This is a genomic window from Haloechinothrix aidingensis, assembly GCF_013450155.1.
Classification (GTDB): Bacteria; Actinomycetota; Actinomycetes; order Mycobacteriales; family Pseudonocardiaceae; genus Haloechinothrix; species Haloechinothrix aidingensis.
On the sequence record NZ_JACCKD010000001.1, the window covers coordinates 1 to 115,343 of the forward strand.

Sequence of the window (115,343 nt, forward strand, 5' to 3'; positions counted from 1 at the left end):
ACTGCACGTGATACCGCCGCTCCGCGAACCGCTCCACCAGCTTCGCCGCCCCCTTCGCCACCGGCCGCAACGGCCGCGGCAACCACGGCTTCAACGTCATCGCCGCCGCCGTGTCCTCATGCACATCCCACACCACCGGCGGCAAACCCCGCAGCCCGGCCACCCCCACCACCAGCTCCGGATCATGCAACAACACGATATCCGCCCCCGGAGCATGCCGCGCCACAGCCGCACGCACCCCCCGCAACGCACCCAACCGCCGACGCCCCACCGCACGCGGCACCGACACCCCCGACAACCCCGCAACCCCCGACGGCAACGACACCCCGAAATGCTCGAACGGAGCAATATACGTGACCTCGTGGCCCGCCTCCAACAACGCAGGAATCTGCCGATACCGAATCCGCGCATCCCGCGGGTTGTGGACGACCGTGACCACCACGACGTGCACCGGAAGGCCTCCTAGGAGTTCTCGTCGAGATAGGCCTGGACGACGGTCTCCGCATCGCCATCCATGCGGATCACCCCTTCGTCCACCCAGATCGCCCGGTTACACGTCCGCGCGATCTGCTTCATGCTGTGGCTGACGAGGAACACGGTTCCGGCCTCCTTGCGCAGCTCCTGGATGCGCTGCTCGCTCTTCTGCCGGAAGTCCCTGTCGCCGGTGGCCAGGGCCTCGTCGACGATCAGCACGTCGTGGCTCTTGGCTGCGGCGATCGCGAATCGCAGGCGTGCGCCCATACCGGTGGAGTAGGTGCGCATCGGCATCTTGATGGACTCTTCCAGCCCCGAGAACTCCACGATGTCGTCGTGGCGTTCCCTGGCCTCCTCGCGGCTCATCCCCATCGCAAGGCATCCCAGCTCGACGTTGCGCTCCCCGGAAAGCCCGCTCATCAGCGCGGCATTGACGCCGAGGAAGGACGGCTGCCCAAGGGCGTACACGGCGCCCTGGCTGGCCGGAAGCAGTCCCGCGATGGCCCGCATCAGAGTGCTCTTGCCGGAGCCGTTCCGGCCGACCACGCCGATCGCGTCGCCCTCGTAGGCCGTGAACGAGATCCCGCGGATGGCGTGCACTTCCTTGACCGAGGGGCGCTGCTGGCGGAGCAGGAGGCGTTTGAGCGCGGTCGCCGAGGTGCCCTTGTCCTTGCCGTTGGCCGCCCCGATGACCCGGTAGACGACGTGCAGGTCGTCTACGATGACGGTGGGCTGGCCGGCCGCGGCGCCCGCAGCGGCCTCGTTGAGCTCAGCCACGTCCGTACACCTCCTCCTTGCGCCAGAAGAAGAGGAACCCACCAACCAGGAACAGCACGGCCCACCCCGTCGCAGCCTCCCACACGTTCAGGCCGAGCGGCAGGTTCAGCGGTTCGTGGCTCTCGATCAGCACCGTGCGGTACAGGTCGAGGAAAACGGCTCCCGGGTTGAGCTTGATGATCGGGAACAGGATCGCTTGCAACCAGTCCGGCTCGATCCGCTCGCCGAAGTACTTGATGTTGTAGAACACCCCGGAGCTGTAGAACCAGATCCGGGTCAGCACCGGCAGCAGCTGGTTGATGTCCTGGCTCACCGCCCCGATGCGCGCCATGACCAGGCTGATCCCGATGTTGAACAGCATGTGCAGCCCGACGACCGGGACGATGAGGAGCCAGCTCCACATGATCGTGTCGCCGGTCCCCTTGATGATCCCGGTCAGCGGGATGATCAGGAACAGCGCGCACATCGAGATCATGATCTGGCGCAGCTCGACGAACACCGAGGACAGCGGCAGCATCGCGCGGGGAAAGTGCAGCGCCCGCACCAGCGCCAGGTTGTCGCCGATGGCCTTCGCGCCGTTGTTCAGCGAGCGCTGCATGAACGTGAACGCGAACACCCCGGTGACCAGGTATGCCGGGAAGTTCGCGATCCCGCGGTCGAGCTGCAGCAGGACACCGAACAGGATGAAGTACACACCAGCGTTCAGCAGCGGGGTGACGATCTGCCATAGCTGGCCGAGCCGGGACGCGGAGTACTGCGCCGTGGCTCGCGCCGAGGAGTAGGCACGGATGAAGTCCCGCCGCTGCCACAGCTGCTGGAGGTAGCCGAGCAGGCTGGGCCGCGCCGTGGTGCGGGCGAGCCCGTACCGCGCGGCGAGCTCGGCCGGGTCCGGCTCACCCGGCTGCTCACCTGTTGTCGAACTGGGCATACCTGCTCCACGAGAACCGTTCACTCGCGATGTCACCGGCTCGGCCCGGCCTCTCGCCCGGCTTGCTCATAGTCCGCACCTTACGGGGTGGATTGACAAGGTGTGTGCCCGCCCGATGCTCGTCATGTCACGTCACACACCTCGTAGTAGCGGCGCGCGATGCGCACCCGTTCATCCCGGTACCCGGCACTGGCGCCGCTGATCATGTGCTCGACGGGGTCACCCGCACGGAGCAATTCACCGTCCAGCCTGTCGGACAGCACCAGCGGCGGTGGCATGCCACCGGCCCGATCGGGATCCACGTCACTCTGCTCGACCAGTCGCACCGGCATGGGTCGCGCCGGACCGGAGCCCGGCCCGCGCCGCAGCACGGTGCGTGCCAGGGCCGTACCGCGCGGCCCGAGACCGCGCATCGCTGCCGTCCGCGCCCGGACCTCCCACTCGCGAGCCCGCGAGCGCGGGTTCGCGTGGCCCCCGATCGGCTCACCACCGAGCAGCTCGTCGAGATGCCCGGCAGCCGCGGCACCCCCGCCGGGCCTGCCGAGCCCGGCACACGCCGCGGCGAGGTCGGCGCGCACCGTGCCGTCCCGCAGCCGCCGCACCTGCGCGCGCACCCCGTCGAGGTCGCCCTCCTCGGCGTGCAGCGCCATCCCGGCGCCGGCCAGCCACCGCGCGCGTGCTGCCTGGTCGTCGGTCCGCGCGGACCGGTTGGGCACGAGCAGGGTCGGCACCCCGGCATAGAGCAGCTCGTGCACCGAGTTGTAGCCGGCGGCCGACACGGCCACATCCACGGCGCCGAGGTACTTCGCCAGCGGGTACACCCCGGACAGCTCGACACACCGCGAGCTGTCGCCCAGCGCGAGGCCCTCCCCGCTGAGCGCGCTCCTGGTGACGACGACCTGCCACTCGGGGTCCTCCAGCACCGCGCGCACCGCGGCGGATCCGGGGGCGACCACGTCGTTGATCACCCCGCCTGCCAGCGTCACCAGCGCGGTCGGCCGCTCGGGGTCGACACCGAGGCGGCGGGCTGCTTCCTCCCGCGGCACCGGGTCGACATGCTCCAGCAGCGACACCGGCGGCAGCCGGACGGCGTCGCCCGCGGTCGCGGTCGGCCCGGTATCCCCGGCCGAGGCGATGTCGCCCGGCTCCAGCACCCGGTCGAACAGCGCGGCCGAGCGCAACGGGGCGGTGCGCACCCCCTGCCGCCAGAACCCCCTGCGCATCCAGACGAACGCCACATCGGGCAGGTCGAGGCGCGCGCGCAGCAACCCGAGGTACGGCACGACACCATCGAAGACCACAGCCGACGCCCCGGTCTCGGCCACGAACGCGCGTAGCCGGTCGGCGAGGTAGTCGTGCCACCGCACCTCGGGCATCCAGCCGCGTTCCCTGCTCGGGCAGTACTCACCGCGGAAGTCGTAACGGCCGAGCACGCCCGCCGCGGCGGACAGCGAGAAGAACACCGGCGCGCTCTCGGTGCGCATCGCCAGCGCGACACACAGCTGCCTGGTCAGGTGCCCCATCCCGGTGCCGTTGCTGGTGGCCAGCACGACCCGGTCGCTCGGGCGCTCAGCACCCACCGCGAACTCGCTCCTCCGCGCTACAGACGGGCGACGTCACCGTGCTCAACCTTGCCCCTCGTATCGAAAAGCAGCCTCGCCTTCCCCGCGATATCGGCGAGGTCGTACTCGCTGTGCGGCTGCAGCAGCACCGAGATGTCCGCGAAGGCGAGCTCCGCGTCGACATCCTCGGCCCTGCGCACCGTCGTACCGTTCACCGACCACTCCGGCACGTACGGGTCGTGGAACACGACGTCGGCGCCCCACTCCACGAGATGCCGGGCCACGTGCACGGCAGGCGACTCGCGCTGGTCGTGCACGTCGGGCTTGTAGGTCACGCCGAGCAGCAGCACCGTTGAGCCGCGCAGCGGCTTGCTGTGCTCGTTGAGCAGGTCCTGGATACGCCGCACGACATAACCGGGCATGCTCTGGTTGATCTCCTGGGCGAGCTCGACGAACCGGAACGAGTAGCCGAGCGTGCGCACCTTGTACGACAGGTAGTTCGGGTCGATCGGGATGCAGTGCCCGCCGACCCCGGGGCCGGGGTAGAAGGCCTGGAACCCGAACGGCTTCGTCGCCGCGCACCGGATGACGTCCCAGATATCCACCCCGAGCTCCTGGCAGAACTTCGCCATCTCGTTGACCAGGGCGATGTTGATGTGCCGGTAGGTGTTCTCCAGCAGCTTCGCCATCTCGGCCTCGCGGGTGCCGCGCGCGGTCACGACCGTGTCCACGAACTCGCGGTAGAAGCCGGCGCAGCGCTCGGCGCAGGCCCCGGTGTGCCCGCCGACGACCTTCGGGGTGTTCTTCAGCCCGTAGGTGGGGTTGCCCGGGTCGATCCGCTCCGGGGAGAAGGCGAGGTTGAAGTCGCTGCCCGCGCGCAGCCCGCGCCGTTCGAGGATCGGGCGCACGACCTCGTCGGTGGTGCCCGGGTAGGTGGTCGACTCCAGCACGACCAGCGTGCCGGGTCGCAGATGCTCGGCCATGGACCGCATCGCGGACTCGACCGCGCCGAGGTCGGGCCCGCCGTCGTCGGCCAGCGGCGTGGGCACGCACACCACGACCGTGCCGGCCTCGCCCAGTACGGCCGGCTCGGTCGTGGCCCGGAAGCCCTTGGCGACCGCGCTCGCGATGTCGGCGTCCGTGATGCCGTCGATGTGCGAGCGGCCCGCATTGAGCGCGTCGACCGTACCGGCGTCGGAGTCCAGGCCGGTGACGGTGTAGCCGGCGTCGACAGCGCCCATCACCAACGGCAGGCCGACATAGCCGAGACCGATGACGACAACGTCTGTGGATGGCGTGGAAGGCACGGCCGGATACTACCGGTGCCCCGGCGAGCGACGTAGGCGCCAGGGGATGTCTCGCACCGCGCCGTTACTCTGGCGTGTCGTGACCGACCCGGACCGACCCCGCGTGATCCTCGCGACCAGCAACGGCACCGGCATGGGACACCTGGCCCGTGCCGCGGCGACCGCGCTGGCCTGCGAAGAGGTGGAACCGATCGTCTTCTCGCTGTCCCAGGCCCTGCCGCTGGTCGGGCGCTTCGGGATCCGGGGCGAATACTGCCCCGGCCGCTGGCGTACCGGGATGGCCGACTCCCCGTGGCAGCACTACCTCGCCGCGCGGATCCAGGCGCTGGTGACCGAGACCGGCGCCCGCGCGTTCGCCTTCGACGGCGCATGGCCGTACGCGGGCGTGCAGGTCGCGCGGGCGCGCCTGCCGCACGTGGCGTTCACCTGGATGCGCCGGGGGATGTGGCAACCGGGCGTCAACCGCGCAGCGCTGGACCAGCGTTCCCTCTTCGACCACGTGCTGGAGCCGGGCGAGCTGGCGCACCCGGCGGACAGGGGGGCGACGAGGGACCTCGGCGACGCGACCCGCGTGAGCCCGATAACGCTGCTGGAACAGGTCGACAGGCTGCCGAGGGAGGACGCCGCCCGCCGGCTCGGGCTCGACCCGGACATGCCGACCGCGCTGGTCACGCTGCGATCCACCGACCCGGGATCGCCCGGAGCGCGGGCCGAGGCCGACGCCGCAGGCGCGGCCGTGCGCGCGGTACTGGCCGATCCCGGCTGGCAGGTCGCGGTGACCAGCACCACCATCTCGCCAGGGGAACTCGGCGTGCGCAGCGACAGGCTGACCACGCTGCGCGGGGTGTTCCCGCTGGCCCGCTACCTCGCGGCCTTCGATGCCGCCGTGGTCGAGGCGGGCTACAACTCCTTCCACGAGGTGCTGCTCGCGGGGCTGCCCGCGGTGATCGTGCCGACCCGCGCCGCCGTCACCGACGACCAGACGGGCCGGGCACGCTGGGCCGCCGAGGAGGGGTTCGCGCTGCACGCCCGCGAGGACGATCCCGGCCAGGTCTCGGCACGGACCGGGGAGCTGCTGCGGCCCGGCACCCGCGAGCGGCTGGCCGCGCGGTGCGCCGAGCTGCCCGCGCCGCGCGGGGCCGCGGAGACCGCGGCGGCCGTCGCCGGGCTCGCGGGCGCGTTCACCCGGCACCGGCCCGGCTTCGGTGAGCGGGCGCGCACCGCGCGCCTGCACCTGCGGCCCGCGGTGACGCGCGCGGCCTCGGTGCTGCCGGGACGGCTCGGTACCCGGCTGGCAGGAACCCGGCCGGAGGCGCCTGCGCTCACCGAGGACCTCGACCGGATCGACACGGATATCGAGCACGTCCTGCCCGGCACCTCCGCCAGGTACCGCAGCGCCCGCCGGCGCATCGTGGCTCGCTTCTACCGCGACGGCGCCTGAGCCACCCCGCTGTGTGGTGGGAGCCCAAGGTGACATCCGGCTCCTTCTAAGAACCCGATGTCACCTTGGGCTCCCACCCGGGTTGGGTCCGTGGCCGGGCGCGGCGGGGCGGGCGGCAGAATGGCGGCGTGGACAGTGACCCGGCGCAGCTCCACCCGGCGCGGGTGGAGCAAGCACAGCGGGATCCGGTTGAGCGGGATCCGTCGCCGCACGACCAGGCGCGGGTGCGGGTGTGCGGCAGCATCGGGCACGCCGCCGACGACCGGGTCGCGGCCATGTCGGCGCTGCTCGGCGACCCGCCTACGGTGCTTGACCGCGCGACCGCAGCTCTGCGCGGTACGGCCACCGCCCGCTGGACGTCGACCGGGGCCGAGGCGGCCTCGTGGTCGCCCACTCCGCTGCCGGAGAAGCTGCCTGCCGACGCGCGGCACATCGCCGAGCAGCACGACGCGTTCTCCCTGGTCGTCCCCGACTCCGGTGACCCGTACCTGCACGCCGGTATCTCCGGGGCCGCACCGGTGTACGTGGACACGGCGGGCGAGACCACCGGTGGTGCACCCGGCACCTACCTGTGCTCGCACGTCGAACCGCTCGCCCGCACGCGACGCGGGCCGCTGCGCCCCGACTGGGACGCCTGGGCCCAGGTCCTCGCCATGGGAGGCCCGCTCGAGGGGCGCACACCGTTCGCCGGGATACGGCGCCTGCCGCCCTACGCTCGGCTGACGGCCACCGCAGGCGGCGCGTGCGAGATCACCACTACCGGCTGGCCGTGGCCCGAGGTCACCAGCAGCTCCGCGGCCTCCCTCGACACCGTCCGGGACGCCCTGACCGCCTCGGTCGGCGCGCTCGGTGAACGCGCGCGGTTCGCACCGCTGCTCAGCGGCGGCTGGGACTCGCGGATCCTGACGGCGCTGGCCGCGCGAACCGAAGGCACGGGCCTGACGGCGTGGACGACGTCCTCCGACACCGGCACGGTGCTCGAGGAGCTGGTCTCCGCCAAGGTCGCAGGGACGCTGGGCATCGAGCACGCCATCGTGCCCGCGCGCCGCGACCGCTTCTCGCACGACCTCGCGTACTTCACCGGGGCAGTGGAGCACCAGACCTCCTTCCACGTGTGGCTCGTCCCGCTGGCCACCGCCCTCGCGGGCAACGGCGCCACGGTTCTCGACGGGCTGGGCGGTGGCGTGTTCGTCGGCGGGGCCTTCCCCGACTCCGGAAGCGACCTGCCGGTGCTCGACAGGCGGTTCACCCGGATGGCCAAGTACCTGGACGCGGTCGGCGACGTGTTGCACCCGAACGTCGCCGGGCAGGTCGCCGAACGCACCAGGGCGAGCTTCGACACCGTCGCCGAGCCGCTCGCCGAGCACCCCTACGGCAACACGTTCACCGCCTACCTGACCCGCACCCTGCCCGGTATCAGCCTCTCGCCGTTCGGGCTGCTCTCCCGGGGCAACCCGGTCGCCACCCCGTTCCTGGACGACTCGGTGGTGCGTGCCGCGCTCGCGATACCGCACGCCGAGCACGCGGAAGGCGCCCTCTACGCGCCGCTGCTCCGCCCGCTGGCACCGGAGCTGGCCGAGCTGCCGACCGCCGCGGAGATCCCGCAGGCCCGCCGGCACCACCGCAGGCGTGTGGCCTCACCGGAAGCCGCCGAACGGTTCCGTGAGCTGCTGACCCGCGAGCCGGTGCGTGGCCTGCTCGCCCCCGGCTTCGCCGCGGCGGGCACCGAGACGTGGCGCCGCATGCTCGGCCGCACCAACCAGCAGCACCTGATCAGGAGCCTGGCCACGATGTCGTTGTGGTTCGAGCGGCACGAGGACCTGCTCGGCGACCTTTCGCCCGACGAGCTGCGCGAGCCGGTGACATGACGATGCAGCTGTGGCTACGCCCCGCCCACCACTACACCCGGCTGCGGATCGGCGCGCTCGGTCCGGTCCCCGGTCCGGTCGGCGAGCTGGTCGACCGCGACCTGCTCGCCGAGCACGGGCAGGCAGGCTGCGAGGCAGACGACCCCGGAGTGGACCTGGTCCTGGTCCCCGGCGCGGGCGGAGGGGGACCGGCACGGCTGTCCGGCGCCGTGCTTGACGCGCTGATCCGCTGCGAGCGGCACACGGTACCGACGGTGCTGGTCGCCACCGCGCACACGGACCTGGACACGCCCGTCGCCGCGGTGTGCCGCGACGTCGCGGGCACGGACACCGAGGTGCTCGGTGACGCGCGGCGCCGGTTCGGGTACGACAGGGTGCATCACCTGCCGGAGCCTGCCGGGCAGGGGCGCGCGCGGCACCGGCGCAGGTACCTCCCGCTGCTGAAGACGCTGGCGCGCGGTGTCGGCCTGTTCACGCCACGCTCCCCGCTGACGTCCCTGCGCACCAGGCTCGGGCTGTCTGGCAGGATGCGCCACCGTTGCGGCACCGCCCGGTAGCGGCCCCACACACGCTCCCACGACGCAGGAAGGTTTCGATGGCACGCACGTCCGCGGCGTTCGACATCCTCATGGTCACCGACTGCCGCTTCCCGGGCGGCAACTCCTCGAGCGTCGTCGAGGAGATCCACGCCCAGCACCGCGCGGGCTACCGCACCGGCATCCTGCACGTACCCTCGCCGATCCTGCGCGCCGCGCGGCCGTTCGCCGACAAGATCCGCGACGTCCTCGACGGTGGCCTCGCCGAGCTGGTGGTCGGCGTCGATGAGGTGCACGCGAAGCTGCTGCTCGCGCGCCATCCGAGCGTGTTCACCGAGCTTCCGGACGGGCTGCCCGAGGTGCACGCCGACGAGGTCGTGCTCGCGGTGAACCAGGTGCCCGCGGACGAGCGTGGCCTGCAGCCCTACTACGACGTCCCGCACGTGCAACACCAGATCGAGCGGCTGGTCGGCAAGGGAGCGACCTGGGCACCGATCGGCCCCCGCACCCGCGACGCGCTCGCCGAGCACCGCGACGCCGTCCCGATGCTGCCCTGGGACTGGGAGAATGTCATCGACGTCGACCAGTGGCGGGTGCCCCGGCACGGGTTCGTCTCCGACCGTCCCGTACTCGGCAGGCACAGCAGGGGGCACTGGTCGAAGTGGCCCGAGGAGCCCGCTGAGATCCTCGCGGCCTACCCGGAGGATCCACACTACGACGTGCGCATCCTCGGTGGGGTGGACATCCCGGTCGAGCGGGTCGGGTACCTGCCGGACAACTGGGTCGACTACCCGTTCAACTCGATGCCCGCGCACGAGTTCCTCGCCTCCGTCGACTTCTTCGTCTACTTCCACCACAGCGGCCTTGTCGAGGCGTTCGGCAGGGTGGTGCTCGAGGCGCTGTCCGCGGGCGCCGTGGCGATCGTGCCGCCGTACCTGGAGCCGCTGTTCGGCGACACGTGCCTGTACGGCTCGCCGCACGACGTGCGGGGCTACGTCGACCAGCTCTACGGCGACTGGGAGTCCTTCGCCGAACGCTCCCGCGCAGGGGTCGAGCTCGCCCAACGGCGGTTCAGCTACGACACGCACGTCCGGCGCGTGGCCGAGCTGATCGGGCAGCCCGAGGCGTCGCGAGCCGGGCAGACCGGCGAACCCGCGTCCCCGTCCGAGTCCGCCACCGGGCCGGCCACCGAGCACGCCGCCGGGCCGGCCGCCGGGTCGGCCGCCGGGCGCCCGCTCGTGGTGGACCTGACCCGGCACGGCGGTCCCGAAGGGCTCCTGACCGGTGTCCTCCGGGCCGCGGCGGGGCCGTCGGGGACGTGCGTGGCTGCCGTGCCGGGAGCGCGCTCACACGACGTCGGCCAGGCAGCTGTGGAGACGTTCCCGAGGGTGCTCGACGAGCTGGACGACCGGGAGCGCTCGCGCTACCTCACCGCCCGGGTAACCGGCCTGGTGCACGCACACCGGCCGACCAGCATCGTGCTGCTCACCGACGGCAACCTCGGCGTGCGGGACGTGCTCACCGCGACCGGCAGGCCGAACCTCGACGCGGTACACGTGCACCCAGGCGACCGGGACGGGACCCCGGAGGGCGAACTGGCCTCCGCTATCGCCGCCGGGCTCCCGGGCGGCTGGGTGGCCACCCCGCCGCCCGGGCGGCCGTCCGGCGGCGGCTCACCCGCACCGCGGCCGGTGACCCAGCGGCTGCTCGACCGGCTGCCCGTGTCGTGGCACCTGCACACCCGCGCGCGGCGCAAGATGCGCACGCTGCGCCGGGAACACCTCGACCGGCTCATGGACACCGCCGAGGACGTCGGGGTGGTGCTGTTCGAGGCCGAGGACGCCGAGCTGAGCCTGCCGGTACCGGCACGGGTCACCCACCCGGTACCGCAACGGCTGCCCGTGGCACTGGTCGTCGTGCCGGGCGCGGACCTCGACCCCGAGCCCAACATCCGTGCCCTGCTGGCGCGCCAGCAGATCACCAGCGGTTTCCGGCTCGCCCTACTGGCGCCACCCCGCTGGGAAGCCGAGGCCGCCAGGCACGGTCTCGCCATCGAGACACTGGTGGACGAACGGAGCTGGACCGCGCTGCACGGCACGGGGTGGCCCGCCTACCTGCGGCAGCGGGTGCACGAGGCGAGCCTGGCGTTCCAGCCGCACACGGTGGCGTTCGCGGAGTCGCCGATCGGTGGGCCGGGTGGCTCGGAAAGCGTGCTCGAGGTGCTGGAGGCCGCGCGCGTACGCAGGCGCATGGAAACCCGCCAGCGCCGGCCTCGATAGGCTGGCACCAGGCGGCGGGACGCGCGCGAGGTGCGCCGCGGACGGTATCGGCCCGCCGAGCACGAGGCGGTCCCACCGGCGAGCGAGGCGATGAGGGAAGGAGACGACGATGACGGGGGTTCGGGCGCGGCTCGCGTGGTCGCGGGCCAAGGCGGGCGCCGTCCTCCGGCGGGTCCGCAGGCTGCCGAGGCGCGCGCGGCACAAGGTCCGTGACGCGCGCCTGAAGTGGTCGGCGATTCGTAAGCTCGCCAAGCGGGAGCGCGAGTGGGAGGTTCCGCTGCGCATGCGGCGGCCGCGCTGGTGGCTACGCGGCTTCCTGTCCCGCAGCGTCGTCCTCTACGACCTTGACCGGCGCGGCGCCGGGGAGTACATCTCCGACCTGCAGCGCGTGTTCCGGCTGAAGCGGATGGTGCACCCGCTGCTGCAGGACGTGATCAACAACAAGCTCACCACTCACCTGCTGCTCGGCACCCTCGACGTGCGCTCGGCCAAGCTGCTCGGGGTGTTCTGGCGCGGCGCCGTACACGCCTTCCCGACCGAGGGCCGCGAGCCCATCGACCAGTACCTCAGCGGCCTCGAGGTGGGGCAACCGGTGTTCTTCAAGGTGCTGGCAGGCGCCGAGGGCAAGAACCTGTTCAAGGTGCAGCGCAGCGAGCCGGACGGCTGGGCGGTCAACGGGGAGGTGCTCGACCTGGACGCCGCCTCCCGCGTGCTGAAGGCGCAGGGGCACCCGATGGTCGTCGAGGAGGGCCTCGAGCAACACCCCAAGATCAACGAGTTGTTCCCCGACTCGGTCAACACCATCCGCGTGCTCACCATGCTGGACGTGCGGACCCAGCAGCCGTTCATCGTGATGGCGGTGCAGCGTATCGGCACGCGGCGGTCACGCCATGTGGACAACTGGAGCAGGGGTGGGCTCAGCGCGCGCATCGACGTCGCCACGGGACAGCTCGGGCAGGCCTCCCGGCTGCCGGGGGGCACCGAGCTCGAGTGGTTCGACACCCACCCCGACACGGGCGCGCCGATCCGTGGCGCCGAGGTGCCGTACTGGCCCGAGATCCGGGACATGGTCCTGCACTCGGCCCGCATCCTGTCGTTCATGGAGTACGTCGGGTGGGACATCGTCGTCACACCGGACGGGCCGGTGGTCCTGGAAGCCAACATCAACACCGGTATGAACGTGCTGCAGGTTCACCAGCCGCTGCTCTCCGACGCCCGGGCACGTGCCTACTACGTCGAGCGCGGTGTGGCGCCCGAGGCGTCCGATACCGTCCAGCCCGTCACCGATGAACCGGTGTAGCCGGTTACCCGGCGAGCGCGTGACCGAAGCGCGCGGCCGTCGTTGACACGAATGGTGTCGGATGGGGCCCGTGCCTGTTCGCGGCCCGGCGGGGCCGAGTGACCACGGTGAATAGCCCGACCGATGCATACGGCCAGCGCATCGGCGGGTGACCCGGGCGGCACCTGGGTCACACGAGCTAGCCTGGACACCAGTGGCAGTACGGACAAGCGATTGGAGCGCCGCGTGGTGATGTCGCCGTTGCTCGGCGTGCTGGGCGGTATGGGGCCCGCGGCGGCCAACAGCTTCCTGGCCTCCCTTGTGGAGCACACGCCTGCCGGTCGCGACCAGGATCACATCGCCACGATCGTCTACTCCGACCCCGAGACGCCGGACCGCTCGGACGCCATCCTCGCGGGCGGGCCGAGCCCGGTCCCCGCGATGCGGCGCGGCATCGAGTTCCTCGACCGCTCCGGATGCGACCTGATCGCCATTCCCTGCAACACCGCACACCAGTGGTTCGACGAGCTCGCCGCCGCGGGCTCCACGCCGATCCTGCACATCGTCGACGCCGTGCTCACCCGCATCACGCACGACGCGCCGCAGGCCGGTGCGGTCGGGATCCTCGCGACCGACGGGACCATCCACTCCGGCATCTACCAGCGGCGCCTGGCAGCGAGCGGGCACTCCGTACTGGACCTGACCGACCTCGGAGCGGACAACCCGGTCATGGCCGGCATCCGGGCGGTGAAGGCAGGCGAGCTCGATCACGCGCGCGCGTACCTGACCAAGGCGGCGGAGATGTTGGTCACACGGGGTGCTCAGGGGCTGGTGTTCGGGTGCACCGACGTCGCCGCGGCATTAGGGGCCACTGTGGACGGTGTCGATGTGCCCGTTTGGGACTCTTCTGAGGCATTGGCGATCGCCTGCATTGACCGAATTCGCCCCGACCGCCCTGATCAGGCCCTTACAGCTGGTGAGGAGGCCCGCGAGAACCGGTAACGGGGTCTCTAGAATGTGCTGCCGCGTGCACCCGCGACCGGAGGTGAACGGCCCGGACCCGGGCCGCTCGACATCGCGAGCGTGGCTGAGCACGCACAGTACCCGGAGAGAGGAACCGCATGGAGGACCCAGGGCGAGCGCTCACCGTGACTCGCGTACAGGCGACCGCCTTCCAGGCGCGAGCCGGCGGTAAGAAGTCAAACGCGCTCAACCACCTGGTGAAGCTCACCGCGACGACAGGCGACGGCAGGCAGGTCACCGGGGTCGGCGAGGGCCAGCTGCGTACCGCTGCCACCGGCGACCGCAGCGAGGCCTCCTGGGAGTTCCTCGAGGAGTGCCTGCGCCGCCTGCACGGCCGCGGGATCAGCGCCGCTGACCCCGCCACCGCGGCGGACGCCGTGCGCAGGCAGATGAGCGAGTTCCACACGCTCGCCGAGGAGCACCGCACGGAAGGCAAGATCGACCTGGCCGTGCCGTACCGCGGCACCCTGCTCGGCCTCGAGGTGGCACTGCTGGACCTCACAGCCCGTGCGCTGGAGATCCCGCTCGCCGAGCTGCTCGGCACCCGCCGCTCCTCGATAGCCGCACACCCGACAGGCGTACCCGCGCAGGAGAGCACCAAGGCGCTGCGCGGGCGCCTGCAGGAGCAGGACACCGCCTTCCCGGTGACTCACCTCAGCGGCCTCGGCACGGTGCAGGAGAACCTCGACCTGCTCACCACGGCCGCCGAGACGAACCGCTCCGACGAGGTCGGCGCGGCGGGCCAGGCGTTGTGGATCAACCTCCAGGGGGCCCTCGACACCAAGGACGCGTCCGCGTTCGTCAAGGCGGTCGCACGGTTGTCGAAGGCCGGCACGCTGCCACGGGAGATCTTCATCGAGCAGCCGGTCGCCATCCGGGACCGCTACTACCTACCGCTGCTGCAGCGCACGGCCGACAAGGCCGCAGGGATACTCCCCAGGTCCGGAAGCGACATCCACATCGTGTCCGACCAGGGAGCCTGGAACGTGCGCACGGCAGGGCGCCGCGCGCGGCTGGTCGCCCGGCTCGGCCGGTTCGGCGGGCTGCGCCCCCCACGGGCCGCGCACATCAAACCCGCGCAGGCAGGCGGGCTCGTCGCCAGCATCGAGATGTCCGAGCGGGTACACAAGTCCTCGCCGCAGGCCCGGATCTACCTGGGCGCCTTCGGCGCCGCCACCGACGTCACCGCTGCCACACTGCGCCACCTCGGGATGGCCATGCCCCATGTGGACGCCCTGGTCGATGCGACGCTGGCATCCGAGCCCACCCTCGAGGCGCCGACCGAGCCGGGCCTCGGAGTGAACGTCCCGTACAGCGATCTCGTCGGCGACGCGCTGAACACCTTCAGCATCCCGGAACCGACCGTGGCCACGCACGAGGGCAAGTCACCGAACGTCTACCCCGAGGTCACCTACCTCCAGCCACTCGGTTCGAACGGCACGAAGGGGCACCTGCTGGAGCGGGAAGCCCTGATGCTGGGGCTGTCCACCGTGCGTTACAACAAGGGAGCCTTCGTCGCCAGCGACGGGACGCGGGAACCGTTGAGCTTCAAGTGGAGCCGGTCGCCGCTGTCCAGTGCGGTCTCGCTGGCGCTGTGTACCCACAAGGAAGCGACGCGGCTGCGGCTGCGGCGCGCCGGGGTGCCGGTGCCGAAGGGCAACACGTTCGCCGAGGGCGACTTCGACGGCGCGCGGGAGTTCGTGCGGCGCATCGGTTACCCGGTAGTGGTCAAACCCGCCATGGGCGTGCGGGGCATCGGTGTCGTCGCCGACATCCGCGACGACGAGGCACTCGAGCAGGCCTTCCACCAGCTCTCCGCGAGCACGCTCGGCAACAGCGACTTCATCGTCGAGCAGCACGTCCCCGGCCGCGACTACCGCATCGTGGTGATCGGGGACGAGGTGATCGGCGCGATCCTGCGCGAGCCCGGCTCGGTAACCGGGGACGGGGAGAGCACCGTGGCCGAGCTGATGATCGCGAAGAATGTCGCGCGGCGCGGCAACCCGCACCTGTGGGGGCGCCCCATCAAGTACGACGAAACCGCACGTTTCCTGCTGGACCGCGCCGGGATGAGCCTGCACTCCGTGCCGGAGAAGGACCAGAAGGTCCTGCTGTCCGGCTCGTGCAGCCTGTCCCAGGGTGGCGACTCGATCGACGTACTCGACGAGATGCACCCGTCGATCAAGGAAGCGTGCGTCCGCGCCGTCAAAGCCGTACCCGGGCTCGCGTTCTGCGGTGTCGACTTCCTCCTGGAGGACCACACCAAGCCTCTCGAGGAGCAGCACTCCGGTATCTGCGAGCTCAACGCGCACGCGGCGATCGGGAACTGCGAGTATCCGCTGTACGGCGAGGGGCGCGAGGTGGCGCGCACCCTGATCAACGAGTGCGTCTCCCGGTACGACCTCGCCACGACCCAGCGACAGGACTCGTTGGCGTTACGGATGCTCGTCCGCGGGCGTGTCACCAACGTCGGGTACCGGGCCTGGCTGCAACGCCACGCGCAGCAGTTCGGCCTGACCGGCTGGGTCCGCAACGTTCACGAGCGCATGGTCGAGATCGTCGCCGAGGGCGACGCGGAGCCCGTCACGGCCCTTGCCGCGCTCGCGGTGCTGGGGCCGCGAGCGGCCGTGCCCACCGACGTGACCACCACGCATATCGAACCGCCCCGCCTCGAGGGCTTCGAGAGCGTCTCCGAGGCCCCGAAGGAGATCACTCATGTCCGCTGACATCGCGACGACCGGGCCCGCCGCGGTGGCTCCCGAGCTACGAGACGGGTACGAAGTCCACCAGGCGGCGCTGCGCCGCGGCCTGAACGTGATCCAGTTCCCCCGCCAGGTCATGATGGCCGGCCTGCCGGACGGCGCCGGGACCGCCGGTGGAGCACAGCCGCAGGAGCTGTCCTTCGCGCACGGGGTCCCGCAGACCTCGACACTGTCCGCGGTGACCTACGCCCAGGACAAGCGGATGCGGCGCGCGCTGCTGACGAACGCGGGGCTGCCGATCCCGAAAGGCGGCGCCTACTCGGTCGGCAAGGGCATGGAGTTCGCCAAGCGGCTGATCGAGCGGATCGGCTACCCCGTGGTGGTCAAGCCCGCGATCGGCGACAACACCATCGAGACCCGCACCGGCCTGCGCGACGAGGACGAGCTGGCGAGCGCCATCGACTACCTGCGGATCCCCACCACATCCCGCCCCACCTACACCCGTGCCGCGTTCGCGCTCACGTTGCTCAGTGAGCCGGAGGAGCTGGACGGGCGAGTGATGATGCCGTCCAGCTACCGGTTCCTGCTCGAGAAGCACGTCTCAGGGGAGTACCTGCGCTTCCTCGTGCTCGGTGACGAGGTGTGCTCGGTGGTGCACTGCCCGGGCGGGCCGTGGGCAGGCGCGGAACGGCAGCATCGCGACGTGACCGGCGAGACCCACACCGGCCTGACCGAGCTCGCCCGGCAGGCCGTGCGCGCCGTCCCCGGCCTGGCCGTGGCTGCGGTCGATATCGTCACCGAGGATCACACCGCCGATGCCGAGGCGCAGGACCCGCGGATCGTCGAGGTCTCCGAACGGCCATGGCTGGCGACCCAGGCAGGAGTCTCCGCGCGGCTGAGCCAGGACCTCGGGGACGCCATCCTGCGCTCCCACGCCGCCGAGCTGGATCTCGGCCTCGGCGAGCAGCACGACGAGGTCGCCGTGGACCTGCACTTGGAGGGCGTCACGGAGCCCGCCAAGGCGATCGCCGTCGTCGCCGAGACAGGCAGGAACAGCGGGCTGACCGGCCACGTGAGCGTGACCGACCCCGTCGAGGGCATCGCCGACGGCGTCGTGCAGGGCAGGCCGGACGCGATCGCCTGGCTCACCGAGAACCTGCTCGACGCCCGCATCGAAGGCGGCTACCGCGCCGCGCTCGTCGAGGAGCGCTCCCGCCCCGTCGAGCGGATGGACCCGCTGGCGGTACGCGACTGAGATGGTGAGCGGCTCCGGCCGCTCGGCAGGCTCGATCACCGCCTCGGCGAGCCCGGCCGTGGCACGCTCCGACCGGTGAGAGCCACCGGCGCGTCGAGACCCGATTGCCTGTTCGCGCTCCGCTCCCTTCGCACGTCGCGTAGTCTCTGGTTGCCGTCGCGCACGAGAGACGGTGCCGGTCGGCCGGCCGAATCGTTAACGGTCCGGCGCGGTCAAGGGTGGACCGGCCGGAGAACACGGCGCCCTCAACGGCACGGGCACGGCCGTCGTGGCGGCTGACGCGCTCTCCCACGGCATCCCCGGTCTCCACCGCGCCGGAGTCGACCTGCTCCTTCCTCGCGGGCCCGGCGAGCGGGACATCACGGTCCTGGAAGTCAACGCCGCACCCATGGTGACCATGCAACACTGGCCGTGGTCGGGCAGGCCGCGGAACGTCGCCGGGGCACTCGTCGGCGCGATTCTTCCCGACAACACCGACGCCTGATCACACGTGATGCCGCGTACGGCCACGCCGGACGGCACGTAGTCCACGCCATCCGATCCGGGACATCCACACCGCCGAACGACCGCCGAGCACGCTCCTCAGCTCGGGCTGGTCCGGCCCGCCGCCGCGACCGTTCCCGGCGCTACCCGAGCCCTCAGCATCCGCCCCATCGGCGGGACGGAGTCGCAACCATGATCGTTATTCCGACGACTCTACCTTTTCTCAACGAAATCGTGATATCCGAAATACCGATATTCAGTGAATACTTCGGACATTTGTCGGATACGCTGCCCGGATAGAACCGACCGGATATCCGGACGACCAACTGGGGCACCGATCAGGCAGCAGCCTGCCGCAGCCGAACCACCGACACGGCACGGAACACACATGAATCAGTTCACCGTCGTCTTCACAGGCGACACCAGTCTCGGCGACTGGTACGTGCAGCGCGCCGAACCAGACATCCAGCGACGGCTGCGCGAGCAGCCCTTGTCCTTCTTCGCCGAGGTCGAACCGCTCGTGACGGGCAAGGACCTGTTCATCACCAACTTCGAGAGCGTGCTGGCCGACGACCCGACGAGCCCGCTGGAGGGCCAGAAGAACTACCTGGGGTGGGACTCACCCGACCGCTCCGTCGACGTCCTCCAGCGAATCGGGGTCGATGCGGTAAGCCTCGCGAACAACCACACCATGGACTTCGGCCGTGAGATCCTCGCCGACACCGCGACCAAGCTGACCGACGCGGGCATTCACGCGTTCGGCGCGGGTAAGGGCACGAGCAAGGCGGCGGAACCGCTGGTGCGCCGCGTACGGATCGGCGACCACGAAAAGAACCTGTACGTGCTGGGGGCTCTGAAGAACTCTGCGGTGATGCGCGAGCAGTACAAGTTCTTCGCCACCGAGACCGAGTGGGGCCTGCACCCACTCGCCACCCGCGCCATCGCCCGCCAGATCGCCGAGCTACGCGCCGACGATCCCGACGCACTGATCATCCTGTACCCGCACTGGGGCCAGAACTACCAGTGGGCCTCCGACCTGATGTGGCGCACGTCCGAACGGTTCCGGAAGGCGGGCGCGGATCTGATCATCGGGCACGGCGCGCACATGCTCCAGGAGCTCAGCCTGAGCAAGCACGGCTCGACCGTGTTCTCCCTCGGCAACTTCGTCTTCAACTCGCGCGGCCGGTACACCTCCCTGAACGCGCCGCCGTACAGCCTGGTCAGCAGGCTCGGTCTCGGCGTAAGTGCCGGGCGCTGGCATGCGGCGTTGCGGCTCTACCCGATCGTGACCGACAACGTCGACACCGCGTACCGTTCCCGCCCTGTCACCCGGGACGAGGCTCATGCCGTTTTCCGCACACTCGCGGCACGTTCGGCAGAACCCTCGACCTTCGGGCGTTCCTACTCGCTGGAGAAGGACGGCCGCGGCTGGCACATCCTGCAGACACGACCGATCAGTGCTCGTTACGACTCCGCGGCCCGACCGAGCCGTCGAGGGCAGTGGCGTGGCAAGAGGCTGCTGGCGACACCGCTCGACCACTACCCGGACGCGGGCGCGGATCAGGCGACGCAGGGCGACGCCGCGACCGCTACATCCGATTCCAGGGCCGAGCCCGCGCAGTTTCCGCCCGGATCGAAGCGCTACGGCCCGGGGAGCACGCATGAGTGCCTGGCCAACGCACTCGAAGCCCGCGGAGTGCCCTACAGCGCAGGTAAGGCGACGATCCGCGACAGGTCACAGCCCGCCCTACGGTTCACGATCAACGACATTCCCTATGTCAGCAGCGGCGCCGTCATCTTTCACACCCGCGACGACGGCACCGTGGTGTCCATCGACCAGGGCTCGGCTCGCGTGGTCAAGCGCAAGGACCTCCTCGCGAGCATCCTTGATGCCCGATCGTTCTCGGTGCCGCGCGGTTCGACGTTCGGTTCCACACGCGACCGCGACGCCATGCTCTACTTCGATGCACTGAGCACAACGTTCCGGCACGGCTTCTGCGTCAAGCCCGTGGACGGCAACCTCGGGCGCGAGGTATACACCGGTATCACGACGCGCGCGGCGTTCGAGCATGCGTTCGGCGCGGTCGCCGCGGAACACGACGAGGTCCTCGTACAGGAAGAGCTACCAGGCGAGGTCTACCGCTTCCTCTGCGTCGGCGGGCATGTAACGGCGATCCGTACCGGCCTTCCCATGAACGTGCGGGGCGACGGTGAGCGGACCATCACGCAGCTGGTCGAGGACAAGAACAACGCGCGCCGCGAGAACCCCATTCACCAGTACTACCCCCTCGAGATCGGCCGGCCCCAGCGCGAGGAACTCGACCGGCAGGGCAGGACACCGGAATCGATCCCCGCCGCGGGCGAGACGGTGTACCTGGCACAGACGTCGAACCTGCACCGGGGAGCGGACATGGTGGACCGCACCGACGATGTCCACCCGAGTTACAAGGACGAAGTCGCGCGGGCGGTCTCGTCCATACCCGGCATGCACATCTGCGGGGCCGACGTGATCATCCAGGATCACCGCGTGCCCGCCGAACCCGGCAATCACGGCATCATCGAGCTGAACACCGGGCCAGGCGTCGGCGGCCATCACTACCCGTGGTCCGGGCAGCCGCGTGACGCGGCGGGAGATATCGTCGACTACCTGCTCACGCTGAAACCCGCCGACCTCGACCGTTGAACACGGACGCCGTCCCACGCGACCCGAGTCTGCGACACGCCGGGGAAACAACGGGGCGACATCGAACGTGTGTTCTATAGTGGGGGTGTGTCGGAGCGCGTGGCGATCGAGCCTGGGCCTGCCGCCGGGTGGTGGCAGGCCGATCGTGCCGCGCTGATGAGCGCGTTGGTCCAGCGGGAGCGGGCGATCCGGCGGTCGCGGGCCGAGCAGGACGCGATCCTGGCCGAGATCACCTCGCGGGGGGTGTCGGCCGAGTTCGGTTATCCCACCGGTGAGGCGTTGCTGCGCGACACCGTCCGCGTGGATCGGGGTGAGGCGCGCAAGCGGCTGGCGCGGGCTGTGGCGTGTTATCCCACCCGGGCAGGCACCGTGGATGTGCCCGCGACGGCCCCGGCCGCGGGGCGGGCGCACCGGGCTGGGGAGATCGACGGGGAGCATGTCGAGGCGATCGCGGGGGCGTTGGGTGAGCTGCCGGGGGAGGTGCCGGTCGTCGAGCGTGAGGAGGGGGAGCGGATCCTGGTGGAGCTGGCGCAGCGTTCCACCCCGGCGGTGGTGCGGCGGGCGGGGCGGCACCTGGTGGCGCGGCTGGACCCGGACGGGCAGCGGCCCCGGGATGACGAGCCGGCCCGCCCACGGCGCGAGTTGCTGCTGGGGTGGCGTCGCGACGGGCGGCTCGGCTTCTCCGGGGTGCTGGACCGCGAGACCGGCCAGCAGCTGCAGACTGCGTTGAGCCCGCTGGCCAAACCCCAACCGGCCGCCGACGGCCAGCGCGACCAGCGCAGCACCGGCCAGCGCCACGGGGACGCGTTCGCCGAGATGATCGACCTGGTACTCGACGAGGGGAAACTGCCCATCGAGGGCGGCGAGAAACCCCGCGTGATCCTCACCCTCCCGCTGGCCGAGCTACGCGACGCGACCACCACGACCACGGAGGCCAATGCCGGCACGACCGGGGCGTTGCTCAACCACGACATGCCGGTCACCGGCGAGCAAGCCCGCCGGATCGCCTGCGACGCCGGGATACTCCCGGCCGTACTCGGCACCCGCGGCGAAGTGCTCGACCTCGGACGCGAACAACGACTCGTCTCCACCGCCCAACGCCGCGCCCTGACCCTGCGCGACGGCGGGTGTGTTTTTCCGGGATGTGATCGGCCGCACCGCTGGTGCCACGCCCACCACATCCAGCACTGGGCCGACGGCGGCACGACCGACCTCGCCAACCTCGCTCTGCTCTGCGGCGAACACCACCGGCTCATCCACCACAGCGACTGGCAGATCCACCCCGGACCCCACGGCAGGCCCTACTGCACCCCACCCGCCTGGCTCGCACGAGCATCCCACCACGACCTACCCCCACCCCCAACACACGCAGTAGCCTGAACCAGCTGTGCGACGATAACCGCACAGCTGAAAGTACCCCGGTTCCGTGCCTGTCGCCGGCCTCGCGGATACGACGCGTCCATGCACTGGCGTGGGTCAGCGGTGCTGAGCAGCGCGGAGGAACGCAACGATGAGCGAGCTGGACAGCTTCGAAACACTGATCTCCGCCGCGCTTTCGCGGCTGCCTGCCCTGGATGCCGGCACGTACCGTTTCAAGCGATCCGGCAAAGGGCGCCGGTCCTTGGACGCCGCGCTGCTCGCCGATGCCGCGCGGGAGCGTGGGCTTCCGGTGCTCGCGCTGACCGAGGAACTACAGGTCATCGGCAACAGCACGGCCGCGCTCGGTTTCTTTCAGAACATGTGCCAGACACTCACCTCACTGGACCGCAAGGTCAGCAACGACAAGGAACTGACCAAGCGGCTCCTGCGGAGCGCAGGGCTCCCGGTTGCCAGGGGCGAGGTCGTGAGCTCGCGTGACGGTGCGATCGAGGCGATGCGCCGCATCGGTCAGCCGGTGGTGATCAAGCCATTGACCGGGTCCGGCGGTAAGGGCATCACGGTCGGTGTGCGCGAGGAGGACGAGGTGTCCATAGCGATGCGCAGCGCACCCGTACGGACCCGGCGATTCCTCGTCGAGGAGAGCATCCCCTCCATCGACCTGCGGATCATGGTCGTCGCGGGCCGAACCGTCGCAGCGATGTTGCGCGTACCCGCACATGTGACCGGCGACGGGCAGTCCAGCATCGGCGAGCTGGTGGACCGGAAGAACGAGCTGCGCCACGCGAACCCCTACCTGCGGCGTTCGCCCGTGGTCATCGATGAGGCCGCTACCCGCAGGCTCGCCGCCCTCGGGCTCACCCCGGACAGCGTGCCCGAGCACGGCAGGCGCGTGCTCCTGCACTACAAGGCCAACCTCTCCGCAGGAGGGGACAGCGTCGCCGTCACCGACCAGGTGCACCCCGGCATCACCGACCTCGCCGAACGCGCCGCGGCCTGCTTCCCCAGCGCGCATCACAGCGGCGTCGACATCCTCGCGCAACGCTTCGACGCGCCACCCGAGGAACAGAACTGCATCATCTGTGAGGTCAACTGCAACAACGACATGCCCATGCACGAGTTCCCGCTGTTCGGTACGCCGGTGCCTACCGGGGAGCTGGAGATCGACGGCTACTTCGGTGCCGGCCGCACTCACCTCCCGCTGGGGCGAACCGGCCCGGCCGGAGACAACCGGACCCCGCCCGATAGCCGCGTGCTGCGCGGCTGGCGGAAGCTGCGCCGTGCCGCGCCCGCGCGGATGCCGAATGCCGGTCGACTGGCTACCGAGCTCGCTACCAACCGTCTCCCGACGGAGGGCACCTGCGACGCGGAATCGCCAAGGGCACTCGATCGCCGGTACCTGGCGGACGCGCTCAGCGTGCACGGAGCAGACGGGGTCCGGTTCCACACGACCTTGGTGCACGCCGAGCTCGAAGGCCGGGACGTCGTGCTCGAACGCAGCGGGCGGTCCGTGTACACCGCACGCCTGTCCAGGCAGCGGGACGCGCTGGAGCGGTTACTCGAGCACGCGGCCGTTCCGTTCTGCCGCCGCACGACCGTCAACGCCGGCGCCGCGTCGGCTGCCCGCGACTTCGTCGAGAAGCACGCAGGGCCGTGGAACATCTACGCAGCCGAACCAGGGTGCTCGCTCCGTGGAGCCTTCCGGCTCGGCCGGGCGAGCAGCGTCGAGCGGGCGCGGCGCCGACTCACCGACACGGCAACCGACCTGGTCATCGAGCAAGCTTCCGAATCACACGCCTGGCGCCTGCTGGTGGTGAACGGCCGCGTCCGCTCCTGCCTCGCGCTGTACCCGGCCACCGTCACCGGCGACGGGGTCATGACAGTCTCCGAGCTGGTCGAGCAGGCCGCTGCCGTGCGCCGCGCGCACCCCTACCTGCGCCACCGCCCGCTGCCCGAGGACGTACCCGGCGACGCCTGCCTCGCGCGGCACGGCCTCGACGGCGACTCGGTCGTGCCGCACGGTGAACGGCTCACCCTCAACCACGGCACCCTCATCCGTGCCGGTGCCGACACCGTCGGGTACACCGGGCAGGTCGAGTCCGAGCTCGAGCGGCGGGCCCGCGAGGTCGTCTCGCTCATCGGCGACCCACCACTGAGCACCGTGACGTTCGCGCGGCGCACGCTGCACGGCGACCGCGCGTGGGCGGTGACCGACATCGACACCGACCCGATCCTCGTGCAGTTCACCCAACCCGCTGCCGGAGACGTTCCCACCGTGTTCGACGAGGTGGCCGAGATGCTGCTTACCGGACCGCGCCGCGTACTGGATTCCCGGCCCGCGGACGGGGACACCGGGCAGGACAGCCGGACCGGACACGCCCGGGAGTCACACGGTAGTCCGATCGCGTAACTCCCGCGCTCCGGTGAGCGACGGCTGACCCGCCGGGCACGCCAGCCGGTCGACGCTACCGGTCACTGGGCCGTGCCGGTGGCCTTCGCGAACGCCGAGAAGTCCTTTCCGGTCAGCACATCCTCGATGATGCGTCCCTCGGCACGCACCCAGCCTTCCGCGAAGGCACGATCCCACTCGGCGTTGAGCTGCTCGAAACCGCCCGGGCGGGGAGTGAACTCCCCGAATACCAGCTCATCCTCCCCGCGCAGCATGTCGATGCGCATGAACGGCACCGGAATGCGGCGGCTGATCTCGCGCACCAACTCACACTGCTCGGGGGTGGCCCCGCGCGCCTCCGGGAGGGGCTCGTCCGGTATACCGACGTCCGTCCGCTCGCCGGCGCCTGTCCAGAACTGGACGGCCTGCGTGCCTCCCGGCAGGCGCCGGGACTCCCGGACCAGCAGGACCTCGCCGTAGCAGGCATAGAACTTCACGTCGGTGGCCAGCCGGTGGCTGGCGCCGTCCTCGAGGACCAGCTCCTCGACCATCCACCGGTCCGGGAGCCTGCGCCTGGCCCCCGGAGCCATCAACTTGCCTGCGTGCGCCGCCATCTCCGCCCAGGAAGACAGCTCCTTGCCGTCGAAAAGGTGACGGATGCGGTCGGGCGCGAACACCGCGTAGGCCCCCCGGGAACCGGTTCCCCGCACCGGCTTGATCACCACCGGGTGCGCCTGTTCGATCTCGGCGAACCGGTAGGTCTTCCTGTCGGATGCCGGTCGGCGTACGCCGAGCTCATCCACGAAAGCGTAGGCGTTGGTCTTGTTGTCCAGCAGCCATGCCGGCCGGAACGCACCGAGCCGCCGCGCCTCGGACTGCTCGAACATCAGCGCCGTGAACGACAGGCTCGAGCGCAACGACAGGTCGTTGTTCTCCAGCTCGCGCGCCATCAGATGCGTCATGTGGCGCGGCTCGGCGATGTCGAGCAGCTCCTGCACCTTCTTGCGATAGGCGGCATCGGCCTCCCGCATCGCGTTCCGGTGCAGCGTCCGCTTCAGGGTCGCGTGGATCGAGGCATCGACCGACTCCTTGTCGGCCCGCAAGGACTCGATATCGACCTCGTCCCACACCGCGCCCCATCCTTCGGCGGCACGCTCGGTCGCGGAGTCGAAGCTCCGCACCCGGTAGGGCCGGACGCTCTCGGGCAGCAGTCGCGCACCGAGCCCCGGTGCGGACTGCCCGGCGATGACGTTGCTGCCCCGCTCCCGGTACATCACCACCGGGTCGGTGATGCGCGCTTCTGCCCGCACCGGCGGGGACGCGGTCAGGTAGTCCAGCCTCGGCAGTGCCCTGGCGAGGTTGTGCAGCGCCCACACCGTGACGTCGCTCGCGCCGAGCAGGCCGCCCATGGCGAGCCGCACGTCACGATCGGCCTCCACCGCCATACGAGCGAGCTCGAGCCCCGCAAGCAGGCCGCCAACCTTCGCGGGCATGATGTTCAGCGCGCGGCAGCCGCCAAGCTCGTTCAGCCGCCGCAGGTCGGCGGGGCAGCGGATACCTTCGTCCGGCATGATCCGGAGGTCGAGCCCACTGCCACGACATGCCTCGTCCGCTTGCCGCTGCAGTCGCGGCAGCACCGTGACCTGGTCCGGCGGCACCATCCCTTCCAGCACCACCGAGGCCGGAACGGTACCGGCCCGCATGCGTGTCACCACACCGTCGACGAACGAGGCGGCCTCGTCGACGCCGAAGGCCGTAGTGAAGTCCATCCAGATGGGTTTGTCGTCGCCCACCGACCGGTTGGCCCGTGCCGCGGTCTCCAGCCGGTCCCAGTCCGCACCGGCCGAGCCCGCTCCGTTCACCCGCGTCGTGGGGTACTTGTCCTGCTTGGCCACCCTCTTGGCGATCTCGTCGAGCGTCACGTTCGACGAGATCGCCGAGGCGCTGACACCGAGCTCGTCCCGCTGTTTCCCGAGCAGCTCCGCGATCTGCAGTCCCAATGCCCGGGACACCGCGTCCAACAGCGCGACCTCGATCCCCAGCAGAGTGCCACGGAACGGCAGCTCGCCGTTGTCGACAGTGCCGTACTCAGCGGCAAGGACGGCGAGCTCGGCCATCACCTCGCGCACAGCGGAGACCGCGGACTCCCGGTCGTGAAAGGACAGCGCTCGCGAGTGCACGCGTGCACCTGCCGAGCGCAGGAAGCTCCACGCGGCGTTGCCTTGCCTGTCGCCATCGCCGGTCAGCGCGTGCCGCGGTTGGCACTCACCGATACCGGTGAACTCCCGCGCACCCTGGCCCAGCGTGACCGTGACCAGGAAGTTGTTACCCGAGCTCGTTGAGCGCCCGCCGGTGCTCGACGGGCGCTGGAACGGCATGCGGTAGTGCTGCGCCTCGACACGTACCAGGCGGAGCTCATGCGGCTCACCGCCCACCGCTACGCCGTTCCGTCGACTCTGCAACACGCGAAGGAGGCCCATTTCTGAAATGATAGTAGAGTCGCGTGAAATCATGGTTGCCCACTCGGGGAAGTGGCGCATTCATTACCTGTTGTTTAACCATTCTCTGCACGCAATTTAATTCCCCGCAGCGTCGCCTCGATGTTCGACTGGTTGCTGGCGGCCCTGTCCTCTACACCGTTGATCACATCCAGCACACGGCCCAGCCACCGCGGGCGCCGGTCCCACGTGCTCTCCACCAGCTTGCACCCCTGACCACTCGGTTCGATGTCGTACTGCCACCGCGCCGCCTTCACCGGCCCGGCCGTCACCTCGAACGCGAACCGCTTACCACGATCCGCGTCGGTGATACGCGCGACCGTCATCCAACGCTGCCAACCTTTCCGGTTTCGCCCGACAAATCGGGCGCCGACCTCGGAACGGGTCATGCCACCCAGCCAGCGATAGCCTTCGTACTCCGCGGCACATTCGGCGAGCACGCCGGGGTCGCTGATTATCTCGTACACGCGTTCGGCGGGAGCGTCGATCTGGGTCTCCGCGGTCGCGTCGGGCCGTACGTCCGTCATCCTCGTCCTCCACCTCGTCGGTCACCGGCGTCGTTGCGCACGTCCCGGGGACGGTCCCCGATACCCGGAGACCATCGGTACGCGAATTCCGCGTTCAGGCTAGCCGGTCCCTACCGGCCGGTCACAACTCGCCGGGCGGCTTCTCACTGGCGGCGCAGGGCGCGCGTGATGCCGGCGGCCACCGTGGTGGCCAGCACCCATCCGGACGCGGTGAAGCCGGTAGCCACCCACTTGTCGACGCCACCCATGTGCCAGCGACCCTTGTTGCCGAAGTCGACGATCGGAACGAGCAGATCCACCGTGTGCAGCACCGGGTTCCACTCCAGCCCCGTGTCGTCGACGTTGACCACGCACCGCGGGCCGTTGACCTGGAAGCGTTCCGGGTGGTTCACACAGTCGTCCGTGCCGAGGCCGAACCAGAGGCTGCCGGCCACCAGCAACGCGAGCAGCCACCCCAGCGCCCGCATCGGGCGGTAGCCGTAGCCGACCATCGCCCGTTGCATCCAGCTCCACAACCGGACCCCTGGGCCGAGCATGCGGGACCCCCTGGCCAGTGCCTCGTACCGGTACTGCTCCTTGCGTATCGAGACGGTCGTGGCATGTTCCTCGTTACCGCTGGTCCGCAACATGTTCGCCAGCTGGTCGTACGGTCCGGGGCGATATCCCTGCATCGCGTCGCGCAGCCACCGGATCCGCCGCTCGACCTCGGCGTCGTCTTCCAGATCGATCGGGTTGCGCAGCGCGTCGTAGCGGAACTCCTCGAGCTCGACCCCGCGCGTGGCTTGCCACAGTTGCGAGTTGTCGTCCAGCGTCCCGCAGCCGGTCCTGCGCAGCACCACGCGGCCGTCCGGCGGTTCGTGCGGTGCCATCAGCAGCTCTTCGGCCACGAGGTCGGAGGCGTCCAGCGCGGTCCCGCCCGCGCGAGGTCCACGCCCGTCGCCGCGACTGTGCCTCTCGGGAAGCGAGCGCAGCCGTGCGCCGTCGATGCTGACGCGACGGGTCACGACCGCCCCGTCCAGGTTGACACCCCCCTCTGCGAGGACGTTCGCCGACTCCGACCGGGACAGCACCAGGTCCCGCCCGACGCGGGCGGTTCGCATATCCAGCGAGTAGCTGCGGAACGTCCGCTGGGCAGGCTGGGTGAGCTGGGTGCCGGCCAGCTCCACGTTGTCCCCCACCTGCACGGCCTGCAGCTGGACCGTGCCGGCGATCACGCTATCGCTGAGGTTGATGTTGCCCGATACCTGGGTACGCGGGGCCGCAAGGACGTCCCTTCCGGGATGATGCAGGCCCACATTCGTGGCCAGCACGTTCCCGCCGACGCGAAGGTCACCGAGCCGCAGCTGCCCTTCCGCGATCAGCCCGCCGGCCTGGATGTCCCCGCTGATATCGCTGCCGTCCAGGTGGAGAGCGCGGTCGTAGTACGGCGGTGCCTCGCCACGCCGCACCGCGATCCTGCCGCGGGCGAGGTGCAGCGAGCCGCCCACAACGGCATTGACCATGCGCACCGTGCCGTTGCTGACGAACCCGTCGCCGCACTCGATGTTGCCGTCCACCCGCAAGCGATCGGCGGCGATCGCCGGTCGCGGGTCGATCTCGGGATCACCCGAGCTCATCGCACCGGACCAGCTGTCCACCGCGACCGGGCTCTCCGGGTTGATCGTGATCCACGCGCCCCGCAGCAGGACGTCCCCGTGCACGTGGGCGTGCGACAGGAAGACCGAGCCGCGCGCGGTGAACGCGCGCGACGGTGCACTGCGCGCGGAATGGGGGAGGGACTCACACACCAGCAACCCGCCGACGACGGCGCCGCTGGCGTTGAGCGCGACGCCCCGGCCGTTGTCCAGCCGCGCCTCGGCGAGGTTGACGTTGCCGCCTGTGCGCAGTCCCGGTGCCCATACCTCGCCCGTTGTCGTCATGCGGTATGCCAGCAGCGCCCCGTTGATCCGGATGCGGTCGGCGTGCAGCGCGTACCCCGCGGCGTCCTCGATGACGCTGCCTGCCAGCACGACGGAGCCGTCGACGACCGCATCGGTGAGGTTGACCGCCGCCCTGCGACCACGGCCCCCATCGAGCACCGCGGTGGATGTCCCGGTACCCGCGCTGTCGGTGCTGCCCCGCTCGGACCGCACCGTGCTGTTGATCAGCCGCACATCGTTCTTGCTGTGCAGGTTCCGCGCACGCAGGCCCGGCAGCCAGCAACTGTTGAACATCAGCCCCAGCAGCCCGGCCTCCCGCACGTCGGGGGGATTCTCGAAGCGGCAGTTGGTGAACCGCAGCAAGTAGTCCAGCTCCGCGCCCCGCAGGTCGAGCGTGCCGGTGATGTAGCAACCCTCGCGCTGGAAGATCGGCGCGTTGGCACGCTGCCCCTTCCTGCGCAGGATCCCGCCGGTCTTCGGGTCGATCAGTGCTTCGACGAGCTCGGCCGCGTCGACCTCGAAGCGCGGGTCGGGACCCGCGAAGGGGTCGTAGCTGTCGGGACCGCCCCCGGTTTCGTCCGCCGGATCACCGGCGACGTCGTCACTCGACATGCCTGCTCGCCTCCCCATCGCGGCCGTCGACTCCTCGCGGCCTGCCACGGCGTACCACCGTCACCGACCGCTGTCACGAGTAACCGACGATCCCACCGGCACGCCGGTTCCACGTCAACCGCATGTTCCACCGATCGGCGCAGCCCCCAGCCGGAGCGGGTGGAGCCGAATGTCACGTTCGGCTCCTTAGAAGGAACCGAGGTCACCTTCGGCTCCCATGCCGGTGGCGTGTGCCCGGCTACTCGCCGGAATGGGTCGGGTTCAGCACCCTGGCGAGGAAGGTGCGGGTGCGCTCGTGGTGCGGATCGGCGATCACCTGGCTCGGCGGGCCTTGCTCGACGAGCACCCCCTCGTCCATGAACAGCACACGGTCGGCGACCTCACGGGCGAACTGCATCTCGTGAGTGACCACGAGCATGGTCATACCTTCCTCGGCCAGCTGCCGCATCGCGCCGAGCACATCCCCGACCAGCTCCGGGTCCAGCGCCGACGTGGGCTCGTCGAACAGCATCACCTCGGGGTTCATCGACAGTGCCCTGGCGATCGCGACCCGCTGCTGCTGCCCGCCGGACAGCTGCGGTGGGTAGGAGCTCGCCTTCTCCGCTACCCCGACCTTGGCAAGGTTCTCCCTGGCGACACGCTCGGCCTCACTCTTGGATCTGCGCAGCACGCGGCGCTGAGCGATCGTCACATTGTCCATTACGGACAGATGACCGAACAGGTTGAACTGCTGGAACACCATCCCGATCATGCGGCGTGCCGCGTCGATGTCCACGTCCCTGTGGGTCAGCTCCACACCGGAGACGTGCACGCTGCCCGCCGTCGGCACCTCCAGCATGTTCACACAACGCAACAAAGTGGACTTGCCGGAACCGGACGGCCCGATCACACAGACGACCTCGCCTGCCTCGACCGTGACGTCGATACCGGAAAGCACCTCGAGCTCACCGAACGATTTGGACAGTCCCCGGATCTCGACTATCCGGCCCGATCCGTCGCCTGCGGCACTCACCGGCGCTCCTTTGCCTGTCGAGCTTCGAGACGGCGCACTGCGTAGCCGAGCGGCACAGTGATCACCAGGTACGTTGCCCCCGCCAGCAGCAGCGGCGTCGACGTGGCGAACTCGATCGACACGTCGCGTCCGAGCTTGGTCAGCTCGGTCGTGGCCGCCGTCAGCCCCAGCGCGAAGACCAGTGACGAGTCCTTGAACAGCAGGATCAGCTCGTTGGTCAGCGGCGGGATCACGATGCGGATGGCCTGCGGGACGACGATCGTGACCATCGCGCGGGAGTAGGACATGCCGAGCGACCGTGCGGCCTCCATCTGCCCGCGCGGCACAGCCTGGATACCCGCGCGGAACGTCTCGGCGAGGTACGCGGCGGCCACCAGGCCGAGCGCGAGAGCCACGGTTCCGTAGATCCCGAACGGCAACGAGAAGCCAGGGAAGGCGATGGGCAGGCCGAAGCCGATCAGGATGAACACGAGCAGCGCGGGCAGGCCACGGAACACCTCGATGAACACCAGTGCCACGATTCGGTTCGGAACCGCCGACGACAGCCGCATCAGCGCGACGACAAGCCCCAGCGCGAAACCGAAAACGTAGCCGGTGATCGTGAAGATCACCGTGTTCTTCATCGCCACGGTGATCAGCTCGGGGAACATCGACGCTGCCGAGGTACCGTCGAAGAAGCCGCGCTGCACCCGCTCCCAGTCCGCGACAAGGACCAGTGTGAGCGCCACCGCGACGAACAGCGTGTACTGCACGGCCTGGCTGATCTGGCGACGACGGCGCGGGCTGAAGCGCGCACTCCCGGGAAGTCCGGTGCCACGCGGCTCGGTCACGGTGGCGGGATCGTTCATACCGACCATGCCGGAACCGTCCTCATGAGTGGGGCCATTCACGTCAACCAATCACCTTCGTCACGCCCGTCCACCTGGCAGCGGTCAGCGAGCACGGACCGCCGATCCGACCACGGGACGTTACACGCCACCGGGTGCGTCCCGGACGGCCCTTCGTCCGCAGCGGAGGCGGGTAACCCACCGTGTCGCCGTCATCTCGGGCTGTTCACCGGGCATGCCGCACGCGCGGCGCGTGCGGCATGCTCACCGGCGGTCCCCGGACGGCTCGTGATCGGCTCTCCGGGACCTTACTCCGTGGGCGGCGCGCCGAACCACTTCTCGAAGATCTCGGCGTAGGTACCGTCCTCGCGCGCTTCAGCAAGCACCTCGTTGATCACCGAGACCAGCTCCGGGTTGCCGTCCTTCTGGACACCGAAGCCGTACTGGGCTTCCAGGTCGATGACCTCGGCCAGTTCGTACTCCTCGGCGACGTCCGGGTTCTCCAACCAGGTGTTCTCCACGACCGGCAGGTCCTGCAGCGCCACGTCGATCGTGCCCGCCTGCAGTGCCTGCAGCTGGGCGCCGGAGTTGGGGAACTCGGCAGGCTCGAAGCCCTCCTCCTCGGCGTGGTTCAGGCTCGTCGTACCGGCCTGCACACCCAGTGACAGGTCCTGCTCGCGCACGTCGTCGAGGCTCTCCACCCCGGAGCCCTGCTCGACCATGAGCCCGAGGATCTCGTCGAAGTAGGGGTCGGAGAAGTCCAGGTTCTCCTCGCGCTCGGGCAGGATCGTCATGGCGGCGGCACCGACGTCGCACTGGCCCGCGTTGAGCGCCGTGCCACTCTGGATCACATCGAACTCGATGTCGACGATCTCCTGCTCGACGCCGAGTTCCTCGGCCACGAGGTCCATCAGGTCGACGTCGAAGCCGACGACTTCACCGTCCTCGGTGAACTGGAACGGCTCGTAGGGCAGGTTGGTGCACACCGTCAGCTTTCCGGGGTTGACGAGGTCGACCTCCTCGGCGGCCGCGTCGGCGTCATCGGCCTCGTCCGTGTCCGATCCGTTGTCCCCGCACGCGGCCACGGTGAGGGTCAGCGCGAACGCGGGAACGAAAGCAAGCTTTCTGAGCTTGGGGTGACGTGCCACGGCAGTACTCCTCAACGATGTCTGTCAGGTTCGGTAGTCAGGATCTTTTCACCCGCACCCGCCGCGGAGAAGGATCGTTTCCCAGTCGCAATGTCAGGGGTGCTCCAGAGGTCGAGGCCCCCGGATGACCTCGATTCCTGGGCGGGAGCCGGGTGTTGCACCGGGCTTTTCACCCCTGGGCGTGCGCGTGCAGCAGGTGGGCGACGGCCAGGGTGACGCGCTCGGCCTGCTCGAGGTGCAGCCACTCGTCGGGCACGTGCGCGTTCGAGTCCGGCCCGAGTGCCCCGGTAACCAGGAACTGTGCTCGCGGGTAGCGCTTGCCCAGCATCCCCATGAACGGGATCGACCCACCGAGCCCGACACCCAGCCACGGCGCGCCGAAGATCGACTCGCTGACCCGGTCCAGCCCCTTGTCGAGCCACCCTGCCGGTGCGGGGGAGTCCCAGCCGTCCGCGTGCTCGGCTCCGGACACCTCGACCGGTGCCGAGTACGGCACGTCCGTGGTCACCGCCCGCTCGATCGCGGCGAGCGCGGCACCGGAGTCCACCGTGGGCGGCAGCCGGAAGCTCAGCGCGAGGGTGGTCGCCGCGCGCAGGACATTGCCCGCATCGGCGGGGGCGGGCAGACCGTCGGCGCCGATCACCGACAGCGTGGGACGCCATGTGGTGTTCAGCAGCCGCTCGACCTCGTCGTCCGCGACCAGCCGCGTGCCGGGCGCGAGCGGGAACCCGCCACCCCCGCCGCCGGGAGCTGTCTCGACGACCCGTTCGGCCTCCCTCCTGCGATGCTCCGGGATCTCGGCGTTGAGCTCCGGAACCACGATCTCGCCCGTACTCGCCTGCTCGACACGCTCCAGCAGCGCACGGGCCACCCGGAACGAGTCGGGCACGGCCCCGCTTGCCAACCCGGAATGCTGCCCGGACTCCAGCACCCGGACGGTCATCGTGAGCTGGGCGAGGCCGCGCAGGCTCGTGGTCAGCCACAGCCGTTCGTAGTCACTGCCCCCCGCGTCGAGGCAGACCACGAACCGCACATCGCCGAGCCTGTCGCCGAGATGGTCCAGGTAAGCGGGCAGGTCAGGACTGCCGGACTCCTCGCCGGTCTCCAGCAGCACCACCGCCCGGCCGTGTTCGCCCCCGGCGTGCCGTACTGCCTCCAGCGCGGTCAGCGCCGCGTAGCCGGCGTAGCCGTCGTCCGCGGCGCCTCTCCCGTAGAGACGGCCGTCGCGCAACACCGGAGTCCACGGGTCGAGCCCTTCGGACCACTGCCCGCCGGGTGGCTGCTTGTCCAGGTGCCCGTACAGCAGCACCGTGCCGGCGCGTTCCGCCTCGGCGCTTGTCGCGGGAACGTCCAGCAGCAGGAGCGGGGTCCGGCCGGGCAGCTCGACGATGTCCGCGGTGGCGCCTGGCAGGTCGCGTGTGGCGAACCACTCGCGCACGTGCTCGACGGCGACCCGCAGGTGACCGTTGCGCGCCCACTCGCCGTCGAAGGCCGGCGACAGCGCGGGGATCCGGATCAGGTCGGACAGGCTGGCGACGATGTTGCCGTCCCACACCTGACGTACATGTGATGCGAGTTCGTCGTGTTTCACGGAGCCGATCCTGCCACGAACAGTGCGTGTGAGTCAGATCACAGACTTCACCACCTTGTATCCGGGCCCGGTCCCGCCCCGGCGGGTCCGGGCCACCTGCCCGCGCGAGTGTGGACCGTCCCGCGCCGACCGTGAACAGGGATGTTCGCTCCGTACGGAACTCGATGGGCCGAAGGTGCAAGGGCCGACCCTCGGCACACCCACCATCGGCACTCCGAATAGTTTGCGCAGCTCAGCACGGCTTGCCGGCAACGAATCCATGTCAAGTACTGCCCGCGCGGCGGCGCCTCGTGCCAGGATGTGAGCACAACAACCGAATACCGCCTCGCCGGCCACTTCGCGGTGACCGGCACGGCGGCACGTCAGCGTCGACGACCCGTCGACAACCTCCCTGTCACGCTCCAGACCCGGAGCCGGGGGAGGCTCGAGACACAGTCACAACACCCGCCACAAGTGGGTGTGCGACCGGTGGCAAAGGAGATCATGCATGTCGTCCCCCGAGACGTGGACGCACCCGGAGCCAGGGGCGGTCCCTGCCGCCACAGCGGCTCAACCGACCCCCGAACAGGTGATCGCGGGCTTGCGTGCAACCACAGAAGGTGGCACCGAACTCACACAGCTACTCACGCCGGAAGGTGAACGAGTAGCCTCACCCATTTTCGATGGCTTCGTATCCGACATCGGTGCGGAGCAACTCCGCGGCCTGTACCGCGACATGGTTCTGGTGCGCAGAGCCGACAGGGAAGGCAACGCGCTGCAACGTCAGGGGCAGCTCGGCATCTGGGTACCGCTGCTCGGCCAGGAAGCCGCCCAGATCGGGTCGGGACGCGCACTGCGGCCCACCGACATGGCGTTCCCCAGCTACCGGGAGCACGGCGTCGCATGGGCGCGCGGCGTCGACCTGAAGGACATCCTCGGCATCTTCCGCTGCACGGACCAGGGCAGCTGGGACTTCCAGGGCAGCAGGCTGCACCCGTACACCATCGTCATCGGCAACCAGGTCGTCAACGCCGTCGGCTATGCCATGGGGCAGAAGTTCGACGGCAAGGTCGGCAACGCCTCCGACGAGGGCAAGGCAGCCGACTCCGACGAGGCGACCATCACCTACTTCGGGGACGGCGCCACGAGCCAGGGCGACGTGCACGAAGGCTTCGTCTGGTCATCCGTGTACGACGCCCCCGTCGTGTTCTTCTGCCAGAACAACCAGTGGGCCATCTCCGAGCCGACCGAGCGGCAGTCGCGCTTGCCGCTCTACCAGCGCGCACGCGGTTACGGGTTCCCCGGTGTGCGCGTGGACGGCAACGACGTGCTCGCCTGCCTCGCGGTGACGCGGTGGGCACTGCACACCTGTCGCAACGGCAACGGTCCCGTACTCATCGAGGCGTTCACCTACCGTATGGGCGCGCACACCACCTCGGACGACCCGACGCGCTACCGGTTGTCCGAGGAGCTGGAGGTCTGGCGGCTGAAGGACCCGATCGAGCGGGTGCGCGCGCATCTGACCCGCACCGACGGCGCTGATCAGGAGTTCTTCGACGCCGTCGACGCCGAGGCCGACGAGTTCGCGGCCGAGCTGCGGGACTTCTGCGTGAACATGCCGGACCCGCCACCGGAGAGGATCTTCTCCAACGTCTACGCCGACCCGTCGCCCGCGCTGGACGCGCAACGCGACAGCTACCTCTCCTACCTGGCCGGTTTCGAGAGCACGGCAGGTGAAGGGTGATGACGGCAACCATGTCACGCAACGCTGAGCAAACGAGTCAGGGCACGCAGACCCTGACGATCGCCAAGGGCCTCAACCTCGGGCTGCGCGCCGCGATGGAGGCCGACAACAAGGTCATCCTGCTCGGAGAGGACATCGGACGGCTGGGCGGGGTCTTCCGCATCACCGACAGCCTGCAGAAGGACTTCGGCGAGGAACGGGTGCTGGACACCCCGCTGTCCGAGTCCGGGATCATCGGCGCGGCCATCGGGCTGGCCGTCCGGGGCTACCGGCCGGTGTGCGAGATCCAGTTCGACGGTTTCATCTTCCCCGGCTTCGACCAGATCATCAGCCAGCTGGCCAAGCTGCACTACCGTTCCGAGGGCCGGATCCCGGTCCCGGTCGTCGTGCGCGTGCCGTACGGGGGCGGTATCGGTGCGGTCGAGCATCACTCGGAGTCGCCCGAGTCGCTGTTCTGCCATATCGCCGGACTGAAGGTCGTGTCCTGCTCGAACGCCACCGATGCCTACTGGATGATGCAGCAGGCGATCGCCTCGGACGACCCGGTGCTGTTCTTCGAGCCGAAGCGGCGGTACTGGGAGAAGGCGGACGTGGACATGACCGCCGAGCCCGCGCCGTTGATGGCCTCCCGGCTCGTCCGTCGCGGGGACCAGGACACGGCGAACAGGGCCACGCTGGTCAGCTACGGGCCACAGATGCGCACCTGCCTGGACGCGGCGACGGCGGCCGCGGAGGACGGCGTCTCGCTGGACGTCATCGACCTGCGTAGCCTGTCGCCGCTGAACCTCGAGCCGGTGTTCGAGTCGGTGCGCCGCACCGGCAGGCTGGTCATGGTCACCGAAGCGCCGTCCGAGTCCTCGATCAGTTCCGAGGTCGCTGCGCGCGTGCAGCAGGAGTGCTTCTACTCGCTGGAGGCGCCCGTACACCGCGTCACCGGCTTCGACACGCCCTACCCACCGGCCAAGCTCGAGGAGTATTACCTCCCCGATCTCGACCGTGTGCTGTACGCCGTTGATCAGACGCTCGCGTATTGAGGGAGTAGGGAATGTCCGAACTGAAGAGCTTCCCCCTTCCCGACGCGGGCGAGGGGCTGACCGAAGCGGAAATCCTCAACTGGCATGTCGGGCCGGGCGACGAGGTAGACGTCAACCAGATCATCGTGGAGATCGAGACGGCCAAGGCCGCTGTGGAGCTGCCGTGCCCGTGGGCGGGGGTGGTGACCGAGCTGCTGGCCGAACCGGGCCAGACCGTCGAGGTCGGCACCCCGATCCTGACCATCGATGTGGACCCGAACGGGGCCGCACCACCGTCGGGCGAGCAGGCCGCCGCCGAGGCGGCCCAGCCCACGCCCGCGGGAGGCACCGCGGCGAGCACGAACGGCCGCTCGTCCACCGGTTCCGGCGGGTCCGGCGGTGACGAGTCGGTCGCCACGCTCGTGGGGTACGGCCCGTCCAAACCCTCCGAGGTCAAACGTCGCCGCCGCACGGACTCCCCGGGCGCGCTGAATGACGCTGTCAGTCCCTCCAGTGGAGGGAACGCGTCGTTCAGCTCAACCACGGAGTACGTGCCGCTGGCGAAACCGCCGGTGCGCAAGCTCGCCAAGGAGCTCGGGGTGGACCTGCGGGCCGTCACCGGCCACGGGACCGGTGGGGTGATCACCCGCGAGGACGTGCACCGGGCAGCAGCCGCACCCGTCAACGGCACGACACCGGCGACGGCTCCTGCCGCCGGGGACGAGTCCACCGCGGCCGCCGGGCCAGCCCCGGCACCCTCCGACGCGCGTGAGCACCGGGTTCCGGTACGCGGCGTGCGCAAGGCGACGGCGCAGGCGATGGTGTCCTCGGCGTTCACGGCACCGCACGTCACCGAGTTCCTGACGGTGGACGTCACGCCGATGATGGAGCTACGGGACCGGCTCAAGAACCAGCCCGCCTACTCGGGCGTGCGGCTGACACCGCTCGCCTTCGCCGCCAAGGCCATGTGCATGGCAGCCAAGCGCACACCGGAGGCGAACGCGTCCTGGGACGAGGAGAACGAGGAGATCGTCTACAAGGACTACATCCACCTCGGGGTGGCCGCCGCGACCCAGCGAGGGTTGGTCGTGCCGAAGGTGCGCGACGCCGACGCGATGAACCTCGCCGAGCTCGCCGCGGCCATCGACGACCTCACCAACGCGGCACGCGCGGGTACGACACCGCCTGCGGACATGGTCAACGGGACGATCACGCTCACCAACGTCGGAGTGTTCGGAGTGGACACCGGGACGCCGATCATCAACCCCGGGGAGTCGGCGATCCTGGCGTTCGGGGCGATCCGCGACACCCCGTGGGTGGTGGACGGTCAGGTCGTGCCGCGCAAGGTATGCCAGCTCGCGCTGAGTTTCGACCACCGGCTGGTGGACGGCCAGCAGGGCTCGCGGTTCCTCGCCGACGTCGGTGCGCTGCTGTCCGACCCGGCGGTCGCGATGACGTTCTGACACCCCGTGCCGCGGGTCCGTGCGGTGCGGTTTCACGGCCGCACGGACCCGCGGCATCGCAAGATCAACTCTTGACCCCTTGCCCGGCCCTTCCTATGATCTTCTGGGTATAACTGGGAGGGTCCGTGTCCGGATACGAAGCCGAGACCGAGTCGATCCGCGCGTCCGCCGAGGCCGCGCACGCTGCCGCCGACCGAGTTGCCGACGAGGATGCCGCCGACACCGTAGCCGAGCTCGGTTCCGCCATGCCGGGTTCGGCCTCCGCCGAGGCCGCGTCGTCGCTGGCGGAACAGTGGCGCACCGAGTTCTCCGCATGGGTCGGGCACATGCGGACCTACGGTGACAACCTGCGGGACAGCGCGGAAACCTACGAGTCGAGCGAGGAAGCCGCCGCGCGCGCGTTCGGCGATGTTCCGCTCGGCGACGCGAGGCCGATCTGATGGTCTCCTGGGCCGATGTCAAGAAGTGGGATCCCACCGCGGTCGGCAGGGTGGCCGACAGGCTGAAGAGGCATCGCGACGCGCTCGTGGGGCTGGAGCAGGAGGCCGAAGACGCCGCCCCTCCCGGCGACTGGGTCGGTCAGGCGTCGCGAGCCGCCCGGAACGAGCTGAGCGAGCACGTCACGCGCCTAGAGGAGATCGTCGCCGAGCTGTCCGCTGCCTTCACCGGCACCGCCGACGCGGAGGCGGCCCTCGAGGACACCAAGCGCGCGATCGGCGATGCGGAAGGACTCGCGGAGCGGCACGAGTTCGGCATCAGCGACACCGGCGAGGTGGTGTCGCTCCGCGAGTCATCGGCAAGCGACTCCTTCGCCGTACTCGAGCACCGCAGCATGATCCAGGCCGATCTCGTCGAGCAGGTCAGCCGGATCCTGAGCTCCGCGACGGAGCTCGACAACAGCCTGGCTGACACCCTGCACAGGGCCGCTGCCGACGGGATCGAGGCCGAGGGTGGCTCGCTGTCCGAGATCGCCGAGTCCGGAGCGGAACAAGCGGGCCCAGGGCCACACGAGGAGCTGCTCGAGCAGTACAACGTGGCGCCCGACCCGGATGGCATGACCATGTTCCCTCCTGAATGGATGGACTGGATTCCCGGTGTCAGCTCGATGGAGATGACGGCCACCGAAGCGGAGATCCTCGATAACCTGATGGTTCATGAAGGTGCGTACGGTGTCTACGAGGCATACGAGATCTACCAGGAGGCCTTGCACCAGGGAGAGCAGGTCTTCGACGGCGAGGGGATAACGGATGGGCACAGCGACGCGTTCCGGCACGCCTACTGGAACGCGCAGCTGACCCAACGCTTCGGCGAGGAGTGGACCGCGGAGTACACCATCGCTCACGAAGGGGTGCCTGACGGGCACCCGACCCCCGTGGCCATGGACCTGCACAACAACGAGGTCGGCAGGCGCATCGCCGTGGAGAATCCCGACGCGAGCCAGGAGGAGTTGCGGGAGCTGCTGGAGCAGGCCGTGCGGGACGGCGAGATGGTCGTCATCGACAGCAACGATCGCCTGCAATACAGCGATCAGGTCGAGATGGGGAACACGCGGCCAACCAACCCGGACAACGACTGGCCGACGGACAACCCCCAGCGGGACGAGCACACCCGGCCTCCCGAGCCGGAGGCATACCCGGAGCACCGATACTGATGACCCTTCGAGCCGTGCTCTCCGCCTGCGTGCTCGCACTGACCGTCGCCTTAGGAGGCTGTGGAGTGTCCGGAAGCGTGTCCGTGGAACACGACAAGGGGCTCCGCGAGGAGCTCACCACCCTGCGCGACCGCGGTGAGTCGAAGCCCTTCAACGAGGTCGTGCCCGGGGACTGGGACCAGGCACACCTGGTGATCGGCCCGAAGTCCGGGGAACGGATCCGCGAGATGACCGACCTCGACGTCGAGCTGCGCGGGGACGGCACGTTCCAGGGCAGCTTCACGCAGGACGGCAACCTCATCATCCTCACCAGAGACGGCGAGGTCGTCCGCATGATCAGCACAGGCCAGTCCCGCGTCTTCGGCGAGGGCACCGTCTCCTCCTCGGCGATCCTGCACGGCAACCCCGACTCCCCGCAGATCAGGGTCGCCAACCGGTAGGCCCGGTCACGAGCAGCGACCCGCACCACAGCCGGGCCACGAGCGTTCCTGGTGACGTACGCGTTCCGGACATACCCGGGTAGCGGGGAACGCAGCGCGCCGGAAGTACGTTGGTCACAATATGGCTGTCGTACTGCTGCTCTACCTCATCGCCGAGATCGCCGCGATCTGGGCTGTCGCCTCCACTGTCGGCGCGCTCTGGACCGTCCTGCTGCTGCTCGGCGGCGCCTTCGTTGGCTCCTGGCTGGCCCGCAGGGAGGGAGGCAAGGTAGCCAGGGAGCTGTTCACCGCGACCCGGGAGGGCCGGTCGGGTCACCGCGAGATCACCGACGGGATGCTCGTGGCCCTCGGCGGACTGCTCATCCTGCTGCCCGGCTTCCTCACCGACATCGCGGGCTTCCTGGTCATGCTGCCGCCCGCCCGCGGCTACCTGCGGAAACAGTGGCTGCGCAAGATGGAGCGCGCAGGTTCCGCGTCGACGTTCCGGTACCGGCACCGCACCGTCGTCGACGGGGAGGTGGTCGACGAGAGCTGGGACGACAACGAGGGCCCCGGCCCCGACGGCCCCAGGACCATCAACCCCTAGCGCCTGCCGGCTTGGGGATATCGAAGTAACCGCTGAACATCGCCGCCAGCGAGTAGTCGCCCTTGACCTTGACGCGGCCGGTGATGAACATCGGTGCCACGGCAGCACTTCCGGTAGCCATGCGGATGAAGTCGAACGCGGACAGGGTCAGCGTCGTATCCGGTAGCCGCCCGAGGTCCTCCCCTGAGACACAGACACCGTCCTCGATCACGGTCTGGTACCGGGCGAACTCCTCGTCGTCGGTGCCATCGGTGAACCGCCACGAGACGACGAGGCTGACGTTCCTCGCCTTGTGCTCGATCAGATGGTCCGACATCCGGCTGAGTATCTCCTCGATGAAGAACGTCCGCAGCACGGGATCGTCGACGATCACCTTGAGCTGATCCTTGGACGCATCGGCCACGAGCGTGACGAACGTGTCCGTGTTGATCGAGCTCAGCTCCACACCCGAGCCGGTCTCCCCGAGCATGTACAGGGTCCGGATCAGCTGCCCGAACTGCTCCGCGCTCAGCTTGTTCAGGTCGATGGCGCCGGCGAGCGAGTCCAACGCCCCGCCCTCGGCAACCCGCGCCCGGGGACCACGTTGTGCGAACGCCGGCACGCGCATTCGGCGGAGCCACGCCATCCGCGAGAACCTGGAAGCCACGGCAACCGATGCTAGCAAAGAACCTACCGATGAGTAGGGTTGTGACGCCATCGGCTTCCGGGCGGGGACGAGGTCGGTACCGGCGGCCGCTCGATGACTACCCTGTGGCGCGCCGCCACCGCGGCCGCGCTACCTACTGGCGCGTAAACTTACTGGCAAGTAGATTCTGCCGTGGAACCATGCACGGTGTCCCACCAGGAGGTGTGCGTGAGCCGGAGTACCCAGCAGCCGAGAGCACGGCGGCTTCCTCGCGACGTCCGGGAGCGTCAGATCCTGGACGCCGCTGTCCAGGTCTTCTCCCAGCACGGCTTCCACGCGGCGTCGATGGACGAGGTCGCGGACGTCGCAGGGGTCTCGAAGCCGATGGTCTACACCTACCTCGGCTCGAAGGAGGACCTGTTCTCCGAGTGCATCCGGCGGGAGGCCAAACGGCTTATCGACGCGGTCACCGAGGGAGTCTCCACCGACGACGAGCTGGCTCCCGACATGCTGCTGTGGCTGGGGCTGCGGTCGTTCTTCCGGTACGTCGGGGGCAACCGCGACTCCTGGACGGTGCTGCACCGGCAGGCACTGTCCGTCGGCGGCACGTTCGCCGACGAGATCTCCGAGATGCGCACCCGCTCGATCGACCTGGTGGCCTCCGTGGTCGTGTCCACGGGAACCAAGCAGGGGATCGGCGAGCAGGCGGAGAAGTCGGGGGCGGGCCTGGCAGCCGCACTCGTCGGCGCCGCCGAGTCACTGGCCGACTGGTGGATCGATCACCCCGACGTCGAGGAAGGCACCCTCGCGTCGTGGCTGATGAACCTGGTCTGGCTCGGGTTCGGCGACCTCGTGCAGGGCGCCGTGTGGCGCCCCCGGTGAGCGGTGGCCGGGCCACCCGCCGGTGACCCGACCGTCACGCTCAGGACAGTGTGCTGATCGTGCCGTCCATATGCGGCTTGGGCTTGCGGGAGTTCCACAACTCGAACGCGTAGCCGTCCTCGGTCGTCCACGTGGTGAACGCGGCCTTGCCCGGCAGGAGCAGCGGTTGCTTGAAGCCGACCGACACCGTGTAGGCGGCGGGCAGCTTGCCCTCGAACGCGGAGAGGGCGTGCGCCTTGGTCCACATGCCGTGCGCGATGGCCTTCGGGAAGCCGAAGAGCTTGGCCGTTGCCGCGTACAGGTGGATCGGGTTGTGGTCGCCGGAGACCTCCGCGTAGCGCCGCCCGATGTCGCCGGGGACACGCCACACCGCGGTCGGCGTCGGTGCGGCGAGCTGCTCCCGCTTGCCGCCCGAACCGCTGCCGCCACCCCTGCGCAGGTAGGTACTGATGTCGGTCCAGACCGGCTCGTCCTGCCCCTCGACCACGGCCTCACTGATCACGTCGAACTGCTTGCCCTTCTCGTGCGGGCGCAGGCCGCTGACCCGCACCCGCACCGAGAACCGTTCGGTGACCAGCAGCGGTCGACGCTGCGTGATGGTGTTCGCGACGTGCACCAGCCCCGGCAACGGGAACGGGAAGCTCGGTTCGGCCATGAGCTTGACCTGCAACGGGAACGCCAGCACATGCAGGTATGTCGCGGGAAGCTCGTCGGACAGCCGGAACCCGCACACCTCGTTGTAGGCCGCGAGATGATCCGGGTCGACCTGCACACCGGAGCGCACCAGCTGCTCGTCGGGCAGCTCCGTTGCGCGCTGCCCCCCGGGCAGCAACCCGGACACCAGCGCCTTCGGGTACAGCGCGGCGAGGTTCGGCGTGGAGTCGAGTTCGGTGACAGCCATCGTTCTCCCCTCACGCACCGATCATGGCCTGGCCGCACACGCGGACCACGTTGCCGTTGACGGCGGCCGAGGCCGGGTTGGCGTACCAGGCGATCGTCTCGGCCACGTCGACCGGCAGGCCACCCTGCGCGAGGGTGGACAGCCTGCGCGCGGGCTCGCGGATCGTGACCGGGATCGCCGCGGTCATCCGCGTCTCGATGAAGCCGGGGGCCACCGCGTTGAACGTCGCTCCCCGCTCGGCGACCGCGGGCGCGGTGCCCTCCACCATGCCGATCACGGCGGCCTTGCTCGTCCCGTAGTTCGTCTGGCCGAGGTTGCCCGCGATCCCCGCGATCGAGGACACGCCGATGAAGCGGGCATTGTCCCGCAGCACGCTGGACTCCAGAAGGGCGTCGTTGATCGCCAGCTGCGAGTCGATGTTCACCGAGATCACCGAGTCCCAGCGCGCGGAGTCCATGTTGGCGAGCTTCTTGTCCCTGGTGATCCCCGCGTTGTGGACGACGATGTCCAGGCCGTCGTGCCGCTCGGCGAAGTACTCGACCAGCTTGGCCGGGGTGTCCTCGGCGGTGACGTCGAGCTGCAGCGCCGAGCCACCCACCGCGTTCGCCACGGCCGACAGGTCCGCGCCCTGCGCCGGGACGTCCACGGCGACCACGTGCGCACCGTCCCTCGCGAGCACCTCGGCGATCGACGCGCCGATCCCGCGCGAGGCTCCCGTCACCAGCGCGACCTTGCCGTCCAGGGGCTTGTCCCAGTCGGCGGGCGTAGTGCCCGTGGCACCGCCTGCTCCCGCGGTTCCGACCCGGATGACCTGGCCGTCCACGAACGCCGACTTCGCAGACAGCACGAACCGCAAGGTCGACTCGGTGGCCCCCTCACTGCCGGGTGCCACATAGACCAGCTGTGCGGTAGCCCCGTTGCGAAGCTCCTTGGCAACCGAACGGGTGAAACCTTCCAGGCCCCGCTGCGCGACGCGCTCCCGCGTGGACTTCGCCTGCTCGGGCGGCGTACCCAGCACCACGACCCGGCCACAGGTCCCGACCTGCTTGATCGTGGACTGGAAGAACGAGTGCAGCTCACGGAGCTGTTTCGGGTCGCTGATCCCGGTCGCGTCGAAGACGAGCGCGCTGTAGGAGGAACCGGCCGTCGCCGACGTGGCGATCTCGACCCCTGCGCCGCGCAGCTGCTCGGTCACCGTCTTCTCCAGCCGCCCACCGGGCGCGGCACCGACCAGCGCGGGGCCCTCCAGCAGCGGCTGGCCCGGCTGGTACCTGCGCAGCGGGGTCGGGCTAGGCAGGCCGAGCTTTCCGACGACGAACTTCCCTACCGGGGAGTTGGTGAACTGCTGATACCTGTCGGCCATACCTGCTTCCTCCTGGGATCTCGAGTACGTTCGGTGCCCTACTGCACGACGAAGTGGGACTCACCGCACAGCCTAACCTACTCGCGGGTAGGTTAGTATCGCACCAGGAGATGCACCAGATACTAGGTCGTTCGTCACGGCCACGCCCTCCGCACGGCCGGAACGATCACCAGGTGAGCGTACGGGAGGACACGATGGCCACATCCAACAAGTCAGCAGCGAGCTCGTCCGGCACGAGCGGCCGGAAGGCGGCACAGCGACCCACGGTCCGCCGCGTCGCCATCATCGGCGGGAACCGCATCCCCTTCGCGCGTTCCAACGGCCCCTACGCGCGGGCATCGAACCAGGACATGCTGACCAGCGCACTGGACGGCCTCGTCAGCCGGTTCAGCCTCCAGGGTGAGCGCATCGGCGAGTTCGCCGCGGGTGCCGTGCTCAAGCACTCGCGGGACTTCAACCTCGCAAGGGAGGTCGTGCTCGGCAGCAAGCTCGCCCCCGAGAGCCCGGCCTCCGACGTGCAGATGGCCTGCGGAACCGGCCTGCAGTCGATCATCAACGTCGCGAACAAGATCGCCCTCGGCCAGATGGACTCCGCCATCGCCGGTGGTGTGGACACCACCAGCGACGCCCCGCTCGCGCTCAACGACGACCTGCGCAAGATCCTGGTGCAGCTCAACGCCGCGAAGTCCAACGCGGAGCGGCTCAAGCTCGTCGGCAAGCTGCGCCCCGGCCAGATCGTGCCCGAGATGCCGCGCAACGCCGAGCCCCGGACCGGGCTGTCCATGGGCGAACACGCCGCGCGCACCGCCGAAGCCTGGGGACTGACGAGGGAGGAGCAGGACGAGCTCGCCGCGACCAGCCATCAGCGCCTGGCCGCCGCGTACGACCGTGGCTTCTACGACGACCTGGTGACGCCGTTCCAGCGGCTGACCCGTGACCAGAACCTGCGCGCCGACTCGACCGCGGAGAAGCTGGCCAAGCTCAAGCCCGTGTTCGGCGGCGAGAACGGCACGATGACCGCGGCGAACTCCACCCCGCTGTCCGACGGGGCGTCGGTCGTGCTGCTGGCCACCGAGGAGTGGGCCAAGGCGCGCAAGCTTCCCGTGCTCGGCTACCTGACCTTCACCCAGACCGCGGCCGTCGACTACGTGCACGGGGACGAGGGTCTGCTCATGGCACCCGCCTACGCCGTCCCCCGCATGCTCGAGCGTGCGGAGCTGAGCCTGCAGGACTTCGACTACTACGAGGTCCACGAGGCGTTCGCCTCGCAGGTGCTGTGCACGCTCAAGGCTTGGGAGGACGCCGGGTTCGCCAAGGAACGGCTCGGCCTCGACGCGCCGCTCGGCTCGATCGACAGGGACAAGCTCAACGTCAACGGTGGCTCGCTCGCCGCAGGGCACCCGTTTGCCGCGACCGGTGCGCGCATCGTGGCCACGCTCGCCAAGCAGCTTGCCGAGAAGGGCTCCGGCCGGGGACTGATCTCGATCTGCGCCGCGGGCGGGCAGGGCGTCACCGCCATCGTCGAGAAGTAATCCTCACCACACCACAACCGGCCGCCGCGGCCCGGATCCACGCCTGTTCCAGGCGATGGATGGCCGTGGCGGCCGGTTCGCCGTCGGGAAAACCGCACGACAGTGTCGGTGCTTGTCCCTAGCATGAACATGAGTGAAGTGGCGCTGGAACCGCGCCGCTCGATCTGGAGGGACAATGACACCGCCACACAATCCTGTTGCGGTGCGCGCTGAACAACTCACGAAGTCGTTCGGGGGGACGCGCGCGCTGGACGGTATCGACCTGGAAATTCCCGCGGGACAGGTGCTCGGCCTGCTCGGCCCGAACGGGGCAGGCAAGACGACCACGGTCCGCATCCTGACCACGCTGCTCAAGCCGGACTCCGGGTACGCAGAGGTCGCTGGGCACGACGTACGGGAAAACCCCCAAGGCGTGCGGCAGTCGATCGGGGTGTCCGGCCAGTACGCCGCGGTGGACGAGAACCTCACCGGTTTCGAGAACCTGTACATGGTCGGCCGGCTGTACGGAATGGGCCGCAAGGCCGCGCGGGAACGCGCGAGGGAGCTGCTGGCACGCTTCCATCTCACCGAGGACGGCGACCGGCCGTCCAAGGGATATTCCGGTGGTATGCGGCGCAGGCTCGACCTCGCTGGCGCACTGGTCGCCCGCCCGTCGGTGGTGGTCCTGGACGAGCCGACAACCGGTCTCGACCCGCGTGGCCGGATGGAGACCTGGGATGTGGTCTCCGGCCTGGTCGCAGACGGCACGACCGTCCTGCTGACCACCCAGTACCTGGAGGAGGCCGACTACCTCGCGGACACCATCGTGGTGATCGACAAGGGCAAGGTGATCGCGCGCGGCACGGCCGACGAGCTCAAGGCGCGGGTCGGCGGCGTGCGACTCGAGCTGGTGGTCACCGACACCGCAGAGCTGTCCGCGGCCGCGGACGTGCTGCGCGAGGTGGGTGCGGGCGAGCCGAGTACCGACCCGCGGACGTGCAAGGTGGACGTGCTCGTCGACACCGGCCCCAAGGCACTGATCGAGTCGCTGCGCAGGCTGGACGCCCAGAGCATCACCCCGGTCGACGTGGGGCTGCACCGGCCGACGCTCGATGACGTGTTCCTCGCCCTTACCGGGCACGCGGCCGAGGAGGTGCAGGCATGAACGCCGCTGTGAAGGTGCTTTCCGACGGGGGCGTGGTCACGTGGCGCAACCTCATGAACGTCCGGCGCAACCCGGAGTGGCTCATGGGGGCCACGCTGATGCCGATCATGTTCGTGCTGATGTTCGCGTACGTCTTCGGCGAGTCGATCGGGACGGCGCTCGCCGGTCCCGGCGAGGCCGACGCCGGGGCCGCCTACCGCGAGTTCCTGATCGCCGGGATCTTCGCCCAGACCGTGGCGTTCAACTCCTCGTACACGGTGATCGGGTTCGCGAGCGACCTGCAGAAGGGCATCATCGACCGGTTCCGGTCCCTGCCGATGTCCCGGCTGTCGGTGATCCTCGGCCGCACCACGGCCGACCAGGCGTTGAGCCTGATCGTGCTGGTGGTGATGACGGCTGCAGGGTTGCTGGTCGGGTGGCGGATCAACAGCTCGTTCGGCGAGGCGGCCCTCGCGTACCTGGTGATCCTGTTCTTCGCGTTCGCGATGTCGTGGATCGGCGCCTACATCGGGCTGATCGCGCGCAGTGTGGAGGTCGCCAACAGCGCGGGTCTGATGTGGATGTTCCCGCTGACGTTCGTGTCCTCTGCCTTCGTCCCGCAGCAGACGCTGCCGGGGGTGCTGGGCACGATCGCGGACTGGAACCCCTTCACGGCCGTGGTCAACACCGCGCGCGAGCTGTTCGGCAACACCCACGGCCCTGCGCTGACGGGCTGGCCCGCGGAGAACGCCGCGCTGTACGCGGTGCTCAGCTGCCTCGCGATCATCGTGATCTTCGCGCCGCTGTCCGCGGCGCAGTACCGGAAGGTCGCCGCGCGGTAGCGGAATCGTAGTCCCGCGGTCGAGCACCGACCGTGCCATCCGACCTCGACTCGGGAACGCACGTCACGGCCGGTGCCGCACCGCTGCCCGAGCGGGGCGAGGCGGCATTCCCCTCGCCCCGCTCTTCCACTGTCTTGCCGCGTATATAACTATCTCTAGACAGAACTAGAAATCACTAGCGCCTGCAGCGCTCGATGCGGGTGCTCGCGCACCGCTTCTTCATGGACGCGTCATGCACCGGAACGCGCCGCGCCGCGGGCGAACGGCGAGTCTCGAACTCTCTCACGCTGTATAGATTCGACACTATACAGCTGCATATTTCGCTCGACGGCGCGCTCCGCGGGGGAGCCGAAGGTGGCCTCGGTTCCATAGAAGGAGCCAAGTGTCACCTTCGGCTCCGACGGGCGCGAGGAAGACGATTGACCTTGACGTAACGTCAAGATCTAACCTCGTTGGTACCGGCATGACCAGGGGGTCCGGATGAACGGCACGGCACCGAGCGAATGGTCCATCCAGGAAGTGGCACGGCTCGCGGGCACCACGAGCCGCACGCTGCGGCACTACGACGCGGTCGGACTGCTCGCACCGAGCCGCATCGGCGCGAACGGGTACCGCTACTACGACCAGGACCGCATCGTGCGACTGCAGCGCATCCTGCTGCTGCGCGAGTTGGGTCTCGGTCTGCCCGCCATCGCCGAGGTCCTGGACGGCCAGCAGGACACGGTGAGTGCGCTGCGTGCCCACCTGCACTGGCTGGAGCAGGAACGTGACCGGATCGGCCGCCAGATCGAGTCGGTACGGACCACTCTTCGGAAGACGGAACGAGGTGAACGAGTAATGGCAGCCGAAGCACTCGACGGGTTCGACCACACGCATTACCGCGACGAGGTGATCGGCCGGTGGGGTCGCCAGGCTTGGGACCGGGGCGACCAGTGGTGGCGCTCGCTGAGCGAGTCCGACAAGCAGGACTTCCAGCAGCGGCAGCAGGACATCGCGGCGGACTTCGCGGCCGCCAACCAGGCAGGCGAGGACCCGGCGGGGGAGCGGGCGCAGGCCATCGCCCGGCGCCACTACGAATGGGTCCGCCAGGGCTGGCAGGGCACCGACCCCACGGCGGAGCAATTCACCGGGCTCGGCGAGATGTACGTGGCCGACTCCCGGTTCGCCGAACACTACGACCGGCACGGCACGGGCACCGCGACGTTCATCCGCGATGCCATGGCGGTCTACGCCGAGCGACACCTGCGCTAGCGGGGGAGCCGAAGGTGACCTCGGTGCCATAGAAGGAGCCAGGTGTCACCTTCGGCTCCAAACCCCCGCGCGCCATCGCGGTGAAATATTGGGTTCAGGCTAGAAACGCCGATACGGTTCCAGACATGGATCCTGTGCGGAACCCGTTCGCTCCCGGTGCCGGTCAGCGCCCGCCCGAGCTGGCAGGCAGGCAGCGGGAGCTCAAGGCCTTCGAGGTCGTTCTCGAGCGGGTGGCCAAGGGGCGCCCGGAACGCAGCCTGGTCCTGATCGGGCTACGCGGGGTCGGCAAGACCGTCCTACTCAGCGAGTTGCGCTCGATGGCCATGCGGCGCGGGTGGGGGACGGGCAAGGTCGAGGCGCGCCCCGACGCCGACCTGCGCAGGCCGCTGTCCGCCGCCCTGCACCGGGCGATCCGCGACCTGGCCGTACGGCACCGCGCGCCGGAACGTATCGACGAGGTACTCGGCGTGCTCAAGGCGTTCGCCCTGCGCGCCAACCGGTCGGACGCGCGCATGCGCGACCGCTGGCAACCCGGCATCGACGTTCCCCCTGCCCAGGGGCGGGCCGACTCCGGCGACATCGAGATCGACCTCGTGGAGCTGCTCAGCGACGTCGCGGAGCTGGGCGCCGATGTCGGCACGGGGGTGGCCGTGCTCGTCGACGAGATGCAGGACCTGGCCCCGGGGGACGTTTCCGCGCTGTGCGCGGCCTGCCACGAGCTCTCCCAGTCCGGCGCGCCGCTTGTCGTGGTCGGCGCGGGGCTGCCGCACGTACCGACCGTGCTGTCGGCGTCGAAGTCCTACTCCGAACGGCTGTTCCGGTACACCCGCATCGACCGCCTCGACAGGGACGACGCCGACCTCGCCGTGCTCGCGCCCATCGAACGGGAGGAAGCAGGCATCCGGGAGGACGCCCTGGACACCCTGTTCGACATGTCGGGCGGGTACCCGTACTTCGTGCAGGCCTACGGTAAGGCCGCGTGGGACGCCGCACCGGCCGACCCGATCACCGTGGAGGACGTCCGGGTAGCGGCCCCGGAGGCCGAGGCGGAGCTGGCCGTGGGGTTCTTCGGCTCCCGCTACGAGCGCGCCACGCCCGCCGAGCGTGAGTACCTCCGCGCGATGGCCGAGCTGACCGAGGGGCGGGACGAGCCGGCCAGCAGCGCCGACGTGGCCATCTACCTGGGGCGCAAGCCGTCCTCACTCTCCCCGGCGAGGGACAGCCTGATGAAGAAGGGGCTGGTCTACTCCGCCGAGCGCGGCCATATCGCCTTCACGGTGCCGCACTTCGGCCATTACCTGCGCACCCGGGCCGAGGAGTAGCGGCACGGCGATCACCACGATACTGTGATATACCGAATATTATCCGGATCACATCGATATCGACCGACGATTCATCAGTCCGTGCCCAATATCACCGGACAAAGGGTGGAACCTCTGCGTTGAAGGCCGGATAATAGTGGGTGTCGGAACACAACACAACTGCATACAAGGGGGCAGTAGCCGATGAATCTCGCAGCCCAGCTACGCGCGCGTCGCGCACGCAAGCGCACCCAGCGGGCCGCCGACCGGTCGATCAACTTCGCCGCGACAGCCACGGTGCGCCAGGAGCTCCTCGCGGCCGCCGAGTCACGACCCCGGCACAGGCAGCACAATAGAGTGATCTAGATCACATAATCCGCACCGTGTAACGCGGGAGCGACCGGTGTCGATATTCAGGATAACCCCGTGGTGCTGGCGGACCCCCGACCTGGCAGCGTCACGGGGTTTCCCATGTCTCGGGGAGGCTTCGGACAGCCCGCCCCGAACAACACGGCGACCCGAGTTGCCCGCCGGGGCCGTGCCGATGCGTAAAGTGACCACCTGACCGCGCGCAGTTGATCACCTTCGCATCGAGGAACCCATGCCCCGACGCAGCCCTGCCGTCCTGATCTCGCTCGGCGCCGCGGGCGCCCTCCTCGCGGGCACATTCCCCGCCGTGGCCACGCCCGCCGGCTCGGACACCGGCGGGCCGCCGGTCCCGCAGCGCTACACGGCCCAGGCACTCGACTGGCGCCCCTGCTCCGAGGAGGACCTGCCGGAAGCGCGCCAGGAGACGAGGGACCTGCTGGAGTGCGCCGAGTACACCGCGCCACGGGACTGGACGTCACCCGCCGATGGTGACGACGTCACCATCGCCGTCAGCAGGCTCCCGTCCCCCGGCGGCGGCGCGGAGCGGTCGGTGCTGACCAACCCGGGTGGCCCTGGCGGGCCGGGTCGCGCGTTCCCGGCACGTTTCGCCGACCGGGACACGCTGCGCGCCGAGTACGACGTGATCGGGTTCGACCCGCGGGGTACCGGCATGAGCACGAACATCACCTGTGACGGCGCCACGTCCGAGCTGGACCCGCTCGACCCGAGGGACCGCAGCCCGGCCAACATCGACCGGATCCTGCAGGCGACCGAGGACGCGGCCGAGGCGTGCCAGCGGCACTCCGGCGAGCTCGGCCCGCTGGTCAACACCGAGCAGACGGTCCACGACATCGACCTCCTCCGCGAGCTGCTGCGGCGGGACCGGATCAGCTGGATCGGGTACTCCGCGGGCACCTGGCTCGGGGCCCACTACACCGAAGCGTTCCCGGAACGCGCCGACCGGTTCGTCCTGGACTCCAGCGTGGAGTTCACCGCAGGCTGGCAGGAGTCCTTCCAGCGGCAGCCGCGCGGCTTCGAGCGGCGCTGGCGGCAGGACTTCCTGCCGTGGATCGCCGAACACCACGACGTGTACGGTTACGGCCGCTCCGCGGAGGAGGCAAGGACGATCTACGAGCGCGTACGCGCCCGGCTCCAGGACGAACCCGTCGAGATCGACGGCACCACGGTGGGACCGGCCAAGTTCGACGAGCGCATCATCGGGTCGATGTACGGCAAGAGCGCCTTCCCCGGGCTCGCCGAGTTCCTCACCGCGACACGCACGCTGACCGGAGAGCAGGCAGGGCCCGGCGAACGCGCGGAGGCGCGCCGCACGCTCGCCTCCGTACGCATCCCCAACCCGCCACGCGGCCCGCGCCCGCTCACGGTGCACCCAGAGACCTCGCCGGACGGAGACAACGCGGCGAACCCTGGAGAGTACGACGACGCCGCCACCGCGAGTTTCTGGAGCATCCCGTGCAACGAGACGGACTGGGAAGGCGACCCCGACAGCGTGCGGCAGGAGTCCGCGCGGCTCGGTGAGCAGTACCCGCTACTCGGCTGGGGATGGCTGAGCCAGCCATGCATCTACTGGGACGGCGAGCCCGTTGACCTGCCCACCCCGACCGGCGAGGGAGTCCCACCGGTGTTGATGGTGCAGTCCACAACCGACCCGGCCACCCCGATCGAGGGCGCGCGCCGCGCGCACCGCGCCTTCGAGGGTTCCGCCATGCTCACCGTGGTCGACGAGGGTGACCACGGGCTCTACGCGAGCGGCAACCGGTGTGTGGACCGCATTGTGGAGGACTACCTCGTCCACGACGCCACCCCGCAGGACTCGGTCTGCAAGGGGACCCCGCTACCGGAACCCGGCGCGGCACGGTAACCACCCGGCACCACGCCACGACCTGCGAGGGAAGGGAACATGACGCACGTCACCGGACGCGCGTCACTCATCATCCCAACAGAGTAGTGACTCCACACCTTGTGCACAGAATTATCCACAAGGAGTGGACAACTCGGTCCGCGTTACCCACAGCACCCCGTACCACCGCTCGCCGGGCCCGGTGCGCGGTGCACGGGGTCAGGCACACGTGTGGGCCCGAGGAAGTATCCCCGGGCCCACACGTGCATCGGACGGCTCAGCCGAGGCGCTGCTTCAGCGCCTCCAGCTCGTCCCGCAACGACGTCGGCAGCCGGTCGCCGATCTTGTCGAACCATTCCTCGATCAGCGGGATCTCCGCGCGCCACTCGTCCCGGTCGACCTCGAGGCAGGCCTCGATATCCTCGATCGGGTCGTCCAGGCCGGAGAGGTCGAGCTGATCGGCGCTGGGCACCCAACCGATCGGCGTCTCGGTCGCGGCCGCCTTACCCTCGATCCGCTCGATGATCCACTTCAGCACGCGGGAGTTCTCGCCGAAGCCCGGCCACAGGATCCGCCGGTCCGAACCGCGACGGAACCAGTTGACGTAGAAGATCTTCGGCAGCTTCGTCGCGTCGGCACTCTTGCCGGTGTCGATCCAGTGCTGGAAGTAGTCCCCGGCGTTGTACCCGATGAACGGCAGCATGGCCATCGGGTCACGCCGCACCTCACCGACCTTGCCGGCAGCGGCCGCGGTCTTCTCGCTGGACAGCGTGGCACCGAGGAACGTGCCGTGCTGCCAGTCCCGCGCCTCGTTGACCAGCGGCACCGTGGTGGCGCGGCGACCACCGAACAGGATCGCCGAGATCGGCACACCGTTGGGGTCGTCCCACTCGGGAGCCAGGATGGGGCACTGCGACATCGGCGTGCAGTACCGCGAGTTCGGGTGGGCGGCAGGCTCCTCGGAGTCCGGGGTCCAGTCCTGCTTCTTCCACGAGGTGGCGTGGGAGGGCGTGTTCTCCATCTCCTCCCACCACACGTCGCCGTCGTCGGTCAGCGCGACGTTGGTGAAGACCGAGTTGCCCTTCTCGATCGTGCGCATCGCGTTCGGGTTGGTCTTCCAGTTGGTACCCGGCGCGACACCGAAGAAACCCGCCTCCGGGTTGACGGCGTACAGGCGGCCGTCCGAGCCGAACCGCATCCACGCGATGTCGTCGCCGAGCGTCTCCACCCGCCAGCCCGGGATAGTGGACTCGAGCATCGCCAGGTTCGTCTTGCCACACGCCGAGGGGAACGCCGCGGCGACGTAGTAGACCTTGTCCTCCGGCGAGATCAGCTTGAGGATCAGCATGTGCTCGGCGAGCCAGCCCTCGTCGCGCCCGATCACCGAAGCGATACGCAGCGAGAAGCACTTCTTGCCGAGCAGCGCGTTACCACCGTAGCCGGAGCCGAAGCTCCAGATCAGGCGCTCCTCGGGGAAGTGCGTGATGTACTTCGTGTCGTTGCACGGCCATGGCACGTCGGCCTGCCCTGGCTCGAGCGGCGCACCAAGGGAGTGCAACGCGCGGACGAAGCCACGCTCGCTGCCGTCGTCGGCATAGAACTTCTCCAGGGCCGCCGACCCCATGCGCGTCATGATGCGCATCGACGCGACCACGTACTCCGAGTCGGTGAGCTCGATGCCGAGCTTGGGGTTGTCGTCGCTGAGCGGGCCCATGCAGAACGGGATCACGTACATGGTCCGGCCGCGCATCGAGCCCCTGTAGAGCTCGGTCATCGTCGCCTTCATCTGATCCGGGTGCATCCAGTTGTTCGTCGGCCCGGCATCAGCCTCGGACTGCGAACAGATGAAGGTGCGCTCCTCGACACGCGCCACATCGCTTGGGTCGGACGCGGCCCAGTAGGAGTTCGGCTTGCCCTCCAGCGGGACGAACGTGCCGGCGTCGACAAGCTTCTTGTTGATTCGCTCCGACTCCTCGTCCGAGCCGTCGATCCACACCACGCGATCAGGCGTGGTGAGCTCCGCGACCTCACGCACCCACTCCAGCACCTGGCTGTGTGTCGTGGGAGCGCTGTCCAGTCCCGGGATGGCTACAGCAGTCATCTCGTTCAATCTCCTGACTCCGACGCGATAAGCCCGCCCCAGAACGTCACTGTCCTGGCGCGGGCTTCCTTGCCGGCGACCGAATAACTTCGCACCCCCGTCGAAGGTCGGGTAACCGCGACGGGGTGCTCGATTGCGGGATCCTTCGAGACTAGCCGGATTAAGCGCCGATGGCTGGGGGGTGTCCTGTCGGTTCTCTCACAAGAACGATAAGGGAATCGATTCAGATTGCTCCAACCCGCTGAACGGGCGACGCCGCACAGGGCGGTGAGTTGTGCGCAATCACACCCTTGCGGGCGCGGTGAGAATCGCTACCGGGTGATCCACTGCCCGGTTGCGGGGTCGACGGTCGTCATGCCGCTCGCCCCGGAGCCTGCCGCCTCGCCGGCGGCGGGCGAGGCGGCAGGCTCGGCTGAGCCGCTCGCCGTGCCGGGAGCCTGCGACTCGCCGACCTCGATCCACTGGCCGTCGCCGGTGTGCTCGAGCACCGTCGACGACCCGTCCGGCGCCACGACCACCGCCACATCGGCCTGCCCGTCGCCGGTCGAGTCGGTGAAGTAGTACGCCGTGCCGTCCGCTTCCTCCACAACAGCGGTGTCCGGCTCGCCGTCGTGGTCGGTGTCCACCGTCGCAGGCCCGACCTCGATCCGGCCGTCCGGAAACTCCGCGGTCATCGGGCCGTCCGTCCCGGTCTGCGTCTCGTCCGCGGCGGGTCCCTGCGTGCCGGGATCCACCGCGACCCACTCCCCGGAGGACTCGTCGTAGGCCGCGACCGAGACGGTGCGGCCCTGGCTGTCGAGCTCCACGTACTCGTCGGCCGAACCGGAGCCGTCGGTGTCGACGAACGCCCGGGCACCGTCCTCCTCACGGACGAGCACCGTGTCGTACTCCCCGTCCCCGCTGGAGTCGAGGTTCATCTCGGCGGTGTATTCCTCACCGTCCACGGTGACCGTCATGTCCTCCGAGGTCGCGACCTCGTCGGTGCCGCCGGACTCGTCGATGTACATCGCCTGGTCCCCCTTCGCAGATACTCGTCGGAATGTAGCCGGCGCCGGTGGGCGCGGTCCGATCCTTGGACTCACCGTAAGCCGCCACGGTTCCCCGGCCAAGACCGCGTTCGTGCGTTCCGCACCGGCCCTGACCTGCTCCTTCCCGGCCCGCTCACGAGACCGAGCCGAGCAGTTTCCTCGCCCGCTGCTGCCCGTCGGTCACCGCCTTGAGCTGCCTGGACACCTCGCCGAGACGCCTGGAACGCTCCTGCGCGCTGAGTTTCAACGCCTTGTCCACCTCGACCAGCTCCGCGTCGATGGCCTCGATACGCTTGCCGAGAGCGTCGTCCAGCGCCAGCGACAGCTGCTGCTCGGCGTCGATGATCTGCTCGGAGACCAGCTGGTCGAGCATCGCCCGCGCTTCCGCGATCGACTCGGTCAGCCACTGCTTCATGTGCTGCTTGTCCGCGGCGTGCCTGCGCGTGCGAGCCATCCACCATCCGGCGCCGAGGCCGACCGCGATGGTCGCGGGCAGCACGACGGGGTTGAACAGCGCCATCCCGGCCAGCGGCGCCGCGGCGATCTTGCCGGCGCCGAAACCGCCCGACACCCCCATGAACACCAGCAGCTTGTCCTCCGCGGTCGGCGGGCGCTTGTCCGGGGGACGGACGACCACCTGTGGCTGGGTGCCCTTGGCGAACTGGGACCGCACGACGCGCAGCTCGTCCTGCGCGAACAGGTCCGCGAGGACCGTCTCGGTGACCTCGTTCAGCCGCCGCCCCAGCAGCTCGGAGAGCTTGCCGGACAGCACCTGGAGGGCGGCGTCCACCTCCTGCGGCAGGGCTGCCAGCGCGTCCCGGTCGGAGGCGTCGACCTGCTGGCGGAACCAGGACTGCACGTCGCGGGTCTGGCGGCTGACCTCGTGGCTGCACTCCAGCCTGGCGCGCTGGATCTCACTACGCAGCGTGACCTGCCAGCCCTTCGTCGACGACCGACGCTGGGCGCCCAGCTCATCGCGACGCTCCCGCAACGACTGCGCCTCGTCCTCCCCGGAGGACAGCGAGCGATGCGTCCCCTCGAGCACGCTTTCCTGCTCGTCCAGCGCCGTCAACGCCGCCCGCAACGCGTTGGCCTCGGCCAGCACGTCCGCGCGGCCGACCACCAGGCGCTGCACGGCCTCCTGCAGTCCCGCGATGCCGGACTGCTCCCGCAGCACCCGCGCGGCCTTCTCGTTCGGTGCCGACGCGGCCCTGGCGAACATCAGCGCCGACACCGCGTGGAACTCGGCCCCGGCGAACCGGGGCGCGTGCCTGCGCAGCAGCTCCCTGTTGTCCTCGAGTACCTGCCGCCAGCCGCGGAAGGAGTCGGTCTTCGACAGCACGAACAGGACCGTCTCGACGTTGTCGGCCATACGCGTCAGGAAGTCGAGCTCGGTCGAGGTGAACGGGGCGGAAGCGTCCACGACGTACAGCAGGGCCGTCGCCGCGGACGCGGCACGCATCGCGCGCTCGCCGTGCATGGAGTTCAGCCCGCCCACACCGGGCGTGTCCACCAGCGTCAACCGCTCCAGCAGCGGGCACGGCCCCGCGACCTCGACGTATTCGGGGGGAAGTTGCCCTGCCGGCAGCTCGTGCGCGGCGGACGTCCAGCTGACCAGCTCGTCGAGCTCGATGGGCACCTCCGGATGGCTGCCGGGGTAGCACGCCCGCGCCTGCCAGGACTCGGCGTGGTCGAAGCGCAGGTACGTCGCCGTGGCCGGCTCGGCGTCGACCGGCGACAGGTCCGGCTCTGCCAGCAGGGCGTTCACCAGGGAGCTCTTCCCGCGCTTGGTCTCTCCGACCACGACGACCGAGGGCTTTCCCGCGGCGTTCCTCGCGGTGTCGGCCACCCAGCGGGCCGCGTCGGTGTCGAGCTCCGTGAGCACCTCGAGCAGACCGTCCCTGGCCTGCGCGAGCCGGCTCGACAGGTCCGGCTCGGTGAAGAACGGGGCCGTCACCGCGCCGCGCTCCCATCGACGGTGTACACCGTCACGACCGGGACGCGCAGCACCGTCTCCCCGTCCACGAAGCCCGCGACCTCCGTCTCCGCGATCACCCCGTCGAGCGTGCCATCCACCGTAGACACGGTGCCGCCCGCCTCGTGGACGCTGGGGTCGAACCGCGCACCGTCCGGCCGCACCGCGGTGACCCCCACCTCGGCCAGCCCCTCCTCGAGCCGCCCGGCCACGCCGCCACTGCGGGCCCGGTCGATCGCGTAGAGACACAGCTCGATCAGCGCACGCCGATCATCCTCGAGTTGCCGCATGTCCCTCTCCGACGGAGCGGCCGCCCGGTCGGTTCCGCCTGCTCGCCCGACCGGCTCGGCATGCCCTGTGGACGCGGGCACCCGCGTCCGCCTCCGGAACGACGGCGCCATCCCGGCCATCACCCGCCCTGCGTACCGCTGCCACGCAGCTGCTGCCAGATCAGAAAGTACGTCCGGTGCACGACGTGCGCGACCCGGCTCTGCGCGGGCGTGGCACCGAACGAGGCGAAGGACCGCCACCAACCGGCGCGTTCGAGGGCGTGCTCGGTCAGGTCCGCGGCCCCCGCGCCCGGCATGCCCAGCCGCTCGCCGGTGTCGGCGTTGCTACCGACCCGCAGGATCTCGTCGGTGAGGTCCTGCGGCATCTCCACGGCACCCGATACGACCAGTGTCAACGCCTCCAGCATGCGCAGCTGGTGTGCCTCCGGCCTGGCGAGCAGCACCTCGATGGCGTCGTGCACCCTGGACCGCTCGACAGGGTCGTTCGAGGAGTCGGCAAGCGCGGTCACCGAGGCCAGCGCGGCGGCGGCCTTGATGCCGTCCGCGCGCGCCGCGAACACCGTGTCCAGCCGGGACCGCACCGGCTCCAGCCCGGAGGCGTCCAGGACGATCCTGCGCAACGCGCCCGCGGTGATGTCCGGCTGCCCGCGGATGGCGTCCACGCACCGCCGGATGCCGTAAAGGTCCAGCCGCTCGAGCAGCCGGGCGCGCGTGCCTGCGGGAACGTCGCACTCCCAGGTGGTGAAGATGTCGGCCGACATCATCATCGTCTCGAGGTCCTCATCGGCCAGGGCGGCCAGCCGGCGCAGCGACTCGGCGTCGGCCGAGGTGAAGCCGCCCGACTCGGCCGACTCGGCGAGCAGCCCGACCACCGGCAGCACGTCGGCCACCCGCGGGCGTAGCGCGGTCGCCTGCCGCTCGGCAAGCAACGAGGCGGCCTTCCACACGTCGCCACCCGCGCCGTCCACCGAGTCGGGCACGACGGTGTCGGCCTTGTTCAGCACCGCGATCGCGTTCACCGGACCGGCTTCGGCGCTCGCGGTCGCCGCGGTGAACGCGGCCAGCGCCTCGTGGTCGTCGGCGCGCACGTGCTGCGTGACCACGTAGAGCACCGCCTCCGCGCCCGCCACGGCGTTACGCGAGGTCTCGTCGAGCTCGCCCATGCCCGAACCGGCGCCGTCCTCGCCAGCACCGTCGCTGCCCGCATTGCCACCCAGGTCGCCGCCCCCGAGCAGCTCCTCGGTGCGCCGCGCCGAGGCGGCGTCCAGCGACCCCAGCCCCGGCGTATCGATGACCGTCATGCCCTGCAAGACCGCATTGGTGAGGTAGACCTCCACATGCGAGACCGTGTCGAGCTCCACGCCGAGTGACTCCGGGATCATCCCGTCCGGGGAGAACGGCAGGACCTGCGTGGAGCCGTCGGTACGGACCACCTCGACGCGGTCCACGGTGCCGTACCGGAAACGGGTCACCAGGCGTGTGCACTCACCGACTGCCGTCGGCGCGACCCTGCGCCCGATCAACGCGTTCACCAGCGTCGACTTCCCGGACTTGATCCGGCCAGCCACCGCGACCTGCAAGGGCGAGGCCAGCCTGCGCGACACCTCGTCGAAACCAGCCGCGGTGCGTGCACCGACCTGCGGCCGCAACCGCCTGCAGAGGTCGGAAACCGACGCCGACAACGGCCCGGCCAGACGTGCCTGCTCGGTCACGGCCGTCAACGCCCCCATTCCCAACGCTTCGTACCCGTGCCCGCGCCCGCGAGCTCGCCGGCACGCGCTCGCTCATCCGGAGAGCATCCTGCCACGCACGCGCACGACACGCCGGATCCTCCCCTTGGCCAGTCACATGCCGGGCTCGTCACCCCACACACGTGACCGGACACCGGACGTCACCGGCAGCAGGCGGTCACGGGTCGCCGTGGTCCCACGGGGTGACGCGGCGGACGGGGCACCCGGCCTAGTGTTCGGGTCATGCGTCGGTTCAGTCTGTGGATGCGCGCGCATCCGATGGCCGGGGACAGCGCCGTGGCACTGCTGATCGCCGTGCTCGACATCGGCATCTACCTCAACAACCCGGAACGCGCCACGTGGTACGTGACGCTGCCCGTGGTGCTCGCCACGGTGCTGCCGATCGTGTTCCGCCGTCGCTACCCCGTCGCCGTCGCCTACGTCGTGCTCGTCACCGGGGCGGTGCACGCCGCGCTGGAGCTACCTCTCGCGGCGTTCGTCACCTCCGGCATCGCGGTCTACACGCTGGTGGTCTACGTCGGAAGGCGGCACGCGGCGTTCTACACAGCCGTCCTCTCGGCAGCGACCGTCGTGCAGATCCTCGTGCAGGTCGAGCGCGACCGGTGGATGCTCAGTATCGGGTTCTCCATCGGGGTGTACGTATTCAGCTGGCTGCTCGGGGAGTTCCTCGGTGCGCGCCGGGCCTACCAGGCGGAGCTGGAGGCGCGCCTGGAGCTGCTCGAGTCGGAGCGCGAGCACCTCGCCAGGCTCGCGGTAGCCGACGAACGGGGCCGGATCGCTCGCGAGCTGCACGACATCGTCGCGCACTCGGTCAGCGTGATCGTGGTGCACGCGGACGGAGCGCGTTGCACGATCGACTCCGATCCGGCGGCTGCCTGCCGCGCGATGGACACGATCTCCGAGACCGGCCGATCGGCGCTGACCGAGCTGCGCAGGCTCGTCGATGTGCTGCGCAACCCCGACTCCGAAACCGAGCCGTTGCAACCGCAGCTCGGGGTGGACGCGCTGACGGACCTGGTCGACCGGGTACGCGCCTCCGGCCTGGACGTGCGCGTGGAACGTGCCGACGACCTGGACGACCTGGATGCCGGCCTCGCGCTCGGGGTGCACCGGGTGGTGCAGGAGGCACTGACCAATGTGCTCAAGCACGCCCGCACGAGCGCTCGCACGTACGTGTCGGTCGAACGCGACACCGCCGCCGTGCATGTCACCGTTACCGACGACGGCGCGGGCAAGGCCAACCCTGTGGGGGCCGCCCAGCCCGCACCGGCAGGTGGGAACGGGATCATCGGCATGCGCGAGCGCGTGCACGTGTTCGGTGGCACCCTCTCCGTAGGGCCGCGGCTCGGCGGCGGGTGGTGCGTCCACGCGACGTTCCCCACGGCACGGGCCGGGACCGGCACCGGCGGCCCGCAACCGGACAGCTCGACCCCGACCGGGAAGGTCCGTTCATGAGGAAGGACGCGCGCCCCGACCACCCCTCCCATGGGCGCCCGATCCCGCGGACGGGCCTCACCCGAGCTGGGGATATCACTCCGGACGGAGACAGGGGGACTCGTGATTCGCGTACTGCTCGTCGATGACCAGGAACTGATGCGTGCCGGGTTCCACATGGTGCTCGGGGCCGCCGAGGACATCGAGGTGGCAGGCGAGGCGGGCGACGGGGACACCGCGGTACGGCTCACGACCGAGCTCGACCCGGATGTCGTGCTGATGGACATCCGGATGCCCGGGCTGAACGGGGTGGAGGCCACCCGGCGGATCGTGGCGTCACACCCGGCGCGGGTGCTCGTGATGACCACCTTCGACCTCGACGAGTACGTCTACTCCGCACTCAAGGCCGGGGCGAGCGGGTTCCTCCTCAAAGACACCGCCCCCGGCGACCTGATCTCCGCGTTGCGCTCGGTGGCCACCGGCGATGCGGTGGTGTCACCGAGCATCACCCGCAGGTTGCTGGACCGGTTCGCGGACTCGGCCGACCAGCCTCAGGACGACTCGGCGCTGGACGTGCTCACCGACCGCGAACGCGAGGTGCTCGCGCTGGTGGCGCGGGGCCTGTCCAACACCGAGATCGCCGGGCAGCTGTACCTGTCCGAGGCCACCGTCAAGACGCATGTCGGCAGGCTGCTTGCCAAACTGGATCTCCGCGACAGGGTGCAGGCCGTCGTGTTGGCCTACGACACCGGTCTTGCACGGCCCGGCGGGGCTCCCAGCAGGCCGTCCTGATCCCACCCGCCGCCCTGGCTGCCCACGCTGGCCCCGTCCCGTAGCCACCCCTGGACGCGAATCAGGGTCGGAATCAGGGCGATCACGGATCGTCTACGCCGCACGAAGCGACGAGACTACGACCTGGGTCGGCCACGAAATCAACCTCGGGACCGACGCGCGCGACCCCGGTGACGGGGCATGCTCGAAGAGACAACGGGGGACCGGCCGCCACCAGCACGGGGCCGGGCCGGGAATCGACCGGCACTACGGAGAGGGAGATACCACCATGATCGAGGCGAGAGGCCTCACCAAGCGTTACGGCGAGACCACAGCCGTCGACGACTTGTCGTTCGCCGCGGAGCCGGGGGTGGTGACAGGGTTCCTCGGCCCCAACGGTGCGGGCAAGTCGACCACCATGCGGATGATCCTCGGGCTCGACCGGCCCACGAGCGGTTCGGTCACCGTGAGCGGGAAGCGCTACCACGAGCTGCGCCACCCGCTGCGCACCGTGGGCGCCCTGATCGACGCTCGCTGGGTCCACCCCAACCGCTCCGCCCGATCACACCTGCGGTGGATGGCCAAGTCCAACGACATCCCGCAGCGGCGTGTCGACGAGGTGCTGGAGACCGTCGGGTTGACCTCGGTGGCGAACAAGAAGGCCGGGGGATTCTCGCTCGGCATGTCGCAGCGGCTGGGTATCGCGGGGGCGCTGCTCGGCGACCCGGAGATCCTGATGTTCGACGAGCCGGTCAACGGCCTGGACCCGGAGGGCATCCTCTGGATCCGCCGGTTCATGCACCGGCTCGCCGACGAAGGCCGCACGGTGTTCGTCTCCAGCCACCTGCTCTCCGAGATGGCGCTGACCGCCCAGGATCTCGTCGTCATCGGCAAGGGGGAGCTGATCGCGCAATGCAGCACGGCAGATTTCGTCTCCCGTGCCACCGAGGACGCGGTGAAGGTGCGCAGCCCGCAACTCGCCGAGTTCCGGCCGGTGCTGGCCGACGCGGGCGCGTCGGTACGCGGCGAGGACGGCGCGGTCCTTGTCTCCGGACTGGACAGCGACGCCATCGGTGACCTCGCCGCGCGGCACCAGGTCGTACTGCATGAGCTCAGTCCCCAGCAGGGCTCGCTGGAGCAGGCCTTCATGCAGATCACCGGCGACTCCGTGGAGTACGCCAGCGACTTCGACGACCGTGCCCCCGCGACAACCGAGCTGGCAGGCACCGCTTCCTGAGCACCCGACGGATAGAGACGAAGGCACAACGATGACTCTGCTCGCAGTTGAACGCATCAAGCTGTTCACCACCCGGTCACCGTGGTGGGGCACCCTGATCGCCCTGGCGATCGCGATCGGGTTCGCCGCGCTGACCACGGCCACCGCCGACGAAGGGTTCGTCAGCGTCGGCTCCACCCAGTTCGGCCAGTTCTTCGCCCTGACGGTCGTGATGGTGCTGGCCGCGCTGGCCATCACCACCGAGTACCGCTTCGGCACCATCCGGACCACGTTCCAGGCGATCCCGAACCGCGTGTCGGCGTTACTGGCCAAGACGACCGTGGTGTCCTCGCTGGCACTGGCGATCGGGCTGCTCGCCGCGTTCGGCGCCCTCGGTATCTCCGCCCTGATCGCCCCGGACGCCAACCTCGCGCTGACAAGCGCCGCCGACTGGCGGCAGGTCGCGGGCAACGGCCTCGTCTACGCACTCGCCGCGGTGCTCGCGCTCGCCGTGGGTATCCTGCTCCGGCACAGCGCCGCAGCGATCGCGATCCTGCTCATCTACACCGCGGTGATCGAGTCGCTGACCCCGATCATTCCCGAGATCGGGTCGACCATCCACGAGTGGATGCCGTTCAACGTCGTGGAGAAGTTCCTCAGCGGTGACGGGGGCACGCGGGCGGTCGCCGAGGCGGGGCCACCGCTGTCCACGTCGACGCTGAGCCCGTGGCTCGCGCTCGCCTACTTCGCGGCGATCGCTTTCGGCATGCTCGCCGTCGCGCTCGTGGTCGCGCATCGGCGCGACGCCTGAGCCACACGAGCCGGGTCGTGCGTCGCTCGGGGAACGCACGACCCGTCGGGGGAAAGGGCCGGACCGGTCAGGGAGATCCGGGGCGCGAAGCGCCGCGGTACGGGGTAGCTTCCCTGCCGGTCCGGCCCTCTTCGTTCCCCGGGTGCGGTCGTCACCGGTAGCTCCCCGTCACCTCGCGTGCCACACGTCCCGCCCGGGGTGATCGCCACCACCTGGGTAAAGTCGAAGTCGCCAGCCGAGCACCCAGCCCTACCGGAGACCCGACTCATCGTGAGCAGCCAACACCCCACCTCACCCGACGAGTGGTCCGGTGCGCAGCGACCCCGCCGAAACGTGGTCAGCTACGTGCACAGGGGCGGCCGCATGACCGTCGGCCAGCAGAAGGCCTGGGAACGCGGCTGGGGCCGGTACGGCCGCGACATCGCCGGACTACCGCCCGGGCAGCTGGACATCGGCGCGTGGTTCGGCAGGCAGGCCCCCGTCGTGCTGGAGATCGGTTCCGGGATGGGCGAGACCACGGCCGAGCTCGCCTACAACGCTCCCGACCTCAACCACCTCGCCGTGGAGGTCTACGCGGCTGGTCTCGGTCAGTTGCTGCTGCGCGCCGAGAAGCTGGAGCTGGACAACCTGCGGCTGCTGCGCGGCGACGCCGTCGTGCTGTTGCGCGAGCACCTCGCGCCGGAGTCGTTGCACCAGGTCCGCATCTTCTACCCCGACCCGTGGCCGAAGAAGCGGCACCACAAGCGCAGGCTCATCCAACCGGAGTTCGTGTCCTTGCTGGCCTCCAGGATCGAGAAGGGCGGCACCCTGCACCTGGCCACCGACTGGCAGGACTACGCCGAGCAGATGCGCGAGGTGTGCGCGGCCGAGCCGCTGCTGTACAACCCGCATGCGCGGCAGCCGGGTGGCTGGGCGCCGCGGCCGGTGTGGCGACCGGTCACGAAGTTCGAGTCGCGCGCGGAGAGCGAGGGACGCGTCTCCCGTGACCTCATCCTGGAGCGCGTGTGAACGTGGCACGATCGGGCCCATGTCACGTCGAATCCACGCGCCGATCGTCCTGCCGTGCGGCGACCCTTTCACCGTGCTACGTGACGCCACGGTGGATGTGGACGCCACCGGCACCATCACCTACTGCGGACCGCGGGCCGGCGCGCCGGAGCGGCACGACGCGGCCGTCTCCGAGCTCACCGGGATCCTGCTGCCCGGGCTGATCAACGCGCACGCGCACAGCCCGATGACCCTGCTGCGCGGCATGGGGGGCGACCTGCCCCTGATGCGCTGGCTGCACGAGGTGGTCTTCCCGGCCGAGGCCGCGCTCACCCCGGACGACGTACACGCGGGCATGCTGCTCGGTTCCGTCGAGATGCTCCGCCACGGCGTGACCACCAGTACCGAGATGTACTACCAGGGCGAGCGGGTCGCCGATGCCGTGCTGCGTACCGGAGGCCGGCTGGTGCTGACCGGACCCGTGATCGACCTGCCCGGGCTGAGCTGGCGCGCAGCCGTCAAGCACATCGACGACTGGATCGACACCGACGGCCGGATCTTCGGTCCCGGGCAGCGCATCGAACTCGGTTACGGGCCGCACTCGGCGTACATGCTGCCCGCCGACGCGCTGGAGGTGATCGCGGAGTCCGCACGCGCCCGCGAAGCGCTCGTGCACATCCACGCCGCCGAGACCGCGGGCGAGGACACCGAGCTGCGCGAGCGGTACGGCTCGGTACCGCGGTTGCTCGACGAGGTCGGCGTGCTGTCCGGGCGGGCGCTGCTGGCGCACGCGGTGCATGTCGACGCCACCGATATCGCGCTGCTGGCGCGCAGCGGCGCCAGCGTGGCGCACTGTCCCGGCTCGAACGCCAAGCTCGCCTCCGGAATCGCCCCGCTGAACGAGCTGCTCGCCGCGGGTGTTCCCGTCGGCCTTGGCACAGACGGCCCGGCCAGTAACGACGACCTGGACCTGTTGCACGAGGTGCAGCTGACCGCGATGCTGGCGCGGCTGAGCACCGGCGACTCCACCGCCGTGTCCGCGGAGCAGGCCCTGCTGCTGGCCACCCGCGACGGGGCAGCCGCCCTCGGCCGCACCGACATCGGCACGATCGAGCCGGGGCGGTGGGGCGACCTGGTGCACATCGACCTGGATGATCCCGCGTTCGTCGCGGGCGCGGACGCCCCGGACGAGCAGCTGGTCGCGAACCTGGTGTGGGGTGCGGGCTCCCGGCGCGTCACCGACGTCTGGGTCGCCGGGGAACACGTCGTCACCGAGGGCGAGTCGACACGTGTCGACCGTGGCCAGGCGCAGGCGGACGTGCGCGCGACCGCGGGGCGCCTGCGCGGGTGAGGAGGATCAGCCCGGGCGGACGGTGATCTCCGTGACATGCGCGTCCGCGGTCGCCGTGACCGCGTGGCGCACCGCACCGGCCACCGACTCCGGGCGGAGGAACTGCTCGGGCTCGTAGCGGCGGCCCTCGCCCGCGACGATGGCTTCCTGCATCGGCGTGGCGGTACGTCCCGGGTACACCGACGTGACCCGCAGCCCGGCAGGCTCTTCCTCGCCGCGCAACGAGTCGGCGAACCCGCGCAAGGCGAACTTGCTCGCCGCGTACGGACCCCAGCCCGGTCGCGCGTTGTGTCCGGCGCCCGAGTTGATCAGCACGACGTGCCCGCGCGCCTCGCGTAGCGCAGGCAGTAGCTGCCTGGTCAGCTCCGCGACCGCGGCGACGTTGACCTCGAAGTTGGCACGCCAGTCGGCCATGCTCGCCTGCTCCACCGTGCCCAGCGTGGCGATGCCCGCGGAGTGCACCAGCACGTCCAGTTCGGTGACGCCGTGCACAGCCTCGGCGATCCTGTCCGGGTCGGTCAGGTCGACCTGCCAGGGTGTCGCCGCGGGCAACGAGGAGGCCAGGGCGTCGAGGGAACGCTTGTTCCGCCCGCCGAGCAGCAGGTGGTGGGTAGGTGCCAGCGCGTGCGCCACGGCGGTTCCGATGCCACTGGATGCCCCGGTCACCAGGGCCAAGGGTGATCGCGTCATAACCGCCACCGTAGCGTCGCAGGGCGCGGCGGCGGGGAGCCCGAGGTGACCTTGGTTCCGTAGAAGGAGCCGCATGTCACCTTGGGCTCCCCGCCCCGGGCGGTTTAGTCCTCGCCGTTGATGAAGCGCTCCACGGCGTCGTGCGCGACGGAGTCGTGGTACTGCTCCGGCGGCGACTTCATGAAGTAGGACGAGGCGCCGAGCACGGGACCGGCGACGCCCCGGTCCTTGGCGATCTTGGCCGCGCGTACCGCGTCGATGATGATTCCCGCCGAGTTCGGCGAGTCCCACACCTCCAGCTTGTACTCCATGTTCAGCGGAACGTCGCCGAAGGCACGGCCCTCCAGGCGGACATACGCCCACTTGCGGTCGTCCAGCCAGGCCACGTAGTCGGACGGGCCGATGTGCACGTTGTCCTTACCGAGATCACGATCGACCTGCGACGTCACCGACTGGGTCTTGGAGACGCGCTTGGACTCGAGCCGCTCCATCTCCTTCATGTTCATGAAGTCCATGTTGCCGCCGACGTTGAGCTGCATCGTGCGATCCAGCTGCACGCCGCGATCCTCGAACAGCTTCGCAAGCACTCGGTGCGTGATCGTCGCGCCGACCTGCGACTTGATGTCGTCGCCGACGATCGGCACGCCGGCGTCGGTGAACTTCTGCGCCCACTCCGGGTCCGAGGCGATGAACACGGGGAGCGCGTTGACGAAGGCGACACCGGCATCGACGGCGCACTGCGCGTAGAACTTGTCCGCATCCTCTGAGCCGACCGGAAGGTACGAGACCAGCACGTCGACCTCGGCCTCACGCAAAGCCGCGACGACGTCGACGGGCGTGTCATCGGACTCGGAGATCGTCTCCCTGTAGAAACGGCCCAGCCCGTCATGGGTGTGCCCCCGCTGCACGGTGACGCCGAGCGGCGGCACATCCGCGATCTTGATGGTGTTGTTCTCGCTCGCCACGATCGCCTCGGACAGATCGCGGCCGACCTTCTTCGCATCCACGTCGAACGCCGCGACGAACTGCACGTCACCAATGTGGTAGTCACCGAACTGCACGTGCATCAGTCCAGGCACACGCGAGTCGACATCGGCGTCACGGTAGTACTCGACGCCCTGCACAAGAGACGCCGCGCAATTGCCGACGCCAACGATGGCCACCCTGACAGCGTTATCGGCTCGAGCGCTCGAGCTGCTCGCGCTGCGGCGGTTCTCGCCCATGCCGGTTCTCCTTCACTTGAGACTTGTCACTGCTGTGGCTACAAGACAGCGACTCATTCCATCTGCTTGCGCTGCTCCGCTTGCTCGTGCGCGATCAGCTCGTTGAGCCAGCGCACTTCGCGTTCGCTGCTCTCCAGGCCGAGCCTGTGCAGCTCGCGGGTATAGCGATCGATCCGTTCCTCGGCGCGGGACAGCGCGGCACGCAACCCTTCCCGCCGTTCCTCCACGCGGCGCCTGCGCCCTTCCAGGATCCGCATCCGCACATCGGCGGGCGTGCGGGAGAAAAAGGCCAGGTGCACTCCGAAACCCTCGTCGTCCCAGGTCTGCGGCCCCGCGTCGCCGACGAGCTCGGCGAACCGCTCCTTGCCGTCGGCCGTGAGCTTGTACACGCGTCGCGCCTTACGGCCCCAGGTGCGGTTCTGGCCGCGCTGGGTACCGGATGTGGACTCACCCTCGCCGAGTTCAGCAGGCTCCTCCGCGATCAGGCCCGCACGCTGCAACCTGCGCAAGGTGGGGTAGACCGACCCGTACGAGAACGTCCGGAACATCCCCAGCGTGTCGTGCAGGCGTTTCCGCAGCACATAGCCGTGCATCGGCGCCTCGTGCAGCAGCCCGAGGATCGCGAACTCCAGCATCCTGCACCTCCTCGCCGTGCTTATCGGCCATGCCTGCCCGCGAGACCCACCGGCGGGCCCGTGCCCGGCTCGCGCACACGGGAACCGTCCGACGAACCCGCGATATGTCATACCACTATATCGCACCGATACATCGGCGTCTCCTCATCGCGCCTGTCCCCGAGTCGGGTAGCTCACACCGATGCCGGATAGACAACCGGAGGGCCGGTGTCCGCATCCCGTCCCGGCACCGGTCCTGACCTGGCCCGCAGCTGTGGTGCCAGGTGCGTCCGCGGGAGGGGCACCGCGCGATCGTTGGGGACATCCGCCCGGGACACGTACGCTGTGCCTGTGCGGAACCAGCGACACATCGTGGACTACGCGTTACGCAAACGCGCGCTGCTCAGGCAGTACCGCGCGGGCACAGTGAGCCGCGCGGAAGTCTGTGACGCCGGTCCGTACCTGCTGCGCGCCGCCGAGTATCACGGTGAACACATCGAGCACCCGTGCCCCGTCTGCACCAGGCGAAACATGAGCCTGGTGGCGTGGGTGTTCGGTTCCGAGTTGGGGCAAGCGTCCGGATCCGCCCGCCGGCCGGATGAGCTTGATCGAATGACCCAGCTATTCTCGGAGTTCACCGTCTTTGTGGTGGAGGTGTGCCGCATGTGCCGTTGGAACCATGTCGCGATCTCCTACGTTCTCGGTACCGGCGGAACCGGCCCCGGCCGTTCACGCGCGCAGCAGGCAGCAGCCCCTTGAGTGAGGCGTATTCGTGAGCGACGAACGCAGACCAGGACGACACTCCTTCGGCGGAGGAAACCAGCCGCAGTGGCCGTCCGGCGAGGAGCCGCGCTGGCCTACCGGCGAGGAGACCCAGTGGGAACGCCCACCGGCGGGTCCGGCCCGTCCCGAGGGACCCCAGTGGCCCGGCGGTCAACACGGCAACCCACCCGGCGGGCAGCAGCCCGGTCGGCAGCCCGGGGCGGACGGCCCCGCGGGGGGTCGGCACAGCTTCAGTGAGCCCGGAGGCCCTCCACAGCAGGGTGGCGGTGGCGCACCCGGCCGTCCGCAGGGCTCGTTCGACGACGACTACGTCACGGAAATGCTCCCGCCGATCGACAGGGACGACTACCAGCCGTTCCCCGGCGCCGAGCCCCAGCTGCTCACCCACCGCGAGGACGGTACGGCCGCACCTACCGACCCCGCTGCCGAGCAACGCATCAACGCCTACCTCTCCGGCACGGCGATCACCGGCGCGGCGGGCTCCGGTGCCACGGCCGCGCATGCCGAGCCGGGAGCCGAGCCCGGCGGTGGTGGCGGCGGCGACCGCACGAAGCCCCGCCGCAGGCGCGGTGTGTGGCTGCGGCGTGCCATCTATGCCTTCGTCGCACTGTTCGTGGTGCTGCCGATGGCCGCGTTCGGCATCGCCTACCTGGTCGTGGACGTGCCGACCCCGCACGAGGTGGCCGAGGCGCAGGGCGGCGTCGTGCCCTACTTCTACTCCGACGGTGAGGAGATGGGGCGGGACGCCCCGGACGGCAACCGGGTGATCCTCAGCGCCAGCGAGATCCCGGACGAGATGAAACACGCGGCGTACGCGGCCGAGGACGCGACGTTCGAGACCAACAGGGGCTTCGACCTCACGGCTATCGCGCGCGCCGCCTACCTCCAGCTCACCGGCGGGTCCGGCGGCGGATCCACCATCACCCAGCAGTACATCAAGGTCGCGACCGACTCCGACGAGCACACGCTGCAGCGCAAGGCAACGGAGATCGTCCGCGCCTTCAAGATGAACAACCAGCAGACCAAGAGCGAGATCATCACCGCGTACCTGAACACGATCTACCTCGGTCGCGGGGCCTACGGTGTGCAGGCGGCCTCCCAGGCCTACTACGGCAAGGACGTCGAGGATCTGGACAAGCACGAGGCGGCGTTCATCGCCGGGATCATCCAGGCGCCGAGCAGGTCGGACAACCGCGACTACGCCGAGCGGCGCTGGAATTACGTGATGGACCAGATGGTCGCCAACGACTGGATGTCCGACGCCGAGCGGTCCCGGTCCGGGTTCCCCGAGCCGCTTCCCCACGAGGCCACCCAGATGACCACGATGGGCGGGCCGAAGCACTACATCAAGGAACGGATCAACGAGGAGCTCGAGGAGATCGGCTACTCGGAGTCCGAGGTCCGGGCGAACGGGTACCAGGTTCACACCACGATCGAGCAGCGCGCCCAGGACGCCGCCCAGGAGTCCGTACGCGAAGTCATGGACGGCCAGCCGGAGAACCTGCGGGACGCGCTCGTCGCCGTGGACCCCAACTCGGGGGCGGTCCGCGCCTACTACGGCGGTGAGGTCTCCGAGAAGAACCAGCGCGACTGGGCGAATACCGCGCGCAACCCCGGCTCGACCATGAAGGCGTTCGACTTCGTCGCGCTGCTCCAGCAGGGCAAGGGACCGGGGGAGACGTACGACGGATCCTCGCCTCGCACGTTCGGTGCGGGCGACGAACCGGTGACCATCAACAACGTCAACGGCGAGTCGTGCGGCAACTGCACGGTGGCCGAGGCGATGAAGCGCTCCCTGAACACCGTCTTCTACGACATGGTGGTCAACGACACCGGCCCGGCAGCGGTGGCCGAGGCGGCGCGCTCGGCCGGGATGAGCGAACGCTCCGAGCTCAGCACCGCCGACGCGGGTATCGCGATCGGCGGCGGCGCCACCACCGTCACCCCGCGCGACATGGCATCCGCCTTCGCCACCTTCGCCGCGGACGGAATTCAGCGGGACTCGCACCTGATCTCGAAGCTGACCACCGACGACGGGGAGACCATCTACCAGCACCGCCCGGAGGGCGAGCCGGCCTTCGCCAGCGACGAGGAGGAGAGCGAGCAGATCGCCGGTAACGTGACCCAGACTCTCGAGCCGGTCCTGCCCTACTCCAACCTGTCCTGCGCGGGCGGGCGGCCCTGCGCGGGCAAGACGGGAACCCACCAGTCCCACGTGGACGGGGAGAACTCGCAGGCCTGGATGGTCGGCTACACGCCGTCGATCTCCACCGCGGTGTGGGTCGGTGACTCAGGCTCGGACCCCATCCGCGACGCGAACGACGCCAAGATCTACGGCTCGGGCCTGCCGGGGCAGATCTGGAAGACGTTCACCGACACCTACCTGGAGGGTACCCCGCACGAGGACTTCACCGAGGTGAAGACGATCGGTAAGCCCTCGGAGCCACCCGAACCGACCGAACGGGAGCGGGGTGGCGGCCCGGACGACGCGCCCCCGCCCCGGGACGAGAACGGCCGCGAGGACGAGGGCCGCGAGGACGGCGGCAACGGCAACGGTGGCGACGGCGGCCAGGACGACGGTGATGGCGGCAACGGTGGCGACGGGGGCCAGGACGACGGCACCGGCGGCGAGGACGGCGGCGACGGCGGCCAGGACGACGGCACCGGCGACGACGGGGGCGACGGGGGCGACGACGGTCCCGGGAACGGCCCCGGCGGCCAGGACGGCGGTGACGAGGACGGCGGCAACGGCTTCATGCCGTAGCCGCTGACCGGGGGATCCGTGGTAACTCCACGGCGCGGGCGCACCGTGGACCGTTCGGCCTAATACCATCCGACTCGTGCCCAGCGATCCGCGCAGTGAGTCCCCCGGCGAGTTCCCCGGGGAATCCACCGGCGAGTGCCCCAGGGAGTCCCGGCGCAGTGCCCCGCTGCACGCCAGCGCCGAGCACCATGAGCGGGTCGTCCCGACCTGGACGGAGCCTCTCGCCGCACAGGCGAGCCACCCGTTCGGCGGCCCCCTCGGTACCCACGCCGCGGTCGGTAGGCACTGGTTCTGGACCCCGCTGCGGGTAACGCTGCTGCTGGCGATCGCGGCGCTGACGCTGGGCTGGTTCGGCAAGGCCGGGTGCGTCCAGCAGTACGAGACCGGGGAGGGGACCCTCGCACTCGACTGGCGTTCCGATCGCCAGTACGTGGCCATGTGCTACTCCGATGTCGTCCCATTGTTCGGCGCGCAGCGCCTCGACGATCCCGGCACGTTCCCCTACCGGGACGGCTGGGTCGATGGCGAGGGAACCGAGCACGAACAGCAGCGGTACATGGAGTACCCGGTGCTCACCGGGCTGTTCCAGTGGGCCAACGCGCAGATCGCGCACGCCTGGACCGACGGTGCCGATACGGCGCTGCTCCCCACCGCGCTACCCGTGGTGGTGTACTTCAACATCACGGCGCTGTGGCTGGCCGCCGCCTGGCTGGTGGTGGTCTGGGCGGTGTCGACGACCGCGCGAGGCAGACCGTGGGACGCGGCACTGGTCGCCGTCTCCCCGCTGGCGATCGTGCACGCGTTCACCAACTGGGACACCCTCGCGGTCGCGTTCGCCGCCGCCGCGATACTCGCCTGGTCCCGGCGCAAGCCCACGCTCGCCGGTGTGCTGCTCGGGCTCGGCGGGGCGGCCAAGCTCTACCCGCTGTTCCTTCTCGTGCCGCTGCTCCTGCTGTGCCTGCGCGCACGCAAGCTCCGCACCTGGCTGCGCACAGCGGTGTTCACCGTCCTAGCCTGGACCGCGGTGAACCTGCCCATCGCCCTGCTCTATCCACAGGGCTGGCGGGAGTTCCTCCGGCTCAACTCCGAGCGCGGGATGGACCCGGACTCCCTCTACAACGTCATCTCGTACTTCAGCGGATGGCCGGGTTTCGACGGCGAACTCGCCCCCGGTGAGACCCCGGTGATACTCAACGCCGTCAGCGCGGGGCTGTTCGTCGCCTGCTGTGCCGGCATCGCGTGGGTCGCGCTGTCGGCCCCGGTACGTCCCCGGCTGGCACAGCTGTGTTTCCTCCTTGTCGCCGCGTTCCTGATCACCAACAAGGTGTGGAGCCCGCAGTTCTCCCTGTGGCTGGTGCCACTGGCCGTGCTCGCGCTCCCGCACTGGCGGCTACTGCTCGGCTGGATGGTGCTGGACGCGCTGGTATGGGTCCCCCGCATGTACTACTTCCTGGGGACGGACAACATGGGCCTGCCCGAGGGGTGGTTCCTCACCGCGGTCGTCCTGCGCGACCTCGCGGTGCTCGGGCTGAGCGCGCTGATCATCTACCAGATCTACCGGCCGAGCACGGATCTCGTGCGGCAGCACGGCGCGGACGACCCGGCCGGCGGGGTACTCGACCGTGCCCGCGACTCCGTCACGCTCGGCGCGAAGGCGAAGAAGGCCCGTACCCCAGCCGCGTCCCTGGTCGCCGAGCACGGAAGCACACGCTGAACACTGTTTCGCGTCACGAACGTCGCCTAGCATCGTTATCAGGGTAGGAGCACGAAAGCGCGTTACCGGCGAGTGACGAGTCAGGGGAACGAGATGGGCAAGCTCAAACGGGATGTGGCCAGCTTGGGAGCGGCATCTGTGCTGCTCGCGGGCGTGTCCGCGATAGCGGTCCCCGGAACAGCGGTGGGGTCCTCGCCGCTCATCGCGGGCAGCTGTGGCGCCACCCTCGAGGGGGAGCCGGGCCAGCCGATCTCGCTGGACCTCGAATCGGCACTCGGAATCTCCGGAGCCCCGACGATCTCCCTCGGCACGGCGCAGGAAGGCACCAGCACGTTCGCCGTGCCGGAGTCGGAGCTGCTCGGCTACCTCGGCGACCTGTCACTGCTCGGCATCTCGCTCCCGTCCGTGTGCGAGGTCACGGTCACGGCCGTGAACACCGTGAGCGAGCCCGTCCAGGAGGCGACCGAACCCGTCACGGAGGCGGTCGAAGATACCACCGAGCAGCTCGGCGATACCGTGGACGACGTCGTCGGCGGCGGAGGAGGCGGGAACGACCCCGCGCCGGCACCCGGAACCGGTGGCGGCTCCGACGGGTCCGGCACGGGCGGGAAGTCCGGCGGGTCCGGAGACGCGAAGAACGACCCCGAGCCGAAGCCGAGTATGCGCTCACCGAACAGCGCCGCCTACGACAGCCGCACCGTGCCGGGGTGGAGCAACGTTCCCACCAGCATGGCAGGCGGCATGCTGCCGATGGACAGCTTCGCGTCGGTCCCGTACGCGAACAGCTCGATGGTGACCTCGCCCGGCGTGCGCTACGGCTCGGACGTTCCCGGCTACAGCCCCGAGTTCGGCCTCCTCGGCCAGGGCGAGTCCGGGGCCGAGCAGCGCGAGCTGACCAACGCGGGGAGTGCGGACGCCCTCCCGAGCCAGGGCAGCGGTACTGTAGGCGCACCGATGCTGATCGCGGTACTCGCGCTGTCGATGGCCAGCGCCGGACTCGTACGTTCGTGGGTGCTGCGCAAGGCCCTCGCGTCTGCGTGATACATATCACACACGAACGAGTGGTATCACGAACGAGAACACGTTATAACCAAGGTCAGCTCCTTTAGCCCTATTCACGGAGGACATCACCGTGCGGTTTCCCGCCTGTCTCGAGGGCCAGCCTGCCCGCAGAACCACCACCGCGCTCGGGCTGGCCGGGTTCCTCACCGGCGCGACCCTGCTGGGCACCACGGGCACCGCGGCGGCCGCGGTCAGTGCCGAGGGCTGCTCCGCGGAGATCAGCGGCTCGGTTGGTGAGTCGATCGAGCTGAGCTCCGACGCGGTACGGGACAACGTCGTCGAGTCGGTCCGTGACGGGCTGGACGCACCGCTGCTCGGCATCAAGAGTGAGCGCACACGCATGGAAGAAGCGTTCGATGCCGGCAAGTTCGACCCCATCCCGCTGGGCACCGTGCCCGACAAGGGCAGCTCGGTGCGCAGTGGCGAGACGATCGCCGAGGCCGTGCTCGACAAGATCGACAGTGTTCCCGACGTCGAGGACATCGCGGAGCGGGAGAAGAACAGGGAGCGGATCACCGACAGCGTCTCGAACGCCTGCGCGATAGCCGTGGCGGCCACCGACCACGACTCCGGCAGCGACGGCAACGACGGAGCGCGGTCCGGCGGCGACTCCCAGGGCGGTTCCGGCAGGCAGCAGGACAACGGCAGCCAGAACGGCTCGGCGCAGAACGGGCAGCGGTCCGAATCCGCCGCGGGCCACGAGCAGGACCTGCGCGAGCGCTACGAACAGTTCCAGTCCCGCAGCGGCAGTGACGCCCGCGCACCGCGCAGGGACTACGGCGACATCCCGGAGGCGCAGGCGGGTGCCGCGGAGTACGGCACGGCGCCGAGCGAGCTGTACGGCACCGACGGATCCGCGGGCTCGGCCCCGGAGTTCGGCATGCTCGGTGCCGACGAGCCGGAGGGGGATGCCGCGCAGCACCCCGGCGAGGCTGAGGCGCTCGCGGCGAGCGAGCAGCAGCCCACCATGCAGCTTCCGGTCCTGCTCGCGGTGATCGCGCTGGCCGGCACCGGTGCCGCACTGTTCCGCACCTGGGTGTTGCGCCACGTCTGAGACGCCCCTGCGACAGGGTTGCCGCGGGCGACAACTACACTGACCAGTTGGCTAAACCCTCCTGCCACGGAAGGCCCGTGGCCGTAAGCCCAGAGGAGGTGAGTGGTTGTGTCACGCCATTACGAGGTAATGGTCATTCTCGAGCCGAGCATCGACGAGCGGAAAGTCGAGTCCACGCTCGAGGAGTTCCTCAAGGTGATCCGCACCGCAGGCGGCAGCGTCGACAACATCGACATCTGGGGCCGCCGCAGGCTCGCCTATGAGATCAACAAGCACAGCGAAGGTATCTACGCGGTCGTCGACATCACCGCGGAGGCGCAGGCCGTGAAGGAGCTCGAACGGCAACTGTCGCTGCAGGAGTTCATCCTGCGCACCAAGACGGTGCGGCGCGAGACCGTCCCGCACGCGGCGAAGGCCTGAGGTGATACGCCATGGCCGGTGACACCATCATCACGGTTGTCGGCAACCTCACAGCCGATCCCGAGCTCCGCTTCACACCGTCGGGCACCGCGGTCGCGAACTTCACCGTGGCGTCCACGCCGCGGCAGTTCGACCGGCAGAGCGGTGAGTGGAAGGACGGTGAGGCGCTCTTCCTGCGCTGCAACATCTGGCGCCAGGCCGCCGAGAACGCGGCCGAGTCCCTGGCCAGGGGCATGCGCGTCGTCGTGCAGGGCAGGCTCAAGCAGCGCTCCTTCGAGACGAAGGAAGGCGAGAAGCGCACCGTCGTCGAGCTCGAAGTCGACGAGGTCGGACCGTCCCTGCGGTACGCCACCGCGAAGGTGAACAAGGTCAGCCGGGGATCCGGCAGCGGCGGGTTCGGCGGCGCGGGCGGCGGCGCGGGCGCCAGCGAGACCCCAGCCGACGACCCGTGGAGCTCCGCTCCCGCCGCGAGCGGCGGTGGCGGTTTCTCCGACGAACCACCCTTCTAAGTAGACGACCACGCTGAGATCAGGAGGGCTACTCCCCGGCGGCGAGGGTCGCCCGGACGGCGGCTCACGACGAACCGTCCCGGCTGTGACGCCGGCGAGCGGCGAGCCACCCACGACGAGTAGCCCGACTTGCTGAACAGAGACACAGGAGTACAACCGTGGCCAAGCCACCCATTCGCAAGCCGAAGAAGAAGGTCTGCATCTTCTGCGCGGCCGAGAAGCACGGCCGCTCGGAGCCGATCGACTACAAGGACACGACCCTGCTGCGCAAGTTCATCTCGGATCGCGGCAAGATCCGCGCTCGCCGGGTCACCGGCAACTGCAGCCAGCACCAGCGCAGGGTCGCCTCGGCGGTGAAGAACTCCCGCGAGATGGCCCTGCTGCCGTACACCTCGACGGCCAAGTAAGGAGGCACGTCATGGCCAAGATCATTCTGACCACGGACGTGGCCCACCTCGGCGAGCCCGGGGACATCGTCGAGGTCAAGGACGGCTACGCGCGCAACTACCTGTTGCCGCGCGGCTACGCGATCCGGTCCACCAAGGGGGCGGAGCGTACCGTCGCCGAGATCCGCCGCGCGCAGGAAGCCCGGCGTATCAGGGACCTGGATCACGCCAAGGAAATCAAGCAGACCCTCGAGGGCCTCGGCGAGGTCCCGGTGCAGGCGAAGGCGGCGAAGAACTCGAACAAGCTGTTCGGCTCGATCACGCCCGCCGACGTGGCCACCGCGGTGAAGCAAGCAGGCGGTCCCCAGCTGGACAAGCGAACGATCCAGCTGGACGGGCACATCAAGAGCGTCGGGCCCCACCCGGTCTCGGTCCGGCTGCATCCCGACGTGACGGCGTCCTTCCAGGTCGCCATCCACCCAGCGGGGTAACGCCGCGCCCCGGGCGTGTGCACACCAGTGACGGGCGGGTCCTTCCGGCACGTGAAGGGCCCGCCCGCTACTGTGCGCGGTGCCCTCGCGGTCGTATGACGACACGCCCGATGGCGATGTCGCCACGACACGCCGGGCGAATTTCCACGAAGTTATCCACAGCATGCCCACAGGGCCTGACCTGGGGTAGCTCTCTAATGGGTCACGTTTATCCCCAGGTTGTACACAGGTATCAACAAGCCTGTGGTTGAACAGGCCCACTACTCCCCAGGCAGTGCACAGCAAGCTCCACAAGCGGCTTTGCACCGGGCCAGCACAACGCCGTAACGTGCTTGCGGAACGACCCGACGATCGCCTGGGGATCCCGAGAGTTCTCCGCATCTCGACCGGCAGGACGCCCCGCGACGGGCCCGATCGGCCGGCAGCGGTGAAGGGTCCGGCATACGAACTGGAGACTGTGGAGTCCGTCGTGTGTCTACGCTGGCCGCGACTCAGGCGAGCTGGAACAATCGAACTTCCGTTCGATAGCACAGGAGGTGCCTGTACCCGTGGCGCTCACCGATGACCGCAGCGCGGACTTCGCCACTTCCGACAGCGGCCCGGGCGGGCCGTCCGGCCATTCCGGGGGCAACGGCTTCGACCGGCAACCGCCGCAGGACGTGACCGCCGAGCAGTCGGTGCTCGGCGGGATGCTGCTGTCCAAGGACGCGATCGCCGATGTCGTCGAGGTCCTCCGGCCCGAGGACTTCTACCGGCCGGCGCACCAGGCTGTCTACGAGTGCGTGCTCGACCTGTACGGGCGTGGCGAGCCTGCCGACCCGATCACGGTGTCCGCCGAGCTCGAACGCAGGGGCGAGCTGGGGCGCGCGGGCGGCGCCCCGTACCTGCACACCCTGATCGCCACGGTGCCGACCGCGGCCAACGCCGCCTACTACGCCGAGATCGTGTCCAACAAGGCCGTGCTGCGCAGGCTGGTCGAGGCGGGCACGCGGATCGTGCAGTTCGGCTACGGGGCATCGGAGACCGCTGGTGACGACGTCAGCGAGATCGTCGACCGCGCGCAGGCAGCCATCTACGAGGTCACCGAGCGCCGCACGAGCGAGGACTACGTGGCGCTGGAGGAGCTGCTCCAGCCCACCATGGACGAGATCGACGCGATCGCATCGCGCGGCGGCCAGGCGGAGGGCATAGCGACGGGCTTCGCCGATCTCGACCACGTCACCAACGGGCTGCACGCCGGGCAGATGGTCATCATCGCGGCGCGCCCGGGTGTCGGCAAGGCTCTCGCGCTCTCCACTCCGCTACCGACACCGGACGGTTGGACGACCATGGGTGAGGTCGCCGTCGGTGACCAGTTGATCGGCGCCGACGGGCGGCCGACACGGGTTGTCGACGCGACCGACGTGCTGCGCGAGCGGCCGTGTTACGAAGTGGAGTTCTCGGACGGCTCGGTTCTCGTGGCCGACGCACAGCATCAATGGCTCACTGAGACACGCGCGTCCCGACGCAGCGCTCAGCAGGCGCGTACGGGGTACAACCGCTACAAGAACCAGCGAACGTTCGCCGAGGTCCGGACGACCAGCGAGATCGCGTCAACCCTTCGCTGTGTGACCGCCGATCGCCGCCTCAACCATTCGGTCATCAACTGCCGACCGATGCAACTACCTCAGCGAGACGTCCCCATCCCCCCCTATGTACTCGGGGTGTGGCTCGGTGACGGTCATGCAGCGAGTGCGCGGTTCACAACGGCGGATCCGGAGATTACCTGTCACGTAGAAGCCGAGGGCATCGATGTCGTGCCGTGCGGCGATTTGCTGTACCGCCTCTGCTTCCCGGCGCCTGAGCCCGTCACCAACACCCGGGAGTGCGTCGTCTGCGGTACGGAGTTCATTCCGCGAACGAGCCAGGTCCGAACCTGCGGTCGCTCGTGCGGAGGCCGGGCCCGATTCATCTCGCCACCAGTTCCTCCACCAACGTGTCCCGATTGCGGCCGCCCGTCCTCGGGGGGTCGACTGTGCCAGCAATGCCGTCATGAACACGGCACAGTGCAGGCTGTATTGCGCTCCATGAACGTGTTGGGGAACAAGCACGTCCCGGCTGACTACCTGCGGGGTTCCGAGCAACAGCGTCGTGCCCTCCTGGCCGGCCTCCTGGACACGGACGGAACGGTGAGCGGCGGTGGTGCTGTTCAGTTCACGACAACCAACCACCGCCTCGCCGAGCAGGCCCGTGAGCTCATCGTCAGCCTCGGCTACCGTTGCGGCACGGCGACGAAACGCGTGCGCGGCCGGGATGAGAGTTCCTCGATCGCTTATCAGCTCACCTTCAGCACTGAGGACGACGTCTTCCGCCTGGAACGCAAGCGAATCACACACAAGGAACGTCGCAGGGCCGCCGACACAGCTCGCTCGGACTCACGGTTCATCGTGGATGTTCGACCTATCGCCAGCGAACCAGTGCGGTGCGTAGAGGTGGCAGCCGAGGACCACATGTACCTGGCCGGGCGGTCGATGATTCCGACACACAACTCGACGCTGGGGCTGGATTTCGCGCGGTCGTGCTCGATCAAGCAAGGGATGAGCAGCGTGATCTTCTCGCTCGAGATGGGGCGCACCGAGATCGTCATGCGCATGCTCTCCGCCGAGGCGAAGATCCGCCTGCAGGACATGCGCGGTGGCCGGATGAGCGACGACGACTGGACCCGGCTGGCCAGGCGGATGAGCGAGATCAGCGAGGCTCCGCTGTTCATCGACGACTCGCCGAACATGACCATGATGGAGATCCGGGCCAAGGCGCGCAGGCTACGGCAGCGGCACGACCTGCAACTGATCGTCGTGGACTACATGCAGCTGATGACCTCCGGCAAGCGCGTCGAGTCCCGGCAGCAGGAAGTCTCCGAGTTCTCCAGGCAGCTCAAGCTGCTCGCCAAGGAGCTCGAGGTACCGCTGGTGGCGATCAGCCAGCTCAACCGTGGTCCGGAACAGCGGACCGACAAGCGCCCCATGCTCGCCGACCTGCGCGAGTCCGGCTGCCTCACGCGCGGTACCCGGATACTGCGCGCCGATACGGGGACGGAAACGACGATCGGTGAGCTACTGGACTCCGGCGAACGCCCGGTGGTCTGGTCGCTCGACGAACGGATGCGTCTTGTGCCGCGGGCTATGCCGAAGGTGTTTCCCAGCGGCACCAAGGAGGTCTTCCGATTACGGACAACGTCCGGGCGCGAGGTCGAGGCGAGCGCGAATCACCCGTTCCTCACCGTGGACGGATGGTTGCCCCTCGGGGAGCTCACGGAACGAGATCGGATCGCTGTGCCCCGGAGCGTGCCGGAACCGCTGGAGCAACGGGAACTCCCGCATCCCGAGATAGTCATGTTGGCGCACCTGATCGGTGACGGGTCCTTCGTTCGCCGACAGCCGATCCGCTATGCCAGCGTCGACGAAGCGAACCTCAATGCGGTCAGCGACGCCGCGCAACACTTCGGGGTAACGGCGGTCCGGGACGAGCACGCGAAGGCGCGATGCGTCTCGCTGCGCCTGCCGTCACCGCACCGGCTCACACACGGTAAGAGGAACCCGATCGCGTCCTGGCTCGACCAACTCGGCCTGTTCGGCCTGCGTAGTCACGAGAAGTTCGTGCCAGACGTTGTCTTCCAACTGCCCCGTGAACAGATCGCGTTGTTCCTGCACCACCTGTGGGCCACCGACGGATCGGCGCGCTGGGACGACACCGCAGGGCAGGCACGTATCTACTACGCCTCGACCAGTAGGAGACTTGTCGACAACGTCTCTCAGCTCCTGCTCCGTGTGGGCGTGCTCAGCCGCATCAAGCGGGTCCACAAGCCGGGCTACCGCGACGGCTGGCACCTGTACGTCTACGGTGCCGACAACCAGCTGCGGTTCCTGGAGGAGGTTGGTGTGCACGGCGCGCGCGGCTTGGTCGCGCACGAGATCGTCCGGAAGCTGCGGTCAATCGTGGGTAACACCAACTCCGATACCGTCCCGCGCGAGGTGTGGGAGAGGGTTCGCACCCTGCTTGCCGCGAGGCAGATGACGCACCGAGAGTTCGCCGAGGCCATGAGCTCGCGGTTCTGTGGCTCCACGATGTGGAAGCACGCTCCCAGCCGGTCGCGGCTTGCCCGGGCGGCTGCCGTGCTCGATGACGCGGAGCTGGATCTGCTCGCGACGAACGACGTGTTCTGGGACGAGATAGCCGAGATCACCAGTCTTGGCCAGCAAGAGGTGTATGACGCCACGGTCCCCGGAACGAACAACTTCGTCGCCAACGGCGTCGCCGTGCACAACTCGCTGGAGCAGGACGCCGACATCGTGCTGCTGATCAACCGGCCGGACGCCAGCGAGCAGGACGACCCTCGTGCGGGCGAGGCCGACCTGATCCTGGCCAAGCACCGCGCGGGACCGACGAGCACGGTGACGGTCGCTCACCAGCTGCACTACAGCCGCTTCGCCGACCTCGCCCAGGGCTTCTGACCACGTTTCCCCTCTCGCACACACGGTGCAGCGGCGGGCGGTCACGATGCCCCCGGACTTCGTTGCGAAAAGCGGTCCCATTCCGGACGTTCTTGGCATAGGCTCGCGTTGACACGTTGCGTTTCGGCGTGAAGGGGAGCGAACGCCATGACAGCTGTAGCGGAGAAGGACGAGTTCCTGTCCCAGGCCGACTCGTACCGGCACGAGTTGCTCGCGCACTGCTACCGGATGCTCGGGTCGGTCTACGACGCCGAGGATCTCGTGCAGGACACGTACCTGCGGGCGTGGCGGTCGTACGGGTCGTTCGAGGGGCGTTCGTCCGTGCGCACCTGGCTCTACCGGATCGCGACGAACACCTGCCTGACCGCGTTGGAGTCGCGTAACCGCCGTCCCCTGCCGACCGGCCTCGGCGGCCCCAGTCCGGAGCCGGAAACCGAGCTGTCCGAACGCACGGAAGTGCCGTGGCTGGAGCCGCTGCCGGACGATGCCATCGACTCCGACGGAGCCGATCCCGCCGCGGTGGCCGTCTCCAGGGAAAGCGTGCGCCTGGCGCTCGTCGCCGCCCTGCAGCACCTGCCACCACGCCAGCGGGCCGTGCTGATCCTGCGGGATGTGCTGAAGTGGCGCGCCGCCGAGGTCGCCGACCTGCTGGACATCTCCACAGCCGCGGTGAACAGTTCCCTGCAACGTGCCCGTGCGCAGCTGGCCAAGGTCGCTCCCGATCTGGACAGCAAGCCGGAGCCACTCAGCCCCGAACAGCGCGACCTACTCGACCGGTACGTCACCGCGTTCGAGATGAAGGACATCAACGAGATCGTCTCGCTGTTCACCTCGGAGGCGGTATGGGAGATGCCGCCGTACCCCGAGTGGTTCGTCGGCGCCGAGAACATCGGCAGGGTGATCGACTCCCAGTGCCCGGCCGGGCCCGACGACATGCGGCTGATCCGCACCAACTCGAACGGCCGGCCGGCGTTCGGCGTGTACATGCGCGACGCCACGGACGGGGCTTTCCACCCCTTCCAGATCCAGGTGCTCGAGTTCTCCGGGGAGGCCGTCGGGCACGTGGTGACGTTCTTCGACCTGAGGCTGTTCGAGACGTTCGGGCTGCCCGAGGTGTACCCGGCCGACGGTTCGGCCGGAGGGTGATCCCGCGCGACCCGCGCACCACTGACCGGCCCTCCGGGCCGCCGGACCGATAACGATTCGCCTGAACCGTTGCGTTTCGAACCGTTCGGCCGATAAGCCCGGTTCACGAACCGTCCCGCGCGCCCGTCGAAGCCGACCGGGTGCGCCACGAGCACGGAAGGTCCGGGCATGGCCGAACGCGCATCCACCGACAGCGACAACGACGGCACCGAGCGGCCGAAGCCCCGCAAGCGCCTTCGCCGGACCCGCAGGGTCGCGCTCGTCCTGGTCGCCATCCTGCTGGTGCTCGGCGGTGGTGCCGCCGGTGGGCTATACCTGATCAGCGAGAACCTTGCCGGAAACGTGGAACGGGTGCCCTCGGTGTTCGACGAGCTCGACCCGGACGAACGGCCCGAGCCTGCCGAAGGGTCCGACGACGGGGCCCGCACGTTCCTGCTGGCCGGGATCGACTCCCGGTCCACAGAGCCCACGACGGGGGGAGAAGCCACCGGCTCGTCGGCCCTCGACGGGGGTGCGCGCAGCGACGCCATCGTGGTGGTGCGCCTCGAGGCGGACGGCGAGAGCGCGACGGTGGTCTCGATCCCGCGGGACTCCTGGGTTCCCGTTCCGGGACACGGGCACACGAAGATCAACGCGGCCTTCGCCCACGGTGGTCCCGGCCTGCTCGTGCACGCCCTGGAGGAGCTGACCGAGGTGCGCATCGACCATTTCGCGGTCATCGACTTCGCGGGGTTCGAAGGCATGACCGACGCGGTGGGCGGTATCGAGGTGGAGGTCGAGTCGGCGACGAGCTACGAGGGAGTGGAGTTCGAGGCCGGTGTCAACCATCTCGGCGGGGAGGAAGCCCTCGCCTACGTTCGCCAGCGAAAGGACCTTCCACACGGGGACCTGGACCGGGTACGGCGGCACCAGAGGGCGCTGCGCGCGCTGCTCGGCGAGGCCATGTCCGGCGAGACGATGCGCAGCCCCACGCGCGCCTACGAGCTGCTGGACACGGTGTCCCGGTGGGTCAGTGTCGACGACACCCTGACCAACAGCAGGCTGCGCTCGCTCGTGCTGGAGCTGCGATCGTTGCGCTCGCACAACGTGACCTTCTTGACCGCCCCGGTGGCCGGTACCGGCAGGGAGGGAGAGCAGTCGGTCGTCTACCTCGACCAGCAACGTGGTTCCCGGTTGTGGAGCGCGCTGCGCGAGGGCCGTATCGACGCCTATGCCAGCGCCAACCCGGACGACGTGCTCGGCGGCGTCCCCTGATCGCCTGCGAGCCGCTCACCCGGACGCGCGAGACCGGCTCGCTGCCGCGGCCCGCACCGGCCACCATCGGCGTAACCAGCCGGCCCGCTGGGTACCCCGGCAGTAGCCGGATCCGAATCGACGAGGAGGTGCGACGGTCGTGACTCCGAAGGAACGCATCACCGGCGCGTTGAACGGCGCTGACCGCGATGCCACCGGGAAGGCCCTGCAGGACACGCTGGTCGAGCTGGTCGACCTGCACCTGTCGGCCAAGCAGGCACACTGGAACGTGGTCGGGCGGTTCTTCCGCGATGTCCATCTCCAGCTCGACGAGCTCGTGACCACCGCGCGGGACTACGCGGACAGTGTCGCCGAGCGCAGCGCCGCCCTCGGTGTGCCGCCGGACGGGCGGTCCGGCACCGTGGCCGGGGAGTCGAACCTGCCGAAGCTCGACGCGGGTTGGCATGCCGACCGGGACGTCGTCGAGTACATCGTGCGGTGCCTGGAGACGACCATTCACCGGCTGCGCGCGCGGATCGACGAGACCGACAAGACCGACCAGGTCACCCAGGACCTGCTGATCGCGCTCGCCGCCAAGCTGGAGGAGTCGCACTGGATGTGGCAGGCCCAGCTGGCGGATAGCTGACGAGTCCCTCCGGGTGAGCCCGAGCACGGTGTATAGTTGTAGTTGAATCTTCAACTAAGGAGCTGGTGATGGTTCCGCACCGCATGCCCGTGCTCTACCTCAGCCACGGAGCACCCCCGCTCGCCGAGGACGCCACCTGGAAGGCCGAGCTGGCCGCCTGGTCCGCGCGGCTACCCCGGCCGCGCGCGATCCTGATGATCTCCGCGCACTGGGAGGAGGCACCGCTGACGATCGGTACGACCACGACCCGGCCGCTGGTGTACGACTTCTGGGGCTTCCCGGAACGCTTCTACCGGGTGACCTACCCGGCCCCCGGTGCGCCCGAGCTCGCCGACCGCGTCCGCGAGCTGGTCGGGGGTGCGCACGCGGTGCGTGACGCGCCCGACAGGGGACTCGATCATGGCGCGTACGTGCCGCTGGTGGAGATGTTCCCGGACGCCGACGTGCCCGTGCTGCAGGTGTCCATGCCCACGCTCGACCCGAGCGCGCTGCACGCGGTGGGCGAGCGCCTGGCACCGCTGCGCGAGGAGGGCGTGCTGATCGTCGGCAGTGGCTTCTTCACCCACAACCTCAGCCGCATCGACATGGGCGGCAGCAGCGACGTCGCCCCGCCGAGCTGGTCTGCCGAGTTCGACGAGTGGGGAGCCGAGGCGCTGCACGCCGGTGACGTGGACAGTCTGCTGGATTTCCTGCACACCGCCCCGGCGCCGGGGCTGGCGCATCCGAGCACCGAACACTTCGCCCCGCTGTTCGTCTCGCTCGGAGCAGCCTCGGACAGCGCGTCGGCGACGACCACCGTGGACGGCTACTGGTACGGGCTGGCCAAACGCTCCGTGCAGTTCAGCTGAGCGGCCGTCCGGCCGGTCGGTCAACGCGATCCGGTTCAGCAGGCGCTAGGTCGCTTAGCTCCCTTTGTCATCGAGGCCCTTCGCCGCCAGCGCCTCGCCGAGGATGGCGATCGCCTTGGGGCCAACGCCGTGGATGGCCAGCAGCTCCTTCTTCGAATGGTCGGCCACCCGCTGCAGGCTGGTGATGCCATTGAGGGAGAGTTCGCGGGCGGCCGTCTTGCCGATCTCGTCCGGGAGATCCCCGACCGGACGCACGTCGGGTGTGGCGGCCATACCGTGTCCTTCCGGTCAGTCGAGCGTGAACGCCAGACTAGCGACGGCGGGTGGTCCGAGCAACCGGACGAAACACGACAAGCCGAGCAGCACCACTCACGAGTGATCGCCGCCGTCGCTGGACTCGTCCACTGCGTTGGGCGACGACGTCTCATCAGGAACCGTGTGCTTGTTGACTTCCGGAAACTTCTGGCGAACCAGTTCGATCGATGAGTCAGGGCTCAGGTCGAATGTTTCCAGTAGCCAGCGCATTCGTTGGTCACGCATGACGCCGCGTACCTGCTCGTCGCTCAGCGTCGCTGTCGGGATGAGCTTCTCCAGCGGCGAGTCTCCCCGCTCCTCGGCCTCCTGCCGCTTCTCCGCCAGCAACTCCTGTGCCTCGGTGCGCCGGGCACGCCGGTCGGGTTCGAGGAACTGCTGCACCGTCCCTTCTCGCGTGCTCAGCCCGTCGACCTGATCCAGCTCCAGCTCTCGCCAGGCATTCCGGTTCACCCGCGCCCCACCAGCGACCGAATGCAGGATTCCGTTATACACCAGATCCCACATACGCCGATCCATCTGGAAATCCATCAGGGGAGCCCGCACCGTCGACAACACATCCGACAACACCAGGATCCGCGTACCCCCAGTCCGATACCCCACATCGATACGCGTCAACTCATACAGGTTCACGAACTCCTTCTGCCGCACAAGGCGAAACCACACCTTCTCCCGCTGAAACCAATCGGCCCCAGCAGCATCCACCTCATACGTCCCCGGCCGAGCACCGATCAACGCAGCAACCACGACCAGCAACCACGTAAACCAGAACGTCCAGATCCCCAAACCATCCCCCTGCGCAAGCGACACCAACGACAACCCAGCGGCCGTCATCCCAGCCAGCACAGCCCCAGCGAGCACCTTCCGCCGAGCATTCCCCCGATGCCACGCCAACACCGGCCCCAACCCCGACGGCGGATCCGGCTTGGCCGACACCCGAAGATCCCGATAACGATCCTCCTCCGGCAACACATCCGGACCCCGAAACGCCCTCCCCGCAGGCGGAAACGGCTCACCCGACTGCGGATCAGGTCTCGACGGCAGATTCGGAAACTCCATCGGGACGCCCTCTGCGGTCATGGATCAGCCTCGTCGCTTCTTGGTGTGCCTAGCGTGTGTCGTAACACCGAAGATCCGGGTACAGCTCTTCCTCCTCCGGGTGCGGTGTGAAGAAGTCGACAACAGCACCGCGACCAATACTTCCGAGGGTCGACCCGCCTACGGCCCCGACCCAAGCGCTGGTCGGAGCCCTCCCGCTCACGGCAGCAACAGTTGCCGTACCCGTGCGGCTTCGCGGGTCAAGTGGTCGCGCTCCGGCACGCTGGTCGCGGCGCGGGAAGCCTCGGCATACAGCTCGGCGGCGCGCTCGAGGTCACCGGCACGTTCGTGCAGGTATGCCGTCACCGCGGCGTAACGGGGCAGGTTGGGGTCCACGTCAGCCAGCGCCGCCAGGCCGGCTTGCGGCCCGTCGGCCTCGCCGACGGCCACCGCGCGGTTGAGCCGCACCACCGGGCTGTCGGTGCAAAGCAGCAGTTCGTCGTACCACTCCACGATCTGTACCCAGTCCGTCTCGGAGGTGCTCCTGGCGTCCGCGTGCAGGGCGGCGATCGCGGCCTGCGCCTGGTACTCGCCCAGCCGGTCACGGGCCAGCGCCGCCTGCAGGATCATCACCCCCTCGGCGATCAGGCCGGTGTCCCAGCGCGAGCGGTCCTGCTCGGCGAGCGGCACCAGGCGACCTCCCGGGCCGGTGCGCGACGCGCGCCGCGCGTGATGCAGCAGCATGAGCGCGAGCAGCCCCGCGACCTCGGGCTCGTCGGTCAGGGCGGCGAGATGACGGGCGAGGCGGATCGCCTCGGCCGCCAGGTCGACGTCCCCGCCATACCCCTCGTTGAACACGAGATAGAGCACCCGGAGCACCGTCGGCAGGTCGCCGGGCTGGTCGAGCCGCAGCCCCGCGATCCGCCGCTTGGCCCGGCTGATCCGCTGCGCCATGGTCGACTCGGGAACGAGGTACGCCGTCGCGATCTGGCGCGTCGTCAGGCCACCGACCGCCCGCAGTGTGAGGGCGACGGCCGAGGCCGGGGGCAGTGTGGGGTGCGCACACAGGAAGTAGAGCCGCAGCGTGTCGTCCGTGGCCGGCACCGGGCCCGGCGGGGGCTCGACCTCCACGTCAAGCTCCCGTCCCCGCCGGGACGCCACGGCGCGGGCGGCGTCGACGTACTTGCGCCACGCGACCGTGACCAGCCATCCCTTCGGATCGCGCGGTGGATCGTCCGGCCATGTCTCCAGCGCACGGATCAAAGCTTCCTGCACGGCATCCTCGGCCGACGCGAAGTCGGCTCCACGCCGGACGAGGACACCGATCACCGCAGGCACCAGCTCCCGCAGCAGCGACTCGTTCACTCGGTCACCGTGGGCTGCTCGGACAGGAACGGGCGCACCTCGAGCCACTCGTGGATCGGCTCGCCGCCTGCCCCTGGAGCGGCCGACAGCTCCCCGGCCAGCGTGACAGCACGGTCCCAGGACTCCACGTCGATGACCATCCAGCCGGCGATGAGGTCCTTGGTCTCGGCGAACGGGCCATCGGTCACCGGTGGCCGCCCCTCGCCGTCATACCGCACGAACGCGCCCTCGGGCGCCAGCGCTTGCCCGTCGACGAACTCACCCGTCTCTTCCAACCGAGCGGCGAAGTCGTTCATGTACTGCACGTGCGCGTCGACCTCCTCCGGCGTCCATTGGTCCATCGGCACAAAGTCACCAACGGGGGCCGGGCCACCTCGGTAGTGCTTCAGCAGCAGGTACTTCATGACAGTTCTCCTTCTTCGTCGCGCGGCCCGTCGTGGCCACTCTCGCCCCTGGGACGGAGCCGACGCCACATTCTCGACACCCGGAGGCGTGCCGATTTCCACGGGACACGGGCGGCGACCGGCTACTGAACGTCGTCCTCGTGGAGTGGGACGACCCAGGCACGCCGCTCACAGATGAGTCCGTCACGCATCACGAAGACTTCGGCCGTCGAAATGCGCTGCACGGATCCGTCTTGTTGCGGCACGCGCCCCACGAGTTCGGCCATGACCGTGTCATCCTCCTCGACCAGGCGCACGACCTCCAGGTCGGGACTCCCAGCGAATCCCGGACCTTCGATGGCCGCGTCGTAAGCGGCCTTCCCCTCGATACGGAACGCGCCGAAAACCGTCCACCTGATGTCGTCGGTCAAACAGCCGAGGATCTGCGCATGGTCAGTGCGACGGAAACCGTCGAGGTAGCGCTCAACGGTCTCGTTGTTCCGGCTGTGCATCGTCACGCTCCTTCGTCGAAGAGATCGGTCACCGAGGTTGACCGATCTCTTCTCGGAAAGTCACCGGCCAGCCGGTATCGCGGTCGTCACGTCGAGACAGCCCGCATCCCCGCCCGCACGTGCGGTCCAACGACCGGGGACGAGCCGGTCCCATGACGTCCGGTCAGGGCAGGTGTGCGAGCACGTTGACGACCGTGCCGCTGGGGTCCTCCACGAAGAAGCGGCGCACGCCCCAGGGCTCGTCGGTGAGCGGGTAGACCACACGCGAGCCACGGCGCACGACCTCGGCGTGGGCCGCGTCGACCGCTGCCGGATCACCCACGTCGATCCCGAAGCGGGGCTGCGGATCCTCCATCCCGCGTGGCAGCACGACGACCTGTCCCGTGGGGCCGGTGGGCGCTCGCAAGCCCAGCACCGGGTCTTCCATCGCTACCTCGAGCCCGAACACCTCGACGTAGAAGTCGCGGGACGCGGCAATATCATCTCCGTCTGCGTAAGAAACGAGTCTGCTAATCACCGCCGCATCATCGCAGCCACGCTCCCCATCCGGCTTGGTCGAATCGGAAGTCCCAGTCACCGGGCCTGCCGAGCCGTGATGTGCGCAGACAGGACGGGACTTGCGCACCGACCTCGGCGCGTCGCGCAGGCTTGCGAGGGCGTGACGCCTCGCAGGAACGCACGCCAGGTGGGGGAGGGGACGGCCAGGTAACCGGCGTCGCGGTCCTTCGAGTCGCGCACACCGAGTCCGCTGAACGCTGATTCGCAATTGAATCCCGTAATGGGTACCATAGCGGTATGACAAAGCAGATTGCGATACGGCTTCCTGACGAGTTGGTGGAATTCATCGACGAGGCCGTAGCGCACGGCGAGGCCGCAAGCAGGGCCGAGCTTGTGGGCCAGGCAGTAGAACGGGAACGACGTCGGGAGATCGCCGCTCGGGACGCCGCCATCCTGGCGCGAACAGGCCCGGATGCCGACTTGGACGATCTCGCGCGGTTCGCTGCCCAGACCCCCCTGGATGACCTGGGCTGATGCGGCCTATCCACATCGCGCAGTTGGACAAATCCCGCCCCGTGCTGGTGCTCACTCGCGAACTGGTGCGCCCGCACCTCACGCGGGTGACCGTCGCCCCGATCACCACGACTACCCGCGGGCTGTCGACCGAGGTGCCGGTGGGGCGAGACAACGGGCTCGACCACGACTGCGTGGTCAGCTGCGACAACATCGTCACGGTTCCCGCCACGACGCTCGGACGCCAAGTCGGCTACTTCCTGCCGCGGCAAGAACCCGGCCTGGCCGAGGCGATCCGCAGCGCCTTCGATCTCACCTGACCACGACGCGCCCCCAGTACGCGCGCTCACCACACCTACTCACCTGGTCACGGCCCGGCGATAGCTATGAGCCGCACAGCAGGGATACCGGAGAAGGCGTTCGCATGCCCGCCAACCCGCACGGCGCAGCGGTCCCGCCGACTCAGCGGGCGCGGGTCACGCAGGCTTACGAGGGCGTGACGCCGCGCAGGAACGCACGCCAGGCGGGGGAGGGGACGGCCAGGTAACCGGCGTCGCGGTCCTTCGAGTCGCGCACACCGACGGAAGGCACCCGCGCGGTCAGCGCGACCTCGACGCAGTTCCCACCGTTGCCGCCACTGTAGCTGCTCGCACGCCAGTCGGCCGGTACGAACGCGACCTCGACGCAGTCACCGCCATTACCGCCGCTGTAGCTGCTCGTGATCCAGGTGGCCTTGGTGAAGTCCGGGGCAGTCATCACACACCCCTTCCGGTGGCGCGTTAGGAGTACGACTCCACCATCCTATCGAGCAGCGCGCGGGAGGCGTCAGGGTCCAGCGAGTCGGCCCGCAGCCGCCCGAACACCACGCTGTACTGGGTGAACTCCTCGGGCTCCTTGAGGTAGGTGGCGCCGAACAGGTCCTCCAGGTACACGGTCGAAAGCCTTTGTTCATCGAGCCGGAACAGCTGGAACGGTGTCGGCATCGGGATGCGATCCGGTGCGTCTAACGGCACTACGCGAATGGTGATATTGGGCCGCCTCGATGCCGCGACCAGGTACCGCAACTGCTCGCGCATGATCTCCCGACTGCCCTGCACCCGGCGTAGCGCGGCCTCGGACAGCACCACCTCGAACCGCAACGAGGGACGGCCGTTGCGCTTCAGCGCCGACTGCCGGTTCATCCGGGTCTCCACCTGCTGCTCGATCAGGCGCGGATCGGCCTCCGGCTCCCAGGTCGTGATGGTGGAGCGGGCGTAGTCCTCGGTCTGCAGCAGGCCGGGCACCAGGTCGATCTCGTACGTCCGGATCTCCGTGGCGTCCCACTCCAGGGCGAGGAAGCGACGGAACCAGTCGGGCACGGCATCCCGCTGTCCGGAGCGCTTACGGCGGCGGCGCTTGGGCTGTGCCTCGGCCAGCCGGACGAGGTAGTCGCGCTGCTCCCCGGTCGCCTCGTAGAACTCGGCCAGCCTGCGGATGTCGTCCGGGTCGGCCGTCTGATTGCCGTTCTCCAGCTTGGACAGCTTCGGGGTCTGGGCACCGATGGCCTTGCATGCCTCCGCCGCCGGGTAACCCGCCTCCTCGCGGAGCCTGCGCAGCTCGATACCCAGCTGCGTCTTCAGCAGCTCCGGATCCGAGGGAATATCCATAAGATGTACTCTAACACTTGCTTACCGAGAAACTTTCTCCGTATTATATCGAGTAATCGGCAACCAAGGAGTCTCCATGACCAGCTCCGATGACCACCCCAGTTCCAACGGCCACGGTCACGCACCGGCCACCCCCGATCCCGAGCTCATCAACGAGCTCGCCGCGATCGCGCACGAGGACCGCCCGCGCCTGTTCGCGATCTACGGCACCTACCGCACCAACCCCGAGGCGCCCGTCCTCGGCTGGGGACTCGAGTTCCCCACCGGCGGCACGCTCTACCGCTCCGCCTACGACCGCACCATCCACTCCGCGGACTCCGCCGAGCGTGTCCTGGAGGTGCACTCGCTCATCGGCAACGTCCAGCTCGCCTGGCTGGATACCTAGCGACGAGAAAGGCCGGGCCGAGCGGCACTGTCACCGCTCGGCCCGGCCCGAAGACACCCCGAGAGAACTAGCTTCCTATTCGGTTATCGAACGAGCACGCAGGGCGATCAGCCCTCCATGTGGATCGGGTGCTGCTGGCTGGAGCCCAGGACGTCCTGGAAGATCGTGTCCAGCTCACCGAAGTTGCCCTCGTCGACGTCGAGGTCGAACAGCTCGGCGTCACTCGGAAGGGCCGGGGCGGCCGGGGCCGCCGGAACGTCCGAGCGCTCCTGCGCGGGCACCGCGGGCGACTCGGTCACCATGGCGGGGCCGCTGTCGGTCATGACCTCGAGCCCGGACAGGTCACCCTGGCTCGGCGCGAGGAAGTCGACCTGGTCGGCCTCGAGGCCGCTTGCCACGTCCTCGGCTGCCACCGCGTCCGCGGACGGCACGGCGGTCAGGTCCTGCCCGGCCGTGGCGGGAGCGGCGTCCAGGTCACGCGCACGCGACGTGGGCAGGCCGTCGATCGCCTGGGGCTGCAGCATCGGGCTCAGCTGGCCCGGCCCGAAGCCGGGAACCTCCAGCGGCATCGGAACGGCGGCGCCGGCGGGCCCACCCGAACGGCCCATCTCGGCTCCGTCCATACGCGGCAGCTCGGCGGCGCCCATCTCGGCCCCGTCGAACACGAGGTCGATCTGCGGGACGTCACCGGCGAGGTTGATGTCCGTGGTGTTGGTGCCAACACCCACGGCCTCACCGAAGGCGGGCAGCGAGAAGTTGAACACCTGCACCAGGGCACCCAGCGGCAGCTGGTTGTCCGTGCCGGACAGCGACCCCTGGTCACCGGCGGTCGTGTTGGTGCCGCCGACCGTGCCGATGGTGGTGTTGTCGCCGGTGCCGTGCGAGACGCCACCCAGCGTGGCGGCGTTGCCGAACACCTGCGCGACAGCAGCGGCGGGCACGTCGAAGATGTTGCCGGACAGCGACCCCTCCTCGCCGGAGGTGGTGATGTCGCCACCGGAGGAGGACTCCGTGTAGTTGAAGCCGGTGCCGGTGGCCGTGGCCGTCAGCGAGCCGGCGTTGCCGAAGCCCTGCGCGATGGGCAGGCCCTGCGCGCTCAGCACGTTGCCTGCCACCGAGCCACTGTCACCAGCGGTGTCGGTGTCGCCACCGGCATTGCTGATGACGTCGTTCATCCCGTCGCCCTCGGCGGTGCCGATCCAGGACGCGGCGTTGCCGAACAGGGCGCCGGAGCCACCGAACGGGGCGGAGATCACGTTGCCGCCGAACGAGCTGTCGGTGCCGTCCGTCGCGGAGCTGCCGCCCGCGTCGGAGGTGGTCACGCTGTCCGAGGTGCCGGAGGCGTTGCCGATCCAGGACGCACCGTTGCCGTGGCCCTGCAGCGGCAGCGCGAGTGCGCCGTTGGCGATGTTCCCGGAGCCGTTGCTGTTCGCGCCGGTCGTCGAGGTGTCGCCACCGGCAGCGGTCTCGCTGACGTTCGTGGCGTCACCGCTGGCGTTGCCGCCCCAGACACCGCCGATGCCGAAGGCCTGCACCGGGCCCGAGACAGCGGCCTGCACGATGTTCGCCGACAGCGTGGAGCCGTCACCGGAGGCCTCGTAGTTGCCGCCCGCGGTCGTCGTGGTGTCGCCCTCGGCTTCGCCGTGGCCGTTGCCGATCCACGCACCGCCGAGGCCGAAGCCCTGCGCGGGCAGCGCGACGGGGGCCGCGATGATGTTGGAGCCAGCGACCGCGTCGTCGTCGATCGTGCTGCCGTCGCCACCCGAGGAGACGACCTTGGTCTCCTCCGCGGAGCCTTCGCCGGAGCCGATCCAGGAGCCGCCGACGCCGAAGGTCTCGACCGGCGCCGCGACCGGGGTCTGCACGACGTTGCCGCCACCGACCGAGTCCTCGCCGCGGGTGCCGTTGTAGCCACCGGCCTCGACGTTCTTGTCCTCGGTCGCGGTGCCCTCACCGGAGCCGATCCAGCTGCCGCCGATGCCGAACGCCTCGATGGCGCCCGCGAGCGGGGCGTGCGCGCTGTTGCCGCCGAGGAACGAGTCGACACCGCTGGTGTAGGTGCCGCTGCCGGCGTCGGCGGAGTTGGAGTTCTCCGCGTCCGCCTCCGCGTCACCGATCCAGGAGCCGCCGACGCCGAAGGCCTCCACCGGAAGCGCGACCGGAGCGTCGACCATGTTGCCGCCACCGACCGACTCGTCACCCGAGGTGTTCGAGAACGCACCGGCCTTGGTGTCGGTCTCGTTGCTGTTGGTGCCCTCGGTGCCCGCTGCCGCGGTACCGATCCAGGTCCCGGCGATGCCGTGGCCCGTGCCGTTGCCCGCACCCTCCGGCTCGACGATGTTGCCCGAGAGCACGCTGTCGTCGCCGTTGGTCTGGGTGTAGGTGTCGATGTCGTTCATGCCGGGACGGGTGCCCCCGCCGGTGGCCGACACCGAGTTCTCCTGGTTGTGGCTGTCGGCCTTGCCGATCCACGAGCCCGCGCTGTTGTTCAGCGCGAGCGGTGTGGCCAGCGGCCCCGCCCCGACGTTGCCGGAGCCGACGCCGTCCGCACCGTCGGTCGCGATGGAGCCGCCGCTCTGGGTCTGCGAGTCGCTGCTGCTGCCGTCCGCCTCGGCCGAGCCACCCCCGGCTGCGGCGTTGTTGTTGAACTGCAGCGGCGTCGCCCAGTGCCCGGCGAGCACGTTGCCGGACAGCACCCCGTCGGAGCCGTCCGTGGTGACGTCGCCGCCGGTGGTGGTGTCCTGGTCCGCGTTGTTGTTCGTCGAGCTCGCGTCCCCGCCGATGGCCCCGGCGTTGTTCGCGACCTGGATCGGAGCGGCCCAGTCGAGGTCGATCACGTTTCCGGCAAGAGTGTCACCCGTGCCGCTCGTGTGGATCTCGTGGGAGTTGTCGGTGGACTGCGACGAGTCGCCGCCCTCGACGTGCGCGTCGCCGAGAATGCCGATCGCGTTGTTGCTGAATTGGATCGGAACGACGAGGTCCGCGGCGATCTGGTTGCCGGTGAGCGGCCCGTCGGACCCCCCGTCGTCGCAGCCCTGCCTGCCGGAGGCATCGCAACGCGGCGCCGCCGCGCCTGCCTGGCCGGTGACCGGTGCCGTGGCCTCCTCGACATGCTTGGTGGCTTCGGTCAGCGGCTTCGCGATCTCCGCGGGTGCGCCATCGGTTACCTGGCCCGTCGGCACGGGTGCCGAGCCGACCCCGGACTCCTCGGAACGCGAGGTGGCGCCGGCGTCACTGAGCCCGTCCGTCACCGGCTCGGTGACGTCCTTGGTGCTGATCTCCTCGTTGAATTCCGGGAGATCCTGCTGGTCCTGCCCGAGCACGCCGACGGCGTTGTTCTCGGACTGGATCGGAACCGAGATCGACCCGTCCAGCGGGCTCGCCGGTGACTTGTCCGGGTCGACATTCTCATCAGCGGATGCGATGCCGGTACCGAGCATCAGCAGACCACCGGTGACCAGCGCGGTCTGGAATCCACGCTTCGCCCAGTTCTGCATGAGTATATTTCTCCTTCGTTAGTTCTTTCGAGATTCCCGTTGAGGGTGGGGATCGGGTACTGGAATGAGCAGGGCAGCACCCGGCGAACTGCGGACGCAGAATTGTCCGCGGGGGATGAACGCGAGACGGAGAGGCCGGCCGACGGTGCGGTCACTGGATGCGCAGCGCGAGGCATGCGCTCGGACCGGCGGTCTCGCGGTGAATAACCTCAGTCAGGTGTGACGCCGGGCTGCTGACCCGGCTCGAACGGCACCCGGCTGGCGCCGTCCGTCGCGCCGTGCGTCTCAACGACGTCCGCGGCTTTACTGAAACCCAGGATAGAGGTCAGCGGTGTGTGATCCACGGTGTGCGCAGACCCGATACTTCCTGTGGCCGGGACGGACGAGGGCGCGGAACCACTCTCGGAAGAGTGCGCCATCACCTCGTGCAGCGCGGAGCTGGCTCCGGCGCCGACGGAGTCGTCGTCCCGCGGGACGGAGTCCGCCCCGCTCTCGATCACCGAGGTTGCGTCGTCACGCACGGCGCCTGATTCTTCGTCGACGACCTCGGCCGCGTCGCCATCCGTGTCCCGGACGGCAGCGGCATCCTCGGACTGTTCGGCTTGATCGCTCGTTCCACCCGGAAGGTCGGCGATGTCGTCGACACCGGGGCTGAACCAGTCACGGAACCGCTCAGGCAAGTCAGAACTTCCGTCGAGCCGGTCGAACCGCTCGGCGGCATCGTCTTGCCACAGCAGCAGGCGCTCGATCGAGTCCGCCGTCATCGACAGCGATTCCTCGAGCCGGTCCTGCGTCCGTTCACCGCGCTTACGCAGTGTCACCCGGTCCGACCCGATGGACTCGGCCGACCCGGCCACGGTGCTGTCACCGCGGTCGGCTCCGTGCTCGTCCGTTTCCGAAGCGTCTTCCGACTCGGCGTCGGAGGACTCCTCGTGCGGTTCGCCGCCCGTGCGCAACGAGTCGGCGACCCGGTCGAGGTTGGAACGGGTCCAGGAGGATGCTTTCTCACCGACGTCGCGGAGGTCGCCGTCCGATTCGACGGCGTCGTCCTCGACAGTCCATACCGTGGAATGACCCGACTGCTCGAGACTCGCGGACTCGGCACTCGCGGTCGAGATCGTCCAAGCCGCTGCGGTGCCCGCCACCGTGCCACCAAGCACGATCAGCGCACGGGTGCACCAACGTCGCACGCGCATACCGCGCTTCGCGATCGCTGAAGCCACCTCGGTCACCGCAACTTCCTTGCTCTCGACTCGAACTCTGGACGTGTGCGACCCCGACAGCCACTCGAAACCTCAGGCTGGCCGGCGAGTGACCCCCGCCGGCAGGCGATCGCACAGAGTGTCCACACACGCACCTGTCGTGGTGCGTGATGTCGAGAGTGGCAAACGGCGCACCGGTCTCGCACGCAACACGCGAACAGTGACCCTGATCGTGTGACAAACACGGAGTGCCATCGCGTACTACCGCGCGTGATCGAACGACTGCCCGCACGCACCGCAGCCACAGTCACCCGCACGCCGCATGGTCCGCGAAAATTCGAGAATCACCACGCCAACGCACCGCAAGCTCGATACGGTGGCACTGTGACCAAGAACCTTCCCGCCGCGGACGACGAGGTGCAGGACCCGCAGGCAGCCGGGACCGGAACCAGGCAGGCCACCGGCAACGAGTCCGCACCCGGCGCGGCTACCGAACGGGGCGACCTCGCCGAGTCCACCGACGGCAGGGGCACGCCCGAACAGGACCCCGCAGGCGACTCACTGAGCAACGCGGCCGTCACCGAGCTCGTCCCCAAAGGCTTCCGGGTCGCCGCCGCGTTCTCGTGGCGCTTCCTCGTCGTCGCGGCGGCGGTGGCGGTGCTCGGCTGGCTCGTGGCCGAGCTGTCCATCGTCGTGATCACACTGAGCATCGCGCTGCTGCTCGCCGCGCTGATGAACCCGGCCGTCGATGCCCTCGAACGCGCACGGATGCCGCGCGAGCTGGCAGGAAGCATCGTCCTCGTCGGCGGGCTCGGACTGCTCGGCGGGGTGATCGCCTTCGTGGTCACGCAGTTCACGCGCAACCTGCCCGAGATGCAGGACCACATCAACGAAAGCCTCGACCAGTTCCGGCAGTGGATGACGACCGGGCCGCTCGGGCTGGACACCGCGGATATCCAGGGCTTCGTCGACCAGGCGGTCAGCTTCGTCCAGGAGAACCAGGCGTCGCTGACCAACCAGGCGCTGTCCACGGCAGGCGTGGTGGGGCAGATCGTCACCGGCATCCTGCTCGTCCTGGTCATCCTGCTGTTCTTCCTGCTGCACGGCGAGCGCATCTGGGCGTTCCTGACGCGCGGCGCCCCGTCCTACGCGCGCGCCCGCGTCCACCTGGCAGGCAGGCGCGGCTTCGAAACTCTCGGTAAGTTCATGCGCGCCACCGTCATCGTCGCCGTCGTCGACGCGCTCGGTATCGGTGTCGGCCTGGCGATCGTGGGGGTGCCCCTGGTCATCCCGCTGGCGACGCTCGTGTTCCTCGGCGCGTTCGTCCCCATCGTCGGCGCCGTCGTCACGGGGGCGGTCGCCGTACTGGTCGCGCTGGTCACCGTCGGCTGGATCGGCGCGCTTGTCGTCCTCGGCGTCGTGATCGCCGTCCAGCAGCTGGAAAGCAACATCCTGCAACCGTTGCTGCTCGGCAGGGCCGTGCGGTTGCACCCGCTGGCGGTCGTACTGGCGATCACGGCAGGCGTGTTCATCGCGGGCATCATCGGTGCGCTGCTTGCCGTGCCGCTGCTCGCGGTGATCACTGCCGCGGTGAAGTCCCTGACGCAGGAGACGCCGGAGGAACCCCGGCAACCGCACCTCCCGAAGTTCGCCCGCAAGCTCGCCCCGAACCTGGTGCGGAAGCAGCACGGCAGCGAGCACCCCGAGCCGGAACAGGCCGCCGACCGGCCCGAAGAACCCCCGGACCCCGAACCACGCCAGTGACCAGCCCGACCACCTACCTGAAGGCCCTGACCCGCGACCCGACCACCGCACTGTGGTGGGGCGCGGTGGCGTTACGTGCCATCCTGCTCTCGTTCGCCATCGGCGCAGTCAGCGTGCACAGCGACGACTACCAGCGACCGTGGCTGGCCTGGACGGTCCTCGGCACCATGTGCGTGTGGACCCTGCTGACCAGCATCGCCTACATCCGCGGGCGCTGGCGGCGCGCCTGGCTCGTCGTCCTCGACGTCGTCCTGGCCAGCGCCCTGATGCTGACCTCCCCGCTGCTGCTCACCGAGCAGATGTACGCGGAGCAGGCACCGCTGATCACCACTGTGTGGGTCGGGGCGATGCCGGTCATCGCGGGCATCCGGTTCGGCCCGGCCGGTGGCGTCCTCGCAGGCGGCTACCTCGCGGTGGGTACGGGCTTCGCGCAGATGCGGGTGGATCTCGACGTCGTCCGGGACGGGGTACTGCTCGTGGCCAGCGGGCTGGTCGTCGGGCTGGCGGCGGAGGCCCTTCGGCGCGCCGCGGTCGCCCTCGCGGAGGCGGAACGCGCCGAGGCGGCGCGCGCCGAACGGGAACGGATCGCCCGCTCGATCCACGACAGCGTTCTCCAGGTACTCGCCCGCGTCCGCAAGCGTGGCGCCGAGGTCGGCGGTGAGGCTGCCGAGCTCGGCGAGCTGGCAGGCGAGCAGGAGATCGCGCTGCGCTCGCTGATCGGCACGAGCACCGACCTCGGTCAGGGCCGGGGTGAGCGGGACGCGGGCGACCTGGGGGCGCGGCTGCGCATGCTGGCGACCTCCACTGTGCGTATCTCGGCGCCTGCCTGCGAGGTAACGCTGCCCGACCACGTGGTGGCTGAGCTCGAGGCCGCGGTGCGGGAAGCCCTGACCAACACCGCCAAGCACGCAGGCAGCGACACCGGTTCCTGGGTGCTCGTCGAGGACCTCGGTTCCGAGGTCGTCGTCAGCGTGCGCGACAACGGCCCGGGCATCGAGGCCGGCAGGCTCGAACGTGCCGAGGAAGAGGGCAGGCTCGGCGTCGCACGCTCGATCAAGAGCCGGGTGCACGAGCTCGGTGGCACCGTCACGCTCGACACGGCCCCCGGAACCGGTACCGAGTGGGAACTGCGTGTCCCGCGTGACCGTCCATCCCGTCAGGAGCGAGCGGAGCCGAACCGATCAGGCAAAGGGGCACGGGTATGAGCGATATGTCCCTCTCGGTCATGGTCGTCGACGACCATCCGATGTGGCGCGGCGGTGTCGCACGCGACCTCGAGGAGCGCGGGTTCACGGTGCCCGCGACGGCCTCCGACGCACCGGGCGCGGTGCGGGCGGCCTGCGCGATGCGCCCGGACGTGGTGCTGATGGACCTCACCCTCGGTGAGACCTCCGGCGTGGATGCGACCAGGGAGATAACCGGGACATTGCCGGACACGAAGGTGCTCGTGCTCTCGGCGAGCGGGGAACACGCGGACGTACTCGAAGCGGTCAAGGCAGGCGCGTCCGGGTACCTGGTGAAGTCCGCGTCCGCCGAGGAGCTGATCGACGCGGTGCGGCGCACGGCCGAGGGCGACCCGGTGTTCACCCCCGGCCTCGCCGGGCTGGTACTCGGCGAGTTCCGTCGCATGGCCGACACCCCGGCGAGCACGGACTCCGCACCACAGGTGACCGACCGCGAGACCGAGGTGCTTCGCCTGGTTGCCAAGGGGCTCAGCTCCCGGCAGATCGCCACGAAGCTGAGCATCTCACCGCGCACCGTGGAGAATCACGTGCAGTCCACGCTGCGCAAGCTGCAGCTGCACAACCGCGTGGAGCTGGCCCGGTACGCCATCGAGCACGGTTTCGACCAGGACGAGGACTGACAGCACGCGGCTCGGCAGCACGGCGCACGCTCAGGGACGGGATCCGGGTCTTCCCCGATTCGCCCGAGCGGCAGGCGCCCTAGTATCGGCACCGTGAACGGCACCGACACACCCAGCACGGACGGCTCCGTCCCTGCCCGCGAGCTGCGCGTCAGCGACGCCGAGCGGGACTACGTCGTCGGGCTGCTGCAGAAGGCCACCGGTAAGGGACTCATCAACCTCGACGACTTCAGCGAACGCGCGGACAACGCCTACGCGGCGCGGACAAGGGCGGAGCTGAACACGGTGCTGATCGACCTGCCCGGCCTGATGCACAGGGAGTCGCCGCCTGCGGGGGTGTCCGGCACACCGGCAGGCACCGCCGTACCGGACCGTCGGCTCGAGCTCACCGCGCACTACTCGAGCCTGACCCGCAACGGGCGCTGGTACGTGCCCGAGCGGCTGCTGGTGCGCAACCGGTACGGCAGCACCAAGCTGGACTTCACCGAGGCACGGATCGACGGCTCGGTCGTGCAGGTCGAGCTGGACATCAAGTGGGGCTCGGTACTGATCATCATCCCGACCGAGGCCGCCGCGGACGTCGACGCGATCACCGAGATCAAGTACGGCTCGCTGGAGGACAAGACGCGCTCGACCGGCACGGCGGGAACGCCGCGGATCATGCTGTCCGGCCGGGTACACGGCGGCTCGCTCGCGATCCGCCACCCCAAGCGCGGCTGGTGGCGCTAGCGGTTCGTACCGCACGCGGCTCAGGGGACGTCCGCGGATGTGGGGTAGGAGTCCTGGGTGCCGCGCACGGTCACGGAGATCGCGGCGACCCGTGCCGCATGCTCGGCGGCAACGACCAGCTCGGCACCCGCCGCGAGCCGTGCCGCGAGCGCCCCGGAGAACGCGTCGCCCGCACCGGTGGTGTCCACCACGGTGACCGGCTCGGCACGCACCCAGGTGATCTCGCCGGAGCCGTCGGCGACCACGGCGCCCCGCGCGCCGCAGGTCACCACCACCGAGCGCGGGCCGGCCTCGCGCAGCTCCCGTGCCGACCCTGCCGGATCGACTGCCGCATCATCCTGCCTGCCGAGCAACCAGCGGGCCTCGTGGGTGTTGACGATCAGCGGGTCCGCCGCCGCCATCGTCGCGGCATCCAGCGTCACCACGGGCGAGGCGTTCAGCACCACCCGAACCCCGGAGGCGACCGCGACACACACCGCCGCGCGCACCGCCTCGAGCGGCACCTCGAGTACCGTGCACAGCACATCGGCCCCGGCCAGCATCTCCCGCGCGGCGTGTACGTCCTCGGCGCCCAGCGCCGCGTTCGCCCCGGGGGAGACGATGATCGAGTTCTCCCCGTCCGGGGTCACCGTGATGTACGCGGCGCCACTCGGGCGCTCGCCCCTGCGCATCAGCCCGGTGCCCACACCGGCCTCCCGCAGCGAGGCGAGCAGCTCGTCACCGGCGACATCCTTACCGACGGAGCCCACCATCGCCACCGTGGCGCCCAGTCTCGCGGCCGCGACCGCGACGTTGGCTCCCTTCCCGCCCGTACCCGTCCTGGTGTCCCCGCCGAACACGGTCTCGCCGGGCCCGGGACGGCGCCGCACCTCGACCGTGACATCCCGGTTCGCCGAGCCGACCACGACAAGCGCGGCGTCCCGCGACGGGTCACCGGACGTGTCGACAGCACACATGACCGCCAGCGTCGCACTACCGCAGCGGGCGCGCTACGGCCGCTCCGGTAGCCGGCGCGGTCCGTGCAGCGCAGCCCGCCGGTGAAACGGCCAACAGCTCGGGCGAGCAGGCCCAACGACATTTACATCTTCAGTAGAATCACTCAATGGCCGTATCGGCCACGGGAGTCGCTCGTTGTCCGTGACGTCGGTATGTATACGGCCGCATTCGGCTGGTGACGCCTCCGGCGCGCCGGTCGGACCGAGTCGCCGGCGTCGACCACGTTGCCCCCCGAGTGGTCGACGTCGGCGGCGCCTGTCTACGTCGATCACGAACGACCACCGAGGGCTGAGCAGAACAATGCGACAGACACCGCCACGCCCCGCCTGGTCGGACATGAGCACCGAGATCCGGCAGACCGCCCGCGCTCTGCTCTCCGGGTACGGAGCCGACGGTGTCACGCTCCGCGCGATCGCGCGCGAACTGGGGATCACCGCGCCTGCCCTCTACCGCTACTACCGCTCCCACTCCGACCTCCTCGAACACCTGCGCAGGGATATCTGCACGGAGCTGGCCGCCGAGCTGACCGCACATATCGCCGCCGCAGGGGAGGAGAACGGCCTCGATCAGTTCTTCGCCGCGCTGCGCGGGTTCCGCGCATGGTCACTGAAGCATCCCCAGGAGTTCGCCCTGGTCTTCGCCTCCCGCCGCACGGACGTGGCTGGGTCCGCGACGCCGCTGGACGAGGCGACCGAACCGTTCGGCAGGGTGTTCATCACCAGCGTGTGGCAGGTGCTGAGCGTCCACCACGTCATCGTCCCGCCGGACGAGCGGGTGCCCCACGCGCTGCGCCCCGATGTCGCCGCCTTCCGCGCCGCGCTGCTGGAGCTGCTGGCGAGCACGACGGAGGAAGGGCTCGACGACACCAAGCTCACCATGGGCATCGCGTACCTGATGGTGCAGTACTGGACCCGGATCTTCGGGCACGTGACCCTCGAGGTGTTCGGCAACGTGCCGATGCCGACCGCCGACCCGGACGCGTGGTTCGACGCGATGCTCACCGACATCGCCCACGAGCTCGGTCTCGCGGACGGCGTGTGAACGCCGCGTCGCACCACGGTGGGGGCGGTTCCCGGCCGGGCCGTGCTCCCCGCCGGGCTACGATGCTCGCCCGAACGCCATCTCGCTAGACCACGACGTTGACCAGCCGGCCCGGAACCACGATCACCTTGCGTGGCTCGCCGCCGTCGAGCGCTGCCGCGACCTTCTCCTCGGCCAGCGCAGCGGCCTGCACCGCGTCCTGATCGGCGTCGGCAGGCACCGTCACCCGCGAGCGCACCTTGCCGTTGACCTGGATCGGGTACTCGACCGTCTCGTCGACCAGGTACCGCTCATCGGCCTCCGGGAAGGGGCCGTACGCCAGGGACCCCTCGTTCCCGAGCCGGTGCCACAACTCCTCGGCGACGTGCGGGCACATCGGGGCGATCATCAGCACCAGTGCCTCGGCCAGCTCCCGCGGCGTGGCCTCTGCCGCGGCGTAGGTCTTGGTGACGTAGTTGTTCAGCTCGATCAGCTTCGCGCCTGCCGTGTTGAAGCGCAGCCCGGCGTAGTCCTCCCGGACCCCCGCGATCGCGCGGTGCAGCTGCTTGCGGTCCTCCGCGCTGGTCTCGACGTCGGCGACGCGCAGCCGGCCGGTGTTCTCGTCGACGATCAGCCGCCACAGGCGCTGCAGGAACCGGTGCGCGCCGACGACGTCCTTGGTCGCCCACGGGCGGGAGTCCTCGAGCGGCCCCATGGACATCTCGTAGAACCGGAACGTGTCGACCCCGTACTCCTCGGCCATCTGGTCCGGGGTGACCACGTTCTTCAGGCTCTTGCCCATCTTGCCGTACTCCTGCGTGACCTCCTCGCCGTCGTAGAAGAACCGCCCGTTCTCCTCGACTACCTCCTCCGCGGGCACGTACACACCGCGCGAGTCGGTGTAGGCGTAGGCCTGGATGTAGCCCTGGTTGAACAGCGTGCGGTACGGCTCCTCGGAGGAGACATGCCCCAGGTCGTAGAGCACTTTGTGCCAGAACCGGGAGTACAGCAGGTGCAGCACGGCGTGCTCGACCCCGCCGACGTAGAGGTCCACACCACCGGGGTCGTCCGGGCCGTGCTCCCCGGGCCGCGGACCCATCCAGTAGCGCTCGTTCTCCGGGTCGCACATCCGCTCGGAGTTGGTGGGGTCGATGTAGCGCAGCTGGTACCAGCACGAACCCGCCCAGTTCGGCATCGTGTTCGTCTCCCTGCGGTACGGCCGCTTGCCGTCCCCCAGGTCCAGCTCCACCTCGACCCAGTCGGTGGCCTTCTCCAACGGCGGCACCGGCTTGGTCTCCGCGGCCTCCGGGTCGTAGGTCGCCGGGGAGTACTCCTCCACCTCGGGCAGCTCCACAGGCAGCATGTGCTCGGGAAGGGCGTGCGCGATGCCCTCGACGTCGTAGACGATCGGGAACGGCTCGCCCCAGTACCGCTGCCGGGAGAACAACCAGTCACGCAGCTTGTACTGCACGTCGGCACCGCCGTACCCGTGTTCGGACAGCCACGTGACAACGGCGTCCTTGGCCTCGGTGATGTCCAGCCCGTCGAGGGAGAAGCCCTCGTCGTTGGCGGAGTTGATCACCACGCCGTCACCCAGGTACGCCTCGCCGTCGAAGTCGTCGCCCGGCTGGACCGTCCGGATGATCTCCAACCCGTACGCCGTGGCGAAGTCCCAGTCACGCTGGTCCTGCCCCGGCACGGCCATGATCGCCCCCGTGCCGTAGCCCATCAGCACGTAGTCGGCGACGAACACCGGGATCCGGGCCCCGTTGACCGGGTTCACCGCGTAGGAACCGGTGAACACACCGGTCTTGTCCCGGTTCTCCTGGCGGTCCATCTCGGTCTTCAGCGAGGCGGCGTGCCGGTAGGCCGCCACGGCCTCGGCCGGGCTCGCGGCGCCACCCGTCCAGCGCTCGTCCACGCCCTCCGGCCACTGCTCCGGCGTCAGCGCGTCCACCATCGGATGTTCCGGGGCCAGCACCATGTACGTCGCGCCGAACAGCGTGTCCGGCCGGGTGGTGAACACCTCGATCGAGCTCGCGGCGCCCTCGTCGTCGGCTTCGACGGCCACGGCGTCTACCGGGAAGTGCACCGTCGCGCCACGCGACCGGCCGATCCAGTTGCGCTGCATCGCCTTGACCTTCTCCGGCCAGTCCAGCCGGTCGAGGTCGTCGATGAGCCGGTCGGCGTAGGCCGTGATCCGCATCATCCACTGTTTCAGGTTGCGCTGGAACACGGGGAAGTTGCCGCGCTCACTGCGCCCCTCCGAGGTGACCTCCTCGTTGGACAGCACCGTGCCCAACCCGGGGCACCAGTTCACCGGCGACTCGTCGACATACGCCAGGCGATGCGTGTCCAGGATCGCGCTGCGCTCGATGCGGGTGAGCTCGCTCCAGTCCCGCCCGTCAGGCGTGGCGCGCTCACCCCGCTCGTACTGCTCCTCCAGCTCGGCGATCGGACGTGCCCTGCCCTGCTCGGCGTCGTACCAGGAGTTGTAGATCTGCAGGAAGATCCACTGCGTCCACCGGTAGTACTCCGGGTCGATCGTCGAGATGCGCCGCCGCGTGTCGTGACCGAACCCCAGCTGGCGCAGCTGGGCAAGGTACCGCTCGATGTTGTTCTCGGTGGTCGTGCGCGGGTGCTGGCCGGTCTGCACCGCGTACTGTTCCGCGGGCAGCCCGAACGCGTCGAAGCCCATGGTGTGCAGCACGTTGCGGCCGGTCATCCGGCTGTAGCGGGCGAAGACATCGGTGCCGATGAACCCGAGCGGGTGCCCGACGTGCAGTCCCTGCCCGGACGGATACGGGAACATGTCCTGCACGAACAGCTTGTCCTCGGGGACCCCGGCGTCCTCGGCGAGCGGACCGGTCGGGTTCGGCGCGTGGAACGTGCCGTGCTCGTCCCAGTACTGCTGCCAGCGGCGCTCGACGTCACCGGCGACCGCGGCCGTGTACCGGTGTGGCGGCGCGCCCTCGGTCGACTCGTTCATCGCAGAAACCTTTCCCTGTTCCTACCGCACCTCACCGATGGACGGACCCGGTTCGTCGGTCACCTGTCCCGGCGGGGTACGGGTAGCGCGTTACTCGTCGTGGTGTCCCCGATACGACAGAGCCCCCCAGCCCGGCGGGCATGAGGGGCCGCCGCGCTGAACGTCGCGGTCAGCGCGGCCCGCTCGGAAGGAGACCGGTCCTCGCCATAACACTCATCCTAGCTACCGGTACAGCGGGCGCCGTGCCCGGCTCGCGTGTGACGTACGCGGCTACCCGTGTACCCGCGCCCCGGCAGCCGGCGCGGTCGCGCTTATCCTCGGCTCGTGGTATTCCTCGCACTCATCCCCATCCTCGGGGGCGTTCTCACCGGCTGGGGCGGTTACCTCGGTTGGCGCGGCCGTATCCCCCGCGATCGGGGGACAGGTGTGCGCACATGGGCCACCCTGCGCAGCGACGAGGCGTTCCGCGTGGGAAACAGGGTGGCGGGCCTGCCGACGATGACCGCGGGAGGTGTCGGTGTGGTCGCGGGGGGCGCGGCGTTTCTCATGCCGGACACGCTCGGCATCCTGCTCGCCGTCGGCCTCGGCGTACTCGGCATGATCGCGCTGACCGGCGCGGGCGGCGTGCTCGGGCACCGTGCCGCCACCGCCGTCAGTGACCCCGCACCCGCCGGAGGATGCGGCGGGTGCGCCTGCGGTACGGGCGGCTGCGGCGCGGGGTGAGGCCGCCGGGGCCGCCACCCGCCACGGTCAGTTGAGCTGCAGATCACCCGGGTGTGTCGCGAGCAACGCGGTCGGTACCCCCTGCCTGCGCAGCACATGCCCCCACAGGTCCGTATCCGGGCTGGCCAGCACATCTCCCGGTAGCGCGGGAACCGTCAGCCAGTCACCCCTGTCGATCTCACCGGCCAGCTGACCGGCGTCCCAGCCCGCGTAGCCCGCGAACACCCGCAACCCGCGCAGCCGGGGGACCAACGCGTCCGGGTCCGAGTCGAGCACCACCAGCGCCACCGGCCCGCGCACACCGATCGTCCCCGGGACGACGCCCGCCGACTCCCCGGCCCGCAGCGCGGCCAGGCACAACGGGGTGTCCTGCTCAACGGGACCGCCAACGAACACCGAGGCCGGCTCGACCACGTGCCCGGACCAGGACGGCAGGACCTCGTCGACCGGTACCTCGCTCGGCCGGTTCAGTACGACCCCCAACGTGCCCTCCTGGCTGTGGTGGAGCACGTATACGACCGTCCGGCGAAAGTTCGGGTCCGACATGCTCGGGTCGGCGACCAACAGGGACCCCTGCTCAACATCGGAGATCGCTCGCACGCCGGTCATGATCTCACTCGGTTCGCACGGCTGCGGAGCGACCTCCGCACACGCCGCACGACCTACCCGACGGTGCCGATCATCGGCTTCCCCTGCGAAGCCCGCGTGGAAATGTCCCGCATCGCCGAGTACGACACCGCACGCACCGTCGACGGCGGAACGGTAGGTTTGCACCGATCGACTGGGAAGGGAGGGGATCCCGGCGTGCGTCGCCAGGTTCGGGCCACGACCCACCCGGACGGTGCCTACGCGAGCTGGAACGGCCGGGTTCTCAGCGCGAGGACATCCGCACCGGACGGCGCCGTACACCTCGTGGCTGCCGAGCACGACCCGGTCCCGGAAGGGTTCGACACCGAGGTCGACGGTCTTCCGGCGAAGGCGGTCGAACGCGACCGGCTGCCGTGCCTGTTCCACCTCACGACGCACTGCGTGCTGGCGGACGAACAGTTCGCGGTCGCGGAGTGGCCCGATGACCATCGTCCGGATCGTCTCCGGCTGCGCTGGACGGGGACCGACCGCGCCACGGCGACCCGGCTCGGACTCGACCCACTCGGCGAGTCCGGGTCGTTCGGCACGGAGGCAGGCGTCGAGGAGCTGACGGCGCTGTGGCAGGTACGGCGCGACCTGCACCGCGCCGGGCCACCGCACGGGGACGCCACCGGGACGGACGGGAGCGCTACGCAGCGGCTACTGCACCGCATCGGGCGGGAGCTCAAGCGCATGCGCAGCGCGGATGCGCGCGGGATCGCCGCACGGTTCCGGCAGGTGGGTGACTACGCCGAACTCGAAGTGCGGGAGGCGGTCGGCGACGTCTCCTACTGCCTGGCCGCGCCCCCACGGCTCGGGAACTGGTTCGACCGGCTGCGGGCCGCGATGTACGAACCGGAGAAGGGGACATGGTTCCAGGCGACCTTCTCACTGACCGCCGACGACCGTTTCGACCTGCACTACGACTCCACCTCGCGCCCCACATGGCGGTGCGACCCCGAGCGGGCATGCCTGCCGGACGCCACGCCGTTCGCCGCCGAGCTCGAGCGATACCCGCGCGACCGCGACCAGGTACCTCCGTGGCTGGCCGCGCTCGCGGGGCTGCCGCTGGGGGTGGAGTTCCGGCGCGCGCGTGTGATCGACGCGCACACTCCTGGCGAGCCGCCGGTCGTCAACCGCACCCGGATCCCGCGGCACGAGATCCAACCCGTGCTCGGCTACCTCTACCGCGCACCGGTCGTGCTGGTCGGCGAGGGGCCGCAGCCCGACCTGTTCTCCCCGCACGACCCGCCGGACGTACCGCACGCCTTCCACACCGACGGGACCTGGATCTGGCCTGCCGCCGTTCCGCACTACCTGCGCAAGCACGGCGTTCCCCCCGAGCACGGGCTGCTCGACCACATCAGGACCAGGCACTACCGGCCGCCGTACGTCAGCCAGCTACTGCGCAGGACCGCACGCGCCGAGCTGGACGGCGAGCCGTTCCCCGCCCAGTCGGCAGCCGACCTCGACGAGCGCGATCCCGTCACCGAGGTGGAACGCGACGACAGCAGCGGGCAGGCGCTGCGCGCATCCGAGGTGCTGACGGTCCTCCGGCGCAGGCTCGCCGAGCAGGGCGTCTCCCCGGAGGCCTACCGGATCGGGGAAACCGCACCGGACGCGTGGTGCCTGCTCCGCGCCGGCGCTCGATGGGAGGTGGTCCGGTTCTCCGCGGGCGAGGTCGGCGAGCGCGAGACGTTCGACTCCGCCACCGCGGCGGCGGCGCACCTGCTCGGCGCACTGACCCTGTTCCCCACCCGCACGCTGGCCGAGCACGCCGCCGAGGAGGACCCAAGCGACTGGCCGATCGCACCGCTGCCCGGAGAGCCGCCGCTGGCCATGCTGCGCAGCCGCCGGATGGTGGTGCTGCCGACCGGTGCCATTCTCATCCGGTTCGGCGCGGACACGGGCAACCTCGTGCACGCGCCGTCCACACGGTTCCCGGAGACGTCGCTGCTGCCCGAACGCGAGCACCAGCGAACCGAGTACCGGGTGCTGCGGCCCCTACGGGCACTGGCCGGGGTGTCCCTGCCCTGGTCGGGAATGCCCGGCGGGGCGCTGTCCTACCTGCTCCCGCACACCGTCGGCCACCACCTCGCCACCGGAGCCCTTGCCGTGGCTGGATGACGCTGTCAGTCCCGCTCGTGGAGTGACAGCGTCATTCAGCGCAACCCCTGGTCGGCGGCCCAGCGGTAGAGTTCGGCGATGGCCTCGTCCCGGTCGAGGGGACCGCGGTCGAGCCGCACGTCCTTGAGGTGCTTCCAGGCCTTACCCACCATCGGGCCCGGCTCGATCCCCAGGAGCTCGATGATCTCGTTGCCGTCCAGGTCGGGCCGGACCTTCGCGAGGTCCTCCTCCGCGCGGATACGCGCGATCCGTTCCTCGAGGTCGTCATAGCTGCGCTGCAGCGCGGCGGCCTTGCGCTTGTTCCGCGTCGTGCAGTCGGCACGGACGAGCTTGTGCAGCCGCGGCAGCAGCTCTCCGGCGTCGGTGACGTACCGGCGCACCGCGGAGTCGGTCCATTCACCCTTGCCGTAGCCGTGGAACCGCAGGTGCAGGAACACCAGCTGGGAAACGTCGGAAATGATCTCCTTGGAGTAGCGCAGCTTGCGCAGTCGCTTGCGGGCCATCCGCGCGCCGACGACCTCGTGGTGGTGAAAGCTCACCCCACCGCCCGGTTCGAACTTGCGGGTGGCCGGTTTGCCGATGTCGTGCAACAGCGCGGCCAGCCGCAACACCAGGTCCGGCTCGCTGACGGGCTCGTGCTTGCGCTCCAGCTCGACCGCTTGGTCGAGCACGGTCAGCGAATGCTGGTAGACGTCCTTGTGCTGGTGGTGCTCGTCGATCGCCAGCCGCATCCCGGGTACCTCCGGCAGCACGTACTCGGCGATGCCGGTATCCACCATCAGCTCGACACCCCGGCGGGGATGCTCGCCCGTCATCAGCTTGGACAGCTCCGCCTGCACGCGCTCGGCGCTGATCCGGTCGATCTGTCCGGCCATCTCCGTCATGGCATCCACGACGCGCTGCTGGGCGGTGAACCCCAGCTGGGCGGTGAACCGCGCGGCACGCAGCATCCGCAGCGGGTCGTCCGCGAACGACTCGTCGGGCGCCGCCGGAGTCTCCAGCACCCCCGTCGACAGGGCGCGCAGCCCACCGTGCGGGTCCACGAACGACTTGCTCACCAGGTCGATCGCCATCGCGTTCACGGTGAAGTCCCTGCGCAGCAGGTCGTCAGAGATGCTGTCGCCGAACACCACCTCCGGGTGTCGCCCGATCCTGTCGTAGCGGTCGGCACGGAACGTGGTGATCTCCATCTGGGTTCCACGCCTGGTCAACGCCACGGTGCCGAACTCGACTCCGGTCTCCCAGATGGCATCGGCCCACCCCCGAACCAGCCGCAGCACCTGCTCCGGGCGAGCGTCCGTGGTGAAGTCCAGGTCGCCTGCCTCGTCGGAGAGCCTGCCCAGCATCGCGTCCCGGACGCTGCCACCGACCAGGTACAAACGGTGGCCCGCCTCGCTGAACATCCTGGCGAGCTCGTCGGCGACCGGCGAGATCCGCAGTAACTCGATCACCGCGTTGCGCTTGGCGGAAGATTCGGACACAACTCATCAGAGTACCGGCGCGCTGCGCGTGGACGAGCGGTGGCCTGATCCGTGAGCCAGGCCATACACCGCCGTCTGAGCGGCCGGAATGCAGCGTGACCTGCGATCATACCGACGGGGGCCGGAGCGGCACCGCGCCGGGGAGCTTCCGCGGACGTCGCCGATACCGGACTTCTTCACGAGACGAGCACGGTACGTGCACTAACATCGCATCATGCCTTCGTCTGCCGGTCACTCCGGCGCCGCCAGTCCCGGGCGCCGTCCCCGACGTCACCGGCGCCGTCGTATGACCACGGTGAACGAGACTTCGGCCGGTGGCCTCGTGGTGAACGGCGCGCGCACGCACGCCGTGCTGATCGGCAGACTGGACCGTAACGGCTCGCTGCTGTGGTCGCTACCGAAAGGCCACATCGAGGAAGGCGAGTCGCGGGAACAAACCGCCGTGCGCGAGGTGAAGGAGGAGACCGGTATTTCGGCACGCGTGCTGGATTCGCTCGGTACGATCGATTACTGGTTCGTCGCCGACGGCAGACGCGTGCACAAGACGGTGCACCACTTCCTCCTCGAGGCCACCGGCGGTGAGTTGTCCACAGCCGATACCGAGGTGACCGAGGTCGCCTGGGTAGCGTTTGCCGAACTCGCCGATGTTCTGGCCTATGCCGACGAGCGCAAGCTCGCGGCCAAAGCCCGGGAGGCATTGGCGGGCAGAGACTAGAGGTACCCGCCCGGAGGGCTACGCACGCCTCGGCGCGCGGGGTTCGCCTGCGGGCGGCTCGCGAGCGGCAAGGAACAGGTGACAGGCTACGTCCGGTGACCTGACTGAGGTGAATGGCCCGACTGATGAACAAGCCCGCAGGCAACGAGGTCTACTCCGTGCGTTCAACCGGCCGGCACCGTGCGGCAGCGCTACTGCTGGCGGCAGGATTCCTGCTCGCCCAGGCCCTGTTCGGCCCGGCGGCGTCCACGGCTCAGCCGCTGCACGTCGAGCAGGAACGCCTCGCGCTGGACGTCGAGCATGTCGCTCCTCGTGTCGTCACCGCCGACAGCGAGACGCTGACGATCACCGCAACGCTGACCAATATCGGGGACCGGATGATCAACGACCTGCGGGTGCGCGTCCAGCTGGGCGTCCAGCAGCGCGAGGTCGAGGACGTGCGCACGGCGATCAAGGGCGGGGCCCGAACCGACGCGCAGGCCAGCCCGTTCGAGGAGGTCGCCGCGCGGCTCGAGCCGGGGGAGAGCACACCGGTGACGGTGTCCGTGCCGATCGGCCCGGAGGGCACGGCCGAGCCGGGCGCGCTCGACCTCGGCGAGGAAGGCGTCTACCCGCTGCTGGTCAACGTCAACGGGCAACCGGAATACGGCGGGCCTGCCCGACTGGCGGCCTTCAGCATGGTGCTTCCGGTGCTGGACCCCCCTGGTGGCGAGACGACCGAACGCGCGGGCCGGGCACGGCCGGTGTCCATGCTGTGGCCGATCGCGGCCCCCACCTCGGTCGTTGACCAGTCGCTGGACAACGAGCTGGTGCTGGCCGACGACGGGCTCGCGGAATCCGTCAGCTCCGGGGGACGGTTGCACGACCTGGTCAGCGCCGCTCCCGGCGCCGGAGGCGATCCCGACCTCTCCCGCTCGGTGTGCTTCGCCATCGACCCCGAACTCGTGGCCGTGGCCGACGCGATGACGGAGGGCTACCGGGTCGGTGACGACCCGGGCGACACCGTCGCCGGGAGGGGCGCCGAGGATGCCGAGCAGTGGCTGGAGGACCTGCGCGACCTGGTCGAGGACCGCTGTGTGGTTCCCATGCCGTACGGCAATTCCGATCCCACCGTGCTCGCGGGCCCGCTACCCGAGCTGGCGCAGGCGGCGCTGGACAACTCCGACATCCTCGAGGAGCATCTCGGCACCCCCGTCCGGGCGGAAGCCTTCTGGCCGGACGGCGCGGTCACCGGGGACACGCTCCGCGCCCTCGACGAAGCCGGCACCACGACCGTCTTCGCGGGCCGATCGGACGTGAACGCCTCGGGCGAGTTCGACGGCCCCACCACGCTGAGCGCCTCCGAGGGCGTGGACCCCGAGTTGCGTGCCATCCCCACCGACGACCTGACCGCGCTCGGCTTCACCGAGCAGGAGCCGACCCACCAGGGACCGTTCACGATCAGGACCGCTCAGGGGCGGCCCGAGACAGCCGCGCAGAACGCCCTGGCCGCGCTGGTGTTCCGCACCCTCCCCGGCGAACGCGGTGGCGCCGAGCCGCTCGTTCTCGCCCCTCCCCGGACCTGGCAGCCGAGTGCCGCCGAGCTGGGCAGGTTGAGGGACGCGCTCGACCTCCTCGTCGAGCGGGGGATGGTCTCCCCGGAACCGATGTCGGACGTGCTGGAGGCGGACGCCAGCGGGCACGCCCGTCCCGCGGCCGCCACGTCGGGCCTGGCCACCTACCTGCCGGTCGGGCTCGTGCAAGAGA

97 protein-coding genes (1 of these 97 running past the window's edge) are annotated in these 115,343 nt (G+C 69.5%); 59 read left to right on the forward strand and 38 right to left on the reverse strand.

Annotated elements, in window-relative coordinates; genetic code table 11:
* From H0B56_RS00005 to H0B56_RS00025, 5 genes are all read right to left on the reverse strand, one after another.
* Window positions 1-451: hypothetical protein (locus H0B56_RS00005; protein ID WP_219632042.1), on the reverse strand; the 451-nt coding region annotated here is incomplete at its 3' end.
* Window positions 452-462: 11 nt separating this feature from the next.
* A complete protein-coding gene (locus H0B56_RS00010) occupies window positions 463-1,251 on the reverse strand; it encodes an ATP-binding cassette domain-containing protein (protein ID WP_180890853.1) in 789 nt (262 codons plus the stop codon).
* A complete protein-coding gene (locus H0B56_RS00015; RefSeq protein ID WP_180890854.1) occupies window positions 1,244-2,179 on the reverse strand; it encodes an ABC transporter permease in 936 nt (311 codons plus the stop codon). The genes H0B56_RS00010 and H0B56_RS00015 overlap by 8 nt, the downstream gene beginning before the upstream one ends.
* Before the next feature lie 122 nt (window positions 2,180-2,301).
* Window positions 2,302-3,759 carry a glycosyltransferase gene (locus H0B56_RS00020; protein ID WP_180890855.1) on the reverse strand — a complete coding sequence of 486 codons (1,458 nt, stop codon included), beginning with the start codon at window positions 3,757-3,759 and terminating at the stop codon, window positions 2,302-2,304.
* A gap of 20 nt (window positions 3,760-3,779) precedes the next feature.
* Window positions 3,780-5,048, reverse strand: coding sequence for a nucleotide sugar dehydrogenase (locus H0B56_RS00025; RefSeq protein WP_180890856.1), 1,269 nt, complete (start codon window positions 5,046-5,048; stop codon window positions 3,780-3,782).
* 79 nt (window positions 5,049-5,127) lie between these two features.
* On the opposite strand from H0B56_RS00025, the gene H0B56_RS00030 reads away from it, so the two are divergent.
* From H0B56_RS00030 to H0B56_RS00085, 12 genes are all read left to right on the forward strand, one after another.
* Window positions 5,128-6,489: a glycosyltransferase family protein gene (locus H0B56_RS00030; RefSeq protein WP_180890857.1), complete on the forward strand. Its 1,362-nt coding sequence runs from the start codon at window positions 5,128-5,130 to the stop codon at window positions 6,487-6,489.
* A 128-nt stretch (window positions 6,490-6,617) separates the two neighbouring features.
* Window positions 6,618-8,357 (forward strand): asparagine synthase-related protein, encoded by a 1,740-nt coding sequence (locus H0B56_RS00035; protein WP_180890858.1) that lies wholly within the window; start codon window positions 6,618-6,620, stop codon window positions 8,355-8,357.
* Window positions 8,354-8,914, forward strand: coding sequence for a hypothetical protein (locus H0B56_RS00040; protein ID WP_180890859.1), 561 nt, complete (start codon window positions 8,354-8,356; stop codon window positions 8,912-8,914). The genes H0B56_RS00035 and H0B56_RS00040 overlap by 4 nt, the downstream gene beginning before the upstream one ends.
* 38 nt (window positions 8,915-8,952) lie before the next feature.
* On the forward strand, window positions 8,953-11,172 hold the full coding sequence (locus H0B56_RS00045; protein ID WP_180890860.1) for a glycosyltransferase: 2,220 nt from the start codon (window positions 8,953-8,955) through the stop codon (window positions 11,170-11,172).
* Between the two features lie 109 nt (window positions 11,173-11,281).
* Window positions 11,282-12,472: a sugar-transfer associated ATP-grasp domain-containing protein gene (locus tag H0B56_RS00050; protein WP_180890861.1), complete on the forward strand. Its 1,191-nt coding sequence runs from the start codon at window positions 11,282-11,284 to the stop codon at window positions 12,470-12,472.
* A 123-nt stretch (window positions 12,473-12,595) separates the two neighbouring features.
* Entirely contained in the window at window positions 12,596-13,453 is an 858-nt protein-coding gene (gene cuyB, locus H0B56_RS00055; RefSeq protein ID WP_180890862.1) for a cysteate racemase, read from the forward strand.
* 119 nt (window positions 13,454-13,572) lie between these two features.
* Entirely contained in the window at window positions 13,573-16,200 is a 2,628-nt protein-coding gene (locus H0B56_RS00060; protein WP_180890863.1) for an acylphosphatase, read from the forward strand.
* Window positions 16,190-17,431 (forward strand): ATP-grasp domain-containing protein, encoded by a 1,242-nt coding sequence (locus tag H0B56_RS00065; RefSeq protein ID WP_180890864.1) that lies wholly within the window; start codon window positions 16,190-16,192, stop codon window positions 17,429-17,431. Before H0B56_RS00060 ends, H0B56_RS00065 begins: the two co-directional genes overlap by 11 nt.
* Before the next feature lie 268 nt (window positions 17,432-17,699).
* The gene (locus tag H0B56_RS00070) at window positions 17,700-17,915 is read left to right on the forward strand and encodes a hypothetical protein (protein WP_180890865.1); all 216 of its coding nucleotides are present in this window, start codon (window positions 17,700-17,702) and stop codon (window positions 17,913-17,915) included.
* Window positions 17,916-18,302: 387 nt separating this feature from the next.
* Window positions 18,303-20,597 carry a CapA family protein gene (locus H0B56_RS00075; protein WP_180890866.1) on the forward strand — a complete coding sequence of 765 codons (2,295 nt, stop codon included), beginning with the start codon at window positions 18,303-18,305 and terminating at the stop codon, window positions 20,595-20,597.
* 87 nt (window positions 20,598-20,684) lie between these two features.
* Window positions 20,685-21,977 carry a DUF222 domain-containing protein gene (locus H0B56_RS00080; protein ID WP_180890867.1) on the forward strand — a complete coding sequence of 431 codons (1,293 nt, stop codon included), beginning with the start codon at window positions 20,685-20,687 and terminating at the stop codon, window positions 21,975-21,977.
* 130 nt (window positions 21,978-22,107) lie between these two features.
* Window positions 22,108-24,384 carry an ATP-grasp domain-containing protein gene (locus H0B56_RS00085; RefSeq protein ID WP_180890868.1) on the forward strand — a complete coding sequence of 759 codons (2,277 nt, stop codon included), beginning with the start codon at window positions 22,108-22,110 and terminating at the stop codon, window positions 24,382-24,384.
* A gap of 62 nt (window positions 24,385-24,446) precedes the next feature.
* Here H0B56_RS00085 and H0B56_RS00090 read toward each other — a convergent pair whose 3' ends face one another.
* The 7 genes from H0B56_RS00090 to H0B56_RS00120 form a co-directional block, all read right to left on the reverse strand.
* On the reverse strand, window positions 24,447-26,843 hold the full coding sequence (locus H0B56_RS00090) for an ATP-grasp fold amidoligase family protein (RefSeq protein WP_180890869.1): 2,397 nt from the start codon (window positions 26,841-26,843) through the stop codon (window positions 24,447-24,449).
* A 74-nt stretch (window positions 26,844-26,917) separates the two neighbouring features.
* Window positions 26,918-27,388 carry an SRPBCC family protein gene (locus tag H0B56_RS00095; RefSeq protein ID WP_180890870.1) on the reverse strand — a complete coding sequence of 157 codons (471 nt, stop codon included), beginning with the start codon at window positions 27,386-27,388 and terminating at the stop codon, window positions 26,918-26,920.
* 143 nt (window positions 27,389-27,531) lie between these two features.
* The gene (locus H0B56_RS00100; protein ID WP_246360796.1) at window positions 27,532-29,937 is read right to left on the reverse strand and encodes an oxidoreductase; all 2,406 of its coding nucleotides are present in this window, start codon (window positions 29,935-29,937) and stop codon (window positions 27,532-27,534) included.
* Window positions 29,938-30,157: 220 nt separating this feature from the next.
* Window positions 30,158-30,931: an amino acid ABC transporter ATP-binding protein gene (locus tag H0B56_RS00105; RefSeq protein ID WP_343063685.1), complete on the reverse strand. Its 774-nt coding sequence runs from the start codon at window positions 30,929-30,931 to the stop codon at window positions 30,158-30,160.
* Window positions 30,928-31,821 carry an amino acid ABC transporter permease gene (locus tag H0B56_RS00110; protein ID WP_343063686.1) on the reverse strand — a complete coding sequence of 298 codons (894 nt, stop codon included), beginning with the start codon at window positions 31,819-31,821 and terminating at the stop codon, window positions 30,928-30,930. The genes H0B56_RS00105 and H0B56_RS00110 overlap by 4 nt, the downstream gene beginning before the upstream one ends.
* A 245-nt stretch (window positions 31,822-32,066) precedes the next feature.
* Complete coding sequence (locus tag H0B56_RS00115; RefSeq protein WP_180890871.1) at window positions 32,067-32,906, reverse strand: transporter substrate-binding domain-containing protein; 840 nt, start codon at window positions 32,904-32,906, stop codon at window positions 32,067-32,069.
* A 169-nt stretch (window positions 32,907-33,075) separates the two neighbouring features.
* Window positions 33,076-34,497, reverse strand: a complete 1,422-nt coding sequence (locus H0B56_RS00120) for a M20/M25/M40 family metallo-hydrolase (protein WP_425484474.1) — start codon at window positions 34,495-34,497, stop codon at window positions 33,076-33,078.
* A gap of 487 nt (window positions 34,498-34,984) precedes the next feature.
* Here H0B56_RS00120 and pdhA point away from each other — a divergent pair, with 487 nt between their 5' ends.
* The 7 genes from pdhA to H0B56_RS00155 all read left to right on the forward strand — a co-directional run bounded on the left by pdhA (window position 34,985) and on the right by H0B56_RS00155 (window position 41,373).
* Window positions 34,985-36,220: a pyruvate dehydrogenase (acetyl-transferring) E1 component subunit alpha gene (gene pdhA / locus H0B56_RS00125; RefSeq protein ID WP_180890872.1), complete on the forward strand. Its 1,236-nt coding sequence runs from the start codon at window positions 34,985-34,987 to the stop codon at window positions 36,218-36,220.
* An 11-nt stretch (window positions 36,221-36,231) separates the two neighbouring features.
* Entirely contained in the window at window positions 36,232-37,254 is a 1,023-nt protein-coding gene (locus H0B56_RS00130; protein WP_180890873.1) for an alpha-ketoacid dehydrogenase subunit beta, read from the forward strand.
* Window positions 37,255-37,265: 11 nt separating this feature from the next.
* The gene (locus tag H0B56_RS00135) at window positions 37,266-38,696 is read left to right on the forward strand and encodes a dihydrolipoamide acetyltransferase family protein (RefSeq protein WP_180890874.1); all 1,431 of its coding nucleotides are present in this window, start codon (window positions 37,266-37,268) and stop codon (window positions 38,694-38,696) included.
* A 125-nt stretch (window positions 38,697-38,821) separates the two neighbouring features.
* A complete protein-coding gene (locus H0B56_RS00140) occupies window positions 38,822-39,136 on the forward strand; it encodes a hypothetical protein (RefSeq protein ID WP_180890875.1) in 315 nt (104 codons plus the stop codon).
* Window positions 39,136-40,347, forward strand: a complete 1,212-nt coding sequence (locus H0B56_RS00145; protein ID WP_180890876.1) for a DUF6973 domain-containing protein — start codon at window positions 39,136-39,138, stop codon at window positions 40,345-40,347. The genes H0B56_RS00140 and H0B56_RS00145 overlap by 1 nt, the downstream gene beginning before the upstream one ends.
* On the forward strand, window positions 40,347-40,787 hold the full coding sequence (locus H0B56_RS00150; protein WP_180890877.1) for a hypothetical protein: 441 nt from the start codon (window positions 40,347-40,349) through the stop codon (window positions 40,785-40,787). Before H0B56_RS00145 ends, H0B56_RS00150 begins: the two co-directional genes overlap by 1 nt.
* A 121-nt stretch (window positions 40,788-40,908) precedes the next feature.
* Complete coding sequence (locus H0B56_RS00155) at window positions 40,909-41,373, forward strand: FxsA family protein (RefSeq protein WP_180890878.1); 465 nt, start codon at window positions 40,909-40,911, stop codon at window positions 41,371-41,373.
* On the opposite strand, the gene H0B56_RS00160 is transcribed toward H0B56_RS00155, so the two are convergent.
* Entirely contained in the window at window positions 41,363-42,019 is a 657-nt protein-coding gene (locus tag H0B56_RS00160) for an SCP2 sterol-binding domain-containing protein (protein ID WP_425484475.1), read from the reverse strand. The genes H0B56_RS00155 and H0B56_RS00160 overlap by 11 nt on opposite strands.
* 207 nt (window positions 42,020-42,226) lie before the next feature.
* Here H0B56_RS00160 and H0B56_RS00165 point away from each other — a divergent pair, with 207 nt between their 5' ends.
* The gene (locus H0B56_RS00165; RefSeq protein WP_180890879.1) at window positions 42,227-42,880 is read left to right on the forward strand and encodes a TetR family transcriptional regulator; all 654 of its coding nucleotides are present in this window, start codon (window positions 42,227-42,229) and stop codon (window positions 42,878-42,880) included.
* 40 nt (window positions 42,881-42,920) lie between these two features.
* Here H0B56_RS00165 and H0B56_RS00170 read toward each other — a convergent pair whose 3' ends face one another.
* Entirely contained in the window at window positions 42,921-43,781 is an 861-nt protein-coding gene (locus tag H0B56_RS00170) for a MaoC/PaaZ C-terminal domain-containing protein (RefSeq protein ID WP_180890880.1), read from the reverse strand.
* Window positions 43,782-43,791: 10 nt separating this feature from the next.
* Window positions 43,792-45,144 carry a 3-oxoacyl-ACP reductase gene (locus H0B56_RS00175; RefSeq protein ID WP_180890881.1) on the reverse strand — a complete coding sequence of 451 codons (1,353 nt, stop codon included), beginning with the start codon at window positions 45,142-45,144 and terminating at the stop codon, window positions 43,792-43,794.
* A gap of 173 nt (window positions 45,145-45,317) precedes the next feature.
* On the opposite strand from H0B56_RS00175, the gene H0B56_RS00180 reads away from it, so the two are divergent.
* The 7 genes from H0B56_RS00180 (at window position 45,318) to H0B56_RS00210 (ending at window position 53,444) form a co-directional block, all read left to right on the forward strand.
* Window positions 45,318-46,676: an acetyl-CoA C-acetyltransferase gene (locus H0B56_RS00180; RefSeq protein ID WP_425484476.1), complete on the forward strand. Its 1,359-nt coding sequence runs from the start codon at window positions 45,318-45,320 to the stop codon at window positions 46,674-46,676.
* A gap of 175 nt (window positions 46,677-46,851) precedes the next feature.
* Window positions 46,852-47,820 (forward strand): ATP-binding cassette domain-containing protein, encoded by a 969-nt coding sequence (locus H0B56_RS00185; protein ID WP_180890883.1) that lies wholly within the window; start codon window positions 46,852-46,854, stop codon window positions 47,818-47,820.
* Window positions 47,817-48,641, forward strand: coding sequence for an ABC transporter permease (locus H0B56_RS00190; protein ID WP_180890884.1), 825 nt, complete (start codon window positions 47,817-47,819; stop codon window positions 48,639-48,641). The genes H0B56_RS00185 and H0B56_RS00190 overlap by 4 nt, the downstream gene beginning before the upstream one ends.
* Before the next feature lie 480 nt (window positions 48,642-49,121).
* Window positions 49,122-49,892 carry a MerR family transcriptional regulator gene (locus tag H0B56_RS00195; RefSeq protein WP_180890885.1) on the forward strand — a complete coding sequence of 257 codons (771 nt, stop codon included), beginning with the start codon at window positions 49,122-49,124 and terminating at the stop codon, window positions 49,890-49,892.
* A 125-nt stretch (window positions 49,893-50,017) separates the two neighbouring features.
* Window positions 50,018-51,214, forward strand: coding sequence for an ATP-binding protein (locus tag H0B56_RS00200; RefSeq protein WP_180890886.1), 1,197 nt, complete (start codon window positions 50,018-50,020; stop codon window positions 51,212-51,214).
* 183 nt (window positions 51,215-51,397) lie between these two features.
* Window positions 51,398-51,559, forward strand: coding sequence for a hypothetical protein (locus tag H0B56_RS00205; RefSeq protein WP_180890887.1), 162 nt, complete (start codon window positions 51,398-51,400; stop codon window positions 51,557-51,559).
* Window positions 51,560-51,794: 235 nt separating this feature from the next.
* Window positions 51,795-53,444 carry an alpha/beta hydrolase gene (locus H0B56_RS00210; protein WP_180890888.1) on the forward strand — a complete coding sequence of 550 codons (1,650 nt, stop codon included), beginning with the start codon at window positions 51,795-51,797 and terminating at the stop codon, window positions 53,442-53,444.
* Window positions 53,445-53,700: 256 nt separating this feature from the next.
* Here the strand turns inward: H0B56_RS00210 and H0B56_RS00215 are convergent, their stop codons facing one another.
* From H0B56_RS00215 to H0B56_RS00235, 5 genes are all read right to left on the reverse strand, one after another.
* A complete protein-coding gene (locus H0B56_RS00215) occupies window positions 53,701-55,524 on the reverse strand; it encodes a phosphoenolpyruvate carboxykinase (GTP) (protein ID WP_180890889.1) in 1,824 nt (607 codons plus the stop codon).
* A 311-nt stretch (window positions 55,525-55,835) separates the two neighbouring features.
* Window positions 55,836-56,531, reverse strand: a complete 696-nt coding sequence (locus H0B56_RS00220; RefSeq protein ID WP_180890890.1) for a hypothetical protein — start codon at window positions 56,529-56,531, stop codon at window positions 55,836-55,838.
* 154 nt (window positions 56,532-56,685) lie between these two features.
* On the reverse strand, window positions 56,686-58,509 hold the full coding sequence (locus H0B56_RS00225; RefSeq protein ID WP_180890891.1) for a dynamin family protein: 1,824 nt from the start codon (window positions 58,507-58,509) through the stop codon (window positions 56,686-56,688).
* Complete coding sequence (gene grpE / locus H0B56_RS00230; RefSeq protein ID WP_425484477.1) at window positions 58,506-58,817, reverse strand: nucleotide exchange factor GrpE; 312 nt, start codon at window positions 58,815-58,817, stop codon at window positions 58,506-58,508. Before grpE ends, H0B56_RS00225 begins: the two co-directional genes overlap by 4 nt.
* A gap of 119 nt (window positions 58,818-58,936) precedes the next feature.
* Window positions 58,937-60,547, reverse strand: coding sequence for a dynamin family protein (locus tag H0B56_RS00235; protein WP_180890893.1), 1,611 nt, complete (start codon window positions 60,545-60,547; stop codon window positions 58,937-58,939).
* A 243-nt stretch (window positions 60,548-60,790) separates the two neighbouring features.
* Between H0B56_RS00235 and H0B56_RS00240 the strand changes: the two genes are divergently transcribed.
* The 6 genes from H0B56_RS00240 to H0B56_RS00265 all read left to right on the forward strand — a co-directional run bounded on the left by H0B56_RS00240 (window position 60,791) and on the right by H0B56_RS00265 (window position 67,138).
* A complete protein-coding gene (locus H0B56_RS00240; protein WP_343063688.1) occupies window positions 60,791-62,023 on the forward strand; it encodes a sensor histidine kinase in 1,233 nt (410 codons plus the stop codon).
* A gap of 102 nt (window positions 62,024-62,125) precedes the next feature.
* Window positions 62,126-62,794, forward strand: a complete 669-nt coding sequence (locus tag H0B56_RS00245) for a response regulator (RefSeq protein WP_180890894.1) — start codon at window positions 62,126-62,128, stop codon at window positions 62,792-62,794.
* 268 nt (window positions 62,795-63,062) lie between these two features.
* Entirely contained in the window at window positions 63,063-64,010 is a 948-nt protein-coding gene (locus H0B56_RS00250) for an ABC transporter ATP-binding protein (RefSeq protein ID WP_180890895.1), read from the forward strand.
* Between the two features lie 31 nt (window positions 64,011-64,041).
* Entirely contained in the window at window positions 64,042-64,800 is a 759-nt protein-coding gene (locus H0B56_RS00255; protein ID WP_180890896.1) for an ABC transporter permease, read from the forward strand.
* 363 nt (window positions 64,801-65,163) lie between these two features.
* Complete coding sequence (trmB, locus tag H0B56_RS00260) at window positions 65,164-65,808, forward strand: tRNA (guanosine(46)-N7)-methyltransferase TrmB (protein ID WP_219632156.1); 645 nt, start codon at window positions 65,164-65,166, stop codon at window positions 65,806-65,808.
* 19 nt (window positions 65,809-65,827) lie between these two features.
* Complete coding sequence (locus tag H0B56_RS00265) at window positions 65,828-67,138, forward strand: amidohydrolase family protein (RefSeq protein ID WP_180890898.1); 1,311 nt, start codon at window positions 65,828-65,830, stop codon at window positions 67,136-67,138.
* Window positions 67,139-67,144: 6 nt separating this feature from the next.
* On the opposite strand, the gene H0B56_RS00270 is transcribed toward H0B56_RS00265, so the two are convergent.
* The 3 genes from H0B56_RS00270 to H0B56_RS00280 all read right to left on the reverse strand — a co-directional run bounded on the left by H0B56_RS00270 (window position 67,145) and on the right by H0B56_RS00280 (window position 69,686).
* Window positions 67,145-67,828, reverse strand: coding sequence for an SDR family oxidoreductase (locus H0B56_RS00270; RefSeq protein ID WP_180890899.1), 684 nt, complete (start codon window positions 67,826-67,828; stop codon window positions 67,145-67,147).
* A gap of 104 nt (window positions 67,829-67,932) precedes the next feature.
* Window positions 67,933-69,051, reverse strand: a complete 1,119-nt coding sequence (locus tag H0B56_RS00275) for an inositol-3-phosphate synthase (RefSeq protein WP_180890900.1) — start codon at window positions 69,049-69,051, stop codon at window positions 67,933-67,935.
* Between the two features lie 53 nt (window positions 69,052-69,104).
* Entirely contained in the window at window positions 69,105-69,686 is a 582-nt protein-coding gene (locus tag H0B56_RS00280) for a PadR family transcriptional regulator (RefSeq protein WP_089299414.1), read from the reverse strand.
* 330 nt (window positions 69,687-70,016) lie between these two features.
* On the opposite strand from H0B56_RS00280, the gene H0B56_RS00285 reads away from it, so the two are divergent.
* From H0B56_RS00285 to H0B56_RS00355, 14 genes are all read left to right on the forward strand, one after another.
* Window positions 70,017-70,424 (forward strand): DUF5318 family protein, encoded by a 408-nt coding sequence (locus H0B56_RS00285; RefSeq protein ID WP_180890901.1) that lies wholly within the window; start codon window positions 70,017-70,019, stop codon window positions 70,422-70,424.
* Between the two features lie 13 nt (window positions 70,425-70,437).
* Window positions 70,438-73,212 carry a transglycosylase domain-containing protein gene (locus H0B56_RS00290; protein WP_343063689.1) on the forward strand — a complete coding sequence of 925 codons (2,775 nt, stop codon included), beginning with the start codon at window positions 70,438-70,440 and terminating at the stop codon, window positions 73,210-73,212.
* A gap of 166 nt (window positions 73,213-73,378) precedes the next feature.
* The gene (locus H0B56_RS00295) at window positions 73,379-74,926 is read left to right on the forward strand and encodes a glycosyltransferase family 87 protein (protein WP_180891618.1); all 1,548 of its coding nucleotides are present in this window, start codon (window positions 73,379-73,381) and stop codon (window positions 74,924-74,926) included.
* Between the two features lie 93 nt (window positions 74,927-75,019).
* Window positions 75,020-75,967 carry a hypothetical protein gene (locus H0B56_RS00300; protein WP_180890902.1) on the forward strand — a complete coding sequence of 316 codons (948 nt, stop codon included), beginning with the start codon at window positions 75,020-75,022 and terminating at the stop codon, window positions 75,965-75,967.
* 91 nt (window positions 75,968-76,058) lie between these two features.
* Window positions 76,059-77,042: a hypothetical protein gene (locus H0B56_RS00305; protein ID WP_180890903.1), complete on the forward strand. Its 984-nt coding sequence runs from the start codon at window positions 76,059-76,061 to the stop codon at window positions 77,040-77,042.
* A 108-nt stretch (window positions 77,043-77,150) separates the two neighbouring features.
* Window positions 77,151-77,462 carry a 30S ribosomal protein S6 gene (rpsF, locus tag H0B56_RS00310; RefSeq protein ID WP_180890904.1) on the forward strand — a complete coding sequence of 104 codons (312 nt, stop codon included), beginning with the start codon at window positions 77,151-77,153 and terminating at the stop codon, window positions 77,460-77,462.
* Window positions 77,463-77,473: 11 nt separating this feature from the next.
* Window positions 77,474-77,971 carry a single-stranded DNA-binding protein gene (locus H0B56_RS00315; protein WP_180890905.1) on the forward strand — a complete coding sequence of 166 codons (498 nt, stop codon included), beginning with the start codon at window positions 77,474-77,476 and terminating at the stop codon, window positions 77,969-77,971.
* A 158-nt stretch (window positions 77,972-78,129) separates the two neighbouring features.
* Window positions 78,130-78,378, forward strand: a complete 249-nt coding sequence (gene rpsR / locus H0B56_RS00325; protein WP_089299420.1) for a 30S ribosomal protein S18 — start codon at window positions 78,130-78,132, stop codon at window positions 78,376-78,378.
* Between the two features lie 11 nt (window positions 78,379-78,389).
* Entirely contained in the window at window positions 78,390-78,848 is a 459-nt protein-coding gene (gene rplI / locus H0B56_RS00330; RefSeq protein ID WP_180890907.1) for a 50S ribosomal protein L9, read from the forward strand.
* A 689-nt stretch (window positions 78,849-79,537) separates the two neighbouring features.
* Window positions 79,538-83,338, forward strand: a complete 3,801-nt coding sequence (locus H0B56_RS00335) for a replicative DNA helicase (protein ID WP_246360800.1) — start codon at window positions 79,538-79,540, stop codon at window positions 83,336-83,338.
* A 147-nt stretch (window positions 83,339-83,485) separates the two neighbouring features.
* The gene (locus H0B56_RS00340; RefSeq protein WP_180890909.1) at window positions 83,486-84,484 is read left to right on the forward strand and encodes a sigma-70 family RNA polymerase sigma factor; all 999 of its coding nucleotides are present in this window, start codon (window positions 83,486-83,488) and stop codon (window positions 84,482-84,484) included.
* Window positions 84,485-84,652: 168 nt separating this feature from the next.
* On the forward strand, window positions 84,653-85,738 hold the full coding sequence (locus H0B56_RS00345) for an LCP family protein (protein ID WP_180890910.1): 1,086 nt from the start codon (window positions 84,653-84,655) through the stop codon (window positions 85,736-85,738).
* Between the two features lie 139 nt (window positions 85,739-85,877).
* The gene (locus tag H0B56_RS00350) at window positions 85,878-86,363 is read left to right on the forward strand and encodes a ferritin-like domain-containing protein (RefSeq protein ID WP_180890911.1); all 486 of its coding nucleotides are present in this window, start codon (window positions 85,878-85,880) and stop codon (window positions 86,361-86,363) included.
* Between the two features lie 68 nt (window positions 86,364-86,431).
* A complete protein-coding gene (locus H0B56_RS00355) occupies window positions 86,432-87,211 on the forward strand; it encodes a dioxygenase family protein (RefSeq protein WP_180890912.1) in 780 nt (259 codons plus the stop codon).
* 54 nt (window positions 87,212-87,265) lie between these two features.
* Here the strand turns inward: H0B56_RS00355 and H0B56_RS00360 are convergent, their stop codons facing one another.
* From H0B56_RS00360 to H0B56_RS00390, 7 genes are all read right to left on the reverse strand, one after another.
* Window positions 87,266-87,484 (reverse strand): helix-hairpin-helix domain-containing protein, encoded by a 219-nt coding sequence (locus H0B56_RS00360; RefSeq protein ID WP_180890913.1) that lies wholly within the window; start codon window positions 87,482-87,484, stop codon window positions 87,266-87,268.
* A gap of 96 nt (window positions 87,485-87,580) precedes the next feature.
* Entirely contained in the window at window positions 87,581-88,603 is a 1,023-nt protein-coding gene (locus H0B56_RS00365; protein WP_180890914.1) for a hypothetical protein, read from the reverse strand.
* Between the two features lie 177 nt (window positions 88,604-88,780).
* Window positions 88,781-89,926, reverse strand: coding sequence for a DUF6596 domain-containing protein (locus H0B56_RS00370; protein WP_180890915.1), 1,146 nt, complete (start codon window positions 89,924-89,926; stop codon window positions 88,781-88,783).
* Window positions 89,923-90,330, reverse strand: a complete 408-nt coding sequence (locus H0B56_RS00375; RefSeq protein ID WP_180890916.1) for a YciI family protein — start codon at window positions 90,328-90,330, stop codon at window positions 89,923-89,925. The genes H0B56_RS00370 and H0B56_RS00375 overlap by 4 nt, the downstream gene beginning before the upstream one ends.
* A gap of 122 nt (window positions 90,331-90,452) precedes the next feature.
* Complete coding sequence (locus H0B56_RS00380) at window positions 90,453-90,821, reverse strand: nuclear transport factor 2 family protein (RefSeq protein ID WP_180890917.1); 369 nt, start codon at window positions 90,819-90,821, stop codon at window positions 90,453-90,455.
* 163 nt (window positions 90,822-90,984) lie between these two features.
* Window positions 90,985-91,338: a VOC family protein gene (locus H0B56_RS00385; protein WP_180890918.1), complete on the reverse strand. Its 354-nt coding sequence runs from the start codon at window positions 91,336-91,338 to the stop codon at window positions 90,985-90,987.
* 56 nt (window positions 91,339-91,394) lie between these two features.
* A complete protein-coding gene (locus H0B56_RS00390) occupies window positions 91,395-91,610 on the reverse strand; it encodes a DUF397 domain-containing protein (protein WP_180890919.1) in 216 nt (71 codons plus the stop codon).
* A gap of 6 nt (window positions 91,611-91,616) precedes the next feature.
* Here H0B56_RS00390 and H0B56_RS00395 point away from each other — a divergent pair, with 6 nt between their 5' ends.
* Together H0B56_RS00395 and H0B56_RS00400 are read left to right on the forward strand one after the other, a co-directional pair.
* Window positions 91,617-91,853, forward strand: coding sequence for a ribbon-helix-helix domain-containing protein (locus tag H0B56_RS00395; protein WP_180890920.1), 237 nt, complete (start codon window positions 91,617-91,619; stop codon window positions 91,851-91,853).
* Window positions 91,853-92,152: a type II toxin-antitoxin system PemK/MazF family toxin gene (locus H0B56_RS00400; protein ID WP_180890921.1), complete on the forward strand. Its 300-nt coding sequence runs from the start codon at window positions 91,853-91,855 to the stop codon at window positions 92,150-92,152. The genes H0B56_RS00395 and H0B56_RS00400 overlap by 1 nt, the downstream gene beginning before the upstream one ends.
* Window positions 92,153-92,318: 166 nt before the next feature.
* Here H0B56_RS00400 and H0B56_RS00405 read toward each other — a convergent pair whose 3' ends face one another.
* Window positions 92,319-92,588: a DUF397 domain-containing protein gene (locus H0B56_RS00405; protein ID WP_180890922.1), complete on the reverse strand. Its 270-nt coding sequence runs from the start codon at window positions 92,586-92,588 to the stop codon at window positions 92,319-92,321.
* A gap of 23 nt (window positions 92,589-92,611) precedes the next feature.
* The gene (locus H0B56_RS00410) at window positions 92,612-93,478 is read right to left on the reverse strand and encodes a helix-turn-helix domain-containing protein (protein ID WP_180890923.1); all 867 of its coding nucleotides are present in this window, start codon (window positions 93,476-93,478) and stop codon (window positions 92,612-92,614) included.
* A 76-nt stretch (window positions 93,479-93,554) separates the two neighbouring features.
* Between H0B56_RS00410 and H0B56_RS00415 the strand changes: the two genes are divergently transcribed.
* The gene (locus H0B56_RS00415; protein WP_180890924.1) at window positions 93,555-93,863 is read left to right on the forward strand and encodes a hypothetical protein; all 309 of its coding nucleotides are present in this window, start codon (window positions 93,555-93,557) and stop codon (window positions 93,861-93,863) included.
* 107 nt (window positions 93,864-93,970) lie between these two features.
* On the opposite strand, the gene H0B56_RS00420 is transcribed toward H0B56_RS00415, so the two are convergent.
* A complete protein-coding gene (locus H0B56_RS00420) occupies window positions 93,971-97,360 on the reverse strand; it encodes a beta strand repeat-containing protein (RefSeq protein WP_180890925.1) in 3,390 nt (1,129 codons plus the stop codon).
* A gap of 209 nt (window positions 97,361-97,569) precedes the next feature.
* Window positions 97,570-98,592 carry a hypothetical protein gene (locus H0B56_RS00425; RefSeq protein ID WP_180890926.1) on the reverse strand — a complete coding sequence of 341 codons (1,023 nt, stop codon included), beginning with the start codon at window positions 98,590-98,592 and terminating at the stop codon, window positions 97,570-97,572.
* A 531-nt stretch (window positions 98,593-99,123) separates the two neighbouring features.
* On the opposite strand from H0B56_RS00425, the gene H0B56_RS00430 reads away from it, so the two are divergent.
* The 4 genes from H0B56_RS00430 (at window position 99,124) to H0B56_RS00445 (ending at window position 102,919) form a co-directional block, all read left to right on the forward strand.
* Window positions 99,124-100,326 carry an AI-2E family transporter gene (locus H0B56_RS00430; protein WP_180891619.1) on the forward strand — a complete coding sequence of 401 codons (1,203 nt, stop codon included), beginning with the start codon at window positions 99,124-99,126 and terminating at the stop codon, window positions 100,324-100,326.
* Window positions 100,323-101,531 (forward strand): MacS family sensor histidine kinase, encoded by a 1,209-nt coding sequence (gene macS / locus H0B56_RS00435; RefSeq protein WP_343063690.1) that lies wholly within the window; start codon window positions 100,323-100,325, stop codon window positions 101,529-101,531. The genes H0B56_RS00430 and macS overlap by 4 nt, the downstream gene beginning before the upstream one ends.
* Before the next feature lie 5 nt (window positions 101,532-101,536).
* Window positions 101,537-102,190: a response regulator gene (locus H0B56_RS00440; RefSeq protein ID WP_425484486.1), complete on the forward strand. Its 654-nt coding sequence runs from the start codon at window positions 101,537-101,539 to the stop codon at window positions 102,188-102,190.
* 93 nt (window positions 102,191-102,283) lie between these two features.
* Window positions 102,284-102,919, forward strand: coding sequence for a DUF1707 SHOCT-like domain-containing protein (locus tag H0B56_RS00445; protein WP_343063691.1), 636 nt, complete (start codon window positions 102,284-102,286; stop codon window positions 102,917-102,919).
* 20 nt (window positions 102,920-102,939) lie between these two features.
* Here the strand turns inward: H0B56_RS00445 and H0B56_RS00450 are convergent, their stop codons facing one another.
* Complete coding sequence (locus tag H0B56_RS00450; RefSeq protein ID WP_180890928.1) at window positions 102,940-103,875, reverse strand: ribokinase; 936 nt, start codon at window positions 103,873-103,875, stop codon at window positions 102,940-102,942.
* A 376-nt stretch (window positions 103,876-104,251) separates the two neighbouring features.
* On the opposite strand from H0B56_RS00450, the gene H0B56_RS00455 reads away from it, so the two are divergent.
* Window positions 104,252-104,956 carry a TetR/AcrR family transcriptional regulator gene (locus H0B56_RS00455; protein WP_246360765.1) on the forward strand — a complete coding sequence of 235 codons (705 nt, stop codon included), beginning with the start codon at window positions 104,252-104,254 and terminating at the stop codon, window positions 104,954-104,956.
* 85 nt (window positions 104,957-105,041) lie between these two features.
* On the opposite strand, the gene leuS is transcribed toward H0B56_RS00455, so the two are convergent.
* Window positions 105,042-107,924: a leucine--tRNA ligase gene (gene leuS / locus H0B56_RS00460; RefSeq protein WP_180890930.1), complete on the reverse strand. Its 2,883-nt coding sequence runs from the start codon at window positions 107,922-107,924 to the stop codon at window positions 105,042-105,044.
* Between the two features lie 324 nt (window positions 107,925-108,248).
* Between leuS and H0B56_RS00465 the strand changes: the two genes are divergently transcribed.
* Complete coding sequence (locus H0B56_RS00465) at window positions 108,249-108,647, forward strand: SdpI family protein (RefSeq protein WP_180890931.1); 399 nt, start codon at window positions 108,249-108,251, stop codon at window positions 108,645-108,647.
* Window positions 108,648-108,674: 27 nt separating this feature from the next.
* Here H0B56_RS00465 and H0B56_RS00470 read toward each other — a convergent pair whose 3' ends face one another.
* A complete protein-coding gene (locus H0B56_RS00470; protein ID WP_180890932.1) occupies window positions 108,675-109,256 on the reverse strand; it encodes a YqgE/AlgH family protein in 582 nt (193 codons plus the stop codon).
* Between the two features lie 195 nt (window positions 109,257-109,451).
* Here H0B56_RS00470 and H0B56_RS00475 point away from each other — a divergent pair, with 195 nt between their 5' ends.
* The gene (locus H0B56_RS00475; RefSeq protein ID WP_343063692.1) at window positions 109,452-111,401 is read left to right on the forward strand and encodes a glycohydrolase toxin TNT-related protein; all 1,950 of its coding nucleotides are present in this window, start codon (window positions 109,452-109,454) and stop codon (window positions 111,399-111,401) included.
* A gap of 35 nt (window positions 111,402-111,436) precedes the next feature.
* Here H0B56_RS00475 and H0B56_RS00480 read toward each other — a convergent pair whose 3' ends face one another.
* Window positions 111,437-112,882, reverse strand: a complete 1,446-nt coding sequence (locus H0B56_RS00480; RefSeq protein ID WP_180890933.1) for a CCA tRNA nucleotidyltransferase — start codon at window positions 112,880-112,882, stop codon at window positions 111,437-111,439.
* Between the two features lie 214 nt (window positions 112,883-113,096).
* On the opposite strand from H0B56_RS00480, the gene H0B56_RS00485 reads away from it, so the two are divergent.
* Window positions 113,097-113,597, forward strand: a complete 501-nt coding sequence (locus tag H0B56_RS00485) for an NUDIX hydrolase (protein ID WP_180890934.1) — start codon at window positions 113,097-113,099, stop codon at window positions 113,595-113,597.
* 125 nt (window positions 113,598-113,722) lie between these two features.
* Window positions 113,723-115,343 carry the 5' portion of a DUF6049 family protein gene (locus tag H0B56_RS00490; protein ID WP_180890935.1) on the forward strand. The gene runs 611 nt beyond the window's last position, so the window shows 1,621 of its 2,232 coding nt (coding positions 1-1,621); its start codon is at window positions 113,723-113,725; its stop codon lies off the right edge, out of view.

Coding starts and splice junctions, on each gene's coding strand:
- H0B56_RS00300 (WP_180890902.1), top strand. CDS start 75,020: ATGGGCAAGCTCAAACGGGATGTGGCCAGCTTGGGAGCGGCATCTGTG.
- H0B56_RS00095 (WP_180890870.1), bottom strand. CDS start 27,388: ATGACGGACGTACGGCCCGACGCGACCGCGGAGACCCAGATCGACGCT.
- H0B56_RS00410 (WP_180890923.1), bottom strand. CDS start 93,478: ATGGATATTCCCTCGGATCCGGAGCTGCTGAAGACGCAGCTGGGTATC.
- H0B56_RS00050 (WP_180890861.1), top strand. CDS start 11,282: ATGACGGGGGTTCGGGCGCGGCTCGCGTGGTCGCGGGCCAAGGCGGGC.
- H0B56_RS00040 (WP_180890859.1), top strand. CDS start 8,354: ATGACGATGCAGCTGTGGCTACGCCCCGCCCACCACTACACCCGGCTG.
- H0B56_RS00375 (WP_180890916.1), bottom strand. CDS start 90,330: ATGAAGTACCTGCTGCTGAAGCACTACCGAGGTGGCCCGGCCCCCGTT.
- H0B56_RS00420 (WP_180890925.1), bottom strand. CDS start 97,360: ATGCAGAACTGGGCGAAGCGTGGATTCCAGACCGCGCTGGTCACCGGT.
- H0B56_RS00205 (WP_180890887.1), top strand. CDS start 51,398: ATGAATCTCGCAGCCCAGCTACGCGCGCGTCGCGCACGCAAGCGCACC.
- H0B56_RS00235 (WP_180890893.1), bottom strand. CDS start 60,547: ATGGGGGCGTTGACGGCCGTGACCGAGCAGGCACGTCTGGCCGGGCCG.
- H0B56_RS00130 (WP_180890873.1), top strand. CDS start 36,232: ATGTCACGCAACGCTGAGCAAACGAGTCAGGGCACGCAGACCCTGACG.
- H0B56_RS00340 (WP_180890909.1), top strand. CDS start 83,486: ATGACAGCTGTAGCGGAGAAGGACGAGTTCCTGTCCCAGGCCGACTCG.
- H0B56_RS00395 (WP_180890920.1), top strand. CDS start 91,617: ATGACAAAGCAGATTGCGATACGGCTTCCTGACGAGTTGGTGGAATTC.
- H0B56_RS00455 (WP_246360765.1), top strand. CDS start 104,252: ATGAGCACCGAGATCCGGCAGACCGCCCGCGCTCTGCTCTCCGGGTAC.
- H0B56_RS00355 (WP_180890912.1), top strand. CDS start 86,432: ATGGTTCCGCACCGCATGCCCGTGCTCTACCTCAGCCACGGAGCACCC.
- leuS (WP_180890930.1), bottom strand. CDS start 107,924: ATGAACGAGTCGACCGAGGGCGCGCCGCCACACCGGTACACGGCCGCG.
- H0B56_RS00190 (WP_180890884.1), top strand. CDS start 47,817: ATGAACGCCGCTGTGAAGGTGCTTTCCGACGGGGGCGTGGTCACGTGG.
- H0B56_RS00150 (WP_180890877.1), top strand. CDS start 40,347: ATGACCCTTCGAGCCGTGCTCTCCGCCTGCGTGCTCGCACTGACCGTC.
- H0B56_RS00175 (WP_180890881.1), bottom strand. CDS start 45,144: ATGGCCGACAGGTATCAGCAGTTCACCAACTCCCCGGTAGGGAAGTTC.
- H0B56_RS00215 (WP_180890889.1), bottom strand. CDS start 55,524: ATGACTGCTGTAGCCATCCCGGGACTGGACAGCGCTCCCACGACACAC.
- H0B56_RS00255 (WP_180890896.1), top strand. CDS start 64,042: ATGACTCTGCTCGCAGTTGAACGCATCAAGCTGTTCACCACCCGGTCA.
- H0B56_RS00400 (WP_180890921.1), top strand. CDS start 91,853: ATGCGGCCTATCCACATCGCGCAGTTGGACAAATCCCGCCCCGTGCTG.
- trmB (WP_219632156.1), top strand. CDS start 65,164: ATGACCGTCGGCCAGCAGAAGGCCTGGGAACGCGGCTGGGGCCGGTAC.
- H0B56_RS00440 (WP_425484486.1), top strand. CDS start 101,537: ATGTCCCTCTCGGTCATGGTCGTCGACGACCATCCGATGTGGCGCGGC.
- H0B56_RS00485 (WP_180890934.1), top strand. CDS start 113,097: ATGCCTTCGTCTGCCGGTCACTCCGGCGCCGCCAGTCCCGGGCGCCGT.
- H0B56_RS00090 (WP_180890869.1), bottom strand. CDS start 26,843: ATGGGCCTCCTTCGCGTGTTGCAGAGTCGACGGAACGGCGTAGCGGTG.
- pdhA (WP_180890872.1), top strand. CDS start 34,985: ATGTCGTCCCCCGAGACGTGGACGCACCCGGAGCCAGGGGCGGTCCCT.
- H0B56_RS00170 (WP_180890880.1), bottom strand. CDS start 43,781: ATGGCTGTCACCGAACTCGACTCCACGCCGAACCTCGCCGCGCTGTAC.
- H0B56_RS00360 (WP_180890913.1), bottom strand. CDS start 87,484: ATGGCCGCCACACCCGACGTGCGTCCGGTCGGGGATCTCCCGGACGAG.
- H0B56_RS00275 (WP_180890900.1), bottom strand. CDS start 69,051: ATGGGCGAGAACCGCCGCAGCGCGAGCAGCTCGAGCGCTCGAGCCGAT.
- H0B56_RS00100 (WP_246360796.1), bottom strand. CDS start 29,937: ATGGGGAGGCGAGCAGGCATGTCGAGTGACGACGTCGCCGGTGATCCG.
- H0B56_RS00145 (WP_180890876.1), top strand. CDS start 39,136: ATGGTCTCCTGGGCCGATGTCAAGAAGTGGGATCCCACCGCGGTCGGC.
- rplI (WP_180890907.1), top strand. CDS start 78,390: ATGGCCAAGATCATTCTGACCACGGACGTGGCCCACCTCGGCGAGCCC.
- H0B56_RS00250 (WP_180890895.1), top strand. CDS start 63,063: ATGATCGAGGCGAGAGGCCTCACCAAGCGTTACGGCGAGACCACAGCC.
- H0B56_RS00075 (WP_180890866.1), top strand. CDS start 18,303: ATGAATCAGTTCACCGTCGTCTTCACAGGCGACACCAGTCTCGGCGAC.
- H0B56_RS00015 (WP_180890854.1), bottom strand. CDS start 2,179: ATGCCCAGTTCGACAACAGGTGAGCAGCCGGGTGAGCCGGACCCGGCC.
- cuyB (WP_180890862.1), top strand. CDS start 12,596: ATGCATACGGCCAGCGCATCGGCGGGTGACCCGGGCGGCACCTGGGTC.
- H0B56_RS00315 (WP_180890905.1), top strand. CDS start 77,474: ATGGCCGGTGACACCATCATCACGGTTGTCGGCAACCTCACAGCCGAT.
- grpE (WP_425484477.1), bottom strand. CDS start 58,817: ATGCGGCAACTCGAGGATGATCGGCGTGCGCTGATCGAGCTGTGTCTC.
- H0B56_RS00265 (WP_180890898.1), top strand. CDS start 65,828: ATGTCACGTCGAATCCACGCGCCGATCGTCCTGCCGTGCGGCGACCCT.
- H0B56_RS00390 (WP_180890919.1), bottom strand. CDS start 91,610: ATGGTACCCATTACGGGATTCAATTGCGAATCAGCGTTCAGCGGACTC.
- H0B56_RS00405 (WP_180890922.1), bottom strand. CDS start 92,588: ATGACTGCCCCGGACTTCACCAAGGCCACCTGGATCACGAGCAGCTAC.
- H0B56_RS00270 (WP_180890899.1), bottom strand. CDS start 67,828: ATGACGCGATCACCCTTGGCCCTGGTGACCGGGGCATCCAGTGGCATC.
- H0B56_RS00065 (WP_180890864.1), top strand. CDS start 16,190: ATGTCCGCTGACATCGCGACGACCGGGCCCGCCGCGGTGGCTCCCGAG.
- H0B56_RS00280 (WP_089299414.1), bottom strand. CDS start 69,686: ATGCTGGAGTTCGCGATCCTCGGGCTGCTGCACGAGGCGCCGATGCAC.
- H0B56_RS00450 (WP_180890928.1), bottom strand. CDS start 103,875: ATGTGTGCTGTCGACACGTCCGGTGACCCGTCGCGGGACGCCGCGCTT.
- H0B56_RS00185 (WP_180890883.1), top strand. CDS start 46,852: ATGACACCGCCACACAATCCTGTTGCGGTGCGCGCTGAACAACTCACG.
- H0B56_RS00220 (WP_180890890.1), bottom strand. CDS start 56,531: ATGTACATCGACGAGTCCGGCGGCACCGACGAGGTCGCGACCTCGGAG.
- H0B56_RS00045 (WP_180890860.1), top strand. CDS start 8,953: ATGGCACGCACGTCCGCGGCGTTCGACATCCTCATGGTCACCGACTGC.
- H0B56_RS00200 (WP_180890886.1), top strand. CDS start 50,018: ATGGATCCTGTGCGGAACCCGTTCGCTCCCGGTGCCGGTCAGCGCCCG.
- H0B56_RS00345 (WP_180890910.1), top strand. CDS start 84,653: ATGGCCGAACGCGCATCCACCGACAGCGACAACGACGGCACCGAGCGG.
- H0B56_RS00470 (WP_180890932.1), bottom strand. CDS start 109,256: ATGACCGGCGTGCGAGCGATCTCCGATGTTGAGCAGGGGTCCCTGTTG.
- H0B56_RS00210 (WP_180890888.1), top strand. CDS start 51,795: ATGCCCCGACGCAGCCCTGCCGTCCTGATCTCGCTCGGCGCCGCGGGC.
- H0B56_RS00240 (WP_343063688.1), top strand. CDS start 60,791: ATGCGTCGGTTCAGTCTGTGGATGCGCGCGCATCCGATGGCCGGGGAC.
- H0B56_RS00060 (WP_180890863.1), top strand. CDS start 13,573: ATGGAGGACCCAGGGCGAGCGCTCACCGTGACTCGCGTACAGGCGACC.
- H0B56_RS00365 (WP_180890914.1), bottom strand. CDS start 88,603: ATGACCGCAGAGGGCGTCCCGATGGAGTTTCCGAATCTGCCGTCGAGA.
- H0B56_RS00135 (WP_180890874.1), top strand. CDS start 37,266: ATGTCCGAACTGAAGAGCTTCCCCCTTCCCGACGCGGGCGAGGGGCTG.
- H0B56_RS00335 (WP_246360800.1), top strand. CDS start 79,538: ATGCTGCTGTCCAAGGACGCGATCGCCGATGTCGTCGAGGTCCTCCGG.
- H0B56_RS00415 (WP_180890924.1), top strand. CDS start 93,555: ATGACCAGCTCCGATGACCACCCCAGTTCCAACGGCCACGGTCACGCA.
- H0B56_RS00085 (WP_180890868.1), top strand. CDS start 22,108: ATGAGCGAGCTGGACAGCTTCGAAACACTGATCTCCGCCGCGCTTTCG.
- H0B56_RS00380 (WP_180890917.1), bottom strand. CDS start 90,821: ATGCACAGCCGGAACAACGAGACCGTTGAGCGCTACCTCGACGGTTTC.
- H0B56_RS00155 (WP_180890878.1), top strand. CDS start 40,909: ATGGCTGTCGTACTGCTGCTCTACCTCATCGCCGAGATCGCCGCGATC.
- H0B56_RS00195 (WP_180890885.1), top strand. CDS start 49,122: ATGAACGGCACGGCACCGAGCGAATGGTCCATCCAGGAAGTGGCACGG.